This window comes from Acidovorax delafieldii, from assembly GCF_007993815.1.
Taxonomy (GTDB): Bacteria; Pseudomonadota; Gammaproteobacteria; order Burkholderiales; family Burkholderiaceae_C; genus Acidovorax; species Acidovorax delafieldii.
Genome location: NZ_VJWE01000015.1, coordinates 249064 through 362567, shown reverse-complemented (window position 1 = coordinate 362567; position 113504 = coordinate 249064). Strand labels below are relative to the sequence as shown.

The 113504-nt window shown below is 65.2% G+C and carries 106 protein-coding genes and 1 pseudogene (2 of these 107 only partly in view); 46 read left to right on the top strand and 61 right to left on the bottom strand.

The features are described 5' to 3' along the window. The 7 genes from ATF69_RS17555 to apbC form a co-directional block, all read right to left on the bottom strand. On the bottom strand, positions 1 to 1021 hold the 5' portion of the coding sequence (locus tag ATF69_RS17555; RefSeq protein WP_146871804.1) for a 4Fe-4S binding protein. 1049 nt of this gene lie to the left of the window's left edge; the window shows 1021 of its 2070 coding nt (coding positions 1-1021); the start codon lies at positions 1019 to 1021; the stop codon falls past the left edge of the window. Next, on the bottom strand, positions 981 to 1706 hold the full coding sequence (locus tag ATF69_RS17550; protein WP_146871776.1) for a DUF3306 domain-containing protein: 726 nt from the start codon (positions 1704 to 1706) through the stop codon (positions 981 to 983). Before ATF69_RS17550 ends, ATF69_RS17555 begins: the two co-directional genes overlap by 41 nt. Then, positions 1699 to 2289 (bottom strand): DUF3305 domain-containing protein, encoded by a 591-nt coding sequence (locus tag ATF69_RS17545; protein WP_146871775.1) that lies wholly within the window; start codon positions 2287 to 2289, stop codon positions 1699 to 1701. The genes ATF69_RS17550 and ATF69_RS17545 overlap by 8 nt, the downstream gene beginning before the upstream one ends. Before the next feature lie 83 nt (positions 2290 to 2372). Next, the gene (gene fdhF / locus ATF69_RS17540; RefSeq protein WP_146871774.1) at positions 2373 to 5276 is read right to left on the bottom strand and encodes a formate dehydrogenase subunit alpha; all 2904 of its coding nucleotides are present in this window, start codon (positions 5274 to 5276) and stop codon (positions 2373 to 2375) included. Further along, positions 5273 to 7255, bottom strand: coding sequence for an NAD(P)H-dependent oxidoreductase subunit E (locus tag ATF69_RS17535; protein ID WP_146871773.1), 1983 nt, complete (start codon positions 7253 to 7255; stop codon positions 5273 to 5275). The genes fdhF and ATF69_RS17535 overlap by 4 nt, the downstream gene beginning before the upstream one ends. A 193-nt stretch (positions 7256 to 7448) precedes the next feature. Continuing rightward, on the bottom strand, positions 7449 to 8405 hold the full coding sequence (locus tag ATF69_RS17530) for a LysR substrate-binding domain-containing protein (protein ID WP_146871772.1): 957 nt from the start codon (positions 8403 to 8405) through the stop codon (positions 7449 to 7451). Between the two features lie 25 nt (positions 8406 to 8430). Beyond that, positions 8431 to 9522 (bottom strand): iron-sulfur cluster carrier protein ApbC, encoded by a 1092-nt coding sequence (apbC, locus tag ATF69_RS17525; RefSeq protein WP_146871771.1) that lies wholly within the window; start codon positions 9520 to 9522, stop codon positions 8431 to 8433. A gap of 121 nt (positions 9523 to 9643) precedes the next feature. Here apbC and ATF69_RS17520 point away from each other — a divergent pair, with 121 nt between their 5' ends. Together ATF69_RS17520 and ATF69_RS17510 are read left to right on the top strand one after the other, a co-directional pair. Next, positions 9644 to 10216 (top strand): restriction endonuclease, encoded by a 573-nt coding sequence (locus ATF69_RS17520; RefSeq protein WP_056746975.1) that lies wholly within the window; start codon positions 9644 to 9646, stop codon positions 10214 to 10216. Between the two features lie 371 nt (positions 10217 to 10587). Next, positions 10588 to 11859 carry a patatin-like phospholipase family protein gene (locus ATF69_RS17510; RefSeq protein ID WP_146871770.1) on the top strand — a complete coding sequence of 424 codons (1272 nt, stop codon included), beginning with the start codon at positions 10588 to 10590 and terminating at the stop codon, positions 11857 to 11859. 12 nt (positions 11860 to 11871) lie between these two features. Here ATF69_RS17510 and ATF69_RS17505 read toward each other — a convergent pair whose 3' ends face one another. Then, positions 11872 to 12987 (bottom strand): SMP-30/gluconolactonase/LRE family protein, encoded by a 1116-nt coding sequence (locus ATF69_RS17505; protein WP_167514368.1) that lies wholly within the window; start codon positions 12985 to 12987, stop codon positions 11872 to 11874. 174 nt (positions 12988 to 13161) lie between these two features. Here ATF69_RS17505 and metG point away from each other — a divergent pair, with 174 nt between their 5' ends. Next, a complete protein-coding gene (gene metG, locus ATF69_RS17500) occupies positions 13162 to 15252 on the top strand; it encodes a methionine--tRNA ligase (protein WP_146871769.1) in 2091 nt (696 codons plus the stop codon). 115 nt (positions 15253 to 15367) lie between these two features. Here metG and ATF69_RS17495 read toward each other — a convergent pair whose 3' ends face one another. The 3 genes from ATF69_RS17495 to ATF69_RS17485 all read right to left on the bottom strand — a co-directional run bounded on the left by ATF69_RS17495 (position 15368) and on the right by ATF69_RS17485 (position 19264). Next, complete coding sequence (locus ATF69_RS17495; protein WP_158641494.1) at positions 15368 to 17545, bottom strand: integrin; 2178 nt, start codon at positions 17543 to 17545, stop codon at positions 15368 to 15370. A gap of 410 nt (positions 17546 to 17955) precedes the next feature. Next, the gene (locus ATF69_RS17490; protein ID WP_056058586.1) at positions 17956 to 18597 is read right to left on the bottom strand and encodes a YitT family protein; all 642 of its coding nucleotides are present in this window, start codon (positions 18595 to 18597) and stop codon (positions 17956 to 17958) included. A gap of 154 nt (positions 18598 to 18751) precedes the next feature. Continuing rightward, positions 18752 to 19264 (bottom strand): outer membrane protein assembly factor BamE, encoded by a 513-nt coding sequence (locus ATF69_RS17485; RefSeq protein WP_146871767.1) that lies wholly within the window; start codon positions 19262 to 19264, stop codon positions 18752 to 18754. A gap of 76 nt (positions 19265 to 19340) precedes the next feature. Here ATF69_RS17485 and ATF69_RS17480 point away from each other — a divergent pair, with 76 nt between their 5' ends. From ATF69_RS17480 to ATF69_RS17435, 10 genes are all read left to right on the top strand, one after another. Next, the gene (locus ATF69_RS17480) at positions 19341 to 19547 is read left to right on the top strand and encodes a DUF3460 family protein (protein WP_056058580.1); all 207 of its coding nucleotides are present in this window, start codon (positions 19341 to 19343) and stop codon (positions 19545 to 19547) included. Between the two features lie 64 nt (positions 19548 to 19611). Then, positions 19612 to 20475 carry a segregation and condensation protein A gene (locus ATF69_RS17475; protein ID WP_056058577.1) on the top strand — a complete coding sequence of 288 codons (864 nt, stop codon included), beginning with the start codon at positions 19612 to 19614 and terminating at the stop codon, positions 20473 to 20475. 65 nt (positions 20476 to 20540) lie between these two features. Further along, the gene (nadB, locus tag ATF69_RS17470; protein ID WP_146871766.1) at positions 20541 to 22127 is read left to right on the top strand and encodes an L-aspartate oxidase; all 1587 of its coding nucleotides are present in this window, start codon (positions 20541 to 20543) and stop codon (positions 22125 to 22127) included. Positions 22128 to 22269: 142 nt separating this feature from the next. Beyond that, positions 22270 to 22905: a 7-carboxy-7-deazaguanine synthase gene (queE, locus tag ATF69_RS17465; protein WP_146871765.1), complete on the top strand. Its 636-nt coding sequence runs from the start codon at positions 22270 to 22272 to the stop codon at positions 22903 to 22905. 25 nt (positions 22906 to 22930) lie between these two features. Further along, entirely contained in the window at positions 22931 to 23305 is a 375-nt protein-coding gene (locus ATF69_RS17460) for a 6-pyruvoyl trahydropterin synthase family protein (RefSeq protein ID WP_146871764.1), read from the top strand. Positions 23306 to 23372: 67 nt separating this feature from the next. Continuing rightward, the gene (gene panD / locus ATF69_RS17455) at positions 23373 to 23753 is read left to right on the top strand and encodes an aspartate 1-decarboxylase (protein ID WP_056058565.1); all 381 of its coding nucleotides are present in this window, start codon (positions 23373 to 23375) and stop codon (positions 23751 to 23753) included. 2 nt (positions 23754 to 23755) lie between these two features. Beyond that, positions 23756 to 25081: an adenosylmethionine--8-amino-7-oxononanoate transaminase gene (gene bioA, locus ATF69_RS17450; protein ID WP_146871763.1), complete on the top strand. Its 1326-nt coding sequence runs from the start codon at positions 23756 to 23758 to the stop codon at positions 25079 to 25081. Continuing rightward, positions 25081 to 25752 (top strand): dethiobiotin synthase, encoded by a 672-nt coding sequence (bioD, locus tag ATF69_RS17445; RefSeq protein ID WP_056058559.1) that lies wholly within the window; start codon positions 25081 to 25083, stop codon positions 25750 to 25752. The genes bioA and bioD overlap by 1 nt, the downstream gene beginning before the upstream one ends. After that, positions 25749 to 26969, top strand: coding sequence for an 8-amino-7-oxononanoate synthase (gene bioF / locus ATF69_RS17440; protein WP_146871762.1), 1221 nt, complete (start codon positions 25749 to 25751; stop codon positions 26967 to 26969). Before bioD ends, bioF begins: the two co-directional genes overlap by 4 nt. A 76-nt stretch (positions 26970 to 27045) precedes the next feature. Further along, positions 27046 to 27405 carry a 5-carboxymethyl-2-hydroxymuconate Delta-isomerase gene (locus ATF69_RS17435; RefSeq protein WP_056058553.1) on the top strand — a complete coding sequence of 120 codons (360 nt, stop codon included), beginning with the start codon at positions 27046 to 27048 and terminating at the stop codon, positions 27403 to 27405. A 23-nt stretch (positions 27406 to 27428) separates the two neighbouring features. On the opposite strand, the pseudogene ATF69_RS23190 reads toward ATF69_RS17435, so the two are convergent. The 6 genes and pseudogenes from ATF69_RS23190 to nadC all read right to left on the bottom strand — a co-directional run. Continuing rightward, positions 27429 to 27715 (bottom strand): annotated as a pseudogene (locus tag ATF69_RS23190) (SDR family oxidoreductase); the annotation flags it as partial. A gap of 195 nt (positions 27716 to 27910) precedes the next feature. Continuing rightward, positions 27911 to 28660 (bottom strand): hypothetical protein, encoded by a 750-nt coding sequence (locus ATF69_RS17425; RefSeq protein ID WP_146871761.1) that lies wholly within the window; start codon positions 28658 to 28660, stop codon positions 27911 to 27913. Between the two features lie 96 nt (positions 28661 to 28756). Next, entirely contained in the window at positions 28757 to 28957 is a 201-nt protein-coding gene (locus tag ATF69_RS17420) for a hypothetical protein (protein ID WP_056058943.1), read from the bottom strand. A gap of 440 nt (positions 28958 to 29397) precedes the next feature. Further along, complete coding sequence (locus ATF69_RS17415) at positions 29398 to 31224, bottom strand: chorismate-binding protein (protein WP_146871760.1); 1827 nt, start codon at positions 31222 to 31224, stop codon at positions 29398 to 29400. A gap of 75 nt (positions 31225 to 31299) precedes the next feature. Then, positions 31300 to 32430, bottom strand: coding sequence for a quinolinate synthase NadA (nadA, locus tag ATF69_RS17410; RefSeq protein ID WP_146871759.1), 1131 nt, complete (start codon positions 32428 to 32430; stop codon positions 31300 to 31302). Further along, complete coding sequence (gene nadC / locus ATF69_RS17405) at positions 32427 to 33275, bottom strand: carboxylating nicotinate-nucleotide diphosphorylase (RefSeq protein ID WP_146871758.1); 849 nt, start codon at positions 33273 to 33275, stop codon at positions 32427 to 32429. Before nadC ends, nadA begins: the two co-directional genes overlap by 4 nt. Before the next feature lie 178 nt (positions 33276 to 33453). On the opposite strand from nadC, the gene panB reads away from it, so the two are divergent. Both panB and panC read left to right on the top strand, forming a co-directional pair. Beyond that, entirely contained in the window at positions 33454 to 34335 is an 882-nt protein-coding gene (gene panB / locus ATF69_RS17400) for a 3-methyl-2-oxobutanoate hydroxymethyltransferase (RefSeq protein WP_146871757.1), read from the top strand. Positions 34336 to 34371: 36 nt separating this feature from the next. Next, positions 34372 to 35211 (top strand): pantoate--beta-alanine ligase, encoded by an 840-nt coding sequence (gene panC / locus ATF69_RS17395; protein WP_146871756.1) that lies wholly within the window; start codon positions 34372 to 34374, stop codon positions 35209 to 35211. 71 nt (positions 35212 to 35282) lie between these two features. Here the strand turns inward: panC and ATF69_RS17390 are convergent, their stop codons facing one another. After that, a complete protein-coding gene (locus tag ATF69_RS17390; RefSeq protein WP_146871755.1) occupies positions 35283 to 36005 on the bottom strand; it encodes an alpha/beta fold hydrolase in 723 nt (240 codons plus the stop codon). A 159-nt stretch (positions 36006 to 36164) separates the two neighbouring features. Between ATF69_RS17390 and ATF69_RS17385 the strand changes: the two genes are divergently transcribed. The 3 genes from ATF69_RS17385 (at position 36165) to ATF69_RS17375 (ending at position 43452) form a co-directional block, all read left to right on the top strand. After that, positions 36165 to 39662: a transglutaminase family protein gene (locus ATF69_RS17385; RefSeq protein ID WP_146871754.1), complete on the top strand. Its 3498-nt coding sequence runs from the start codon at positions 36165 to 36167 to the stop codon at positions 39660 to 39662. 161 nt (positions 39663 to 39823) lie between these two features. Continuing rightward, positions 39824 to 42469: a circularly permuted type 2 ATP-grasp protein gene (locus tag ATF69_RS17380; RefSeq protein WP_146871753.1), complete on the top strand. Its 2646-nt coding sequence runs from the start codon at positions 39824 to 39826 to the stop codon at positions 42467 to 42469. A gap of 2 nt (positions 42470 to 42471) precedes the next feature. Next, on the top strand, positions 42472 to 43452 hold the full coding sequence (locus tag ATF69_RS17375) for a transglutaminase family protein (RefSeq protein WP_146871752.1): 981 nt from the start codon (positions 42472 to 42474) through the stop codon (positions 43450 to 43452). On the opposite strand, the gene ATF69_RS17370 is transcribed toward ATF69_RS17375, so the two are convergent. The 9 genes from ATF69_RS17370 to ATF69_RS23425 all read right to left on the bottom strand — a co-directional run bounded on the left by ATF69_RS17370 (position 43418) and on the right by ATF69_RS23425 (position 50517). Further along, entirely contained in the window at positions 43418 to 44377 is a 960-nt protein-coding gene (locus tag ATF69_RS17370; RefSeq protein ID WP_146871751.1) for an alpha-E domain-containing protein, read from the bottom strand. The two genes, ATF69_RS17375 and ATF69_RS17370, sit on opposite strands and share 35 nt — an antisense overlap. Then, entirely contained in the window at positions 44371 to 44526 is a 156-nt protein-coding gene (locus ATF69_RS17365; protein WP_146871750.1) for an alpha-E domain-containing protein, read from the bottom strand. Before ATF69_RS17365 ends, ATF69_RS17370 begins: the two co-directional genes overlap by 7 nt. A gap of 2 nt (positions 44527 to 44528) precedes the next feature. Next, entirely contained in the window at positions 44529 to 46061 is a 1533-nt protein-coding gene (locus tag ATF69_RS17360; RefSeq protein ID WP_146871749.1) for a circularly permuted type 2 ATP-grasp protein, read from the bottom strand. A gap of 92 nt (positions 46062 to 46153) precedes the next feature. After that, a complete protein-coding gene (locus ATF69_RS17355; RefSeq protein ID WP_146871748.1) occupies positions 46154 to 47335 on the bottom strand; it encodes a zinc-binding metallopeptidase family protein in 1182 nt (393 codons plus the stop codon). A gap of 183 nt (positions 47336 to 47518) precedes the next feature. Continuing rightward, positions 47519 to 47836, bottom strand: a complete 318-nt coding sequence (locus tag ATF69_RS17350; protein ID WP_056066545.1) for a BON domain-containing protein — start codon at positions 47834 to 47836, stop codon at positions 47519 to 47521. A 170-nt stretch (positions 47837 to 48006) separates the two neighbouring features. Next, positions 48007 to 48399, bottom strand: coding sequence for a hypothetical protein (locus ATF69_RS17345; protein WP_056065917.1), 393 nt, complete (start codon positions 48397 to 48399; stop codon positions 48007 to 48009). A 78-nt stretch (positions 48400 to 48477) separates the two neighbouring features. Next, a complete protein-coding gene (locus ATF69_RS17340; protein WP_010463174.1) occupies positions 48478 to 48642 on the bottom strand; it encodes a DUF1328 domain-containing protein in 165 nt (54 codons plus the stop codon). Positions 48643 to 48980: 338 nt separating this feature from the next. Further along, positions 48981 to 50387 carry a sensor histidine kinase gene (locus ATF69_RS17335; protein WP_146871747.1) on the bottom strand — a complete coding sequence of 469 codons (1407 nt, stop codon included), beginning with the start codon at positions 50385 to 50387 and terminating at the stop codon, positions 48981 to 48983. Positions 50388 to 50391: 4 nt separating this feature from the next. After that, a complete protein-coding gene (locus tag ATF69_RS23425) occupies positions 50392 to 50517 on the bottom strand; it encodes a hypothetical protein (RefSeq protein WP_255356923.1) in 126 nt (41 codons plus the stop codon). On the opposite strand from ATF69_RS23425, the gene ATF69_RS17330 reads away from it, so the two are divergent. After that, positions 50510 to 51142, top strand: coding sequence for a response regulator (locus ATF69_RS17330; RefSeq protein ID WP_056065924.1), 633 nt, complete (start codon positions 50510 to 50512; stop codon positions 51140 to 51142). The genes ATF69_RS23425 and ATF69_RS17330 overlap by 8 nt on opposite strands. Before the next feature lie 125 nt (positions 51143 to 51267). Here ATF69_RS17330 and ATF69_RS17325 read toward each other — a convergent pair whose 3' ends face one another. The 4 genes from ATF69_RS17325 to gpmA all read right to left on the bottom strand — a co-directional run bounded on the left by ATF69_RS17325 (position 51268) and on the right by gpmA (position 54975). Continuing rightward, positions 51268 to 51705, bottom strand: coding sequence for a response regulator (locus ATF69_RS17325; protein WP_056746976.1), 438 nt, complete (start codon positions 51703 to 51705; stop codon positions 51268 to 51270). Positions 51706 to 51817: 112 nt separating this feature from the next. Further along, positions 51818 to 52567, bottom strand: coding sequence for a HesA/MoeB/ThiF family protein (locus ATF69_RS17320; protein ID WP_146871745.1), 750 nt, complete (start codon positions 52565 to 52567; stop codon positions 51818 to 51820). A 105-nt stretch (positions 52568 to 52672) separates the two neighbouring features. Further along, complete coding sequence (locus ATF69_RS17315) at positions 52673 to 54109, bottom strand: S41 family peptidase (protein WP_056065928.1); 1437 nt, start codon at positions 54107 to 54109, stop codon at positions 52673 to 52675. A 122-nt stretch (positions 54110 to 54231) separates the two neighbouring features. Beyond that, entirely contained in the window at positions 54232 to 54975 is a 744-nt protein-coding gene (gpmA, locus tag ATF69_RS17310; protein ID WP_015015479.1) for a 2,3-diphosphoglycerate-dependent phosphoglycerate mutase, read from the bottom strand. A gap of 87 nt (positions 54976 to 55062) precedes the next feature. Between gpmA and ATF69_RS17305 the strand changes: the two genes are divergently transcribed. From ATF69_RS17305 to ATF69_RS17290, 4 genes are all read left to right on the top strand, one after another. Further along, positions 55063 to 55470: a rhodanese-like domain-containing protein gene (locus tag ATF69_RS17305; protein ID WP_060985050.1), complete on the top strand. Its 408-nt coding sequence runs from the start codon at positions 55063 to 55065 to the stop codon at positions 55468 to 55470. Between the two features lie 78 nt (positions 55471 to 55548). Then, positions 55549 to 55806, top strand: coding sequence for a glutaredoxin 3 (gene grxC, locus ATF69_RS17300; protein WP_015015481.1), 258 nt, complete (start codon positions 55549 to 55551; stop codon positions 55804 to 55806). Between the two features lie 108 nt (positions 55807 to 55914). Then, positions 55915 to 56373 carry a protein-export chaperone SecB gene (gene secB, locus ATF69_RS17295; protein ID WP_056746795.1) on the top strand — a complete coding sequence of 153 codons (459 nt, stop codon included), beginning with the start codon at positions 55915 to 55917 and terminating at the stop codon, positions 56371 to 56373. Positions 56374 to 56425: 52 nt separating this feature from the next. Beyond that, on the top strand, positions 56426 to 57439 hold the full coding sequence (locus ATF69_RS17290) for an NAD(P)H-dependent glycerol-3-phosphate dehydrogenase (RefSeq protein ID WP_146871744.1): 1014 nt from the start codon (positions 56426 to 56428) through the stop codon (positions 57437 to 57439). Between the two features lie 329 nt (positions 57440 to 57768). On the opposite strand, the gene lysA is transcribed toward ATF69_RS17290, so the two are convergent. Then, complete coding sequence (lysA, locus tag ATF69_RS17285; RefSeq protein WP_146871743.1) at positions 57769 to 59013, bottom strand: diaminopimelate decarboxylase; 1245 nt, start codon at positions 59011 to 59013, stop codon at positions 57769 to 57771. 122 nt (positions 59014 to 59135) lie between these two features. On the opposite strand from lysA, the gene ATF69_RS17280 reads away from it, so the two are divergent. Next, on the top strand, positions 59136 to 60074 hold the full coding sequence (locus ATF69_RS17280; RefSeq protein WP_244303756.1) for a LysR family transcriptional regulator: 939 nt from the start codon (positions 59136 to 59138) through the stop codon (positions 60072 to 60074). Positions 60075 to 60186: 112 nt separating this feature from the next. On the opposite strand, the gene coaD is transcribed toward ATF69_RS17280, so the two are convergent. From coaD to ATF69_RS17260, 4 genes are all read right to left on the bottom strand, one after another. After that, positions 60187 to 60693, bottom strand: coding sequence for a pantetheine-phosphate adenylyltransferase (gene coaD / locus ATF69_RS17275; RefSeq protein ID WP_056065946.1), 507 nt, complete (start codon positions 60691 to 60693; stop codon positions 60187 to 60189). Between the two features lie 120 nt (positions 60694 to 60813). Then, positions 60814 to 61521 carry a 16S rRNA (guanine(966)-N(2))-methyltransferase RsmD gene (rsmD, locus tag ATF69_RS17270; protein WP_146871741.1) on the bottom strand — a complete coding sequence of 236 codons (708 nt, stop codon included), beginning with the start codon at positions 61519 to 61521 and terminating at the stop codon, positions 60814 to 60816. Continuing rightward, entirely contained in the window at positions 61518 to 62876 is a 1359-nt protein-coding gene (locus ATF69_RS17265; RefSeq protein ID WP_146871740.1) for a M16 family metallopeptidase, read from the bottom strand. Before ATF69_RS17265 ends, rsmD begins: the two co-directional genes overlap by 4 nt. A 22-nt stretch (positions 62877 to 62898) precedes the next feature. After that, positions 62899 to 64332, bottom strand: coding sequence for a M16 family metallopeptidase (locus ATF69_RS17260; RefSeq protein WP_146871739.1), 1434 nt, complete (start codon positions 64330 to 64332; stop codon positions 62899 to 62901). Positions 64333 to 64360: 28 nt separating this feature from the next. On the opposite strand from ATF69_RS17260, the gene ftsY reads away from it, so the two are divergent. Continuing rightward, positions 64361 to 65788 carry a signal recognition particle-docking protein FtsY gene (gene ftsY, locus ATF69_RS17255; RefSeq protein WP_146871738.1) on the top strand — a complete coding sequence of 476 codons (1428 nt, stop codon included), beginning with the start codon at positions 64361 to 64363 and terminating at the stop codon, positions 65786 to 65788. Between the two features lie 70 nt (positions 65789 to 65858). After that, positions 65859 to 68243: a glycosyltransferase gene (locus ATF69_RS17250; protein WP_158641493.1), complete on the top strand. Its 2385-nt coding sequence runs from the start codon at positions 65859 to 65861 to the stop codon at positions 68241 to 68243. A 356-nt stretch (positions 68244 to 68599) separates the two neighbouring features. On the opposite strand, the gene ATF69_RS17240 is transcribed toward ATF69_RS17250, so the two are convergent. Together ATF69_RS17240 and ATF69_RS17235 are read right to left on the bottom strand one after the other, a co-directional pair. Next, the gene (locus ATF69_RS17240) at positions 68600 to 69667 is read right to left on the bottom strand and encodes a UbiA family prenyltransferase (RefSeq protein ID WP_146871736.1); all 1068 of its coding nucleotides are present in this window, start codon (positions 69665 to 69667) and stop codon (positions 68600 to 68602) included. After that, on the bottom strand, positions 69664 to 72759 hold the full coding sequence (locus ATF69_RS17235; RefSeq protein WP_146871735.1) for a DUF2339 domain-containing protein: 3096 nt from the start codon (positions 72757 to 72759) through the stop codon (positions 69664 to 69666). The genes ATF69_RS17240 and ATF69_RS17235 overlap by 4 nt, the downstream gene beginning before the upstream one ends. A 380-nt stretch (positions 72760 to 73139) precedes the next feature. On the opposite strand from ATF69_RS17235, the gene ATF69_RS17230 reads away from it, so the two are divergent. The 7 genes from ATF69_RS17230 to ATF69_RS17200 all read left to right on the top strand — a co-directional run bounded on the left by ATF69_RS17230 (position 73140) and on the right by ATF69_RS17200 (position 81994). Next, complete coding sequence (locus ATF69_RS17230; RefSeq protein WP_146871734.1) at positions 73140 to 74192, top strand: glycosyltransferase; 1053 nt, start codon at positions 73140 to 73142, stop codon at positions 74190 to 74192. Further along, entirely contained in the window at positions 74192 to 74797 is a 606-nt protein-coding gene (locus tag ATF69_RS17225; RefSeq protein WP_146871733.1) for a hypothetical protein, read from the top strand. Before ATF69_RS17230 ends, ATF69_RS17225 begins: the two co-directional genes overlap by 1 nt. A gap of 82 nt (positions 74798 to 74879) precedes the next feature. Further along, positions 74880 to 75572 (top strand): class I SAM-dependent methyltransferase, encoded by a 693-nt coding sequence (locus tag ATF69_RS17220; RefSeq protein WP_146871732.1) that lies wholly within the window; start codon positions 74880 to 74882, stop codon positions 75570 to 75572. Between the two features lie 272 nt (positions 75573 to 75844). Then, complete coding sequence (locus ATF69_RS17215; protein ID WP_146871731.1) at positions 75845 to 78493, top strand: EAL domain-containing protein; 2649 nt, start codon at positions 75845 to 75847, stop codon at positions 78491 to 78493. 133 nt (positions 78494 to 78626) lie between these two features. After that, positions 78627 to 79709 (top strand): hypothetical protein, encoded by a 1083-nt coding sequence (locus tag ATF69_RS17210; RefSeq protein ID WP_146871730.1) that lies wholly within the window; start codon positions 78627 to 78629, stop codon positions 79707 to 79709. Between the two features lie 187 nt (positions 79710 to 79896). Then, positions 79897 to 80838, top strand: coding sequence for an RNA polymerase sigma factor RpoH (gene rpoH / locus ATF69_RS17205; RefSeq protein ID WP_056065967.1), 942 nt, complete (start codon positions 79897 to 79899; stop codon positions 80836 to 80838). 115 nt (positions 80839 to 80953) lie between these two features. Then, a complete protein-coding gene (locus ATF69_RS17200) occupies positions 80954 to 81994 on the top strand; it encodes a Bug family tripartite tricarboxylate transporter substrate binding protein (protein WP_146871729.1) in 1041 nt (346 codons plus the stop codon). A gap of 92 nt (positions 81995 to 82086) precedes the next feature. Here ATF69_RS17200 and ATF69_RS17195 read toward each other — a convergent pair whose 3' ends face one another. The 5 genes from ATF69_RS17195 to ATF69_RS17175 are packed head-to-tail and all read right to left on the bottom strand — an operon-like array spanning position 82087 to position 86272. Further along, positions 82087 to 82701, bottom strand: a complete 615-nt coding sequence (locus tag ATF69_RS17195) for an SCO family protein (RefSeq protein WP_167514367.1) — start codon at positions 82699 to 82701, stop codon at positions 82087 to 82089. 8 nt (positions 82702 to 82709) lie between these two features. Beyond that, a complete protein-coding gene (gene cyoE, locus ATF69_RS17190; RefSeq protein WP_108498683.1) occupies positions 82710 to 83612 on the bottom strand; it encodes a heme o synthase in 903 nt (300 codons plus the stop codon). Beyond that, positions 83609 to 84790: a COX15/CtaA family protein gene (locus ATF69_RS17185; RefSeq protein WP_146871728.1), complete on the bottom strand. Its 1182-nt coding sequence runs from the start codon at positions 84788 to 84790 to the stop codon at positions 83609 to 83611. The genes cyoE and ATF69_RS17185 overlap by 4 nt, the downstream gene beginning before the upstream one ends. After that, positions 84787 to 85542, bottom strand: coding sequence for an SCO family protein (locus ATF69_RS17180; protein WP_146871727.1), 756 nt, complete (start codon positions 85540 to 85542; stop codon positions 84787 to 84789). The genes ATF69_RS17185 and ATF69_RS17180 overlap by 4 nt, the downstream gene beginning before the upstream one ends. After that, on the bottom strand, positions 85484 to 86272 hold the full coding sequence (locus tag ATF69_RS17175; RefSeq protein ID WP_146871726.1) for an SURF1 family protein: 789 nt from the start codon (positions 86270 to 86272) through the stop codon (positions 85484 to 85486). Before ATF69_RS17175 ends, ATF69_RS17180 begins: the two co-directional genes overlap by 59 nt. A 15-nt stretch (positions 86273 to 86287) precedes the next feature. Here ATF69_RS17175 and ATF69_RS17170 point away from each other — a divergent pair, with 15 nt between their 5' ends. Continuing rightward, on the top strand, positions 86288 to 86509 hold the full coding sequence (locus tag ATF69_RS17170; protein ID WP_056065987.1) for a twin transmembrane helix small protein: 222 nt from the start codon (positions 86288 to 86290) through the stop codon (positions 86507 to 86509). 134 nt (positions 86510 to 86643) lie between these two features. Here the strand turns inward: ATF69_RS17170 and ATF69_RS17165 are convergent, their stop codons facing one another. The 8 genes from ATF69_RS17165 to ATF69_RS17135 all read right to left on the bottom strand — a co-directional run bounded on the left by ATF69_RS17165 (position 86644) and on the right by ATF69_RS17135 (position 93012). Further along, the gene (locus tag ATF69_RS17165; RefSeq protein ID WP_056065990.1) at positions 86644 to 87525 is read right to left on the bottom strand and encodes a cytochrome c oxidase subunit 3; all 882 of its coding nucleotides are present in this window, start codon (positions 87523 to 87525) and stop codon (positions 86644 to 86646) included. 65 nt (positions 87526 to 87590) lie between these two features. Further along, positions 87591 to 87818, bottom strand: coding sequence for a DUF2970 domain-containing protein (locus ATF69_RS17160; protein ID WP_056065993.1), 228 nt, complete (start codon positions 87816 to 87818; stop codon positions 87591 to 87593). Next, on the bottom strand, positions 87815 to 88450 hold the full coding sequence (locus tag ATF69_RS17155) for a cytochrome c oxidase assembly protein (protein WP_146871725.1): 636 nt from the start codon (positions 88448 to 88450) through the stop codon (positions 87815 to 87817). Before ATF69_RS17155 ends, ATF69_RS17160 begins: the two co-directional genes overlap by 4 nt. A 17-nt stretch (positions 88451 to 88467) precedes the next feature. Next, on the bottom strand, positions 88468 to 88578 hold the full coding sequence (locus ATF69_RS23330; protein WP_225581085.1) for a cytochrome oxidase small assembly protein: 111 nt from the start codon (positions 88576 to 88578) through the stop codon (positions 88468 to 88470). Positions 88579 to 88589: 11 nt separating this feature from the next. Then, positions 88590 to 90221, bottom strand: coding sequence for a cytochrome c oxidase subunit I (gene ctaD, locus ATF69_RS17150; RefSeq protein ID WP_056066001.1), 1632 nt, complete (start codon positions 90219 to 90221; stop codon positions 88590 to 88592). A 30-nt stretch (positions 90222 to 90251) separates the two neighbouring features. Next, on the bottom strand, positions 90252 to 91421 hold the full coding sequence (coxB, locus tag ATF69_RS17145) for a cytochrome c oxidase subunit II (protein WP_056746812.1): 1170 nt from the start codon (positions 91419 to 91421) through the stop codon (positions 90252 to 90254). 59 nt (positions 91422 to 91480) lie between these two features. Continuing rightward, on the bottom strand, positions 91481 to 91957 hold the full coding sequence (locus ATF69_RS17140) for a DUF2244 domain-containing protein (RefSeq protein ID WP_056066007.1): 477 nt from the start codon (positions 91955 to 91957) through the stop codon (positions 91481 to 91483). 152 nt (positions 91958 to 92109) lie between these two features. Continuing rightward, on the bottom strand, positions 92110 to 93012 hold the full coding sequence (locus tag ATF69_RS17135) for a methyltransferase domain-containing protein (RefSeq protein ID WP_146871724.1): 903 nt from the start codon (positions 93010 to 93012) through the stop codon (positions 92110 to 92112). A gap of 35 nt (positions 93013 to 93047) precedes the next feature. Between ATF69_RS17135 and ATF69_RS17130 the strand changes: the two genes are divergently transcribed. Further along, complete coding sequence (locus tag ATF69_RS17130) at positions 93048 to 93770, top strand: ComF family protein (RefSeq protein ID WP_146871723.1); 723 nt, start codon at positions 93048 to 93050, stop codon at positions 93768 to 93770. Positions 93771 to 93886: 116 nt separating this feature from the next. After that, positions 93887 to 94414 (top strand): tRNA (cytidine(34)-2'-O)-methyltransferase, encoded by a 528-nt coding sequence (locus ATF69_RS17125; protein WP_056066014.1) that lies wholly within the window; start codon positions 93887 to 93889, stop codon positions 94412 to 94414. On the opposite strand, the gene ATF69_RS17120 is transcribed toward ATF69_RS17125, so the two are convergent. From ATF69_RS17120 to ATF69_RS17105, 4 genes are all read right to left on the bottom strand, one after another. After that, entirely contained in the window at positions 94407 to 95348 is a 942-nt protein-coding gene (locus ATF69_RS17120) for a LysR family transcriptional regulator (RefSeq protein WP_121942124.1), read from the bottom strand. The two genes, ATF69_RS17125 and ATF69_RS17120, sit on opposite strands and share 8 nt — an antisense overlap. Positions 95349 to 95380: 32 nt before the next feature. After that, a complete protein-coding gene (locus ATF69_RS17115; protein ID WP_056066019.1) occupies positions 95381 to 95845 on the bottom strand; it encodes a MaoC family dehydratase in 465 nt (154 codons plus the stop codon). 96 nt (positions 95846 to 95941) lie between these two features. Then, the gene (locus tag ATF69_RS17110) at positions 95942 to 96559 is read right to left on the bottom strand and encodes a ParA family protein (RefSeq protein WP_146871722.1); all 618 of its coding nucleotides are present in this window, start codon (positions 96557 to 96559) and stop codon (positions 95942 to 95944) included. A gap of 129 nt (positions 96560 to 96688) precedes the next feature. Further along, complete coding sequence (locus ATF69_RS17105) at positions 96689 to 97327, bottom strand: LysE family translocator (protein ID WP_056066027.1); 639 nt, start codon at positions 97325 to 97327, stop codon at positions 96689 to 96691. A gap of 257 nt (positions 97328 to 97584) precedes the next feature. On the opposite strand from ATF69_RS17105, the gene kefC reads away from it, so the two are divergent. The 8 genes from kefC to ATF69_RS17060 all read left to right on the top strand — a co-directional run bounded on the left by kefC (position 97585) and on the right by ATF69_RS17060 (position 106981). Next, complete coding sequence (gene kefC, locus ATF69_RS17100) at positions 97585 to 99495, top strand: glutathione-regulated potassium-efflux system protein KefC (protein WP_146871721.1); 1911 nt, start codon at positions 97585 to 97587, stop codon at positions 99493 to 99495. A gap of 785 nt (positions 99496 to 100280) precedes the next feature. Continuing rightward, a complete protein-coding gene (locus ATF69_RS17090; protein WP_146871719.1) occupies positions 100281 to 102479 on the top strand; it encodes a TonB-dependent siderophore receptor in 2199 nt (732 codons plus the stop codon). Between the two features lie 30 nt (positions 102480 to 102509). Continuing rightward, complete coding sequence (locus ATF69_RS17085) at positions 102510 to 103655, top strand: PepSY-associated TM helix domain-containing protein (protein WP_146871718.1); 1146 nt, start codon at positions 102510 to 102512, stop codon at positions 103653 to 103655. A 36-nt stretch (positions 103656 to 103691) separates the two neighbouring features. Beyond that, positions 103692 to 104528, top strand: a complete 837-nt coding sequence (locus ATF69_RS17080) for a hypothetical protein (protein ID WP_146871717.1) — start codon at positions 103692 to 103694, stop codon at positions 104526 to 104528. Further along, positions 104525 to 104893 (top strand): hypothetical protein, encoded by a 369-nt coding sequence (locus ATF69_RS17075; RefSeq protein WP_146871716.1) that lies wholly within the window; start codon positions 104525 to 104527, stop codon positions 104891 to 104893. The genes ATF69_RS17080 and ATF69_RS17075 overlap by 4 nt, the downstream gene beginning before the upstream one ends. A gap of 181 nt (positions 104894 to 105074) precedes the next feature. Continuing rightward, on the top strand, positions 105075 to 105722 hold the full coding sequence (locus tag ATF69_RS17070) for a trimeric intracellular cation channel family protein (RefSeq protein WP_056066046.1): 648 nt from the start codon (positions 105075 to 105077) through the stop codon (positions 105720 to 105722). 105 nt (positions 105723 to 105827) lie between these two features. Continuing rightward, positions 105828 to 106520 (top strand): transglutaminase-like domain-containing protein, encoded by a 693-nt coding sequence (locus ATF69_RS17065; protein WP_146871715.1) that lies wholly within the window; start codon positions 105828 to 105830, stop codon positions 106518 to 106520. After that, positions 106520 to 106981: a PaaI family thioesterase gene (locus ATF69_RS17060; RefSeq protein WP_110960151.1), complete on the top strand. Its 462-nt coding sequence runs from the start codon at positions 106520 to 106522 to the stop codon at positions 106979 to 106981. The genes ATF69_RS17065 and ATF69_RS17060 overlap by 1 nt, the downstream gene beginning before the upstream one ends. Before the next feature lie 78 nt (positions 106982 to 107059). Here the strand turns inward: ATF69_RS17060 and ATF69_RS17055 are convergent, their stop codons facing one another. Continuing rightward, the gene (locus tag ATF69_RS17055) at positions 107060 to 107947 is read right to left on the bottom strand and encodes a LysR family transcriptional regulator (protein ID WP_146871714.1); all 888 of its coding nucleotides are present in this window, start codon (positions 107945 to 107947) and stop codon (positions 107060 to 107062) included. A gap of 132 nt (positions 107948 to 108079) precedes the next feature. Here ATF69_RS17055 and ATF69_RS17050 point away from each other — a divergent pair, with 132 nt between their 5' ends. Further along, positions 108080 to 108682 (top strand): short chain dehydrogenase, encoded by a 603-nt coding sequence (locus ATF69_RS17050; protein WP_146871713.1) that lies wholly within the window; start codon positions 108080 to 108082, stop codon positions 108680 to 108682. 99 nt (positions 108683 to 108781) lie between these two features. Here ATF69_RS17050 and ATF69_RS17045 read toward each other — a convergent pair whose 3' ends face one another. From ATF69_RS17045 to ATF69_RS17025, 5 genes are all read right to left on the bottom strand, one after another. Then, the gene (locus ATF69_RS17045) at positions 108782 to 109786 is read right to left on the bottom strand and encodes a Bug family tripartite tricarboxylate transporter substrate binding protein (RefSeq protein ID WP_146871712.1); all 1005 of its coding nucleotides are present in this window, start codon (positions 109784 to 109786) and stop codon (positions 108782 to 108784) included. Between the two features lie 162 nt (positions 109787 to 109948). Then, the gene (locus ATF69_RS17040; RefSeq protein WP_146871711.1) at positions 109949 to 110692 is read right to left on the bottom strand and encodes an SDR family NAD(P)-dependent oxidoreductase; all 744 of its coding nucleotides are present in this window, start codon (positions 110690 to 110692) and stop codon (positions 109949 to 109951) included. Next, positions 110689 to 111900, bottom strand: coding sequence for a 3-oxoadipyl-CoA thiolase (gene pcaF / locus ATF69_RS17035; RefSeq protein ID WP_146871710.1), 1212 nt, complete (start codon positions 111898 to 111900; stop codon positions 110689 to 110691). The genes ATF69_RS17040 and pcaF overlap by 4 nt, the downstream gene beginning before the upstream one ends. Before the next feature lie 34 nt (positions 111901 to 111934). After that, positions 111935 to 112585 (bottom strand): 3-oxoacid CoA-transferase subunit B, encoded by a 651-nt coding sequence (locus ATF69_RS17030; RefSeq protein ID WP_146871709.1) that lies wholly within the window; start codon positions 112583 to 112585, stop codon positions 111935 to 111937. A 29-nt stretch (positions 112586 to 112614) separates the two neighbouring features. Then, entirely contained in the window at positions 112615 to 113316 is a 702-nt protein-coding gene (locus ATF69_RS17025; protein WP_146871708.1) for a 3-oxoacid CoA-transferase subunit A, read from the bottom strand. A 100-nt stretch (positions 113317 to 113416) separates the two neighbouring features. Between ATF69_RS17025 and ATF69_RS17020 the strand changes: the two genes are divergently transcribed. Continuing rightward, positions 113417 to 113504, top strand: partial view of an IclR family transcriptional regulator domain-containing protein gene (locus ATF69_RS17020; RefSeq protein WP_146871707.1) — the 5' end (the start) only. It continues 713 nt past the right edge of the window; the window shows 88 of its 801 coding nt (coding positions 1-88); its start codon is at positions 113417 to 113419; its stop codon lies off the right edge, out of view.

Below are 113504 nucleotides of genomic sequence, written 5' to 3'. Positions count from 1 at the left end.
CGCCGCAGCCCACACACAGGTTGGGGTTCACCTTGATTTGCTGGCGGCCCTTGTCGCTGCTGATGGCCTCGGCCGAGCAAATGTCCGCGCAGGCATTGCAGCCCACGGTTTCGTTGCGGCTGTGAGCGCAGAGCTTTTGTTTGTAGACAAAAAACTTGGGCTTCTCGAACTCGCCCACCAGCTCGCGCAGCTTGAGCAGCGTGCCCAGGTCCCGCCCGTCCCAGCGCAGGTAACCCTGCGGCAGCGCGTGCTGCAGGAAGGTGGGCGTGGCAGTGGATGAACGCAGGTCCAGCACCAGGTCAAAACGCTCGGTATGCGCCGTGGCATCTCGGGTGAAGTCGATGGCGCCCGCCACCTGGCACACCTTCACGCAGGCGCGGTGCGACTGGCAGGCGGCCAGGTCGATCTGGTAATCCAGGCCAATCGCGTTTTCGGGACAGGCCGCCACGCAGGCGTTGCAGCGCGTGCACAGGTCCAGGTCGATGGGGTTGTCGGCCGCCCATTGCAGCTCAAACGCACCCAGCCAGCCGGTGAGGCCCGTGATGCGGCCACCCAGCACCGGATAGCGCCGTGCCTGCGCGCCACCGGCATTGCCAGGGCCTTGGGTGAACAGCGTCACATCCAGCACATCCGACACCAGGGCAGCCGCCTGCTCGGCCTGGTCGAGCGGTCCGATGATCAGCAAGCGGCCCGTGCTTTTGTAGGTGACCGTGGGTACGGGCGGAGGGTCGGGCAGCCGGGCGGCCGCCAGCAGCGCGGCGATCTTGGGGCTGGCCTTGGCGGCATCGCGGCTCCAGCCCCCGGTTTCGCGGATGTTCACAAACCGGATGGGCGACACCGCGCCTTCGGTCTGCTGGCCCAGGTCGCCAAACAGGCGCTGCTCCTGGGTGCAGGCCACCACCACGTCCTGCCCGGACTGGATGGCCTTTTGGAACGCCCCCGCATCGCGCCGGCACAGGGTGGAGTGAAGGGTCAGGTCTTCATGCAGTGCCTCGCCCAACGCCTTGGCGTTGAGGGGCATCGTCTGGTTGCAGTCGCAGATGAGCGTCGTGGTCATTGTGGGTATGGCTGGCTGGCGTGACCACCGCATCCTGGGCAGAGCGTGGGGCCACCTCAGGCTCGCTAGAGGGAACGCTAGGAACAGCGTTGCATACCTGGGACTGTGCCACGTCTGGGGGGCTTTGCGCCTCCGCATCATCCCGAGGCTGACTGCCCGGCGGGGATATTGCGGCCGCAGGGGCCGCGTCCGGCGCAGCATCACCTGGCAAACCCTGCGCAGCGGTCGCGGCCTTTTTCTCGTGGTCAAAAAAGCCTAGTGCATGCGCACTGGCCATCTTGCGCAGCATGCCTGCAGGCAGCGGGTCGGGCTGGGTGTAGTCGCCGATGTAAATGTCCAGGCCGTCCATCACATTGAAGTGCGGGTCGGCAAACAGCTTTTTCATGGCCAGATTGCGCACCTCAGGCGACACGGCACGGGCCACAAACGGTTTGAAGTCGGACGCGGGCGTGAGCGCCTCAGCATCCGCCAATGTGGGCGGCGGTGGCACCTCCGGGGCAGGGGCTGCAGGTGCGACGGGCGCAGCCACAGCGGCCACCGGCGCGGGGGTTGCCACCTGGGGGGCGGGCGGCGGCGGGTCCTGCACGGGCTTGCCCGCTAGCACATCCTGCTTGCGCCGCGACCAGCGGCCGAGGAATCCGTCAGCCATGGTCGCCACCTCCTCGCGCGCCTCCCGCATGGCCGCCACCACCACCACCGCCGCCACGCGGCTTGTCGGTGGACACGGACGCGGGGTTGCCAAAGCGGTCCTGCAGCGTGCGAAAGCTCTCGGGCCGCTTGCGGCGCTTGGGCTCGGGCTGGTAATGCTCGGCCACAAAGGCGCGCAGTGCCTCCACCACCTCGGCATCGGCGGGCACTTGCTCCACGGTTTCCTGTGCGTCCAGCCAGCGGCCGGCGTCGTGGTAGCTCAGGCTCACCGCCACCGGGCGGGCCATGGGGACCTCGCCCGCGCCGGTGTCTTCATCCTGGCGCCACATCACAAACCAGCAGGGCGCGGGCGAAGTGAGGTTCAGGTGATAACCCTCGGCGTCGTCGCGGAACAGCTCCACGCGAAAGCCCGGGAACAGCCAGCGCTGCTCGCGCTCGTCCTGGATCAGAGGGCGGGGTTCGGTCCCAAAGGCGGGCTCGTGGATCACCACCTCGGCCAGCGACCACCGCCAGGGCTGCCAGCGGTTGTCGATGTGCTCGCGCCGCATGATCACGGCAACGTCGGTGTAGGGGCGCTCTGTCATGGGCTGCGACTGTACCCCGGAGTAACCCCTTGCCCGCAGCGCGCGGTGCAAAGCCCCACAGCCAGCGTACGGATCACGCGGTGTCAGCCCGGCACGCCAGTGGCCTGCATGACCTCCACCGCCACGGCGCAATATTTGAATTCGGGGATCTTGCCGAACGGGTCCAGCGCCGCGTTGGTGAGCAGATTGGCCGCCGCCTCCACATAGGCAAATGGCATGAACACCGTGCCGCGCGGCGTGCCGTCGTCGCGGCGCACGCGCACCTGCACCATGCCGCGCCGCGAGCGGATGCCCACCAGCGCGCCGGGCGCCACGCCCAGCCGCGCCAGTTCGTCGCCATGCAGCGACGCGGTGGCCATGGGCTCGATCGCGTCCAGCACGGTGCTGCGCCGCGTCATGCTACCGGTGTGCCAGTGCTCCAGCTGGCGACCGGTGATGAGTACCAGGGGGTAGTCGGCATCGGGCTTCTCTGCCGCCGGGATCACGCTGGCGGGCACCAACTGCAGGCGGCCCGTGGGCGTTGGGAATTTTTCGGTGAAGACGATGGGCTGGCCCGGGTCGTCAGGCGTGAGGCAGGGGTAGGTCACACTGGAATCGCGTGCGAGGCGGTCCCAGGTGATGCCCTCGATGCTGGCGTGCATGGCCTGGCGCATTTCGTCGTAGACAGCGGCCACGCCAGACTCCTCGCCTTCGTAGTTCCAGCCAAGCCCCATGCGCGCGGCGATCTGCTGGATGATCCACAGGTCTGGCTGCGCATCGCCCGGCGGATTGAGCGCGCGGCGGCCCATCTGCACCATGCGGTCGGTGTTGCTGGCGGTGCCGGTTTTTTCAGGCCAGGCGCTGGCGGGCAGCACCACGTCGGCCAGCCAGGCGGTCTCGGTCAGGAAGATGTCCTGCACCACCAGGTGTGACAGGCTGGCCAGCGCGTGGCGCGCGTGGTTCAGGTCGGGGTCGCTCATGGCGGGGTTCTCGCCCATGATGTACATGCCGCGCACCTTGTGCGGGTCGCTGTCAGGCGCCAAGGCCTTGTGCATGATCTCGACCACGGTGTAGCCCGGTGCCTCATCGAGCTTGGTGCCCCAGAAATCCTCAAACCACGCATGCGCCCCGGCGTTGTCCACCCGCTGGTAGTTGGGGAACATCATGGGGATGAGCCCCGCGTCGCTCGCGCCCTGCACGTTGTTCTGGCCGCGCAGCGGGTGCAGGCCGGAGCCGGGCTTGCCGATCTGGCCGGTGACGGCGCACAGCGCAATCAGGCAGCGCGCGTTGTCGGTGCCGTGCACGTGCTGGCTCACGCCCATGCCCCAGAGGATCATCGATGCCTTGGTGCTAGCAAAAGCCCGCGCCACCTCACGCAGCGTCTCGGCCGGGATGCCGCACACCGGGGCCATGGCCTCGGGGCTGCAACCCATCACGTTGGCCTTCAAGGCCTCGAAGTTGTTGGCGCGGTCGCGGATGAAGGCCTCATCCACCAGGCCTTCGTCGATCACCGTGTGGATCAGCGCGTTGAGCATGGCCACGTCGGTGTCGGCCTTGAACTGCAGCGTGCGCCAGGCATGGCGGCCAATGTCGGTGATGCGCGGGTCGGCCAGCACAATTTTGGCGCCACGCTTCGCCGCGTTCTTCATCCACGTGGCCGCCACCGGGTGGTTGGCCGTGGGGTTGGAGCCGATCACGAAGATCAGCTCGGCATGTTCCACGTCGTGCACCGGGTTGCTCACCGCGCCGGAGCCCACGCCTTCGAGCAGCGCGGCCACGCTGGACGCGTGGCACAGCCGGGTGCAGTGGTCCACGTTGTTGCTGCCAAAACCGGTGCGCACCAGCTTCTGGAACAGGTAGGCCTCTTCATTGCTGCCCTTGGCCGAGCCGAAGCCCGCCAGCGCCTTGGGGCCGTGCGTGTCGCGCAGCGACCTGAGCGTGCCGGCGGCCAGGCCCAGCGCCTCGTCCCAGGTCGCTTCGCGGAAGGTGTCGCGCCAGTCGGCACCGTAGGGGCGCACCTCCTTGGGCACACCGGGTTTGCGGATCAGCGGCACCGTGAGGCGGTCGGGGTGGTGGGCGTAGTCGAAACCGAAGCGCCCCTTCACGCACAGGCGGCCGTGGTTGGCCGGGCCGTCGCGGCCTTCGACGCTGATGATCTTTTCATCGCGCACGTTGTAGGTGATGAGGCAGCCCACGCCGCAGAACGGGCAGACCGAGTCGACCTTGCGGTCCACCTTTTGCGAGCCGACGTGCGTCTTGGGGCTGAGCGCGCCCGTGGGGCAGGCCTGCACACATTCGCCGCAGGCCACGCAGGTGCTCTCGGCCATGGGGTCATCCAGGTCGAAGACGATCTTGCTGTCGGCACCGCGCAGCGCGTAGCCGATCACATCGTTCACCTGTTCCTCGCGGCAGGCGCGCACGCAGCGGTTGCACTGGATGCAGGCATCCAGATTCACGGCCATGGCCGGATGGCTCAGATCGGGCGCGGGTTGCTCGCGGCGCAGGGCTTGGAGCGCGGGGCGCACGGTGACGCCCAGGCGGCTGGCCCAGCGGCTCAGCTCGCCGTGCTGGCCTACCGCTGGGGCAGTTTTTGAATCCAATGGGCCTGTAGCGCTAGATGGATATGCACTAACAGCTATCAATTCAGGAGCATATTCAACCCCATCGTTCCATTGGTAGCCCACGTCCGGCATGTCGGACAGCAGCATCTCCACCACCATCTGCTGGCTCTTGCGGGCGCGGGGGCTGGCGGCCTTCACCTTCATGCCCTCGGTCGGCGCGCGGCAGCAGCTGGGGGCCAGCGTGCGCTCGCCCGCGATCTCCACCACACAGGCGCGGCAGTTGCCGTCGGGGCGCAGGCCGTCGCTGTAGCACAGGTGCGGGATCTCCACGCCGTGGCGCTGCGCAGCCTTCAGGATGGTTTCGCCAGGATGGGCGGTGACGGGCTGTCCGTCCAGCTCGAAAGCCACGCCGGGCTGCGCTGCGGCAGAAGTCAACACGGCGCTCATGGCTTCACCCCGGTAGGCAGTTGTTCGGTCAGCGGGCTGTTACGCGGCTTGGGCAAATCGCCCGGCCAGGGCTCCTCGCCCACTTCGTGCGCAAAGTATTTGTGGATGCAGCGGATGGGGTTGGGCGCAGCCTGGCCCAGGCCGCAGATAGAGGCGTCGGCCATTACCTGTGCCAGATCGTCGAGCAGTTCTTCATCCCACTTCGGCGCTTGCATCAGCGTGGCCGCCTTGGCCGTGCCCACACGGCAGGGCGTGCACTGGCCGCAGCTTTCGTGTTCAAAAAAGCGCATCACGTTCAGCGCCGCGTCGCGCGCGCGGTCGTGCTGGCTGAGCACGATGACGGCGGCCGAGCCGATAAAGCAGCCGTACGGCTGCAACGTGTCGAAGTCCAGAGGAATCTGGTTCAGGCTGGCAGGCAGGATGCCGCCCGAGGCGCCGCCGGGCAGGTACGCATAGAGCTGGTGGCCGTCCCGCATGCCGCCGCAGTATTCGTCGATGAGTTCCTGCACCGTGATGCCCGCAGGCGCGAGCTTGACGCCAGGGTGCTTCACCCGGCCGCTCACGCTGAAACTGCGCAGGCCCTTGCGGCCGTGGCGGCCAAAGCTGGCAAACCACTGCGGCCCGCGCTCCACGATGTCGCGCACCCAGTACAGCGTCTCGAAGTTGTGCTCCAGCGTGGGCCGGCCGAACAGACCCACCTGCGCGATGTAGGGCGGGCGCATGCGGGGTTCGCCACGCTTGCCTTCGATGCTCTCGATCATGGCCGACTCTTCGCCGCAGATGTAGGCGCCCGCGCCGCGCCGCAGTTCGATGTGGGGCAGCGGGCATGGCGGATCGGCACGCAGGTCGTCCAAAGCCCGCTGCAGCAGCGCACGGCAGCCGTGGTATTCGTCTCGCAGGTAGATATAGATGGCCTCGGTGCCCACCACCTGGGCGGCAATGAGCACCCCTTCCAGAAAGCGGTGCGGGTCGCGCTCCAGATAAGTGCGGTCCTTGAAGGTGCCGGGCTCGCCCTCGTCGATGTTGACGGCCATCACGGCCGTGCCTGCACGCTCCCCCGCTTCGCGTGGTCCGCTGCCCCCCGAGGGGGCCGTCGCCTCGCTTGGGGCGGCCCGGCGCTCGGCGAGCGCGGCCTGCTCGCGCACGATGCGCCACTTGCGCCCGGCCGGAAAGCCTGCGCCCCCCAATCCGCGCAGGCCGGAGTCTTCCATGGCGGCCAGCACGGCCTCGGCGTCCATCTCGCCATTGACCAGCGCAGCGGCGGTCTGGTACCCGCCGTGGGCACGGTAGGTGGCCAGGTCGGTGTGTGCGGGGCTGATTCCATCCGGCTGCGCAGGCACGCTCGCCTCCACACACTCAGCAATATCAAAATTGATAGCACCTTGGGCATATGGATGTAGCGCTACCGCCCGATTGGGCTTTAAATCAACTGCTTCCAGCACCCCACCGACCGTGGCGTGGGGCACCGGGCACTGGTGCACCACCGCCACGGGCGCCTGCTCGCACCGGCCCACGCAGGGCACAGCCAACACCTGCACATCGCCCTGCCCGGCCGCGCGCAGGCGCTCGGGCAGCGCGGCCAGCAGGTCGCGGGCGCCCGCCATGCTGCAGCTCAGGCTGTCGCACACCCGCACCACCAGGCGGGGCGCCTGGGCCTCTTCACCACGCACGATCTCGAAGTGGTGGTAAAAGCTCGCCACCTCGTACACCTCGGCCATCGGCAGGTTCATCTGCTTGGCGAGTGCCACCAGGTGCCGGTCGTGCAGCACGCCAAAGTGGTCGTTCAGGCGGTGCAGGTATTCGATGAGCAGGTCACGCCGAAAGCCGGTGGCCGGGCGCGGGCCCAGCAGTTGCGCCACCTCGGCCATGGCCGCGTCTTCGGGCTGGCGGCCCTTGAGGCGGCTTTTGCGGCGAATGCGTTCGCGCATGTCGTTGACGGACACGGCGGCGACGGTGGGGGCTTCGGGGGCAAGGTGCATGGACCGGGGGCGTGGGGGCGTTGATCTGGTTGTATGCAGGCACCTGCATAGGGTGCCCGGGCCGCCGCAGTGTCGGCCACGGGCGCCTGCGGCGTCAAATTGCCGATGCACATGGGTCGATCACAAAAACAAATGAAACGGCCGTTTTTGCAACTGCTCATGAATCACCCGCCGCAACCCGTGCGGTCAGCGCTCAATCGGCGACCAGAAGCCCACTGTGTGCGGCGGCGTGCTGCAACCAGTCGGGGTCCTGCGCCAGTGCCAGCGCTGCATCGAGGGCGCGGGTGGGCTGCACCTGCCGGTGCGACATGAATCCGATGGGCGTGGTGAGCACGGGAGCGGTAAGAGGCAGCGCCTCCAGCCCCTCATGGCCGCGCACGGCATCGACCAGCGCACCGGGCAGGACACTGCACAACTGGCCCGCCACCACGCTCAGCGCCAGGGTCAGCACCGAATCGGTTTCCATGGCCGGCATGACCGTGGCGCCTGCCGCGCGGAAGGCGCCATCGACCAGGCTGCGGTTGTGCATCTCCGGGGTGAGCAGGCACAGCGGCAGCGCCGCCGCATCGGCCCAGGCCATGGACGGGCCGATCTGCAGCCCACGCGCCGGGCCCTGGAGCGGGCGCGGTGCGCGGCGCAGCAGAAAGTAGTGCTCGACATACTGCGGCCAGGCCCGCAGTGGCCCACCGCGTGCGGGCATGCGCTCGGTGTAGCCCAGCGCCAGGTCCAGCGAAATGTTTTCCAGCCCGGCCTCCAGCGCCTGCGAGCTCATCGACAGTGCCACCGGCACGATGCCCGGGTGCCGCGCCTGCAGCTGCACCGCAAACCGCGCGAGGATGGGCATGGCCGTGGGCACCGCGCCCAGGCGCAGCGTGCCGCGCGGGTGGGCGGCGTCGCCGCTCAGGTCCTGCTGCAGCACCTGGTGCTCGTGCAGCATGCGCTGGGCGGATGCCAGTACACGCTCACCCTCAGGCGTGAAGCCTTCAAAGCTGCGCCCTCGGCGCACCACCACCACGCCAAACTCCTTTTCCAGCGCGCGCAGCGCGTTGGAGAGCGCCGGCTGCGTGATGTGGCAGGCCTGCGCCGCCCGGCCAAAGTGCCGGTGCTCGTGCAGCGCCACCAGGTAGCGCAGGGACGCGAGCAGGTTCATGGCGCGGTGGGGCGACTCAGGAGGATCAGGTGTTCTTGCTGATCGAGATGGTGGGGAACTTGTTCGAGAAGTCCTTGGCCTGCTGGGCGATCTTCACCGCCACATCGCGCGCCACCTTCTTGTAGATCTTGGCCACGTCCCCGTCCGGGTCGGCCACCACGGTGGGCTTGCCGCTGTCGGCCTGCAGGCGGATGCTCATGTCCAGCGGCAGCGCGCCCAGGTAGTCCATGTGGTATTCGGCCGCCATCTTCTTGCCGCCGTCGGCGCCAAAGATGTGCTCCACATGGCCGCAGTTGCTGCACACATGGGCTGCCATGTTCTCGACGATGCCGAGGATGGGCACACCCACCTTCTCGAACATCTTGATGCCCTTCTTGGCGTCCAGCAGTGCGATGTCCTGCGGTGTGGTCACGATCACGGCGCCGGTCATGGGCACGCGCTGGCTCAGCGTGAGCTGGATGTCGCCAGTGCCGGGCGGCATGTCGATGATGAGGTAGTCGAGGTCTTTCCAGTTGGTCTGGCGCAAGAGCTGCTCCAGCGCCTGGGTGGCCATGGGGCCGCGCCAGATCATGGCTTCGTCCTGGTCCACCAGGAAGCCGATGGACATGACCTGCACGCCGTAGTTTTCGAGCGGCTCCATGGTCTTGCCGTCGTCGCTTTCGGGGCGGCGGTTGATGCCCAGCATCATGGGCTGGCTGGGGCCGTAGATGTCGGCGTCGAGCACGCCAACACTGGCGCCTTCTGCAGCGAGGGCCAGGGCCAGGTTGGCGGCCGTGGTGCTCTTGCCCACGCCGCCCTTGCCCGAGGCCACGGCGATGATGTTCTTGACCTGGGGCAAGAGCTGCACGCCGCGCTGCACGGCATGGGCGATGACCTTGGTGGTGATGTTGACCGACACGTTGTCCACCCCCGCCACGCCCTTGGCGGCGGCCACCAGCTGGCGGCGCAGCTCGGGCACCAGGCTCTTGGCGGGGTAGCCCAGTTCCACGTCAAACGCCACGTCGCCACCGGTGATCTGCAGGTTGCGCAGGGCGCGGGTGCTGACAAAATCCTTGCCCGTGTGGGGGTCCAGCACGCTGGAAAGTGCGGCCAAAAGGCCCTGTTCGGTGACTGCCATTCAAATAACTCCTGTGGGGCCGGTAGTCTATTCCCAAGCTCCCGCCCCCTGCCGCTGAAGGACAATGCGCACCGCATTGCACCGTCGCACTCACCCCAAAAGGCCTCCCGTGAAATTCAAGATGTCCGAAAACTCCCTGTTTGCCGTCCTGCTGCGCTCGCCGTGGTGGATCAGCTTTGTGGTGGTGGGCCTCATCACGCTGGCGGCCGGGGCGTTGTTGCCCAAGGAGTACTTTGTCGTGGGCGCGCTGGCAGGGTTCCCCATCTTTGTGGTGGGCTGCATCGCAGCCTGGAAGCAGCTGCGCGCGCCCAACCCCGCCAAGGTGGTGGAGATGCTGGAGGCCGTGGGCAGCATGCCCTGGCGCAGCTTCGCCGACACCCTGGCCACCGCCTGGGAACGCGCGGGCTACAGCGTGGAGCGCCTGACCGGCAGCAACGCCACCGGGGCCGACATGCGCCTGAGCCAGGGCGGCAAGACCACGCTGGTCAGCGCCAAGCGCTGGAAGGCCGCTACCCACGGGGTGGAGCCCCTGCGGGAGCTGCACACGGCCATGACCGCTGCCGATGCGTCGGCGGGCGTTTACGTGGCCGCCCTGGGCCAGGTCAGCGAGAACGCCCAGGCGTTTGCCCGGGAGCACGGCATCGTGGTGCTGCAAGGTGACGCGGTGGCGCAACTGCTGCTCAAGCAGCGTTAAGAACCTGTTCACAGTCTTTTTGGAGTTGCACAAGTGCCTTGCCGGGATGGGATGCAAGGCGCGGGGCGCTGCCAATAGCCCGTGCTATTGGCAAGCTTTGCTCCGCCGCAGACCGCCCGGCAAGGCACTTGCCCGAAGGGTTGGAGTGAAATCGGGCGATTGAACGCCCCGGCCGCTTGCATGGGCATGAGCCCATGCGGCGCACCCGAAGCATCCACTCCTCCCGATTGCACTCCAATGTAATCTCCAAAAAGACTGTGAACAGGTTCTAAGACCACCCCCTGTGGGGTGGCCCGCACATGCGGGTTTTCCCACATGAGCTGCGCCCGGGCGCCCCTCCACACTGGGAGCCTTACACCGCCCCACCGTCCATGCCCCCCACAACCCCTACCGCAGCCCCTGGCAACATACCCGCCACACCCGCCACGGGCCTGCTGCTGACTGGCGGCGGTGCCCGCGCTGCCTACCAGGTGGGCGTGCTGGAAGCCATTGCCGACCTGCGCCAGGCCTGTGGCGAAGGCGGCGGCCCCAACCCCTTTCCCATCATCACCGGCACCTCGGCGGGGGCCATCAACGCAGCCGCCCTGGCCTGCGGGGCCGACCACTTTGACCGTGCGGTACGCCGCATTGCACGCGTGTGGCGGCAGTTCCATGCCAGCCAAGTGTATGGCGCCGACTCGCTCAGCGTGATGCGCAGCGGCGCGCGCTGGCTCACGCTGGTGTCGCTGGGCTGGGCGCTGGCGCGCTGGCGGCGCATGCGGCCGCGCTCGCTGCTGGACAACTCGCCACTGGAGAAGCTGCTGGTCAAGATGGTGCCCCTGGTGCGCCTGCCCCGGCTGATCCGCAAGGGGCATCTCACCGCGCTCGCCGTGACGGCGTCCAGCTACAGCTCGGGCGAGCACGTCACCTTTTTTGAAGCGGCCACGCCCGTCAAGCCCTGGGTGCGCTCCCAGCGCAAGGCGGCCAGCGACCGCATCACGCACGAGCATCTGCTCGCGTCGTCGGCCATTCCCTTCATCTTTCCAGCCAAGGGCATCGAGGTGGATGACCACACCGAATACTTCGGCGATGGCTCCATGCGCCAGTCGGCGCCTATTGCCCCGGCCATCCATCTGGGGGCCGAGCGCATCCTGGTGATCGGCGCGGGCCGCATGCACGAGCCCAAGGGCGATGCCGCCGCCAACCCCACGGCCACCTACCCCACGCTGGCGCAGATTGCGGGGCATGCGCTGTCCAACATCTTTCTGGATGCGCTGGCGGTGGACGTGGAGCGCGTGCAGCGCATCAACCAGACCCTGTCGCTGATCCCCGAAGAAAAGCGCCTGCACAGCGCGCTGCGCCCCATCGAGCTGCTGGTGATCGCCCCCTCGCAGCGCCTGGACGCCGTGGCTGCGCGCCACGTGGGCGACCTGCCGGGCCCCGTGCGCACCATGCTGGGCGCCCTGGGGGTCACGTCCAACATGGCCGATGTGCGCGGCGCGGCGCTGGCCAGCTACCTGCTGTTCGAGTCCGGCTACACGCAGGAGCTGATGGCGCTGGGCCGGGCCGACACCCTGGCCATGCGGGCCGAGGTGTGCCAATTTTTTGGATGGACGGATACCGGTGCCGAGGTGCGGACGAAGCACCACGGAGCGGAGGACTGAGCCGCTGACCCCCTACGGTTTGGGCAACCAGCCCAGGCCGTGTGCGTGCAGGCTTTGCACATACAGCCGGTCGGCCGTCTCGGTGATGGCCGTGGTCTCGGGGTAGGCGCCGCTCGGGTCCTGCAGGTCGGCCACCACCTTGCCATCGTCGGTGAACGCGATCACGTGGCCGTAGGGCTGGGGAATGGGCCAGAGCGCGCGCGGCAGGCGCAGGGTCAGGCTGCGCAGCCAGGGCTTGCCCGCCATGTTGTCGATGGCTGCTCCGCGCGGCTTGGCAAAGCCCAGCCACACCTTGTCGTCCTGCCCACGCATCAGGTTGTCGGGGTAACCGGGCAGGTTGTCGAGTAGCACGCGGGCCTGGGGGCTGGCCTGACCAATGTCGAGGTCATTCGCATCCACCGCAATCTTCCACACCCGGTATTTGCCGGTTTCGTTGACGAACAGGCTTTTCTCGTCCTGGCTCAGCGCCACGCCGTTGGCAAAGCTGATGCCCCGGGCGACCACGCGTGCGGTGCGGGTGGCGGGGTCGTATTCGATCACCCGGCCCGTGCTGGCCTGCTCGAGGATGTCGAGCACGCTGGCCTCAAACGTACCGCCCCAGTCCTTGGGGGCAAAGCGGGTGGAGGCGTCGCTCAGGTACATCTTGCCGTTCTGGGCCACCACCACAGCGTCGGCATAGCGGATGGGGTCGTCGCCCACCTTGTCGGCCAGCACGGTGAGCTTGCCGTCCGGAGCGATGGACAGCAGGCCCTTGATGGCATCGGCCGCGATCAGGTGGCCCGCCGCATCGAAGTCGAATCCCAGCACCCGCCCGCCGGTGTTGGCAAACACCTCCTGACCCGAGCCGTCGGGGTTCATGCGCAAAATGTTGCCGCTGAGCACGGTGGTGTAGAGCTTGCCGTCCTTGCCAAAGGCGATGTGCTCGGGGCCCACCTCGCCTTTGAGATCAATGATGTTCAGCTGGGCCAGGCGCTGGTTGGGGGCGTGCACGCCCTGGTAGCCAGGGGCGGCAGGTGCAGTCCAGGCCACCGGCTGAATGGGCACAGGCCACGCCGCCAGATAGGCAGCCACCACCAATATCGCGCCACCCACGCCCCACCCCACCCGTTTTGCCCATGTTCTGGCCATGTGTTGTCTCCTCATGATTATTTGACTGCGGGGCATTGTGGCGCCGTCAGAGGCTGGCGCACAGGCCACGGCTGGCACCTGCGCGACCGGGCCTATCCGGTGCAGCGCCTGCAGCGGTCAAGGACACTGCCGACCGCCTAAAATCACGGGTTCCGCCTGAGAAAGCCGCATTCCATGACGACCTCCGCCCGCAAACTCTTCGTTACCACCGCCCTGCCGTACGCCAACGGCAACTTCCACATCGGCCACATCATGGAATACATCCAGGCCGACATCTGGGTGCGGTACCAGCGCATGCAGGGCCACGCGGTGAACTTTGTGGGGGCCGACGACACCCACGGCGCGCCCATCATGATCGCCGCCGAAAAGGCCGGCAAGACGCCCCAGCAGTTCGTGGCCGACATTGCTGCCGGCCGCAAGCAGTACCTGGACGGCTTTCACATCAGCTTTGACAACTGGCACAGCACCGACGCGCCCGAAAACCACGAGCTGGCCCGCCAGATCTACCGCGACCTGCGCGACCGCGCCGACGGTGGTCTGATCGAGGTGCGCACCATCGAGCAGTTCTTCGACCCCGAGAAGAACATGTTCCTGCCCGACCGCTACATCAAGGGCGAATGCCCCAAGTGCCACGCCAAGGACCAGTACGGCGACAACTGCGAGGTGTGCGGCACGGTGTACGCGCCCACCGACCTCATCAACCCCTTCTCGGCCCTGTCGGGTGCCAAGCCCGAGCTGAAGAATTCAGAGCACTTCTTCTTCAAGCTGTCGGACCCACGCTGCGTGGAGTTTCTGGAGAACTGGACGCAGGACGGCAAGCTGCAGCCCGAGGTGGCCAACAAGATCAAGGAGTGGTTCACCGTCCGCACCAACCCCGACGGCACCACCAGCGAAGGCCTGGGCGACTGGGACATCAGCCGCGACGCGCCCTACTTCGGCATCGAGATCCCCGATGCGCCGGGCAAATACTTCTACGTGTGGCTGGACGCGCCCGTGGGCTACCTCGCGTCGCTGAAGAATCTGCTGGAAAAGCGCGGCGAAAGCTACGACGCCTACATGGCCGACCCGGCGATGGAGCAGTACCACTTCATTGGCAAGGACATCGTCACCTTCCACACCCTGTTCTGGCCCGCCATGCTGCACTTCAGCGGCCGCAAGACGCCCAACAACGTGTTTGTGCACGGCTTTTTGACCGTGAACAACGGCGAGAAGATGAGCAAGAGCCGGGGCACGGGCCTGGACCCGCTCAAGTACCTGAGCCTGAACATGAATGCGGAATGGCTGCGCTACTACCTGGCGGCCAAACTGAGCGCACGCAACGAAGACATCGACTTCAATGCCGAAGACTTCATGCTGCGTGTGAACAGCGATTTGATCGGCAAATATGTGAACATTGCCAGCCGGGCGGCGGGCTTCTTGACCAAGCGCTTTGACGGCAAGCTGACCGACCAATTTGGCACCACGGGCGCGGCCCTGCTGGCCGAGGTGCGCGGTGCCAGCGACGCCATCGCGCAGATGTACGAAACGCGGGAATACAGCAAGGCCACGCGCGAGATCATGCTGCTGGCCGACAAGGTCAACGCCTATGTGGACCAGAACAAGCCCTGGGATCTGGCCAAGGACGCTGCCAACAACGAGGCCCTGCACCAGGTGTGCTCGGTGCTGGTCAACGCCTTTGCCGCACTCACCCGCTACCTGGCCCCCGTGCTGCCGGGCCTGGCCAAGGCGGTGCAAGGCTTTGTGGGTGTGAACATGCAGCAGTGGAACGTGGCGGGCGACGTGCAGGCCATCCAGCCCTACCAGCACCTGATGCAGCGCGTCACCCCCGAACAACTCGAAGCATTGTTTGAGCCACCGGCGCAGGCAGAAAAAGCGCCAGCAGCTACAGAAACCGTAGCATCCCCTGGTGGTGAAGAACTCGCCCCCACGATCACCATCGACGACTTCACCAAGATCGACCTGCGCATTGCGCTGATCGTGAACTGTGAGCCGGTCGAAGGCTCCACCAAGCTGCTGCGCCTGACGCTGGACGTGGGCGAAGGCCGCACGCGCAACGTGTTCAGCGGCATTGCCAGCGCTTACAAGCCCGAAGACCTGGTGGGCAAGCACACCGTGATGGTGGCCAACCTAGCCCCGCGCAAGATGAAGTTTGGCGTGAGCGAAGGCATGGTGCTGGCCGCCAGCCATGGTGACGAAAAGGCCAACCCTGGCATCTACGTGCTCAACCCCTGGCCGGGCGCCACGCCAGGCATGCGGGTGCGGTAAGGCGTGCAACGCTCATAGACAAAGCAATCGTCAAGGATGCGAGGGGTGCTGAGCCCCTCGCCATTCACTGATAGCGGAAGGGTCAGCATGTTGACGGCTGCCCTTCATCCAGTTTTCAGTACAGGTACACCGCGCCCGCGTTGGTGCTGCTTTCGTCGACCTGGTTGCTCCCAACGCCAGTCGATCCACTGTCTTCAGTGGATGCCCCCACGGCCAGGGTAGTGCCGTCACCCGATATCGCCACACGGCCACCAAACCGGTCCCCAGTGCCCGTATTGGGTGCCTTCAGGTAGGCTTGCTGCGCCCAGGTGCCCGCGCTGCGGCGAAACACCAGCACAGCGCCCGCATCCGCAGCGGCGGTGTTGGCCTGGTCGCCATTGAATCCGCGCGCATTGCTGTCGTCCCGGTACGACGGCACCACCAGCGTGTTGCCGTCGCTGGACATGGCCAAGTTGTTGCCAAACCGGTGGGGGGTACGGGTGTTGGAAGCTTTCAAGTACGCCTGCGACTGCCAGACGCCACCTGCGCGAATGAACACAAACACCGCGCCAGAGTTGAGTGCCAGGGTGTTGCGCGGTGGCGGCACGACGAAGGTGCCTGTGTAGTTGCTGCTGTCTCCATCCGTGCCAACCGCCAGCGTGTTGCCGTCGCCTGACAGGATGACCGACACACCGAAGCGGTCCTGCGCTTGGGGACTGGGGGCCTTCAGATAGGCCTGCTGCGACCATGCCCCCGCATTGCGCTGGAACACATAAGCCGCACCGGCATTGGTCAAGGCGTCGTCTGCAGGATCACTCGCCAGGGCGCTGCGCTCAAAGAACGCACCCACCGCCAGGGTGTCGCCCGCGCCCGACAGGCTGAGGTAGATGCCGAAGAAATCTCCCGCACCGGCGTTGGATGCCTTGAGGTAGCTTTGCTGTGCCCAGCTGGTGCCCGTGCGGGCAAAGACGTAGGCCGCCCCGGACGCAGCATAGGCTGCATTGCCGTGTGTTCCGGTCAGGTCACCATCCTCGTTATAGGCCCCGACCGCCAGGGTGTTGCCGTCGTTCGAGAGGGCTACGAATGAACCGAAAAGATCGTCGGCATCTGCGTTGCTCGCCTTGATGAATGCCTGCTGCGACCAGACGGCGCCCGTGCGGGAATACACATAGACGGCGCCTGAGTTGCTGGCCAGGTTGTTGGTGGCGGGCATCGTCGCAAATGTGCCCTTCTGGTCGCCGCTCTCGCCATCCGCGCCGATGGCCAGCGTGTTGCCGTCGGCAGACAGCGCCACGGCATTGCCAAAATAATCGTTGGCCTCGCCGTTGGGGGCGGCAATGCGCGCCTGCTGCGACCACGTGGCGCCACTCTTCGTGAAGACGTACACCGCGCCGGTGTTGCCTCCCTCGCCATAGGCCCCCACGGCCAAGGTGGTGCCGTTGCTGGACAAGGCCACGCGGTTGCCAAAGCGGCCTTCGGCGGTGGTCGCCGACGCTTTGAAGTACCCAACGGCGCGCACCATGTCGGCCGCCACAGACGTCGACGGGGCGCTGCAACCACCCGCATTGCAGGCCTGCACGGTGTAGGTGGCATTCAGCCGCAGGTGCAGCAGCACCGGTACTGCATAGGTCAGCCCTGTGGTGGCGGTGGACCCGATCTGCACGGGTGTCAGCGGGCCTGCGCCATCCGGGTCCTCGTACACCGTGTAGCTGGTTGCACCCGGCGCCGAAGTCCACGAAAAGATCAGCGCCTTCGTCCCGTAGCCAACGCCCAGGCCACCCGGCGCCGGAGGAGCTGGCGGCGGTGGGGGCGGTGGCGGAGGCGGCGTATAGATCGTGCTGCAAAGCACCCTCACCTGGGTGACCGGCGCCACAGCGACTCCGGTGCCAGCTTCGACCGTACAGGCCTGATCCACAGGCTGCGCATACACCGTGACCGCATAGGCGCTGCCGTGAGACACCGGCGATGCAAACCGGAAAGCGCCGTTGTCAGTCAGCAGCAAATCTGCAGCGCCGTTCAGCCGCAGCCTCAGCCCCCCCACTAGGCCCGTGACGGTCCCACCCACCACATAGGTGTTGGTGGTGCAGGTCACCAGGATGTTGGTGACCGGGCCTGTCACCACGCCCGAGCCGTTTTCCACCACGCAGGTCTGCCCCACCGGCTGGGTGCGCACAACAATGTTGTAAGCCTGCCCCTGCGCAACATTGGTGACGTAACTGCCGCTGGCCGTGATGCTCACTTCCGCACCCGCTCCGTTGGCGAGTACCAGGGTGCCCGTCAGCCCCGTCACCGTGCCCCCCACCGGATGCTGCACCGCGGAGGGCGGTGGTGGGGGAGGCGGTGGCTCGGCAGAGTCCCCACCACCGCCTCCGCAAGCTGCCAGGACGCCTGCCATGACCAGAGGCAACGCCCATGCCGCACCGGCAAGCCTCACACGCAGGGCCTCAGCCATGGCAGAAAAATTTCGATACATCAAGGGTTCTCCGGGTCTGTGAACTGCATGGACACTTCAACCCCTCGGGAGGCACGAATAGGTCCGGCTCCCTCGTGCGCGTGCAGGCGGGGTGCCTGGAACTCTATGGCGGGAGAACGCGCAAGCGCACCCCCCTGAAGCAGGGTTGACGCAGAGAATGGAATGGCCCCATAGCGTTTGGCGGGACTCAGAACCCCGGGGTCGCGCCCAACCGACGAGACTGTCAGCCACCGCGCTGGCGGCTGTCTCGCTCAATGGCCCACGTAGCGCCCTGGCCGGTGGCTGATCCACAAGAACCCGCTCATCACCAGCACCGCCAGCACCGAATACGCCACACGGTCTACCGGCACCACCCACAGTGCGAGCAGCACGACGGTGCCATCGATCATCATCTGCACCTTGCCCGCACGCATGCCGTAGCGGCCTTGCAGGTACAGCGACACCACGGTGGCCCCGCCCAGGCTGGAGCGGTGGCGTGCCAGGAACAGGCAGCCCGTGCCCAGCAGCAACCCGCCCAGCAACGAGGCGAACAGCGGGTTCAGGTAGTCCACATGCATCACGTGCGGGAACAGCTCGGTCAGCAGCGACAGCAGGCCCACGCAGACAAAGGTCTTGATCGTGAACTCGCGCCCCATGCGCGTCCAGGCAAACCAGTAGAACGGCAGGTTGACCACAAAGAACAGCTTGCCGAACGAGATGCCGGTGACGTAGTGCAGCAAGAACGCCGCGCCCGCCGTGCCGCCCACCAGCAGCCCCGCCTGGTTGAACAGCATGAGCGCCATGGCCACGAACAGGGTGCCCGCGAACAGGGCCTGGGCGTCTTCAAAGGTGCCATGGCGCAGGGCGGATAGCGGCGGTGCAGCGTCGTGGGCGGGGGGCTGGGTATCGGGCATGGGCGTTCAGCGTTGGGGTGCGTGGCAAAGGCGCGGGGGCTTTCCGCCGGTGGAGTGCTGGGCACTTTGGGACAGCCCGGCGCGCGTCCAGCGTTCAGTCTGCAAGATGAGAAGCAAGCAACGCGCCAGTGCGGGCCAGTGCGCGAAGGTGCCGCTACTTCCCGCCCTTGAACTCCGGTGCGTCCGTGTCCGCCCCCGACTGCGTGCGCAGCACGAACTGGTCGGGCCCATAGACCACCGTGAAGACCTTGGACTGGTTGGGGGCCTCCAGGTAGCGCCAGTCGGCCCAGGTCTCCTTTTTCAGCTCGTAGGGCGTGACCTTGGCGGGCTTGCCCAGCAGGCGGCGCACCTCGTCCATGCGCATGCCGGGCGACACGCGCGCAAAGGTCTCGGGCGTGAGTACCTGGCGCAGCGCGGTCATGCGGCCGTCGGGGCCGATGGTGATCATGTAGTTGACCTGGCCGGCAGGCTGGCGGTTGTACTCGAAGGTGCGCGCGCCACCGGGCTCGTCCCACACGTTCTCGGGGGCGCCGAAGCGGTCGCGCACGTCGGCTTCGGTCGAAACGCCCTCCTTGAGTTCGCTGATGCGTTGCGGGTCGCAGGCGGCAAGCACCAGCAGGGAAAGGGTGGCGGCCGCCAGGGCAGCGGAGCGATATATCAAGCGCATAAATTCGTCCCGGTAAAATCTTGGACCTTCGGTGCATCACTGTGCCTGACGCGTTCCAAGAAAGAGTTCACAGTCCATGTCTATTTTCCGCCGCCCCGACTACCAATCCGACGCCACCCAGTTCATCAACCAGCTCAAGGCGAGCCGTCCCGAACTGGACCAGCAGCAACAAGCCGGCCGTGCCCTGCTGTGGGACAAGCAGGTGGACCGCAAGATCTGGGGCGAGTACCGCGACGCCCAGGTGGCCCAGAAGCCCTACGTATACCAGACCAACGCCGATTGAGCATCTTTTGAGCCGCAAGCGCAGATATTTATTGCGCTGATAGCTCCTGATTCAATAGCAAACCATGACCACTGCGAACGCAGCCGAAGCGGCAGACTCGCCCGGCGCGCCCTCGCTGGACGCGGCGGGCATGCCCGTGGTGGTGGACCAGGTGGCCTTGGCCCGCCTGTACGGCGAACCGCTGTTTGCGCTGCCGCAGGACCTGTACATCCCGCCCGACGCGCTCGAAGTCTTCCTCGAAGCCTTTGAAGGCCCACTGGATTTGCTGCTGTACCTGATCCGCAAGCAGAATTTCAACATCCTCGACATCCCCATGGTGGGGGTGACCAAGCAGTACCTGGCGTATGTGGACGAGATCCGCAGCCGCAACCTGGAACTGGCAGCCGAGTATTTGCTGATGGCCGCCATGCTGATCGAGATCAAGTCACGCATGCTGCTGCCGCCCAAGAAGCAGGCAGAAGGCGAAGAACCCGAAGACCCACGTGCCGAGCTGGTGCGCCGCCTGCTCGAATACGAGCAGATGAAGATGGCTGCCGCACGCCTGGGGCAGATGCCGCAATATGGCCGCGACTTCCTGAAAGCCCAGGTCTACATCGAGCAAAGCCTGCAGCCGCGTTTTCCGGACGTGCATGTGGTGGAGCTGCAGGAGGCCTGGCGCGACATCCTCAAACGCGCCAAGCTGGTACAGCACCACCGGATCACGCGCGAGGAACTCAGCGTGCGCGAATACATGAGCATGGTGCTCAAGACCCTGCAGGGCCGGCGTTTTGTGGAGTTTGAAGAACTCTTCGAGCCCGAAAAAGGCAGCACCGTGCTGGTGGTGACCTTCATTGCGCTGCTGGAGCTGGCCAAAGAGACGCTGATCGAGATCACGCAGGCCGAAGCGTTTGCGCCCATCTACGTGCGCCTGGCCTACACGCCGGCCTAGGGCCGCCTTCCACTGTTCACCGCCCTGGCCGGTGGCCGTGGCATTACCCCCTTCACACGCAAGCCATGGCATCCCACGACTTCGACGTTCTCATCGTAGGCAGCGGCCTCGCCGGCCTCTCGGCCGCCCTGCACCTGGCGCCCACGCACCGCGTGGCCGTGATCACCAAGCGCACGCTGCAAGATGGATCGAGCGGCTGGGCCCAGGGCGGTATTGCCGCCGTGCTGGCCGACGACGACAGCTTTGCCGCGCACATCGAAGACACGCTGGTGGCCGGCGCAGGCCTGTGCGACCTGGCCACCACACGCTTTGTGGTGGAAAACGCACCCGCATCAATCGCCTGGCTGCGCCAGCTGGGCGTGCCCTTCACACTCGAAGGCGACCAGTTGCACCTCACGCGCGAAGGCGGCCACAGCGCGCGCCGCATTGCCCACGTGACCGACGCCACCGGCGCGGCCGTGCAGCGCACGCTGATCGACGTGGTGCGCGCCACGCCCGGCATCACGCTGTTCGAGCAGCACACGCTGGTGGACCTGATCACCACGCGCAAGCTGGGCTTGCCGGGTAACCGCTGCCTGGGGCTGTATGCGCTGGACAGCGACACCGACGAGGTCGTCACCTTCCGCGCACCGCAGACCATTCTGGCCACGGGCGGCGCAGGCAAGGTGTACCTGTACACCACCAACCCCGACACCGCCACGGGCGACGGCATTGCCGCCGCCTGGCGCGCGGGCTGCCGCGTGGCGAACATGGAATTCATCCAGTTCCACCCCACGGGCCTGTACCACCCGCACGAAAAATCCTTCCTCATCAGCGAGGCGGTGCGCGGCGAGGGTGGCAAGCTGCTGCTGCCCCCCTCGGCGGGTGGCACGCGCTTCATGCTCGACCACGACCCGCGCGCCGAACTGGCCCCGCGCGACGTGGTGGCCCGCGCCATCGACTTCGAGATGAAAAAACACGGCCTCGATTGCGTGCACCTCGACATCTCGCACCAGAGCCCCGCGTTTTTGCAAGAGCACTTCCCCAACATCCTGGCCCACTGCGCGTCGCTGGGCATCGACATCACGAAGGAGCCCATCCCGGTGGTGCCCACCGCCCACTTCACCTGTGGCGGCGTGCTGACCGACCTGGCGGGCCGCACCGACCTGCCCGGCCTATACGCCGTGGGCGAGGTGGCCTGCACCGGCCTGCACGGCGCCAACCGCCTGGCCAGCAACTCGCTGCTCGAATGCATGGTGTTTGCACGCGCCGCCGCGCAGGCCATCGCCGCAGCGCCGACCACAGAACTGCCCACCGTGCCCGCCTGGGACGACAGCCGCGTGACCGATGCGGATGAATCCGTCGTCATCTCCCACAACTGGGACGAGCTGCGCCGCTTCATGTGGGACTACGTGGGCATCGTGCGCACCAACAAGCGCCTGGAGCGCGCCGCGCACCGCATTGCGATGCTGCAGGGCGAGATCCAGGAGTTCTACGCACACTTCCACGTCACGCGCGACCTGCTGGAGCTGCGCAACCTGGTGCAGGTGGCCGACCTCATCGTGAAAAGCGCCCAGCTGCGCCGCGAAAGCCGGGGCCTGCATTTCAGCCGCGACTACCCCGAGGTGGCAGCGCCTGCCGCCCCCACCATCCTTGTTCCGCCGGTGAAATGAAACACCCCCTGAGTCGCTTCGCGCCTTCCCCCTCAAGGGGGACGACACCCTCACGGCGGGACGGCCCTTGCTCGGTGTCCCTCGCCCTGGCGGCGCCAGTTGTATGGGCCGATGCCTCAGCACACCACGCGCAAGGACACTCATGACATATAGCGTCAAAGAAATTTTCTACACCCTGCAAGGCGAAGGCGGCCAGGCGGGCACGCCCGCCGTGTTCTGCCGCTTTGCAGGCTGCAACCTCTGGACGGGCCGCGAGCAAGACCGTGCGCAGGCCATCTGCCAATTCTGCGACACCGACTTTGTGGGCACCGACGGCACGCTGGGCGGCAAGTTTGAGACAGCCGCCGCTTTGGCCGAGCTGATCGCTGCGCAATGGCCTGCGGGCGCGAGCCACCGGCTGGTGGTGCTGACCGGCGGCGAGCCCCTGCTGCAGGTCGATGCAGCGCTGATCGACGCGCTGCACGCCCAGCAGTTCCGCATCGCCGTCGAAAGCAACGGCACGGTTGCCGCCCCCGAAGGCATCGACTGGCTGTGCATCAGCCCCAAGGCCGGTGCCCCGTGGGTGCAGCGCAGCGGGCAGGAGCTGAAACTGGTCTGGCCCCAGCCCGGCTTTGACCTGCAGGCGCTGGAGCAGGACACGCAGTTCACCCACCGCTTTCTGCAGCCCATGGACGGCCTGCTGCAGCGCCAGAACACTGCCGCCTGCATTGACGCCTGCCTGGCCCACCCTGCATGGCGATTGAGCCTGCAAACCCACAAGCTCACCGGCATCCGGTGACGCGGTTTTCTTTTCTGGTTCCCGTATGTTGTTCACCATCTCCCAGCGCTTTTTCTTCGACGCCGCCCACACCCTGCGCCGCGAGATCGAGGCCGAAGGCAGCCGTCGCGTACACGGCCACACCTACCACGCCGAAGTGTTCCTGTCCGGCCCGCGCGACCCTGCCACCGGCATGGTGCTGGACCTGGGCCTGCTGCGCCAGGGCCTGGCCGTGGTGCGCGAGCAGCTGGACCACCACATGCTCGACGAAGTGCCCGGCCTTGGCACACCCACGCTGGAGAACCTGTGCCTGTTCATCGCCCAGGCGCTGCCCGCCGACCTGCGCGCCAGCCTGAGCCGCGTGCGCGTGTGGCGCGAGGCGCTGGGCGACAGCTGCGCGCTGGACTTTCCACAGCCCTGACCGGCCATGGCCCTGCCACCGGCAGGCCACCCTCCACAAGTTCACAGACTTCACCCAAGGAAGCCCGATGTTCCGCACCCTGCTCAAATCCAAGATCCACCGCGTGGCCGTGACCCAGTGCGAGCTGCACTACGAAGGCTCCTGCGCCATCGACGAAGACCTGCTGGATGCCGCCAACATCGCAGAGAACGAGCAGATCCACATCTGGAACATCAACAACGGCGAGCGCTTTGTCACCTATGCCATCAAGGGCCAGCGCGGCAGCGGCATGATCTCGGTGAACGGCTCGGCCGCACGCCGTGCTGCAGTGGGCGATCTCATCATCATTGCGGCCTTCGCCCAGGTGCACGAAGACCAGGTGGCCGCGCACCAGCCGCAGCTGGTGTTTGTGGACGACCACAACCGCCAGACGGAACTGCGCCACGCAGTGCCCACGCAGGCCCTGTAACGATGGCGCCGACCCATGACGCTCTGGTGGCCCGCAGCCTGGCTGCCGTTTGGCACCCGTGCACCCAGATGAAGCGGCACGAGGCCCAGCCCCCCGTGGCGATTGCCCGCGCGCAGGGCCCGTGGCTCTACGGCACCGATGGGAACCGCTACCTGGACGGCATCAGCTCCTGGTGGGTCAACCTGTTCGGCCACAGCCACCCACACATCCAGGCCGCGCTAGTGGACCAACTGGGCCAGCTAGACCACGTGATGCTGGCGGGCTTTACCCACGCGCCCGTGGTGGAGTTGTCCGAGCGCCTGGCCGCCCTCACCGGCCTGGGCCATGCGTTCTATGGCAGCGACGGCGCAGCCGCCACCGAGATCGCCCTGAAGATGAGCGCGCACTACTGGCGCAACACCGGTCGCCCCGCCAAGAGCCGCTTTGTGGGCCTGGCCGGTGGCTACCACGGCGAAACCGTGGGCGCTCTGGCCGTGACCGACATTGCGATCTTTCGCGAAGCCTATGCCCCGCTGGTGCGCCTGGCCGACACCGTGCCCAGCCCTGACGCACGCGGTGCGGCACCGGGGGAGACCGCACAGGACGTGGCCCGACGCGCCGCTGCCGCGCTGGAAGCATGGCTGCAGGAGCACCACACAACCACCGCCGCCTTCATCGTCGAGCCCCTGGTGCAATGTGCGGCCGGCATGGCGATGCACGACCCCGAATACCTGCGCCTGGCACGTGCGCTGTGCAGCCGCTACGAGGTGCACCTGGTGGTAGACGAAATCGCCGTGGGCTTTGGCCGCACGGGCACCATGTTCGCCCACCAGCAGGCCGGAATCCGGCCGGATTTCATTTGCCTGTCCAAAGGCCTCACGGGCGGCACACTGCCGCTGTCGGCCGTGCTCACCACCGATGCGGTGTACGCCGCGTTCTACGACGACGATGTGGCGCGGGGCTTTCTGCATTCGCACTCCTACACCGGCAACCCGCTGGCCTGCCGCGCGGCGCTGGCCACGCTGGAACTGTTTGAGCAACTGGATGCACTGAAAACCAACAAGGCACTGGCGCAGCGCATCGATGTGGCCTGTGCACCCCTCACGCAGCACCCGCGTGTGCGGTATACACGGCGGCTGGGAATGATCTGGGCCTGGGATGTAGACACTACCCTGCCCGACTTTGCGCGCCGTTACCACCAGCACGCCATGGCACGCGGATTGGTACTGCGACCCATTGGCAAAACGCTGTACGCCATGCCGCCCTATGCGCTCGACGACGAGGCCGTCCAGTGCCTTGCCAGCGGCGCGCTTGATGCGCTGAACGCCACCCTGCAGGAGGAAAGTTGATGATGGGATGTTTTGTGACCGGCACCGACACCGGTGTCGGCAAGACGCTGGTGTCCGCCGGGCTGCTGCACGCTCTGGCGCGCCACCACCGCCGCGTGGTGGGCATGAAGCCCGTGGCGGCTGGCCTGGTGCCCTGGGGGGACGACTGGGCCAGTGAAGACGCGATTGCGCTGCGCTCGGCCTCTACCCTGGCCGTGCCGCCATCGCTGGACAACCCCGTGCTACTGCCCGACCCGCTCTCGCCCCACATCGCCGCGGCGCGGGCGGGTGTGCAGATCGACATCGCTGCCATCGTCGCCAGCTACCAAACGCTGGCCGCTCAGGCCGACGCCGTGGTGGTGGAAGGAGCAGGCGGCTTTCATGTGCCGCTCACCGATACGCTGACTGGCGCAGACCTTGCCCAGGCCCTGGCCTTGCCGGTGGTGCTGGTGGTGGGTTTGCGGCTGGGCTGCCTGAACCATGCGTTGCTGACCGCCGAGGCCATCCGTGCGCGGGGCCTCACGCTGGCGGGCTGGGTGGCCAACCGCGTGGACCCCGACATGGAGGCGGTGGAGGACAACATTGCCTACCTGCGCACCCGGCTGGGTGCACCGCTGCTGGCCGATGTGCCGCACCAGGAGCTACCCGAACCCGGCAGCCTGGTGTTTGATTTGCCCAAGGACTGGCGATGACAAGCGCCACGGCACCACAAACGTCGTGGCTCGACGAGATCCCCGCGCGCCTGGCCGACATCGAACGCGCCCACCTGCTGCGCCGCCGCCGTGTGGTGCAGCCCGCCGGCGGTGCCCGCCTGCTGGTGGACGGCCGGCCCATGCTGGCCTTTTGCAGCAACGACTACCTGGGCCTGACCGGCCACCCTGCGCTGGCCGAAGCCGCGCGCGAGGCCACACACCACTATGGCGTGGGCTCGGGCGGCTCGCCGCTGGTCAGCGGCCACAGCGCTGCCAACGATGCGCTGGAGCACGATCTGGCGGCCTATGTACAACTGCCCCGGGCCCTGTACTTCTACGCGGGCTATGCCACCAACACCGGCATCATCCCCGCGCTGGTGGGTGACGGCGATGCGCTGTTCTCCGATGCACTCAACCACGCCTGCCTGATCGACGGTGCCCGACTGTCGCGCGCCACCATCCACCGCTATCCCCACGCCGACCTGGCAGCGCTGGAAGCGCAGCTTGCCGCCAGCCCCGCTCGGCGCAAGCTGGTGATCAGCGATGCGGTGTTCAGCATGGACGGCGATCTCATCGACATCCCAGCCCTGCTCGCGCTGTGTGAGCGCTACGACGCGCTGTTGTTGCTGGACGATGCCCACGGCTTTGGCGTGCTGGGCCCCCAGGGGCGCGGCAGCCTGGCACAGGCGGGGCTGACGAGCCCCCACGCCTCGCACCGCGTGCTGTACATGGCCACGCTGGGCAAGGCAGCGGGCGTGGCGGGCGCTTTTGTGGCCGGCGATGCAGCCCTCATCGAATGGCTGCTGCAAAAAACGCGCACCTACATCTTTGCCACCGCCGCGCCACCGCTGCTGGCGAGCGCACTGCGCCAAAGCCTGCGGATCATGGAGGCGGCCGACGACCGGCGTGCACATCTGGACGGACTCATCGCGCAACTGCGCCAAGGCCTGTCCACATTGCCTGCATCGCTGGGCTGGCACCTGCTGCCGTCGCACACCCCCGTGCAGGCCCTGATCATCGGCAGCAACGAAGCGGCGCTGGCGGTGATGGAAGGCCTGCGCGCCAAAGGACTGTGGGTGCCTGCCATCCGCCCGCCCACCGTGCCAGCGGGCACGGCGCGGCTGCGCATTGCGCTGTCCGCCGCGCACACCACCGACGATGTGGCGCAACTGCTGGCCGCGCTGCATGCGCTGGCGACACCGTTGATGAGTCGCTGACAAGCCGCAGTACCATGCACAGCCCAGGCGCCCTGCCAATGCAGGCCCTCCCCTATCCTTCCAGCGAGACGATTCCATGCCCCACCTGACCATCGAATACTCGGCCAACCTGCCCCACTACCCCGAAGCCGAAACCTTGACGGCCCTGAACTCCGCCCTGTGCGCACATCCCCAGGTGCAGGACGAGGCCGACCTGAAGACGCGCTTCATCGTGGCCGACAGCTTCGAGATCGGCATCGCGCCCGCCAACCGCGCCTTTGTGCACGCACAACTGCGCCTGCTGTCAGGCCGCACGCCCGAGGCCAAGAAGGAGCTGTCCGACCTCATTGCCGCGGTACTGCGCGAGCGCACCCCCAAGCCCCAGGGCGTGATGGTGCAATTGAGCGTGGAGATCGTCGATATGGACCGGGGCTCGTACGCCAAAGAGCGGCTCTGACGCTGCGCTCCTGCCCCCCCGCCTCAGGCCCCGTCGCCTGCGTTGCCGGTGATCGGCTGCAGGATGCCCGTGATGTAGCTGGAGCAACACGGGGCCGCCAGGAACACGCCGGCGGGCGAAATCTCCTCGGGTTGCATCGGGCAGTCCAGACGTGTTGTGACGCCAACCTTTTCCACCTCTTTGGCCGGGCGCTCCGCCGGGATCCGCGGTGCCCACACCGGCCCAGGCGCCACCGCTTTCACGCGGATTCCCCGGTCGGCAAGTTATGCGCCAGCCCCTGGGTAAAGGCATGGATCGCACCCTTGGTGGCCGGGAGCGAAGGGGACGGAGGCGGTCATGGCGGAATGTCTTTCTGCCGACAGGGGCTCCAGGTCAACCGGAGCCAAAAAAAGGGGCGCCTGGGCTTCAAGGCCAGTGCGCCCACGGTGGTACGGACGGCGAGTTCAACGACCGGGCCGGGGCAGCACACACTGCCCCGGCCCGGCCGCGTCAGTCGCAGCAACGGTCAGCTGGCATCCTTGGACTTGCCGGTATTGCCCTGGTTGCCGCCAGACGCAGTGCTGGATGCGCTCTGGGAGCCCGCACCTTTCTGGTTCTGCTGACCAGGCTGCTGCTGGCCCGAACTGCCGCTGGTGCGTGTGGATCGCCACTGGCTGAAGTCATCCGAGAACTTCTGGTAGCGCTCCTTGCGCCAGCTGTCGTAGTCGTCATCCAGCATGCGCAGTTGCTCGTCGCGCCACTGCTGGTAGTCGGGATCGCGGTGGCCGCGGCTCTGCTGGGCGGGCGGTGCATTGCGGGTGAAGCCATAGGCGTTGCCGTAGCCACCCTGGCCGCGTTCATCGTCGCGATAGGGCGAGGCAAAGCGCCCTTCGTCATCGCGAAAGCCCTGGCTCTCGTACGGGGCGCCCCATGCCTGGTGCTGACGGGCTGGGCCGTTGTCGTAGCCTGAGCGGCCCTGAGGCCCATACGCGCCAAAGCTTTCGCGCCCGGTGCGTGGGTAGCCCTGCGATTCGCCACGGCTGCGGTTCAGGCCGTACTGGCCGTAGCGTTCGTGGCCATTGCGTTCTTGCTCATAGCGGTCGCTGCGGTCATTGCGGTTCTCGAACTCCTGGCGGTAACCGCCAGGGCTGCTGCCGCGATGGTCTTCGCTGCCGTAGCCCTGGTGGTCACCGCGCTCGGTAAAGCGCATGTCGTCGGCATCGCGGCCCATGCCATGGCGGGAAAAGTTGCTGTCGTCGCTGTCTCTGTAGCCCATGGTGCTCTCCTTGCGGTCAATGGGAATATCAAAAGTTGAAAGTGAATAGGAATGGAAGGGTGCGGCTGGCCACATGCTGTTGTGGCCTGCCTGGTCTCAGGGCTGGCTCTTGTGCGAATCGCGACTGCCTTGCTGCTTCTGGTCGCGGCCCTGCGCGTGTGTGTCGGCGTCGTTGCGGGCACCTTGCTGGCGGTGGGTGTTGCCGCCCGTGCTCTGCTCGGCCTGCTGCTGCCCGGCGGGCGACTGGCGCTGAGACGAAGGAGTGTTGGGCTGGTTCTGCGGGTTGTTTTGAGACATGGTGGCTCCTGTCGAAGTGGTTGAACAAAGGTGGCACACAAAGCCTGCAAAGGCGTCTTGTGTGGGTTCATGTTCGAGGGGCACCGCAGCGCTTTTTGTAGGCCGTGTCCTATAGGCCTGTGGGCCAGGTGCGATGCGGTGTAAGCAAGCGCACAGCAGGTAGCGGGATGCAAAAGGGGGCATTTGCCAGACCGCAGCAACCGGCCTTGCCAGGCCGGTGCGGTCAGGCTGGGTGGGCGCCATGCAAGCGCCTACAGCCCGGGCAAGCAGCGTCACATCCTGATGCACAGGATGCGCGTTGGAACGCTCGGCCCGCTGACTGAACGACCACCGAAGGCAACACACCCACGGCCTGATCCACTGCGCTGAACGGCCCCTGCGGCGGCCGCCAAACACCTGGGGGCGGGACGCCAACAGGGAGGTTGCGAAAAAAGGACTGGCTACGCGTCCAGCGTGGCGTCCAGCCAGCCGCGCAGGCTGTTGATGAACGCCCAGCCTTGCACGCGGGGGATGTCGGCCACGCGCAGCACGGCCTCCACCACGTGGCCGTCCTGCAGTGCCACGGCGCGGCCCACGCCGGGCAGCAGGCCGCAGGACAGGGGCGGCGTCACCCAGCGCCCATCGACGAGCGCGGCGATGTTGCCGAAGGTGCCTTCGGTGATCTCGCCCGCCTCGTTCCACAGCACCGTGTCGAACACGCCGGGGGTGGTGGGTGCAAACGCCGCGTAGTGCGCGCGCCGCGTGGTCTTGTAGCGCACAAACTCGCTGTGTGCGGCTGCAAAGGAGCGCAGCGCCAGTTGCAGGCGCACAGGCACTGCCGTGGTCTGCAGCGCAAAGGCCTCGGCGCGTGCGCTGCCGTCCGCCGCCAGCAGCAGGCGCACCCGCCAGTCGCCATCGCGGTGTTGCAGGGCGGCAATCTGCAGCTCCTGGCGCACCGCATGGGCGTTGAACACAAAGCCGAAATGCGCAGCCGCCTCGCCCATGCGGCGCACATGCTGGTCGGCGTGCACGAATTTTCCGTGGTGCAGGCCCAGGGTTTCGAGCACCTCGAACGGAGCGCTGGCCCGCTCGACAAAGGCGCGCTTGTGGTGCCACTCGGCCCATTCGGCGCCCGCCCCGGCACCCGAGGTGATGCCGCTGCCAATGCCGCAGGTGGCTTTGGCAACGCCGGGGGAGGTATCCGCACCCGTACCCACGCCACGCAGCACCACGGTGCGGATGGGCACATTGAACGTGGCCGCCACCGGGTGCAGGCCGTCCGGCCCCGCCGCCCCGCCAGGCCGCACCACACCCACCGCGCCGCAATACACACCGCGCGGCGCGGGCTCCAGCGCGCGGATCATCTGCATGGCGCGCACCTTGGGCGCCCCCGTGACGGAGCCACAAGGGAACAGCGCCGCAAACACATCCGTCAGCGTGGTTCCGGGCCGCGTGCGCGCCGTCACGTCCGAGGTCATCTGCCACACCGTGGGCAAGGCCTGCGTGGCAAACAGCGCAGGCACCTGCACGCTGTGCGGCAGCGCAATGCGCGACATGTCGTTGCGCAGCAGGTCCACGATCATCACGTTCTCGGCACGCTCCTTGGGCGCCGTGCGCAGGTGCTCGGCCTGCTGCGCGTCCTGCTCGGGGGTGGCGCCGCGCGGGGCCGTGCCCTTCATCGGGCGGGCCAGCAGGGTGCCGCCTTCCGGCGCGTCCAGCCAGTCAAAAAACAGCTCGGGCGACACCGACAGCACTTGCTCGTCACCCGCCTGCAGGTAAGCGGCATAGCCCCCGGGCTGCGCGCGCAACAGTGCAGCAAACAGGGCCTGCGGCGAGCCCTGAAGCGTGCCGCGAAAGGGCGCGGTGTAGTTGACCTGGTACAGCTCACCCGCCGCGATGGCCTGCTGGATCTGCGCCAGTGCGGCGTCAAATTCCTCGCGCTCGGGGCTGTCGTCCCACATCACCTGCGCAGGGGTTGCTGCTGCCGCCGCATCCGCCGCGTCGTCGGTCCCGGGTTGGGGCGCGTCGTACACGGCAAACCAGGCCAGCGGGCCGTCGGCCGCATGGGTCTGCAATGCGGCATCGAAGGCCGGGGCGGCCTCGTAGCGCACATGGCCCACGCACCAGCGTCCTTGCTGTGCGGCGGCAAACACGGCGTCGAGCACACCGCGCACCTCGTGCAGTGCCTGGGCCACCAGCACCTCGCGCGGGGCCTCGAAACGGTGGCGCAGGCGCGCGGCGCCTGCGCTCAGCGGCTGGGTGAAGTCAATGTGGCAACTAGAAGTCAAAGCAGGCGGAGGCGCTAGTGGATCATGCGCCTTTAGCTATCAAAACATGAGCAAACTTCAACGCGTCGTGCGCACTCAGGCAGCGCCCAGGTGGGGCAACAGTGCGCCGGTGGGCTGACCGTTCTTGAGCGCCGCTGTGAAGGCCAGCATGCGGTCAATCGGCTGACGCGCACGCGGAATCAGTGCGGGGTCCACGTGAACAGCGTTCGCACCGGTCTCCAGCACCCGGGCCACATCGGCCAGGCCGTTCATCGCCATCCAGGGGCAGTGCGCACAGCTCTTGCAGGTGGCGCTGTTGCCCGCCGTGGGCGCTTCGTAAAACGTCTTGCCGGGGTTGAGCGTGCGCAGCTTGTGCATCATGCCGTTGTCGGTGGCCACGATGAACTCGGTGGCGTCCATCTCGCGCGCGGCCTTGAGGATGGCGCTGGTGGAGCCCACGGCGTCGGCCAGGGCCACCACGTCGGCGGGGCTCTCGGGGTGGACCAGCACCTTGGCATGCGGGTGCTGCTGCTTGAGCAGCTCCAGCTCCAGCGCCTTGAACTCGTCATGCACGATGCAGGCACCGTTCCAGAACACCATGTCGGCGCCCGTCTCACGCTGGATGTAGGCGCCCAGGTGGCGGTCGGGCGCCCACAGGATCTTCTGGCCTGCGGCCTTGAGCGCGCTCACGATGTCGAGCGCACAGCTCGATGTGACGAGCCAGTCCGCGCGCGCCTTCACGGCCGCGCTGGTGTTGGCGTAGACCACCACGGTGCGGTCGGGATGCTGGTCGCAGAACGCGCTGAATTCGTCGATGGGGCAGCCCAGGTCCAGCGAGCAGGTGGCGTCCAGATCGGGCATGAGCACGGTCTTTTCCGGGCTCAGGATCTTGGCCGTCTCGCCCATGAACCGCACGCCGCTCACCACCAGGGTCTGCGCCGCGTGGTCCCGGCCAAAGCGGGCCATCTCCAGCGAATCGCTCACCAGGCCGCCGGTTTCCTCGGCCAGGTCCTGCAGGTCCGGGTGCACGTAGTAGTGCGACGCCATGACCGCGTTCTTTTCCTTGAGCAGGCGACGGATCTTGTCCTTGAGCGCGGCACGCTCCGCCTGCGAAGGTTCGGGCGGCACACGCGCCCAGGCGTGTTTGGTGGAGCAGACGGAGCCCGACGTCGCCTCATCGGGCTGCTCGTATTCGACGTCGATGCGGTGGAGGGTTGCGGTGCTCATGCCAGCTCCTGCAGGCGCATCGAAAAGTCGGTGGCCTTCACGTCCTTGGTCAGCGTGCCGATGGAGATGCGGTCCACGCCGGTCTCGGCCAGTTCGCGCAGGCCGTCGAGCGTGACGCCGCCCGATATTTCCAGAATCGCACGGCCCGCGTTGATGCGCACGGCCTCGCGCAGCTGGGCCAAGGGCATGTTGTCCAGCAGCACCATCTTGGCGCCGGCCTCCAGCGCCTCGGCCAGTTGCTCCAGGGTTTCCACTTCGATCTCGATGAACTTTGCCTGAGACGCCACCCGCTCAGCAGCGCGCAGCACGGCGGTCACGCCTCCCGCAGCGGCAATGTGGTTCTCTTTGATCAGCACCGCATCGTGCAGGCCAATGCGGTGGTTGGTGCCGCCGCCCACGCGCACGGCGTACTTTTGCGCCAGGCGCAGGCCGGGAATGGTCTTGCGCGTATCCACGATCTGGGCGCGGGTGCCAGCCACCACATCCACATAGGTACGGGTTTTGGTGGCCACTGCCGACAGCAGTTGCAGGAAGTTGAGTGCCGTGCGCTCGGCGCTGAGCAGCGCGCGGGCATTGCCTTCAAGCTCCAGCACCACCTGGTCGGGGGCGCAGCGCTGGCCCTCGGCCACATGCCAGGTGATCTGCACCGTGGGGTCGAGGGCGCGCAGCGCGGCGTCGGCCCAGGGGGCGCCGCAGATGACGGCGGCTTCGCGCGCCAGGATGCGCGCGCGGGCGCGGCGGGCGGGGTCGATCAGGCCGGCGGTGAGGTCGCCGGTGCCCACGTCTTCGGCCAGGGCGCGGGCCACATCGGCCTGGGCCAGGGCCTTCACTTCGGTATCGCTCATGGGGGTCTTTGCGGGGGAATGTGCGGAATATGGCGCAGCTGTCATGGGCCGCGAGCATACCGGGAACGCAAAGGCCACTGTGCCAGCGCTGGCCCATGGGGCCCGCGCTGGAAACCAATAAGTACACCCAGTATTGGTCGCATAGACTCGCGGCAATTTTTTGGCTCCACCGCGTTACATGACCGCCACCAGCCCTGTTTCCGCCACGCCCTATGGCACGCTGCCGCCTGCATCGCCCCTGCCCCAGCGCCGCCCCGTGAGCCTGCCGCGCCTGGCGCAGATGCGCGCGGCGGGCGAGAAGATCACCATGCTCACCGCCTACGATGCCACCTTTTCCGCCGTGGCTGATGCGGCGGGGGTGGAATGCATCCTGGTGGGCGATTCGCTGGGCATGGTGTGCCAGGGCCTGCCCAGCACGGTGGGAGTGACGCTGGACACCATGGCCTACCACACGGCCAGCGTGGCGCGCGGCCTGCACCGCGTGCAGGGCACGGCCTGGCTGGTGGCCGACCTGCCCTATGGCACCTATGCCGAAAGCCGCGAGCAGGCGCTGCGCAGCGCCTGCGTGCTGATGCAGGCGGGTGCACACATGGTCAAGCTCGAAGGTGGCGACTGGACGGCGGCCACGGTCGAATTCCTGGTGCAGCGCGGCGTGCCGGTGTGCGCCCACCTGGGCCTGACGCCGCAGACGGTGCACGCGCTGGGTGGCTACCGCGTGCAGGGCAAGACCGACGACGCGGCCCGCACGCTGCGCAAAGAGGCGCATGAGTTGCAGGACGCAGGCGCCGCCATGCTAGTGCTGGAGATGGTGCCCGCAGCGCTGGCCGCCGACATCACGGCCGAGCTGCCGCACTGCCACACCATCGGCATTGGCGCGGGCAACGGCACGGCCGGCCAGGTGCTGGTGTTGCACGACATGCTGGGCATGAACCTCGGGAAGATGCCGAAGTTCGTCCACAACTTCATGCAGGACGCGGGCAGCGTGCGCGGCGCCATGGAGGCGTATGTGCAGGCCGTGAAGCAAGGGCGCTTCCCGGACAACGCTGTACACGCTTGGTGAGCCCTTTTCCTATCTCCCTCTGACCCCTCCGACCCCATGCTGATTGCCCGCTCCGTTGCCGACCTGCGCCAGGCCCTGGCCCCCTACCGCCGCCCCGCCTTTGTGCCCACCATGGGCAACCTGCATGAGGGGCACATCGCCCTGGTGCGCCAGGCCAAGCCCCTGGGCGATGTGACCGTGGCCAGCATCTTTGTGAACCGTCTGCAGTTTCTGCCGCACGAGGACTTTGACAGCTACCCGCGCACCTGGGAGGCCGACTGCGCACAGCTGCAGGCCGCCGGTTGTGATGTGCTGTTTGCCCCGCGCGAGACGGACCTCTACCCCGAGCCCCAGACCTTCAAGGTGCACCCTGACCCGGTGCTGGCCGACATGCTGGAAGGCCATTTCCGCCCCGGCTTTTTTGTGGGCGTGAGCACGGTGGTGATGAAGCTGTTTGCCTGCGTGCTGGGCGCCACGGGCGGCACGGCCGTGTTTGGCAAGAAGGACTACCAGCAGCTCATGGTGATCCGCCACATGGTGCGGCAGTTTGCGCTGCCCATCGACATCGTGGCGGGCGATACCTGCCGCGCGGCCGACGGGCTGGCGCTGAGTTCGCGCAATGGTTACCTGGGCCTGGAGGAACGGCAGGAGGCCGTGGCCCTGTCGCAAGCATTGCAGCGGCTGGCGCAGCAGTGGCTGGGCGCCAGCGACCGCAGCGCGCTGGAGGCCCAGGCGCAAGATGCGCTGCGCGCCCGGGGCTGGGCGCCCGACTACCTCACGGTGCGCCGCCGGGCCGACCTGCTGCCCGCCACGGCCGACGATGCCGCGGGCACGCTGGTGGCGCTGGGTGCAGCGCGGCTGGGCAGCACGCGGCTGATTGACAACCTGGAGTTCTGATTAGCTATCATTTCCATAGCTATTAAGGCATGTACCACTAGCGCTTCCTGTCAAAAAGCCTTCTAACCAATTCAAATCCACCCGTTGCGGGCCAGCCACTGCACCAGCAAGCGGGTCACCACCTCGGGCTGCTCCATGGTCAGCATGTGGCCGCTGTCGGGCAGCAGGTGGTGTTCGGCGCCGGGCACCAGCGCCGCAATCTCTGCCGAGCATTCTGGCGGCGTGAGCTGGTCGGCCGCGCCACACACCACCAGCACGGGGCAAGCCACCTGCGGCAGGTGCACCCGCGCATCGGGCCGGTGGATCACGGCACGGTTCTGGCGCACCAGGTGGTCGGAGCCCGCGTCCAGTACAAAGTCCAGATAGGCCTGCACCAGGTCCGCCCTGGCGGCGTTCACGGGGTGGAAGGCCAAGGCCACGTTGGGCTCGATGACCTCGCGCATGCGGCCCTGTTCAAACAGCTCGATGGCGCCTTCGCGCAGGGCGCGCATGTCGGGCGTCTCGGGCCGCGCGGTGGTGCCCAGCAGCGCCAGCCCTGCCACACGCTGCGGCGCCTGGCGCGCGGCCTCCATGGCGATCATGCCGCCCATCGACGCACCCGCCAGCACCAGCGGCCCTGAGTGCTGCGCCAGCAGGCGTGCGGCAAAGTCTTCGATGCGGTGCAGGTTCACATCCTGGTGGGCGGTGGCGACCTCGGGGCGCAGCGCGGCGGGCAGCAGCGGCAGCACGCCGCGCCACATGCGTTCATCGGCGGCCAGGCCGGGGAGGAGCAGCAGTTGGGGGGATTGGGACATGGGCGAATCAGGGCATCACCAAGTTGGTGCGCAGTCAGAAAAACAGGCGGCCCCGGCAGCGGGGTACGGACCGCACATTGTGAACAGCCGATGACCGCTTGTCACCGCCCCCGGAATAGTTGCCCGCGATGGCTCGGGACTTGCTAGCATGGCCTGCATATGCCCATCCACGCCGCGCTCCACCACGTCACGCATTACCAATACGACCGGCTGGTAGGCCTCGGGCCGCAGACCATCCGATTGCGGCCCGCGCCCCACTGCCGCAGCAATGTGATTTCGTATTCGCTCAAGGTGGAGCCTGCGCAGCACTTCATCAACTGGCAGCAGGACCCGTTTGCCAACTACCAGGCGCGGCTGGTCTTTCCCGAGAAGACGCGCGAGTTCAAGGTCACGGTGGACCTGGTGGTGGAGATGGCGGTGTACAACCCCTTCGACTTCTTCCTGGAGCCCGAGGCCGAGAACATCCCGTTCAAGTACAGCAGCGATGTGCAGCAGGAGCTGGCGCCCTACCTGGCCACCGACCCGATGACACCGCTGGTGCAGGCCTATCTGGACAAGGTGGACCGCAGCAAGCAGCGCACCATCGATTTCCTGGTCAAGCTCAACCAGCAGGTATCGCAGGACATCCGCTACCTGATCCGCCTGGAGCCCGGCGTGCAGACACCCGAGGAAACGCTGCAAAAGGCCAGCGGCTCGTGCCGCGACTCGGGCTGGCTGCTGGTGCAGCTGCTGCGCCACCTGGGGCTGGCGGCGCGGTTTGTGTCGGGCTACCTGATCCAGCTCACGCCCGATGTGAAGGCGCTCGATGGCCCCAGCGGCACCGACCACGACTTCACCGACCTGCACGCCTGGTGCGAGGTCTACCTGCCCGGCGCAGGCTGGATCGGCCTGGATGCCACCAGCGGGTTGATGGCGGGCGAGGGCCACATCCCGCTCGCTTGCACACCCCAGCCCTCGGGCGCCGCGCCGATTGAAGGCGGCGTGGACAAAGCCGAGGTGGAGTTCAGCCATGAGATGCGCGTCACGCGCATCTACGAATCGCCCCGCGTGACCAAGCCCTACACCGAAGACCAGTGGCAGGCTGTGCTGGCGCTGGGCGAGCAGGTGGACGCCGACCTGGTGGCGGGCGACGTGCGGCTGACGATGGGCGGCGAGCCCACCTTTGTGGCCGTGGGCGACCGCGACGCGCCCGAGTGGAACACCGACGCGCTGGGCCCCACCAAACGCGGCTTTGCCACCGAACTCACGCACAAGCTGCGCGCCGAATACGGCCAGGGCGGCTTCCTGCACTTTGGCCAGGGCAAGTGGTATCCGGGCGAGCAGCTGCCGCGCTGGGCACTGTCGATCTGCTGGCGCGCCGACGGCCAGCCCGCGTGGCAGAACCCCGCGCTGTTTGCCGACGAACGCAACCCCTCGCACTACACCAGCGCCGACGCCGAGCGTTTTGTGCGCCACCTCACGCGCAAGCTGGGCGTGACGGACCGCTACATCCAGCCCGGTTATGAGGACACCTTCTACTACCTGTGGCGCGAGCGGCGCCTGCCGGTCAACGTGGACCCGTTTGACGCACGTCTGGACGATGAGCTGGAGCGCGCACGCCTGCGCCGCGTGTTCGAGCAAAAACTCGACAGCGTGGTGGGCTATGTGCTGCCACTGCAGGCGGGTGTGAGCGCAGGCACGCTGGCGGGCAGCGTGTGGAGTACCGGGCCGTGGTTCTTCCGCGATGACCGCATGCTGCTCATCCCCGGCGATTCGCCCATGGGCTACCGCCTGCCGCTGGACGCCCTGCCCTGGGTGAAGGCATCGGACACCGAGCACCTGATACCGCAAGACCCGACCGCGCCCCAAAGCCCGCTGGCCGCTGCCACCACGCTGCGGGCGCGGTATTCCGTGCCAGCAGGCCCGGTCACTGGCGACCGCGACCTGCCCTACCTGGCAGGCGCCACCGCCCCTGGCGAGGCACGGCGCGTAACGCAGAGCACTGCGGGTGGTGATAACGCGCGCCTGTCCGGTCAGCCCGACCCGCATGCGGGCGTGCAGCCACCCGGCAAGTTCCAATCGGCCGCAGGCCTGTCGCGCACGGCGCTGTGCGTGGAAGTGCGCGACCCGCGCCGCGCCAGCGGCCCCAAGGCCGAGAAGGTGGGCGAAAAGTACGGCGTGCTCTATGTCTTCATGCCGCCGCTGTCGCGCCTCCATGATTACCTGGACCTGCTGGCCGCCATCGAAGCCACGGCCGAAGAGCTGGGCATGAAGATCGTGCTCGAAGGCTACCCGCCCCCGCGCGACGCACGCCTGAAGGTGCTGGCAGTCACGCCCGACCCGGGCGTGATCGAAGTGAACATCCACCCCGCCAGCCACTGGAAGGAGCTGGTGCAGCACACCGAGTTTCTGTACCGGGCCGCGTGGGAGACGCGCCTGTCGGCCGAGAAGTTCATGACCGATGGCCGCCACACCGGCACCGGTGGCGGCAACCACTTTGTGATGGGCGGCGCCACACCGGCCGACTCGCCGTTCTTGCGCAAGCCCGAGCTGCTGGCCAGCCTGCTGCTCTACTGGCACAACCACCCCAGCCTGAGCTATCTGTTCAGCGGCCTGTTCATCGGCCCCACCAGCCAGTCGCCGCGCGTGGACGAGGCGCGCAACGACCAGCTGTATGAGCTGGAGATTGCACTGCGCGAGATCGAAACCAACCGCGCGGTCTACGGCCAGGACATGCCGCCCTGGCTGGTAGACCGCACGCTGCGCAACATCCTGGTGGACGTGACGGGCAACACGCACCGCAGCGAGTTTTCCATCGACAAGATGTTCTCGCCCGACAGTAGCACCGGCCGCCTGGGCCTGCTGGAGCTGCGTGCGTTCGAGATGCCGCCCCACGCCCACATGAGCGTGGTGCAGCAGTTGCTGCTGCGCGCACTGATCGCCCGCTTCTGGAAGACCCCCTACCGCGCCCCCGCCGCCCGCTGGGGCACCGAGCTGCACGACCGCTGGATGCTGCCCACCTTCATCCAGCAGGACATGCACGATGTGGTGGCCGAGATGAACGCCGCAGGCTACGCGTTTGACGCGGCCTGGTTTGCACCGCAGTTCGAGTTCCGCTTCCCCATGGTCGGCACGGTGAAATCGATGGGCGTGGAGCTGACCCTGCGCAATGCGCTGGAGCCCTGGCATGTGATGGGCGAGGAAGGCTCCGCCGGGGGCACCGTGCGCTATGTGGACTCGTCGCTGGAGCGCATCGAGGTGCGCGTGACGGGCATGAACGAAAGCCGCCATGTGGTCACCGTCAACGGCCAGCCGCTGCCGCTGCAAAGCACCGGCACCACCGGCGAGTTTGTAGCCGGTGTGCGCTACAAGGCCTGGAACCCGCCCTCGGCCCTGCACCCCACCATTGGCGCCCATGTGCCGCTCACGTTCGACATCGTGGACACCTGGATGAACCGCTCGCTCGGCGGCTGCCAGTACCACGTGGCGCACCCGGGCGGGCGCAACTACGACACCTTCCCAGTCAACGCGTATGAGGCCGAAAGCCGTCGCCTGGCGCGCTTCTCGCGCATGGGCCACACGCCGGGCAGGCTGGCGGTGCCGCCTGCGACCATTGAACTGCCGGGCAGCCGGGAGTTTCCGTTCACACTGGATCTGCGGCGCAAGATGCGGAGGTAGAGAAGCCCCCGTGAGTCGCCTGCGGCGCCTTCCCCCCAGGGGGACGACGCCCTTGCTGCGGGGCGGCCCTTGCTTGGCGTCTCTGGCATCGGCCCCGCCAGTTTCGACGGTGCGGGTTACCCGCAGAGTGTTGTCGACCAAATGCCCGAAAATCGAGCGCAGTGAACCACCTCAACGACAGCCTCCCCACCCCCGACCCTTCTGACAGCGCAGCCCAGTTGGCGGCTGCACTGGCGCCTGCTGCGGCGGCCGGGCATTTTGACGAGTTGCGGGGTGCCAGCGTGGCGGACGCCCCCAGCGCTGCCACTGCATCAGCCACTCCCAAATCAATAGCAAACAAGCCAGACATCACTAGCGCCTGGGCCCAATTCTTCGATCAATTGGGGCCCGAGGGCTTCCAGGACCTGGACCGGCGCATGCAGAGCCTGCAGCGCCAGGTGCGCGACAACGGCATCACCTACAACGTCTATGCCGACGCCGACGGCCCGCAACGGCCCTGGTCGGTGGACCTGTTTCCGTTGATCCTTTCGCAGGGCGACTGGGCACACATCGAGCGCGGTGTGCTGCAACGCGCACGCCTGCTCAACCGCGTGATGGCCGACGTGTATGGCCCGCAGGAGCTGCTGCGCAAAGGCCTGCTGCCCAGCGCGCTGGTGCAGGGCCACCCGGGCTACCTGCGCGCCATGCATGGCGTGCAGCCCGTGGGCGGCACCCATTTGCACATCGCGGCGTTCGACATGGCCCGCGACGCGCAGGGCGACTGGTGGGTGGTGACGCAGCGCACGCAGGCGCCCTCAGGCCTGGGGTATTTGCTGGAGAACCGGCTGCTCATCTCGCGCCTGTTCCCCGAGGCGTTCAGCCAGATGCATGTGCAGCGCCTGGCCGCCACCTACCGCGCACTGCTCGACGGGCTGCGGCAGATGAGCCCGGCGGGGGCGGATGCGCGCATCGTGCTGCTCACGCCCGGCCCGTACAACGAGACCTACTTTGAGCACGCCTACCTAGCGCGCTACCTGGGCCTCACGCTGGTGGAGGGCAACGACCTCACGGTGCGCGACGCGCGCCTGTACCTCAAGACGCTGCACGGCCTGCAGCCGGTGCACGGCATCCTCAAGCGCCTGGACGACGAGTTTCTGGACCCACTGGAGCTGCGCAGCGACTCGCGCCTGGGCGTGCCAGGCCTGCTGCAGGCCATCCGCGCGGGCAATGTGCTGGTGGCCAATGCGCCGGGCTCGGCGTTCCTCGAATCGTCGGCGCTGCTGGGCTTCATGCCCGCGCTGTCGCGCCACCTGCTGGGCGAAGAGCTGGCCCTGCCGTCGCTGCCCACCTGGTGGTGTGGCGAGCGCTCGGCCATGCAGGCGGTGCTGCCGCAGCTCGCGCACAGCGTGATCCGCCCCACCTGGCCCATGGCGCAGCGCGTGCCCGTGCTGGGCGGTGCGCTGTCGGCGCAAGACCTGGCGCAGTGGTCCGCACGCATCGAAGCCCAGGGCGACGAATACACCGTGCAGGCCCACCTGCCGCTGTCGCAAATGCCCACCTGGCGCAGTGACGCCGCTGAGGGTGCGGGCCAGGACGGTGGCCCCATCGCCCCCCGCTCGGTGATGCTGCGCGTGTTTGCGGTGTGCGACGGCCCCGGCTCGTGGCGCGTGCTGCCGGGCGGGCTGGCCCGCCTGGCCCAGGGCGACAGCGGCATTACGTCGATGCAGCGCGGCGGCAGCAGCGCTGATGTGTGGGTGCAGACCGATGGCCCCGTGGACACCACCACGCTGCTGGCCCACAACCAGGCCGCGCCCGCCGTGGTGCACCGCAGCCGCCAGGTAACCAGCCGCGCGGCCGAAAACCTGTTCTGGCTGGGCCGCTACACCGAACGCACTGAGAACGTCACGCGCCTGGCGCGCATCACGCTGCAATGCCTCAATGGCGAGGACCAGACCTCGCAGCCGCTGCTGACCTGGCTGAGCGCCATGGGCGTGAGCCAGGGGCTGGTGCTGCCGACCGTGCCTGCGGCCGGGCAGGCACGGCGCGTGTTCGAGCGCTCGCTGATCGCCGGGCTGACGCAGCCCGCGCAGGTGACCAGCGTGGGCTTCAACCTGCGCGGCATCCTGGGTGCAGCCTCGGCCGTGCGCGACCGTTTGTCGCAGGAACACTGGAACCTCATCGTGCGCGCCGAGGCGGAGTTTTTTGCGCCCCGCACAGGGGCCGAAGACGACGGCGACTATTCGCCGCTGGACGCGCTGCGCCAGCTGGAAGGGCTGAGCGGCCACACCGCCGCCATGACGGGCCAGCAGACCGACCGCATGACCCGCGACGACGGCTGGCGCCTGCTGTCCATCGGGCGCCACCTGGAGCGCCTGGGCTTTCTGGCCTCGGCGCTGGAAAGTGGCCTGCAGACCGGCGCCGTGCACGATGAGGGCGGCTTCGAGGCCATGGTGGCGCTGTTTGACAGCACCATTACCTTCCACGCGCAGTACCAGCAGCGGCGCGACATGCCCGCCCTGCTGGACCTGCTGGTGATCGACCGCGACAACCCCCGCTCGCTGGCCTGGGTCGCGCAGACGCTGCGCGGGCGCATTGCCAAGATCGAAGCGGCCGCGGGCACGCCCGGCGAATCCGCCGCCACGGGCATCCCCGAAGCGTCCGACCTGTCGCTGGTGGCCCTGTGCGCACAGGACGCCGAGGGGCGCCATGCAGCGCTGGAGGATTATCTGGGCCGGTGTGTGCGGGGCGTGATGGGCTTGTCGGATGTGCTGGCCACGCGCTACTTCACGCATTCGGCGGATGCACTTCGGCACAGCGTAGGAGCTTGACCATGAAGCTGCGCGTCATCCACGAAACGGTGTACCACTACAGCCCGGCGGTGCAAAACGCCCAGCACATGGCCCATCTGCGTCCGCGCACCGGTGTGGTGCAGCGCGTGCTGACCCACAGCCTGCAGGTGGACCCCGCCCCAACACAGTGCAACATGGTGCAGGACGTGTTTGGCAACACCCGCGCGTTCTTCAGCCTGCCGTTCACCCACGAGCAACTGCGGGTGCGCGCCGAAAGCCTGCTGGAGACCCTGCCCGTGTCCGCCGCACCGCCTGGCGAGCCCTGGGAGGCCGTGCGCGAGCGACTGGGTTATCGGCGCGGCCAGCCCTACCACGCGGCCACCGAGTTCAGCTTTGCCTCGCCCTACATTCCCCGGCATGCCGACTTTGTGGCCTATGCCGCCGAGAGCTTTGCACCCGGCCGCCCGCTGATGCAGGCCGCCCGCCACCTGATGTCGCGCATCCATGCCGACTTTGCCTACACATCCAACGCCACCGACGCGGGCACGCCCGCGCTCGAATCGCTGCGGCTGCGCCGGGGCGTGTGCCAGGACTTTGCCCACGTGATGATCGGCTGCCTGCGCAGCCTGGGACTGGCGGCGCGGTATGTGAGCGGCTACCTGCTGACCGAGCCCCCACCCGGGCAACCCCGGCTGGTGGGGGCCGATGCCTCGCACGCCTGGGTGTCGGTGTGGTCACCGGCAGCCGAGGAAAGTGATGGCGCATCAGAAGACAACACCTGGTTTGACCTGGACCCCACCAACGACCGTGCGGCGGGCGAGGACTATGTGACCCTGGCCATCGGCCGCGATTTTTCGGATGTGTCGCCGCTGCGCGGCGTGATCCACGGCGGCGACCACCATGTGCTGCAGGTGGGCGTGACGGTGGAGCCGGTGCCCGCCGCTACGGCCGCTATGGCCGCTGCGCCAGACGCGCCAGATACACCCCTCACACCGCCGCAGGCACCAGAAAGTCCCGGCTGATCCGCGCGCCCAGGTCGTTCACCCGCTCCAGGAACTGGGTGAGGTAGGCGTGCAGTCCATGGGTCAGGATTTCATCGATGCGTGCGAACTTGAGGTGTGCCAGCAGCCGCCCCGCGTGCCGCTGGGTCTCGGCCGACTGGCCGCTGCCCAGCATGTCGAGGTTACCCAGCACCTCTTTCATGCAAGCGTGCAGTGAGCGGGGCATGTCGGCCCGCAGGATCAGCAGCTCGGCCACACGTTCGGGTGTGATCACGTCGCGGTACACCTTGCGGTAGGTCTCGAAGCCCGACACGCTGAGCAAGATGGCGCTCCAGTGGTAGAAGTCGTAGTCTTGGTCCTGCGCCCTGGCCGCGCCCATGAAGTCGCTCTGCACCGCGTGAAACTTCACATCCAGCAGCCGCGCCGTGTTGTCGGCCCGCTCCAGAAAGGTGCCCAGGCGCATGAAGTGCAGCGCCTCGTCCTGCAGCATGGTGCCCACCGTCACACCTCGCGAGAGGTGCGAGCGGAACTTCACCCATTCGAAGAATCGCGCCGGGTCCTGCTCCAGTGCACCGCTGGCGATCAGGCGGTTCACTTCGAGCCAGGTCTGGTTCTGGATCTCCCAGGCCTCGGTGTTGAGCGCACCGCGCACGGCCCGCGCGTTCTCGCGTGCAGCCTGCAGGCAGGCCACGATGGACGACGGGTTGGACGGGTCCTTGACCATGAAGTCGAGCACCTTGGCGGGCGTCACCTCGCCATGCTGGGCGGTGTAGGCGGGCAGCAGCTCGCTGATGGACAGCAGGCCCTGCCAGCCCAGAGTGGCCACCTCGGTCGATTGGGGTAGCAACGCACTCTGGTAGTTGACGTCGAGCATGCGTGCGGTGTTCTCTGCCCTTTCGGTGTACCGGGCCATCCAGAACAAATGATCGGCGGTACGGCTCAGCATGTGATCTCCTTCTTGGACGAGGGCAGAGAACCCCGAGCGTGTTGCACACGCTTGCGGTATTTTTTCGAAAGCCCCGCTGCGCAGGGCTTTTCTGCCCGTTCGGTGTAACGGGCCATCCAGAACAAATGAGCGGCGGTACGGCTCAGCATGGTCATTCCCTCCCTTGGCGTTGTGTTTGCATTGGTGGTGACGGTATGTGTGCTGTAGCGGGCTGATCGCCCAGCACCCAGGTGTCCTTGGTGCCCCCGCCCTGCGACGAATTGACCACCAGCGATCCCTCCTTGAGCGCCACGCGCGTGAGGCCGCCCGCCACCATCTGCACCTTCTGGCCGCTGAGCACAAAGGGCCGCAGGTCGATGTGGCGGGGCGCAATGCCGCTGTCCACATAGGTGGGGCAGCTGGAGAGACTCAGCGTGGGCTGGGCGATGTAGCCGTCGGGCTTGGCGATGACTGCGGCGCGGAAGGCCTCGATCTCGGCCCGGGTGGCCGCGGGGCCAATCAGCATGCCGTAGCCGCCCGCGCCATGCACCTCCTTCACCACCAGTTCATGCAGGTGGTCCAGCACGTACCGCAGGTCGTCCGGCTTGCGGCACATCCAGGTGGGCACGTTCTGCAGGATGGGCTCCTCACCGAGGTAGAAGCGGATCATGTCCGGCACATAGGGGTAGATGGACTTGTCGTCCGCCACGCCTGTGCCCACGGCGTTGCAGATGGCGACATTGCCGGCCCGGTAGGCGGACATGAGCCCCGCACAACCCAGTGTGGAGGTGGGGCGGAAGACATCGGGATCGAGGAAGTCGTCATCGACCCGGCGGTAAATCACGTCCACCCGCTGCAGCCCGCGCGTGGTGCGCATGTACACAAACTGGTCCTTGACCACGAGGTCCTGCCCCTCGACCAGCTCCACGCCCATCTGCTGCGCAAGGAAGGCGTGCTCGAAATAGGCGCTGTTGTACATGCCGGGGGTCAGCACCACCACGGTCGGGTCGGCCGCGCCGGCCGGGGCGCTGGCGCGCAGGGTGTCCAGCAGCAAGTCCGGGTAATGCGCCACCGGTGCCACCTGGTGCTGAGCGAACAGTTCGGGGAACAGCCGCATCATCATCTTGCGGTCTTCGAGCATGTAGCTCACGCCGCTGGGCACGCGCAGGTTGTCTTCCAGCACGTAGTACACGCCCTCGCCTGCCGCATCCGGTGCCCGCACGATGTCGATGCCGCTGATGTGGGAGTAGATATCGAGGGGCACATGAACGCCGACCATCTCCGGCCGGAACTGGGCGTTGCGCAGGATCTGCTCGGCAGGCACGATGCCTGCGCGCAGGATGTCCTGGCCGTGGTACACGTCGTGGATGAAGCGATTGAGCGCCGTGACCCGCTGCACCAGGCCCCGCTGCATGTGCGCCCATTCCTGCTGCGGAATGATGCGGGGGATCAGGTCGAAGGGGATGAGCCGCTCGGTGCCCGCGCCGTCCTCGTCCTTGGCTCCGTAGACGGCGAAGGTGATGCCCACGCGCCGGAAGATGACCTCGGCCTCGGCGCGCCGCGCCTGCATGGATTCGGCACTCTGGCGCGCCAGCCACTGGGCAAACCGCGCATAGTGGGGCCGTACATCACTGCCCGCCCAGCCTGCCGCACCGCCCAGGCCGGCCAGGGGCAGCCGGGTAACCATCTCGTCGAACTTCTGCATGAGAGCCAATCTCCTGCGAGCCCTCAAGCAAGTTCCAGGCCGTTTTCATGCCTGGCCGACAGCCACCGTCAATATTTCGGCCGAATCGCTCTCTAGCGCCGGTCTTTATTGGCTGTTTTGCTATTCTTTTTGATACCTTGATTCGCAGCCGGCGAGGGTGGCGGCATGGGTGCCATGGTGGCCACAGGGGCAGGACGCGCGGCCGCTGCACGCACCATGTCGTGCACAAAGCGCAGCTTGGCCAGCACCTCACCCGCCAGCGCGAACGGGTAGGCATCAGGTTGACCCAGGCTGCGCGTAAGGCTGTTGAGCAGCAGCGTCAGCGGCACCAGATGTTGCACCATGGACTGAAAGTCGGGCGCCGGGCTGGCAAAGGGATCGATGGCGCTGCTGCGCTGCGCGCCATAGATACCGGGAATGGTGACCTCGGTGGCATAGCTGGCCGAGGTTTCCAGCAGGTCGATCATGTGCAGGTAATGGGCCCAGGTTTCAGCCCAGTCTTCCCAGGGGTGGGCGGCGGCATAGGCACTCACATGGTGGTTGGCCCAGTCACTGCCCTCGTTGCCCTTGGCGTAGTGCGCCTCCAGCGCCGCTGCGTAGTCCTGGCGCTCGTCACCAAACATCTGTCTGAAGTCGTCCAGCCGCCCGCCGTCGCGCACCAGCTGGTCCCAATAGAAGTGGCCGGACTCATGGCGCAGGTGACCGATCAGAGTGCGGTAGGGCTCACCCAGCGCGATGCGGCGGCGCGCGCGTTCGTCGTCGTCCGCCTCGGCCACGTTGAGCGTAATGGTCCCACTGTGGTGGCCCGTCAGCACGGGCGGTCCGCCCGGCACCTCGGCCAAAAACTCGAACACCGGACCGGTACGCCCGGGCGCCGGCTCCAGGCCCAGGCGGGCCAGGCTGTAGAACAGCCGCCGCTTGGCCGCTTCGATCTGCATCCAGCGCCCCATGTTGGCGGGCTCGGACAGGTCGGGCATCACCCGGGTCTGGCGGCACGACACACACAGCTCTGCAAAGTCGTTGGCGGGTATCGCAAAGTTGCAGGCTTGGTGGTCCGTGTGGTTGCGGCACATGCGGTAAAGGCGCCCGCTGTAGTGGGCACTGCCCTGCCCCCCTTGGCGGCGCCACAGGTCGGCACCGTCCTGCGGTGCAGGGGCCAGGGCAGCCATGGTCAGCACATCGGGCAAGAAGGCCAGCGCACTGCCGCAATGCAGGCACTGCACGCTATCGAAAAACACCAGATGACCGCAATGGTCGCAATTGAATACCCGCATGGTGTGGAGCTTATACCCCGTGGACCGGAGCCGTGAGGAGGAACAACGCACGGCCCCCTTTTGCAGCGCCAAGGTGGGCCCATGAAAAAAGCAGGCCCCCGGACATGCCCGGAGCCTGCTTCAGGATCGAAGCCACTGCGCCGGGGGCGTGGGGCCTCGGGTGCAGGGCGTCAGCCCTACCGGTCAGGGCCGCACAACGATGCTGTTGCGCACTTCGCGCACATGCTTGGTGTTGCGCGCAATGTTTTCGGCCTGGTTCTTTTCAGCCTGCGACTTGGCAAAGCCCGACAGCTGCACCGTGCCATTGAGCGTTTCCACGCTGATGGAGGTGGCAGACACGTTCTTGTCTTCGGCCATCTTGGCCTTCACGGCGGTGGTGATGCCAGCGTCATCCACATAGGAGCCAACTGTTTGCTGTTCGCGGGCCACCGAGCAACCGGTGGCTGTGACGATGGTGATACCGGCAACTGCGGCAAAAGCGAGGGCACGTGCGTATTTCATGGTGTTTTCCTTGTTCAAGAATGGTTGGGAACGCGGGTGCTGGGACATGTTCAGTCCACCGGTCTGTTGCACCCTCCGCGACCGGCGGACTGTGGGAAAAAGGACAGCGCTGGCGCATAGCCAGGCGCTGCGGGCAAGGCACCGGCGTGCAAACACCGGTGTGCTAGCCCTCAGTATGCATTGCGCCGGCGGGACATCCACATCGCCACGGTGGCCAGCAAAGCCCCCGATGCGGCGGCGATGACCAGCGACTTGCCGGGCTGCTCGGCCACATACTTGCCGGTGACTTCGGCTGCCTGCTGGATCTGACGGCGTGCACGCGCGCTGGTCTCGGCGCAGTAGTCGATGCTGCGGGCAGCAAGGTCCTGTGCACGGGCTGCCAGGTCATCAATCGCCGGGTCGGTCTGGCGGCGCAGGGCGCGCACGCTTTCTTCGGCCTTGTCCAGCGACTGGTCAGCGGCAGCCCGGGTGGTCTGCACTGCGTCCTGCGCGCTTTGCAGCACGTCATCGGCCAGGTTGCGAACACCGTGGGTCACTTTGTCGGTAGCAGTCTGAAGGCTCATGGGGAAACTCCTTGGGGTATGGGGTACAGGGGATGCGGGAGGGGGTGAAGGGCAGCAGTCCAGGCGTTGCGGCCTGACTCACCCCTTTTTCAGGAGCCCCAGCACAAAGGTGACGACAGCCATGATCACGAACACAAAGAACAGAATCTTCGCAATGCCCACGGCACCGGCAGCAATACCGCCAAAACCGAAGAGGGCTGCAATCAGCGCGATCACCAGAAAAACAACTGCGTAGTGCAACATTTCCATCTCCTTATGGGTGGCCGGCTTGCCGGCAGATCGGGTGGCGCCAAAACCTCAACGCCTGGAACCAACTGTAGGTATCTCCCTGTGCCCTGGATGCCGGTGCGCGGCGCGCGCCCATGTCGGCGGCGCAGTGGGGGTCATGTAGGACGGCGCGCACTGGCCGGACCGGGCGCACGGTAGCGCGCACAAGCGGCTGCAGCGCAGGTACGCCACGACGGGACGCTGGCTCCGGGCGTGGCGTCCCCACAGCCAGCAGGTGTCGCACGGAGGCCTGCATGCGCTGCGCCACGCAATGCAGGGAATGAGGGAGACGCAGGAAGAAGGCGGCGTATGCCTCAGGCGTCGTGCGCAGCGGCGTTGCGGCGCGGCTCTGACGAGGTGCGCGGCAGCGGCAGCACGGCCGACAACAAGGTGCCATTGCCAGGCCGCGAAGTGAGCGTGAGACGCCCGCCCGCTGCCTCGACCCGGTGGCGCATGCCAGCCAAGCCGTGCGAAGTGGGGCGCACGGTGCCAGGGTCGAAACCCACACCATCGTCGCGCACCTGCACCGCCACATGCGTGGGGTAGCCGTGCACAGACACCAGCACCTTGCTGGCCTTGGCGTACTTGCCGATGTTGGTCAGCGCCTCTTGCACCATGCGATACACCGTGAGCTGCGCTGCGTCGGGCAGTTGAACGGCCTCCAGACTGGTCTCAACTTCAATCCCTGCGCGCTCGGCGTATTCACGTGTCAGGATCTCCAGCGCGGCCGTAAGCCCCAGGTTCGACAGCGACGACGGTCGCAGGTCTTCGATGATGCGACGCTTGAGCGCAATGCCGCTGTTGAGCGTTTCGGTGAGGTGCTTGAGGCGCTCGGCAATGTCGGGCGCAGTGGCATCGATCTTGGATTTGAGGCGCGCCACATCCAGCTTGGCAGCCGTCAGCAGCGCGCCCAGCTCGTCGTGCAGTTCCCGCGCCAGATGGCCCCGTTCTTCTTCGCGCACCTCCTGCAAGTGGTTGGCCAATTCGGACAGCGTGGCCGTGCGGTCGCGCACCAGCCCTTCCAGGCGGTCGCGCTCACGCTCCAGCACCTCTTGCTCGCGCAGGTTGACGGTCTGAACCGCCTGCGTCTGGCGCAGGTACATGTAGAACGCCAGCAGGCCAATGGCAGTGACAGTGGCAATGCCGATGCGCGACAGCATCAGCGACTGCTCGATCTGCTCGCGCCCCTGTTGCAGGCGCTGGTCGCTGCGGGCAATCAGCTCTTGCGCGTGCTGCCGGATCGCCTCCATGTGCTCCTTGCCCACATCCGTGTTCAGAATGAACTTCCATGCGTCTTCGTTGCCCTGGCGGCGCAGGCGCAGGCTCAGCTCCATCTCAGCCAGCTTGCGCGAGATCTGCCGCGACAGCAACGCAAACTCCTGCATGTCCTCGGGCGACGCCATGAACTGGTTGCGCAGGCGATCCAGGTTGGTCTGCACGGTCGCTACGGCCTTGTCATACGGTTCCAGGTAGGTCTCGTTGCCCGTGAGCAGATAACCCCGCTGGCCGGTTTCGGCATCCAGCATGCTTTGCAGCAGCTTGTTCACATCGGCCCGCGTGGTCAGCCCCTGGGCCAGTTGTTCCACCGCGTCCTGCGAACGCATGTGCCCCGTTTCATTGATGCCCACCAGCACCATGGCCGCCAACAGCGCCATGGGCAGGCTCAAGGCCATCTGTCGGACTTTTGGTAACCAACGCCGGGTGTTTTCTTGGAGATTCATACGCTTATTCTGGATAATGACCCGTTACCTGCCAGGTGCGCCAGCCATGCAACCACATGCCGAGCGCCTGGACTTCAATACACACCGGCAGCACCTTTGCTGCCGCCTCGAAAGAAGCATCAATGATCAAGATTGGCATTGTGGATGACCACGCGATTGTTCGTTCCGGGCTGCGGCAGTTCTTGTCCGAGCACGTGGACTTGCGGGTGGAAGGCGAGGCCGCCAACGGCCGCGAGGCCATCGACCTGGTGCGCAACAAGGAAATCGATGTGCTGCTGATGGACCTGTCGATGCCTGGCCAAAGCGGGCTGGACGCGCTGGCCATGCTGCGCGCCAAGGCGCCCGACATGGGCATCCTGATCCTGAGTGGCTACCCTGAAGAACACTACGCGATCAACCTGATCCGTCAGGGTGCCAGTGGTTACCTGAACAAGGAGTGCGAACCGTCGGAGATCGTGGAGGCCATTCGCACCATTGCTCTGGGCCGCCGCTACCTGACGCCTGCCGTGGCCGAACTGCTGGCACAGCAACTCAACCGCAAGGACGATGCGCCACCGCACGAGCAGCTGTCTGAGCGAGAGTTCCAGGTGTTCCTGAAGCTGGCCAAGGGAGAGACGGCGGGCGATATCGCCAAGTCGTTGTCGCTGAGCGTGAAAACGGTGAGCACGTACCGCACACGCCTGATGGAAAAGATGAGCCTCTCGTCCAACAGCGACCTGACCTACTACGCGCTCAAAAATCGCCTGATCGACTGACATCCAGGACTTGGCCAGAGCCCGGCGCTGGCGGGCGTGGGCAGGTCTTGCTTTTGCGCTGAAAAAGAAGGAAAAAGAAGCACCCCGACTGCCGCATGCACCCACGCACGCGGCGGCGGGTTGTGTCACTGGGATGCGCCCGATGATGCGGCAGACACACCGCCGCCGCTACCGGCCTCCAGCCTGTGGGCCGGGCTGCTGTGCTGTACGCAGTAGTCCACCAACGCGTCGATCTCGTTGGATTTGTCAAACACGGCATCCACACCCAGCTGCGCACAGCGCATGCGCACATCCGGCGTGGCGTAATTACTGAGCACCACCATTTTTTGGCCGGGCCGCCGCGTGCGGCAGGCGGCCAGCACACCCAATCCGCTACCCTGGCGCAAGAACAGATCCACGATGGCCAAGTCCCATTCCTCAGGGTGCGACGACAACCAGTTCGTACCGTCGTCTTCAGTTTCTGCCACGCCCACCGCTTCTACAGACGCCAACTCCTCCAGAGTTCCGATCAGGTTCTCGCGGATGGTCGCGTTGTCTTCAACAATGTAGGTGCGCAGTTTCACGGGCGGGTCCATGTGTACGGACAGTGCGGGTCACGCTGTCCTAGCCTTGAATTTAAGGCTTCCATGCGCCGGATTCTGCCAGCCACAACACGCTGGCCATGTAGGAAAAATCCTACCGCGCAACACACACCTTGCAATGGGCCTGGCGCTGAACGCGCATGGTGCTCCACTCCATGGCCCGGCCATCGAGCATCAGCAGCCGCCCCGCCAGCGACTGCCCCACGCCCGCTATGAGCTTGAGCGCCTCGGCTGCCTGCATCGCACCCACCACACCCACCAGCGGAGCAAATACACCCATCGTGGAGCAGCGGACTTCTTCAAACTCCGCATCCGGCGGGAAGATGCAGGCATAACAAGGCGACTGCGCATCGCGCGGGTCCATCACCGTGATCTGCCCATCGAACTGGATCACAGCCCCCGCCACCAAGGGTTTGTTGTGACGCACACAGGCGGCATTGACCGCCTGGCGGGTCGCATAGTTATCACTGCAGTCGAGTACCACTGTGGCATCGCACACCAGACTGTCGAGAGCCGCCGCATCCACCCGGGCCTGCAGTGCGATGACCTGCACCTCGGGGTTGATGTCGGCCATGGCCTGCGCCGCCGACTGGACCTTGGGACTGCCCACGCGCGCGGTGGTGTGCGCAATCTGGCGCTGCAGGTTGGTCAGGTCCACCACATCGTCATCGACGAGTGTGATGTGGCCCACACCGGCGGACGCCAAGTACAGCGCAGCGGGCGATCCCAACCCGCCAGCGCCGATGATGAGAGCATGGGCTTCCAACACCTGCTCCTGCCCCTCGATGCCCACCTCGTCGAGCAGGATGTGGCGGGAATAGCGCAGGAGCTGGTCATCGGTCATGGGAAGGCGGGCCTGCAGCGGCCAAAAAATCAACGGTGAAAAAGGCGGACATGAAAAAGGCTGGATTCCTCGCGAAATCCAGCCCGGGGTCAGAGCGCGAAAGGCTCAATTCTCTTTCTTTTCTTCCTTGCGCTCTGTCAGCGTCTTGCTGACCAGGACAGGGCGACCCTTGAGCTGGTTGAGGGCCTGCACCAGCTGGAAGTCCTTGTCCGAACCGAATTCGGGCACCTTGCGGTCGGCCGCAGGCTTCTTGGCTTCTTCTTCCATGCGCTTGCGGGCTTCCTCACGGGCCTTTTCACGGGCTTCGTCCTTCTTCTCTTCACCCTGGCCGCTGTTCAAGTGCTTGTCCAGATCTGCCTCGCGCATGCGCAAGGCGGCAAAGATGTTGCCCTCTTCCGACTCGTCAATCATCACGTCGGGCACGATACCCTTGGCCTGGATCGACTTGCCACTCGGCGTGTAATAGCGGGCGGTGGTCAGCTTGATGCCCGTGTCAGGCCCCAGCGGACGCACGGTCTGCACCGAGCCCTTGCCGAAGGTCTGGCTGCCCATGATGGTGGCGCGCTTGTGGTCCTGCAGCGCGCCAGCCACGATCTCGCTGGCGGAGGCAGAGCCTTCGTTGACCAGCACCACCAGCGGCACCGCCTTGAGGGACGCGGGAAGGCGTTTGAGCGGATCACCGCCGCCGCGGCGCTGGTAGTAGTCGGGGGCAGCCTTGTAAGTGGCCTTGCTGTCGGCCAGCTGGCCATTGGTGGTGACCACCGTCACGTTCTCGGGCAGGAAAGCCGCAGAAATTGCCACGGCTGCATCCAGCAGGCCGCCGGGGTCGTTGCGCAGGTCCAGCACCAGGCCCTTGAGGTTGGGCTCCTGCTTGTAGACCTCTTCCACCTTGCGCACAAAGTCATCCACCGTGCGCTCCTGGAATTGCGACAGGCGGATCCAGGCGTAACCGGGCTCGATCACCTTGCCCTTCACGGACTGGGTCTTGATCTCTTCGCGCGTGATGGTGACGGGGAACGTGCGGTTCTCGTCCTTGCGGAAGATGGTGAGGGTGACCTTGGTGCTGGGCTCGCCGCGCATGCGCTTGACGGCGTCATTCAGCGCCAGGCCCTTGACGGCGGTTTCGTCGATCTTGGTGATCAGGTCGTTGGTCTTGAGGCCGGCGCGGAAGGCAGGCGAGCCTTCGATGGGCGACACGATCTTGATCAGGCCGTCTTCCTGCGTGATCTCGATGCCCACGCCCACGAAGCGGCCGGAAGTGCCCTCGCGGAATTCCTTGAAGGACTTCTTGTCGAAGTACTGCGAGTGCGGATCCAGGCTGGAGACCATGCCGGAGATGGCGTCGGTGATGAGCTTCTTGTCATCGACCGGCTCGACGTAATCGGTCTTGACCAGGCCGAACACGGCGGACAACTGCTGGATTTCTTCGAGCGGCAACGGCGTCATGGCGCCACGCGCCACCGTTTGCAGTGACACCGTGGTGAGCGCACCCGCCACCACGCCTACCGATACCCATCCTGCAATCTTGAGTTTGTGGCCCATACAACACCTTTTACCGCTTCGAAACCAATATACACCTTGGAAGGGCCAAATCCGCCGCAGTTCCGCATGGATGCTCACTTTGGCGGGGATAAGCGGGGTTTTCCCCGCTCTTTACCTGCGATTTACGCTTTGCCCTGCGATGCCACGGCGGCTGCGGCCTTGGCCGCCGCTTCGGCATCGCCCAGATAGTAGTGACGGATGGGCTTGAGGTCGGCGTCGAGCTCGTATACCAGTGGAATCCCGTTGGGAATGTTCAGACCCACGATGTCGGTCTCGGAGATGTTGTCCAGGTACTTCACCAGCGCGCGGATGGAGTTGCCATGCGCAGCCACCACCACCCGCTTGCCCGAGCGAATGGCGGGCGCCATGGCCTCGTTCCAGAACGGCAGCACGCGGGCCACGGTGTCTTTCAGGCACTCGGTCAGGGGCACATTCTCCGCAGCCACCCCAGCGTAGCGGCGGTCACCACGCTCGCTGCGAGGGTCGGTGGCTTCCAGCGCTGGCGGGGGCGTGTCATAGCTGCGGCGCCATACGAGCACCTGCTCGTCGCCGTACTGTTTGGCCATGTCGGCCTTGTTCAGGCCCTGCAGGGCGCCGTAGTGGCGCTCGTTCAGGCGCCAGTCCTTGACCACGGGCAGCCAGGTGCAGTCCATTTCGTCCAGCGTGTACCAGAGGGTGTGGATGGCGCGCTTGAGCACGCTGGTGAACGCCAGATCGAACTCGTAGCCCTCGGCCTTGAGCAGCTTGCCGGCCGACATGGCCTGGGAGACACCGGTGGGCGTGAGGTCCACATCGGTCCAGCCGGTAAAGCGGTTTTCAAGGTTCCAGGTGGATTCGCCGTGGCGGATCAGAACGAGCTTGTACATGGTTTCCCCAGGAAAGGCAGGTCAAAAAAATGCGGGCCAAAACCCAGCATTCTAGAATTACGCTGTTCGCCAACCCAAGGAAGCTTCGTGAAATTCATTATTGATAACTGGTATCTGTTCCTCGTTGCACTGGCTTCGGGCAGCATGTTGCTGTGGCCGGTCCTCAAGAACGCCAGTGGCGGTTCGCTGACGCCAGCACGCGCCGTGCAGCTCATCAACCGCGAAAAAGCGGTGGTCATCGACGTATGCGAAGCCGAGGAATTCGCCACCGGCCACGTGACTGGCGCCAAGAACGTGCCCGTGTCCCAGCTCGAAGAGCGCCTGCCCGCCGTGGTCAAGAACAAGGCCCTGCCCGTGGTGCTGGTGTGTGCGAGCGGCGCACGCGCCAACCGCGCCGTCGCCATTGCCAAAAAACTGGGCTACGACAACGCCCAGGCACTCGCTGGTGGCATGAAGGCCTGGCGCGAAGCCAGCCTGCCTGTGGAAAAAGCCTGATCCGCCCCTAGTTATTCGGTCAGCGCTAGTCTTGCGACTGGTTTTTCAGTCCCACAGGAAGAAAGAGGAAGGTTCGCCATGCAACCCGTGAAGATGTACACCACCGCCGTCTGCCCCTATTGCATCCGGGCCAAGCAGATCCTCAAGTCCAAGGGTGTGGAGCAGATCGAGGAGATCCGCATCGACACAGACCCCGCCGCGCGCAGCCACATGATGGAAATCACCGGCCGCCGCACGGTGCCGCAGATCTACATCGGCGACACCCATGTGGGTGGCCACGACGATCTGGTGGCGCTGGACAGCCGTGGCGAGCTGATGCCCTTGCTCGGCGCCTGACCCCCTCTCTGGGCGCTGCATAATGCAGCCCCATGTGCCCGCTGCGGGAGCTGCTCCCCGGCGGGTTTTGTTTTGCTAGCAATTTCGTAAGAGCAAAGAGACTTCACCATGGCCGACCAAGAAAACCCCGTGTTCCAGATCCAGCGCGTCTACCTCAAGGACCTGTCGCTGGAGCAGCCCAACTCCCCCGCCATCCTGCTCGAACAAGAGCAACCCAGCGTGGACATCCAGCTGGGCGTGGAAGCCACCCCCGTGGCCGAAGGCATCTTTGAAGTGGCTGTGACCGCCACCGTGCAGACCAAGATCAAGGACAAGACTGTGTTCCTGGTCGAAGCCAAGCAAGCCGGCATCTTCGAAATCCGCAACGTGCCCGAAGACCAGATGGGCCCCATCATGGGCATCGCCTGCCCCCAGATCGTGTACCCCTACCTGCGCGGCAATGTGGCCGACGTGATCAACCGCGCTGGCTTCCCGCCCGTGCACCTGGCCGAAATCAACTTCCAGGCCATGTACGAGCAACAGCAAGCCCAGGCCGCCGGCCAGGCATCGCCCATCATCACGCAGTAAGCATTTACAGGCATTTATGCCTGTAGTGCTGGATGAATAAGCGCATACAGCTATGAAAATCATAGTATTGGGCGCTGGAGCCTGGGGGACAGCGGTGGCCATGAGTGCCGCCCAGCACCCCGCAGGCCATGCCGTCACCTTGTGGGCGCGCGATGCCGCCCAGGCGGCCCAGATGCAGACGCAGCGGCAAAACGCGCGTTACCTGCCCGGCATCACCCTCCCCCCCTCCCTCACTCTGGCCCATGGCGACTTTGCTGCGCTGTGGACCGGGGCCGACCTCGTCATCGTGGCCACGCCCATGGCGGCTTTGCGCGGCATGCTGCAGGCCTTGCATGGCTGCGCTGCCCCTGTGGCCTGGCTGTGCAAGGGCTTTGAGGCTGCAACCGCTGGCAATTCCACATCTTTTGGGCTGCTGGCGCATGAAGTACAAGCCCTGGTAGCTCCTGAACTGATAGCAGGCGTGTTTAGCGGCCCCAGCTTTGCGCAAGAAGTGGCGCTGGGCCAGCCGACCGCGCTGGTGGCAGCCAGCCCCCATGCGCAGGTGCGTGATGCGCTGGTCAGCGCCTTCCACAGCCCGAGCGTGCGCGTGTATGCCAACGAGGACATCGTGGGCGTGGAGGTGGGTGGCGCGGTGAAGAACGTGCTGGCCATTGCCACCGGCCTGTGCGACGGGCTGGCGCTGGGGCTGAACGCCCGCGCCGCACTCATCACGCGCGGCCTGGCCGAGATGACGCGGCTGGGTCTGGCGCTGGGTGCGCGGCCCGACACCTTCATGGGCCTGTCGGGCCTGGGGGACCTGGTGCTGACCGCCACGGGCGACCTGTCGCGCAACCGGCGCGTAGGCATGCTGCTGGCCGAGGGCAAAACCCTGCCACAGGCCGTCGAGTCGCTGGGCCATGTGGCCGAGGGTGTCTACAGCGCCCGCACCGTAGCGCAGCGGGCGGCAGTGCTGGGGGTGGACATGCCCATCACCCGCGCGGTGGTGGCGCTGCTGGATGGTCAGCTCACGCCGGCCGATGCGGTCGTCACGCTGATGGGGCGCGGGCCCGCGTCCGAGCTGATGTGACCCCAATAGTGATGCCCAAAACAAAAGGCCCCTGCGGAATTCCACAGGGGTCTTTTGTTTGGTGGCGCTGATGCCATGCGCTCCGCGGGTGGATTCAAAACACCCCAAACAGCATCAGCAGCAGCACAACCGACAGCGGGACGCCAAGTAGCCAGGCAATGAGAGGCATGGGGATCTCCTTGAAAGGTGAGAAGTTCAGGTGGTTTCACTGTATTTCTCACCCCGGCTGGTGCTTGTCCGGCTTTGCACCCCAAACCCGTAGGCCCTCACCTACCCGCACCTCTTGCCGGCTCGGCCCGCGGCGCCCCTGAGCAGCGCTGCGGCCTGGCTTACAGCCCCAACTCCAGCGCCAGCAGCTCGTCCACCGTCTGGCGGCGGCGGATCAGGCGGGCCTTGCCGCCATCCACGAGCACCTCGGCAATCAAAGGCCGCGTGTTGTAGTTGGAGGACATGCTGGCGCCGTACGCACCCGTGTCGTGGATCACCAGCAGATCGCCCACCTGCGCGGCGGGCAGGTCGCGCGGCAGCACCACGCCGCCGTCGCCCTGGGTGAACACGTCGCCCGACTCGCACAGCGGGCCCGCCACCACCGTGGGGTGTTCGGCCGCCGTGGAGCCATCACGCCGCAGCACGCTCATGGCGTGGTAGCTGCCGTACATGGACGGGCGCATGAGTTCGTTGAAGCCGGTATCAACCAGCACAAAGTGGTTGTTGCCCGCGTTCTTGGTGGCGCGCACCTGGCCCAGCAGCACGCCCGATTCGGCAACCAGGAAGCGGCCGGGCTCGATCTCCAGGCCGAGCTTGTGGCCCACGATGGCCTCGGCCTGCTGGCGCGCGGCGTCCCACAGGCCGTGGTAATGCTGCGTGTCGACCACGGGGTCGCCGCTGCGGTAGGGGATGGACAGGCCACCACCGGCGGAGATGGCGTGCAGGTCATGCCCTGCCGCATGCGCCGTGCGCACCAGGTTGACCATGGCGCCACACACTTCCTGCAGGTGGCTGTAATCCACACCCGAGCCAATGTGCATGTGCAGGCCCACCAGCTTCAGGCCATGCTGCTTGATCGCATCCAGCGCCGCAGGCAGGTCGGTGTGCCAGATGCCGTGTTTGCTGTGCTCGCCACCCGTGTTCGTCTTGTTGCTGTGGCCGTGGCCAAAGCCGGGGTTGATGCGCAGCCACACCGCATGGCCGGGCGAACGCGCGCCCAGCTGGTGCAGCATGTCGATGGAGCCTGCGTTCACGGGCACGCCGTGCTCCACCACGCAGTCCAACGTGGCGGCGTCGAACAGGTCGGCGGTGAAGACGATCTCCGAAGGCTCGCCACCCGCCACATAGCCCGCCGCCAGCGCACGCAGGATCTCGCCGCGCGAAACGGCATCCACCTTCACGCCCTGCTCGCGCATGAGCTTCAGGATATGGATGTTGGAGCAGGCCTTTTGCGCAAAACGGATGGTCTCGAAATTGGACACCTGCGCAATGCGCTGGCGGATGGTGGCCGCGTCATACACCCATAGCGGGGTGCCGAACTGGTCGGCCAGGGCCCAGAGCTGGGCGGGGGAGAAAGGGTTGGACATGGGGAAGCTCCAAAGGCAGAAGGCGAGAACGATGCGCGGATGATGCCGCCATCCATGTATTCAGTCGAATGCTTTGATTTACGCCATCCATTCAATATGGATATGCTCTGCACATGACTGGCATGACCGAGCCCCCCCTGGCCCACCGCATCACCCACCGCCACATCGAGGTCTTCCGCGCCGTGATGACCGCAGGTAGCGCCACCGGGGCAGCCGACCTGCTGCACAGCTCGCAACCCACCGTGAGCCGCGAGCTGGCGCGGCTCGAATCGCTGCTGGGCTATGCCCTGTTCGAGCGCGTGCAAGGCCGACTGCGCCCCAACGCCCGGGCGCTGGCGCTGTGGGACGAGGTGCAGCGCTCGTGGCAGGGGCTGGAGCGCGTGGTGGACCGGGCCGTGGCCCTGGGCCGGTCGGGGGCCGTGCAACTGTCGGTGCTTTGCCTGCCCGCGCTGGCCCATGCACTGCTGCCGGGTGCAGCGGCACGGCTGATGCAGGCGCACACCGAGGCACGCTTGTCCGTCACACCGCAGGAATCGCCCCTGCTCGAAGAATGGATGAGCGCCCAGCGGTTTGATCTGGGCCTGTGCGAACAGACCACCGCCCCGCCGGGCACACGGGCCGAGGTGCTGCTGACCCTGGACGAGGTGGCTGTGCTGCCCGCCCACCACGCTTTGGCACGCCAGCCGGTGCTGCAACTCGGCGACTTTGCCGGTGAATTCTTTGTAAGCCTCTCGGCCGACGACCCCTACCGCCGCCTGATCGACGCCCGGTTTGCCGAGGCGGGCGTAGAGCGCACGCTGCGCGTGGAAACCCATAGTGCCGCCGCGGTGTGCGCCATGGTCGAGCAGGGCCTGGGCATCGCCATCGTCAACCCGGTCACCGCCCTGGCCGCCGCCAGCGAGCGGCTGGTGCTGCGGCGGCTGGCGTTTTCCATCCCGTTCAGCGTGACGGCGCTGCTGCCACTGTACCGCCCGCCCTTGCCCGAGGCGGTGCCCATGCTGGAGGCCCTGCGCGCGCAGGCCCAGGCCATTGCAACGCAGCTGCCGCCCGCCATGGACTGATGTAACAGGATCTACAAATTATGATTTTGATAGCAGCCAAGGCATATTGCACTAGCGCTATCGGCACAAAGGAGCCACAACCGTGGCTCCTTGCGCGTTCCGGACAGTTTCCTCAGCCGCCCGGCGCCGCCAGGCTGCGCACCTTGACCGCCAGCCGCTCTTCGACGGAGGGCGACACGAACTTGGTCACCTCACCACCCAGCACCGCAATCTCGCGCACAAAGGTGCTGCTGATGAACTGGTACTTGTCGCTGGGGGTCAGGAACACGGTTTCCACCTGGGGCATCAGGCTGCGGTTCATGCCTGCCAGCTGGAACTCGTAGTCAAAATCGGTCACGGCGCGCAGGCCACGCACCATGGCCTTTCCGCCGCGCGACACCACAAAGTCGCGCAGCAGGCCCGAGAAGGGCTCGACCTGCACCTGGGGATACATCTTCACGGCCTCGCGCACCATCTCGATGCGCTCTTCCAGCGAGAACAGGGTCTTCTTGTGGTGGCCCGCCGCCACGGCCACGATCACACGTTCAAACAACTGGGTGGCCCTGCGCACCACGTCTTCATGGCCCAGCGTGATGGGGTCAAAGGTTCCGGGGTACACGGCGAGCACGTTCTGGGCCATGGCTGGTTGTCTCCTGTCTGGCGATTGACGTTGGCCCCGGCCCCCGGGGCGCTCCCCGCAGGGCCCGCCGGGCCGCGTGCGCGCATTATGCAGTGCAGTGCAACATGAACCGGCGTTGGCTCATTCTGTGGTGGCAGCCACAGGGCGCAGCAGGTGCGCATGCACGGCGCCAGCCTTCAGATGCCGGTACACGGCCAGGCCGCTGCCGGCCAGCTCCCCGTCCGTCCAGGCGCGGGGCGCTTCGAGGTAGATAAAGCCCTGGGTGGCCACGGCCTTGGCAGCGGCCTGCAAAGCAGGTGCAAACAGCTCGCCGTCAAAGGGCGGGTCCAGCAGCACCAGGTCCACACTGGCAGGTGCGGCCTGCTTGAGGGCGGCCACGCCGTCGCCGCGCTGCACGCGCACGGCGCTGGCTTGCAGCTTGGCCTGCAGCACCTGCAGCTGGGCCACCAGCGCAGCGTCACTCTCCACCAGTTGTACCGACGCGGCGCCGCGCGAAGCGGCTTCGAGCCCCAGCGCACCGGTGCCCGCAAAAGCGTCCAGGCAGCGCCAGCCACTCAAGTCCTGGCCCAGCCAGTTGAAGAGCGTTTCACGCACGCGGTCGGGCGTGGGACGCAGGCCGGGGCGCTGGGCCACGGGCAGGCGGGTGCGCTTCCATTGCCCACCGATGATGCGGATTTCGCCCGCGCCCTTGGGGGCGGCAGCCGCCGCAGCTTTGTCCTTGGCGTTTTTCTTGATGGTCTTGGGGTCCACAGGGGCCGCAGCGGCTGCGGCCTGGGCCTTGCGGATTTCGGCGGTGATGGCGCTGCCGCGCAGGGTCGATCGGCTCATGGCTGCTTGCCTCCCACCACCACGGTCACCATGCGGCCGGGTTGCAGCTTTTGGGCCATGACAGTGCGCACATCGGCCACCGTCAGGGCCTCGACCTTTTTGGCCCACTGGTCCAGGTAGTCCAGGGGCAGGTCGTTCCAGGCGATGTTGGCCACGTTGCCCAGCAGCTTCTTGTTGCTGTCAATGCGCAGCGCAAAGCCGCCGATGAGGTTGTCCTTGGCGGCGCGCAGCTCGGCCTCGGTGGGGCCTTCGGCCACAAAGCGGGCGATCACGTCGCGCGAGACCTGCACTGCCTGGGCGGCCTGGTCGGGGCGCGTCTGCAAGCCCACGGTGAAGGCCCCGGCATGCAGGCCGGGGGCGAAGTAGCTGTACACGCTGTAGGAGAGGCCGCGCTTTTCGCGCACCTCGTGGGTCAGTCGCGAGACAAAGCCGCCGCCGCCCAGGATGTGGTTGCCCACCAGAAGCGCGAGGAAGTCCGGGTCACGGCGCTGAAAGCCCGGCTGGCCGATCAGCACGTGGGCCTGGGCCGAGGCAAACGGAATGGTCTTCTCGGCAGGTGCCGTCAGCGCCGCCACTTCGCCCACGGGCGGCAGCGGTGCGCAGCCCGCACTGGCAGGCAGGCGCGACAGCAGCGTGGCCACCAGCGTCTGCGCCTGGGCGCGCGATACGGCGCCCACGATGCTGACCTTGGCGCGGCAGGCGGCCACGTACTGCGCGTGAAAGGCCTGCATGTCGGCCACGCCAATGCGCGCCAACGTCTCTTCGGTGGTGCGCACGCCATAAGGGTGGCTGCCATACACCGCAGCGGCAAACGCATGGTTGGCCACGGTGGCGGGGCGCGTGTTGGCTTCTTTCAGGCTGGCGCTCCAGCGGGCGCGGTCGCGTTGCCAGACGTCGTCAGTCGTCGTGGGCTCGGCAATCTGGCGGGCTGCCAGCCGCGCAGCGCGTTCCAGCAGTGGCGGGTCGGTCAGCGAGCGCAGCACATAGTGCAGCGTGTCGTTGTCGGCATTGGCTTCAAAGCTGGCGCCCAGATCGGCCCAGGCCTCACCCAGGCCGTTTTCGTCCAGCGCGGGCTCGGCGCTGGCGTCGCGCCCGGCCTTCACGCCCTTGCTGGCCATGGCGGCGACGGCGTTGGCCAGGCCGGACTGGCCCGCCGGGTCGCGGCGCGTGCCAGCGTCAAAGTCGATTTGCACGTCCACCATGGGGATGACCGGGCTTTCGACCAGATAGACCTTGGCGCCGCCCGGCTCCGTCCAGTGCTGAATGGGCAGCAGCGCCCAGGCCGAATTGGAGGAAAAAAGGGCGATAGCGCTAGTGCATAAAGCACGGACAGCTATGTTTTTGATAGTAATCATGGGCAGTTTCCGCAGGGCGGGTTCAGCGGATGGCAGCGCCCGGGGGCAGCTGGGGACGGGCGCGGGGGGCGTCCAGGGGCTGGGGCAGCAGCGTGGCCACGGTGAGCTGGTCGTCGCCAAAATACTTGGCAGCCACGGCCTGCACCTGCGCCGGGGTCACGGTGCGCAGCAGGGCCAGCAGGCGCTCGTTGGCGTCCAGCGGAAAGCCCTGCACCCAGTTGCCCCCCAGTTCCTGCGCCTGGCTCATCACCGAGTCGCGCTCGTACACCGTGGAGGCGATCCATTGCGTCTTCACGCGGTTCAGCTCGGCCTCACTCACCCCATCCTTGGCCACACGGGTCACCTCGGCGCGCAGCGCGTCTTCGACCTGTTGGGCGGTCTTGCCCGCAGCGGGCACGCCGCTGAGCATGAACAGGCTGGGGCCGCGCCCGGTGACCATGGCGGAGCTGCTGGCGCTGTCGGCCACGCGGTTGGGCCCCTGGGTCAGTGCGCGGTCCAGCCGGGCACCGTCATAGCCATTGAACACGGCCGACAGCACCATCAGCGCGAGGGCGTCGCGGTCTTCGTCGGTGAGGTTGTCCACGCGGTCCAGGCTGGGCGCGCGGAAGGCCAGGGCCACATAGGCCTGTTCTGCCGGGGCCTTGACGGCGATGCGGCGCAGGCCCTTTTGCTCGGGCTCGGTGCGCGGTTTGCGCGCGGGCAGCGCGTGCACGGGCAGGCTGCCGTAATACTTTTCGGCCAGCGCACGCACCTGGGCCACATCCACATCGCCCGCCACCACCACGGCGGCGTTGGTGGGGGTGTACCACTGGCGGTGGAAGGCGCGCACGTCATCGGGCGTCATCGCGTCCAGATCGCTCATCCAGCCCACGATGGGGCGGCGGTAGGGCGACGCATTGAAGGTGGCGGCAAACAATTGTTCAGCCAGCACGGCCCGGGGCTGGTCTTCGGTGCGCAGCCGTCGCTCTTCCTTGACGACCTCGATCTCTTTCTTGAACTCCTCGTCGGGCCAGTGGTTGTTGGCAAACCGGTCCGATTCGAGCTTCATCACGTCCTCCAGCCGGTTGGACGGGATCTGCTGGTAGTAGCCGGTGTAGTCGCGGCTGGTGAATGCGTTCTCCCGCCCGCCCAGCGCCGACACGCGGCGCGAGAACTCGCCCGGCGGCAGGGTCTTGGTGCCCTTGAACATCATGTGCTCCAGCGCATGGGCCACGCCCGAGGTGCCGTCCACCTCGTCCATCGAGCCCACACGCACCCAGACCATGTGCACCGCCGTCGGGGCGCGGCGGTCGGGCTGCACGATGAGCTGCATGCCGTTTTTGAGCGTGAACTGCTGCGCGCCAGAGGCCGTGGCGGACGGCGTGGTGGAGGGTTGAGACACCGGGGTGGTTGCCGCAAAGGCAGCCCCGGACGAGAGGCAGGCCAGCAGGCCCAGTAGGGTGAAAGCGCGTTTCATAGAATGGGGTGATTCTAAGAACCCGCCAATGTTCAGTTTTTTCAAGAAAAAGCCCGCTCCTTCGCCCGCCCCCACCGATGTGCCCGCCCCGGCCCAGCCGGTAGGCGCACCGGCGCCCACCGTGGTTGCGCCCGTAGCGCCCCCCCTGCCCGCCACGCCGCCCGTGGCTACCCCCAACCCGCCAGCGCCCGCTACACCGGCTCCCGTGGCGGCGCCCGCCCCGGCAGGCTTTGGCTGGCTGCGCAACCCGTTTGGCAACAAAGCCCCTGAGCCCGCTGCGCCGCCCCCCGCAGCACCAGCGCCCGTCACTGTGACCCCGCCAGCGCCCGTGGCGATGCCTCCAGTGGCACCGGCCGTCGCACCGACGCCCCCTGCAGCACCGGCAGCCGCGGCGCCCGCCGCTGCTCCGTTGGTTGCAAGCCCTGCATTGCCCCCCGTGGCGCCCCCGATTTCCGTTGCTGCACCTGCGCCGGTTGCACCACCCACGCCCGCCACACCACCGCCTGCGCCAGTGGCAGCACCCGCAACCTCGGCTGCGCCCACTGCCCCGGCGCCTGAGCGCAAAGGCTGGCTGGACCGCCTCAAGGCGGGCCTGCGCAAGACCGGCAGCAGCATTACCACCGTCTTCACCGGCACGCAGATTGACGACGCGCTGTATGAGGAGCTGGAAGAGGCCCTGCTGATGGCCGACACCGGCGTGAAAGCCACCACGCACCTGCTGACGGACCTCAAGCGCCGCGTGAAGGACAGCAAGACCACCGACCCTGCGGCAGTCAAGGGCCTGCTGGCCGACGCGCTGGCCGACCTGCTGCGCCCGCTCGAAAAAGCCCTGGTGATTGGCGAGCACACCCCCACCGTGATCATGGTGGCCGGCGTCAACGGAGCGGGCAAGACCACCTCCATCGGCAAGCTCACCAAGCACTTGGCCGACGAAGGCGCTGCCGTGCTGCTGGCCGCCGCCGACACCTTCCGTGCCGCTGCGCGTGAGCAGCTCGGTGTGTGGGCTGACCGCAACACCGTCGAGATCGTGAGCCAGGAAGGTGGCGACCCCGCCGCCGTGAGCTTTGATGCCGTCACCGCTGGCAAGGCGCGCGGCAAGGATGTGGTGCTGGTGGACACCGCCGGCCGCCTGCCCACGCAGCTGCACCTGATGGAGGAGCTGAAAAAGATCCGCCGCGTGGTCACCAAGGCCGACGCCACCGCCCCGCACGAGGTGCTGCTGGTGATCGACGGCAACACCGGCCAGAACGCGCTGGCCCAGGTGCGCGCGTTTGACGATGCGCTGCAGCTCACCGGCCTGATCGTCACCAAACTGGACGGCACGGCCAAGGGCGGCGTGCTGGCCGCCATCGCGCAGGAACGCCCCATCCCGGTGTATTTCATCGGTGTGGGCGAAAAGCTCGAAGACCTGGAAACCTTCAACGCCCGCGAATTTGCCCAGGCTTTGCTGAGCTGATCGAGTAGGCTCCCCCCATCCGGCGCCAAAGATGACAAGCGGTGATGCTGGTAATTTCTCAAAGAAACCAATGGCCGCACAACGCGCAATCTTCACCATTTGCTCTAACAACTATGTGCCTATGGCCAAGGTACTTTTGGAGAGCGTCCGGCGACACCACCCGGAAGCCGCTGTCTACCTCTGTCTCGCCGACGAGATGCAGCCGGAGATGGTGGACTATCCCAATGCATGCAAGGTCATCACGGCTGCAGAGCTGCGTATCGATGACTTTGAATCATTCGCGTTTCGCTACGACATCATGGAATTCAATACGGCAGTCAAGCCGTTCATGTTCCGTGCGTTAAGAAACCGCCGCCACGACCACATCGTCTATCTAGACCCCGATATAGAGCTGCATGCGCCCTTGGACAAGGTTTTCGAACTGCTGGACGCTGGCGCCTCGTTTGTCCTGACGCCACACCTGACCCGACCTGCTGAACGCGATACCTTTCCTGACGATGTGGGCATCATGCGCGCAGGTATCTACAACCTTGGGTTCCTGGGCGTCGGTGCAACCGAAGAGACCGAGGGACTCCTGCGCTGGTGGGCTCGGAGACTCCAATACGACTGTGTCAATGAACCAGACTCGGGCCGGTTCGTCGATCAGAAATTCATGGATCTAATTCCTGGATTTGCGGCCAAGGTTCAAATTCTCAGGGACACCGCCTACAACGTCGCCTACTGGAACCTTCACCAGAGAAAGCTGACGGGCACGGTGGGCGCATGGGAAATTGACGGAAGACCACTTCGATTTTTTCATTTCAGCGGCATTGATCCGCAAAATTTGCGCCGCTTGTCCAAATATACCCAGGCCTTCTGTGACTCGGACATTCCCCAGCCGTTGGCTGATCTCATGCGGGGCTATGCATGCCGGGTGCTGGCCAACGGGCACGGAAGTATCCCCACAGGGGCCTACGCCTATGGGCGTTTTGCTTCGGGCACCCCCATCCCTCAATGCGTCCGCCGCATGTTCCGCGATCGGCATCTACGTTGGCTGGGAGGCGATCCCTTCTCCACCTATGAGGACTACCTGCATCTGCCAAGCCCCACCGCAAGCAGTGGCGCGTCGGGCCAGGTAACACGCCTGAGCGCCGAGTTACACCGCAACGAATCTTGGCTCCGCCACGCTTTTGATTTATCCACGGCACAAGGCACCGACAATTATCTGGAATGGCTCCGTACCCATGGACGGTCTTGGTTCGAGGGTCGATCCATGATGACGCCCAGACAGGCCGTCGCGGAGCCAAGGGTATACCAACACTTGGAGCCTCAGCCACTGGAAGCGTCTACCCCGCCCACTGTCACCGTGGTGGGCTATCTGAGACTGGCGCTCGGGGTGGGCGAAGCTGGCAGGCAGGTGCTGCGCGCACTCCATCAAGGCCAAATCCCGGCACGTGGGCTGCCGATTGACATCAGTGCCTTGTCCGACAAAGTGGAACAGCCGCTGGAAGAATTGTTTGTGGATCGGTCGCGTGCGCCCATAGAGATCTTCAACATCAACGCGGATCAGTTGCCACTTGTGCTCAAAACCCTTGAGTCCTCCCTGCATTCCAAGGCGTGGCGAACCGTCATGCCCTTCTGGGAACTAGAGAATTTCCCCGCCCCCTGGCTGAAAGCTCTGGAGCTGGTGGACGAAGTGTGGGCCCCAACACGTTTCATCCAGTCCATGCTGAAGCACAGGACTCGCAAGCCGGTACGCTACATGCCGCTGATGCTCACTTTTGATGCTCCCGCGTCAGTGGATCGGGCGCAATTTGGATTGGATGCAGGAGGATTCATCTTTTTCTTTTCCTTCGACTGCCTTTCATTTGTTGAACGCAAGAATCCCATGGCGGTGGTCCGAGCGTTCCGCCGAGCCTTTCGACATCGCAACCCCATTGCACAAGCAAAGTTGGTTATCAAAGCACTGAATGCAGATAAGCTGTCGACCGAAAAGCCGCCGGCTTGGGTGGAGGAGTTGCGCAGCGATCCGGACGTTCAATTGATCGAAAATACCTTGAGCCGTGAAGCAACTCTGCAACTTATAGGGTGTTCCGATGCGGTTGTTTCATTGCATCGCAGCGAAGGCCTCGGGTTGTTGATTGCGGAAGCGATGGAACTAGGCAAGCCAGTGATCGCCACTGACTACTCAGCCACCACGGAGCTGATTTCGAACCAGACCGGTTGGCCGGTGGACTACAGATTGGTCCCTGTCCCCGAGGGGCATTACCCGTTTTACACCGACCAAGTGTGGGCAGAGCCAGATGAGGTGCACGCAGCATGGCAGATGCGTTCGGTATACCTTCTTCAAGAAGAGGCCGTGCGCCGGGCACGCAACGCTCGCGATCTGTTGCACCAACAGCACGGTCTGGCTGCATGTGCTCAACGGCTGCGCAGCCGAATTGAGGAAGTGCTCAGATTGCAACCAGCCGCATGATGGACAGCGCCCAAGATGGGCCCGTAACGGAACTCTCCAGCGAAAGGGAATGTGCAGTGGGGCATGCGATCGACAATCACCGCACCGCTGAACTTGCGGAAGCCATGGGCCGACCAAGTGGGGCAGCAGCCTTCGTCCAGGGGACTAAGAGGACCGTTCTCTGCGAGGATTCCTTACCGAGCTCACCGAAAGCTGAATCGATGTACGCCCCCAACTGCCAGGATGAGAAACTCGACCTATTGGACGCTCAGGCAGAATGCCGACGCCTTGTTCGCGCGGGCGTGCAAATGCACGAAGAAATTCTCTTGCTGCATCGCGAGTTGTCCGCCACAAGGCTGCAAGTGCAGGCACTTTTGTCAGACCAGCGGGAGTCCGCCCAAGACAAGGTCAAACTGCAATTTCTCGAAGCGCGGGTAGACGCGCTCCTGCACTCGGCCTCCTGGCGCATCACCAAGCCCTTGCGATTGCTGTACAGGCTTTTGGTCGGCCACGCTTGACAATACGCCGCGAATGGAAGGCTGAGTAAAAGTAGCCAACAGTGCAATACCGATCACTGCAAAGTTGAACCGGTATTGCGACTGCAGTTGAAGCATGGAGTGCAGCTCAAGCTTTGATCGGAGTGCATGCCAAGATTTGACTACATGCAACCCGTAGGTACCCGCAGACAGGCACACCAAACCCCAGTGCTGTACCAAGGCGCTACACACGGCGAGCAGCAGATAAGCCAAGCTGAATAGCGCTAGGGCAGAAATGAAAGTGACCTTTCGCCCAAAAGCTACAGCGTTGGTGCGGATTCCGTTGGCGAGGTCCGCATCATGGCCCCGAACTTCATGCATGAGGTGCCCAGCTGCGAAAACCACACCAAAGTAGCATGCAAAAATAACGCTTGGAAAATCCAGCGGGGCAATTGCCAGATATCCCAACAGGAAATGCAGACTGCCTCCCACAAGGTGCAACAAGGACCCTGCAACCGGCGCACTCTTGAGGTGCAAGGGGGGGGCAGAGTAAATAGCACTGGTTGCCAGCATGCCTGCGGCAATCCACAACGCTGGAGCCCCCAAGTGGGCAGCGACCACCAGCCCTGACACCGCCAAAAATTGCGCAAGCCACCACATGGCACGCCGTGTTACCCCCAGCGATAGAAAAGTTCGCGCCCTCCGTCCTGGGTCCTTCAGATCGCTGTCGATTCCCGCCCAATCGTTCAACACGACGATGTGCGCCACCAGGCTGACGCTTGCACATACCACTGCCGCAAGCACAGCCAGGGCATCAGACCAAGGGAGCCCTTGCCCGGCACGGTAGTGCGCGAACGCGAACCCGATCAATGGAGTTCCCTGAAGTACCGCCACCTCATCCAGACGCACGCAAAACAGCCAAGGGTGTTGCCACCAAGAACGCGTTTCCACCGGGAAAATCTCTTTCATCGACGAAGCGCAGCCGCAGGACCGGCCTGCTCTGTTGCCGCGAAAAGGCGCAGCCAAAGCGCCAACCCCAACTCGGGCGACCAGTAGTATCGGCGCACCGTGGCAGTCAGGTCATTGTGGAAGTACAACAGGGGCGACTGCCAAACGCGCGAGAACCCACCCTCAGCCACCTGTCTCAGCAGGTCTTCATTTATCTGGAGCTCGTGCCGGTCAATTCCCGCTTCTGTGACCTGAATCCGCTCAATGATCCGCAACCAAAGCCGCTGATCGGCATCTTCGACGGTGAGCAGAGATTGAGGCAGCTTGATGGGACATCCCATGGCACGCAACGCGGGCAATCGCCACACAACGGCAGCCGGCGCTTTTTTGTAGTAAACCCAAAAAGACGGGTCCTCAGAGCGCGATTGCAGCACTTTGCAGAACTCCCGTGCCGCAGTGGCATCCACTTGGTTAAGCCACATCAGGACATGGATCTGGATGCCAATGTCAGCAGGATTGGGGTCCCTGCCAGGATCAACGCAATCGTAGTGGTCAGATGTAGATAACCATGTGCGGTAAAGACCCTCTGGCGTTTTGAATGCTTCCAGCATGGCGCGGGCCCTTGCCTTCAGCTTGTCATCTGACACCGGCGCCAATCGCCAAACCAGCGCAGTATCGTCCGCATCTGGTGTGATCTTGCACCCCAGTACACCGTGGGAAGGCATATCAGGGCGCCCATGGTAGCGAACGAGGCCCGACTCCTCCTCAATTTGCATGGAGAGAAAGCCCTTGGCCCGATTGAGCATGCCGGAGAGCTCCCATCGATCGCTCACTGGGCTGAGCAGATCGACGATCGCCGCGGTAGAGAACACGTTTAACTCGATGCCCGGTTTGTCAAAGCGCGTATCACTGGTGTAGTCGGTCAGCCAATAGCCGCCCACCTCTTGTTGATGCTCCAGCAGCTTGGCTGCGAGTCCGGCCATATCGCTCATTGGCATGCTGGGAGACCAATGCGGACGAGCGGCCGTAGCCGTAACCGAGAACTTCTTGGCGATGAGGTGCTGTGGTGTAAGGGAGAGGCTCTGCTGTGGCAGTACGACGGAGACTTGGTGCTCCCCCTCGGTCAAGCTGCGCGCTGGGATACGGACTCTCCATCCGCTAGGACTGCTGATCCCCAGCACTTGCTCTACGTCCGGCCGCCTGTGGAAGGCGTCGATCACCGCGACCCGTTTACCGTCGAGCCACAGTTCCAAGTTTTCAGGCGCAAGTTGGCCGCGCGTGGTCCATCCTACAACGTCAACACCCCGGTTGGGATACACGTGCACCACATCAATCGCCCCTTTCCAGGAAGCCTCAGCGGGAGTCAATGCGACCAACGGGGCAACAACCACAGGCTTTGGTAGTTCGAATGCCTGAAGTGCCCAAGGCGGGGCATTGGGATGCGAACGGACCCAGGCACTGAATACGGGACGGTCCGACTTCATGAGCGAGGCAGGGAAAGATATTTTCCACGCCCCTGCGGCGGAATTGCCCATGAACTTCGCTACATCCTCACGGTACTCAAAATGATTTGCACCACCTGGTATACGCACCCCATCGACCAATAAATGGACATCAAACGGTTGACGACTGCCGAAAAGCGACCACCCCTCTACGGTGGCAGTTCCATCCGAGGAAATACTCAGTCGGTCGATTGATCCGTAGAGGCCCGGGAACAGATCATTGAAAAACACGGGCAGGGATTTCCACGGCGAATGAGCAAACATCCAAGCAGCTTTTTCTGCATTTACTTTGTGCTCTTTATAGTTTCGTCCGGGATGGTCTCCAAGGTAGGCTGCGTGGGCAATGCCGTTGTAGCCAAATGCTCCGATCAAAGAACTGACAACAGCAATCAACCCAAGCGCCGCAAAAGCCCTGCGACCGATGACTCCGAAATGACGGATTACAGGGGGCAGCGCCCAAAAGAGTAGCGGCAACGCGTCCGTCAAGAATCGCGGCCCCCAACTCACTCCGGCGATCCAGTTCACCGCTCCGTAGAAAAATATCTGACACACAACGGCAGCCCCCACGGCCATGGACAGCAAACGCGTGCGAGGTTGCTTGGCATGGAGCAGCAACCCCAGTGGAGCAAAGGCCAGGAACGGAGAGAACGTCAGCAAGCCATGCACAGGGCTTACTAACAAGCCCCAGACTCCTTCCAAGGTACCCGTCCAGGACATGAGGATCCGATTTCCTCCAAGTGCGAGGCCGTATCCACCCAAAACATGGCCCACCACTTGAAGGTTGTACGCAAATGTGGCGGCTACCGGGAGTGCCCCCCCAAAAACGAAAAATCCGAAATTCCGGCGGTCGAGTGCAAACGCATATGCAACAAAGGCCATGGCCAAAATTGCGTCCGGTTGCCGATTACAGCCGAGCAATCCGCAAAGCAGTCCCCCAAAGAGGGCCCGTCCGGGCGATTTTTGCTGACTCACAGCCAACCACAGCAGGCCAATTACAAGCAATTGCGCTACACCATGCATCCAAAGCGCTTGGCTACTGATAACCCATGTGGACGTACCAAATGCGAACAAGGTGGTCAAGCTTGCTGCAACGGGCACCTCGGATTGCCGACGAAGCAACAAAAACATCCAAGCCACACATATGCTCGTGACGAAGGACGCTGCCAGTTTTTCCATAACGCGAGCGACCCGTTCAACACGCTGTGGGCTCCAGTCCGTGGCATTCAAATAGATGACCGCGGGCAAATAGAGCGGCGCTACAACCAGTGGCGTGACGGGTGGATACATCGACACCAGCTTTTCCTGCTGAGTCTTTAACATCCACCAAGCTTCACCCTGCTGACCCGACTTCTGAGGAACAGCGAGTCCTTGAGCCACGTGGTTTGCGATGGGATCTAGAAGGAGACTGCCATTTTTCCAAATCGACAAGGGCAGATATCGCGCTGCATAGGTGTCCACCGCACCTATCGTTCTCAAATTGCTGTTGAAAACCAGAAAACTTGTGCAAAAGAGCAGCAAGGCAATCTGCAGGTTTCGGTCCCACCGCACAAAGTGCACAGTCCGGTCGAGTACACGTTGCCAAATTGCCGTGCAAAAAAGATGAACACTCATGACCTGGTAAAACCTGCGGGGACAATTGGGGGGACGGGACACGGGAAAATGAGAGGCGCTAACCCGAGCCTGCCCCAGGAGTTCAGAGCCTCACAGTCGGGGGCGAAAACGGCTACTTATCCCCGTCAGATGGTGGAAAGCAAGGACAATCGGTCGCTCAGTGTAACAATGCCCCCGGTGCGTAGCGAGTGGTGCCATTCTGCTCAAATGAACGCGAATGTGGACCGCATATGCCCTCAGTTGCCAACGATTTGCCGCTCCTGCCCTGGTGTCTGGACGTTAGCTTTTTTGCGGTAGACCCTGTACTCCTTCAACAAAGCCCCCCGACATTCAGCTGCGCACCAATATTTTCAGCGTTTCGTTTTTCTTGAGATGCCCTGATGCCTAAGTTGTGCGCAAAGCTCATTGTGCTCATGCCCGTGTACGAGGACGCGGAGGCCTGCTCGCAGTTGCTACGACATCTCGAGATCAGCATTCAAGAACCTTACTGCGTCGTGGTCGTAGACGATGGGTCGCTGCGCCATCCATTTGTATATCCTGTTGCCAGAAATTCCGCGCAGGATCTTCGCGTCATACGCCTGAGCAGAAATCGGGGACATCAAGCGGCGATCGCAGTCGGTCTGCGTTACATCGCGAGATATGTGCGCACTGATCAATGGGTGGTGGTCATGGATTCCGACGGGGAAGACGTACCCGAGGCAATCGCTGAACTGGTGGCCCAAAATGAGGCAATCGTCGATGTCGTGGCGGCCTCCCGCGGAAAACGCAATGACGGACCTCTCTTTCAGCTGCTCTATGCTGCCTACAAGGCACTCTTCCGCTGCCTGACGGGCTACCGGATGAACTTTGGCAACTTCATGGCACTCCGGGGGACTGCGGTTCAGCGGCTGAGCACGATGACAACACTCTCCCAGCACCTTGCTGCCACTGTGCTTGCATCTGGTCTGGAGATGCGAAAAGTGCGAGTGGACCGCGGGCGGCGGTACGCAGGCCGCTCCAAGATGAACTTGCGCAAACTTGTGCTGCACGGTGTGGCTTCGCTCGCAGTGTTGGCTCCTGTGGTCCAGCGTCGGCTCGCTCTGAACACCGCACTCTTCGCGGGGCTGGCGTCAGTCGGCGGAATGGTCCTGGGTGGACTTATGGCCGCAGGACTGCACGCCAACCTCTCGTCCGTCGCCATGGCTGTTGTTGTTGTCTCGGCTGTGGTTGTAGTGGTATCTGTGGGGCTGTCCTCGCGACTGCAAAAGCTCCGCAAGCGGACTGAACGGGCGCTTGATCGGGCGCAACCGTTCTCGATTCGGATCGAGACATCGGAGGACCTTGTTACTGGCGGTACCCCAGCCCCATCAGCGAGACTGCTTGCTCAGCCGACCTCAGGATGCAGCTTGTCCGGCAACAACATCTCACACTCACTCCTTCAGCAGGATATTTGATGGAACGTGCAGCTCTCTCCGTCGCGGGAATAGCGACCTATGCAGCCATTGCAGTAGCTACATATTGGATTTACATCCGATTATTCAAAGTAGATGTTGTATTCTACGCGGCCATTTGGGCTTGCACCCTCGCATTACTTGCATATGCCCTCCTCATCACAATAACACCATTTTCAAATTACTTCAACCCACTGGAGAAAGTTCAAAATATCGCCATCTGTGGACTGCTCGGCTATATATTGGCAATCACCTTTCCGACCATCATAGACCGCTCGCTGTCGTTTTATTTTCTAGAAAAAATCCAGCAACGTGGGGGAGGCATCCAATTGAATTATCTAGACTATATATTTCGCGAGGAATACATCAAAGAGCATCGACTGATGGAGGTGAGGCTCACTGAGCAAATGGAGTCTGGCACCCTATTTGTCGATCAGGGAAGTTGTATCCGCCTGACCACGCGGGGAGAACTCCTTGCGACGTTCAGTCGCTTCTTCAGGTCTCATTTTCTTCCGCCACAACGCCTGATCGCTGGCGAATACTCCAGCGACCTTGTGGACCCCTTCATGCACAAGAATACGGTGCCAGACTATCTTTGCAAGCAGTAGACTTGCACCTTGAATCACGGTATGAATATTTTCGCAATTCTCACATCTTGCGAGATTAATTTTTAAAAAATGAGGAGTAAATTTGAATTTCGAAAAAGCCCAGCAACTGGTCGCCTCTGTGAAGCATTGGCATCATGCGTTCGAAATTTACCCTGGCCTCGTTACACCCGGCAGTTACAATCCAGGATTTTTACTGGATGATATCGATTTCGCCCAAAATTTAAATGGCCAGAGAGTTTTGGACATAGGGTCATCCGACGGATTTTTCTCGCTGGCCGCCCATCAACGGGGTGCTGAGGTAGTGGCAGTCGACTATCGGCCTAAAAATGCTCATGGCTTTGGTGTCATGGAAGAGATTACAGGGCGGAATTTTCAGTACCACCGTGCCAATATCTACGACCTGACTGCGGATGAGCTGGGAACTTTTGATCACGTACTTTTTCTGGGCGTCCTGTACCACCTGCCAGATATGGTGAAGGCAATGGCGATTGCTCGCTCTCTGTGCAAGGGTACCTTGCACCTCGAAAGCCATGCTGCGAACGACCTGGGTTTGCAAGAACCTGTCGCCCGTTACTACCGGCACTCCTCCCTTGCAGGCGATATTACGAATTTTTGGTCTCCCAATGCGGAGTGCATCCGGGATATGGCCTTCGACTGCGCATTTGACCTGGTATCGCAAAGAACCTGGGGAGATCGGTATTTTGGGCGCTTTCAGATCAACGAGGAGCCGTCGCGCAAGAGCAAACTTCAATGGGGCTACGGTCTGCTCAGGTGAGCGTCCCGCAAGTAGCGCAATTTGCAGACAAGAGCGTCTCAGAAGCACGATGCACCCTGCGCGACGGGCGTCATCAGTCTGCGACCCACTTCCAATGTGCATCGAACCTGGAAATTTCAATGCCCGCGAATTTTCCCAGGCTTTGCTGAGCTGAGCCTCGCGATCTCCCCCTCAACCTTGCGAGCAATGGCCCCATCCGGGGCCATTTACACGTTTACGGATCGCAACGTTTCCTCCATCATGGGCTTTCCCCTCGGAAAGCACGGAGGCCCATGTTCATTGAGCTGGTCAAAGGCGTTGCGCTGCTGCTGGCGCTGTGCTTTCTGCATGGGTTCAACATCCGCGTCTGGCGCCAGCACCCGTGGGTGGGCCAGGTCTTTTCGGGGCTGATCTTCGGCGGGATCTGCGTGGTGGGCATGCTCACCCCGGTGGTGCTGATGCCGGGCGTGATCTTTGACGCGCGCTCGGTGGTGCTGAGCATGGCCGGCCTATTTGGCGGCCCGCTGGTGGCGGGCATTGCGGCGCTGATGGCGGCCACCGGGCGCCTGTGGCTGGGGGGCGCGGGTGCCGAGGTGGGGCTTATGGTGATCGTGCTGTGCACGGCCATGGGGCTGGTGTACCGCGAGGGCCGCGCCCGGGGGCGGCTCGGGGTGGAGCCCGTCCCCCTCGCGCTGTTCGGGCTGCTGCTGCACACGGCGGTGATCGCGCTGTTTCAGCTGCTGCCCGCCGAGGCCGTGCAGCGCATCAACCAGACGCTGGCCCTGCCCTATCTGCTGACCTTCACCCCAGCCACTGTGGTGCTGGGCCTGCTGCTGCACGATGTGGAGCAACGCATGGCCACCGAGCGTGCACTCACTGGCACGGCAGCCCGCCTGCATGCCATCACGCAGGCCATCCCCGATGTGCTGCTGGTGCTGGATGCCCAGGGCCGGTATGTGGAGGTACTGTCCCCCAACGACGCCACCCTGGTCGCCAGCGCCCCCGAGCTGGTAGGTAAACGGCTGTACGATGTGCTGCCCGTCGAGCAGGCAGAACGGTTCATGGCGCTCATCCGGGACACGCTGCGGTCTGGCCAGACCCACAGCGTGGAATACGAGCTGCAGACCCTGTCGGGACTGCGCCAGTTCGAAGGACGCACCCAGCCCCTGGGCGTGCAGGTGGGTGGCCAGGCGGCTGTGGTGTTCCTCGCCCGCGACATCACGAAGCGCAAGCAGGCTGAAAGTGCGCTGCGCGAGTCCGAGTTGCGCTTTCGCTCGCTGCTGCGCAACATCCCGTCCATCTCGGTGCAAGGCTACCTGCAGGACGGCACCACCAGCTACTGGAACCAGGCGTCCGAGCAGCTGTACGGCTACACGGCCGAAGAAGCCCTGGGCGGCAACCTGCTCGACCTCATCATCCCGCCGCCCATGCGCGACGGCGTGCGGGCACACATGCAGCACATGTTCGCAACCGGCGAGGTGATTCCGGCGGGCGAGCTGCAACTGCAGCGCAAGGACGGCACGCCGGTGCATGTGTTCTCCAGCCATGCCTACATCCAGGTGCCGGGCCACCCACCCGAGATGTTCTGCATCGACATCGACATCTCGGGCCGCAAGGCCGCCGAGGACGAGGCACGCTACCTGGCGTTCTACGACGCACTCACGCAACTGCCCAACCGCCGCCTGCTGGTGGACCGGCTGCAGCAGGTGCTGGTCAACGGTGCGCGCTCGGGCCTCACCACGGCCGTGCTGTTTGTGGACCTGGACAACTTCAAGACCCTGAACGACACCCGGGGCCACGAGGTGGGCGACCTGCTGCTCAAGGACGTTGCCCAGCGCCTGCGCAGCTGTGTGCGCGAGCAGGACACCGTGGCCCGCCTCGGAGGTGACGAGTTTGTGGTGGTGCTGCAGAACCTGAGCAGCGACGCCCCCGAGGCCGCCGCACAGGCGCGCACGCTGGGCGAGCTGATCCTGGCGCAATTGCGCCAGCCCTACGAACTGGCCGGGCACGAACACCACTTCACCGCCAGCATCGGCGTGACCCTGCTCAATCACCAGCGCGACTCGGTGGACGAGGTGCTCAAGCAGGCCGACATGGCCATGTACCGCGCCAAGGACGCCGGGCGCAACACACTGCGCTTTTTTGACCCCGACATGCAGCAGGCCGTGAACCGCCGCGCCCTGCTGGAAACCGAGCTGCACAACGGCCTGCGGCGCGCGCAATTCCTGCTGCTGTACCAGCCGCAGGTGGACAGCCAGGGACGCGTGACCGGCGCAGAGGCACTGGTGCGCTGGCAGCATCCGGTCCAAGGCATGGTGCCGCCGTCGGAGTTCATCCCGCTGGCGGAAGAATCGGGTCTCATCCTGCCACTGGGCCACTGGGTCATGGAAACCGCCCTCCGCCAGCAGGCCCGCTGGCAGCAAGACCCGCAGTTTGCGCAGCTGAGCCTTGCCATCAACGTGAGCGCCCGCCAGTTTCTGCAAGACGACTTTGTGGCCCAGGTACTGGCGCTGGTGCAGCAGACCGGCGCCAACCCCGCACAGATCAAACTGGAGCTGACCGAAAGCCTGCTGCTGGACAACGTGGACAGCGTGATCGCCACCATGCGCGCCCTCAAGGCCCATGGCCTGGGGTTTTCGCTGGACGACTTTGGCACGGGCTACTCGTCGCTCAGCTACCTCAAGCGCCTGCCACTGGACCAGATCAAGATCGACCAGGGCTTTGTGCGCGACGTGCTGCTGGACGCCAGCGACGCGGCCATCGCCCGCTCCATCATCGCGCTGGCAGGCAGCCTGGGCCTGTCCGTGATCGCCGAGGGGGTGGAGACCACCGCCCACTACCAATTTCTTTTGGCCCATGGCTGCCAGGCTTTCCAGGGCTACCTGTTTGGCCGCCCGCTGACGCTCGAAGACTTTGAAAGCCGGGTGCGGCAAGAGGTGTAGCTGGGGGGCGGAGACTGCCACCACGCCAGCCATCGGGTACCCGGCGAAAGGAAACAAGAAAAAGGGCAAGGCAACATTCAAGTTCTCTTTCCGTGGCGTCGATATCTCTGTGTGGAAGCCCTGGAGGTGTCCCATGAAGATTGAATCGTCCGCCCTGCAGATGAATGCCCAGCACGTTGCCAGCCGCGTGCACACCCAAAGCAGCCGCTTTGAAGCCTGGGTCGGCGAGCGCCGCCCCACCAGCGCCCCTGGCCTTACCCGAGCAAGCCCGGCCGTACAAATTTCCAGCGCTGCACGCGTGGCCCGCGCCGCCCAGGAGGCCATCGACCCCACCCATGCCGCAGATGCCGCGCCCGGCAGCAGCCCCAGCGACGGCCTGACACCCCAGCTGGCCATGATCCGCGACCTGATTGCCCGCATGACGGGCGTGCAGGTGCGGGTGTACACCGGCCAGACGGAACCCGCACCCTCCCCACCCGCCACACCCACCAGCCGCCTCGACACGACGCCGACCGCCGATGCAGGCCGTCCCCGTGCCGGGTGGGGCCTGCTGGTGGAGCAGCGCGAAGTGGTCGTAGAAACCGAAAGCACCCAGTTTGCCGCCCAGGGCACCGTGCGCACCGCCGACGGGCGGGAAATCCGCTTCAGCCTGCAGCTGGATATGCAGCGCAGCTACCGCCAGGAATCATCGTTCAGCCTGCGCCTGGGCGACGCTGTGGCGGTAGACCCGCTGGTCATCAACTTCGACGGCTCGGCCGCGCAGTTGCAGGACCTGCGCTTTGCGTTCGACCTGGACAGCGACGGCCAGACCGACAACGTGCCCCTGCTCTCAGGCAACCGGGGCTACCTGGCCCTGGATCTGAACCACAACAGCCGCATCGACAACGGCCGGGAGCTGTTCGGCCCCGGCACCGGCAACGGCTTTGCCGAACTAGCCGCCTATGACAGCGACGGCAACGGCTGGATTGACGAGGCGGACCCGGTCTTTCAGCAGCTGCAGGTATGGACCCCGTCGGCGGATGGCGCAGAGGGCGCCGGCAGCCTGCGCACCTTGGCCGACGTGGGCGTGGGCGCACTCTCCACCAACGCCGTCGCCACCCCTTTTGCCCTGCGCACCGCCGACAACGCCAGCCTGGGCACCGTGCGCTCCACCAGCGTCTACCTGCGAGAAAACGGCAGCGTGGGCACGGTGCAGCAGGTGGATCTGACCGTCTGACGGTACTGCAGCGCCAGCCTGTTACTATGATTTTTATAGCTCTATAGGCATGATGCACTAGCGCTTGATGGCAATTTGACTCAAAAAATGTCCAACGGTATCAATGAGCAACCCGACGGGAACTCCGGGCTTAGCACTCAATCAGAGAGAGTGCTAATATCATGGCTTAGAGGAAAGGATTCCCGGAATGAACATTCAATCTGGAACCGCGACGATGTCTCTGGCGCCCGCCAATCCCTGGGCACTGGTGCCCCCCTTGGGCAATCTGGACGCCTATATTTCGGCCGTCAACCGCCTGCCCCTGCTCACGCACGAAGAAGAGCAGACCTACGCACGCCAGCTCAAGGACAACAACGATCTGGACGCCGCCGGCCGGCTGGTGATGTCGCACCTGCGCCTCGTGGTTTCGATTGCACGCCAGTACCTGGGCTACGGACTGCCCCATGGCGACCTGATCCAGGAAGGCAATGTGGGCCTGATGAAGGCCGTCAAGCGCTTCGACCCCGATCAGGGCGTGCGCCTGGTGAGCTACGCCATGCACTGGATCAAGGCCGAGATCCACGAATACATCCTGAAGAACTGGCGCATGGTCAAGGTGGCGACCACCAAGGCGCAGCGCAAGCTGTTCTTCAACCTGCGCTCCATGAAGCAGGGCTTCAAGGCCGATGCATCGGCCGCCGATGCCGCCACACACCGCGACACCCTGTCGGACCATGAGATCGACGCCGTCGCCGCGCAGCTCAATGTGAAGCGCGAAGAAGTCATCGAAATGGAAACCCGCATGGCGGGTGGCGACGTATTGCTGGACCCAGCCCCTGCAGATGATGGCGAGCAGGCGTTTGGCCCCATTGCCTACCTGGCCGATGCATCGCACGAGCCCACGGCCATGATCGAGTCGCGCCAACGCGACGCCCTGGCTACCGACGGCATTGCCAACGCACTGGCCAGCCTGGACGACCGCAGCCGCCGCATCGTGGAAGAGCGCTGGCTCAAGGTCAATGACGACGGCAGCGGCGGCATGACGCTGCACGACCTGGCGGCGGTGTACGGCGTGAGCGCCGAGCGCATTCGCCAGATCGAAGTGGCTGCCATGAAGAAGATGAAAAAGGCCCTGGCCGAATACGCCTGACCGGTCCGGGCAGCGGGGTTAATATCCCCTGCTGCAGAAGTTGCCTCGCGGGGCCCCAGTTCTGGGGCCCCGCGTCGTTTGGGCCCCCGAATATTCTTCAAGGAGATTGCACCCCATGCCCTCACGTCCCGCCTTTCCTGGCCGTGTTTCCCGCCGTGCTTCGCTGTTGATCGCGCTGGCTGCCGCATCCCCCTGGGCCCTGGCGCAAAGCGCCGGCAAGGCTGCTGCCACTGCGCCCACGCCGCTGGCCTGGCCCACCAAGCCGCTGAAGATCATCGTGGGCTTTCCTGCGGGCTCGTCGCCAGACCTGACGGCACGCACGTTCTCGGAGCCCCTGTCCAAGGCCCTGGGCCAGCCCGTGATTGTGGACAACAAGGTGGGCGCAGGCGGCAACATTGGCGCCGACGCAGTGGCCAAGGCCCGTGACGATCACACCATCGGGCTGATGATCAACGGCAACATGACGATTGCCAAGCTGCTGAACCCGGCGGTTCCGTATGACCCGATCAAGGACCTGGCACCGCTGAGCCTGATCGGCACCTCACCGCTGATTCTGACTGCACCCGTCAACCAGCCCGGGGTGGCCGCCAACAGCAGTGCCCGCGACTTCTTCGTGGCAGCACGCAATGGTGGTGACAAGTGGAGCTACGGCACGCCAGGCGTGGGCACGGTGGGCCACATCGGCACCGAGCTGCTCAAGGCGCGCAGCAACATCAACCCCGTGCATGTGCCCTACCCTGGCTATCCGCAGGTGGCCAACGCGATGCTGGGCGGCCAGCTGCAGATGGCGCTGCTGCCCCCGGCGCTGGCGCAGGCCCAGGTGCGTGCGGGCAAGCTGCGCGCGATCGGCGTGACCTCCTCCGGGCGCAGCCCGCTGGCACCCGAGGTGCCGAGCCTGGCCGAGGCAGGCATCAGCAACTTCAACCTGGAAATCTGGAACGCCTTCGCAGCGCCTTCCACCATGCCCAAGCCCATCCAGGCCAAGCTGGCCGCGCTGATCAGCGAGATCGCCCGCAGCGAAGACGTGCGCAGCAAGCTGTTCCAGCAAGGGTGGCAGACGGTGGGCTCGTCTCCCGAAGGCCTGGCCAACCGCATCAAGGCCGACACCAATCTGCTGGGCGGCGTGATTGCGATGCGGGGCATCAAGGCCGAATAAGGCCCAAGAGCATCAGCTCATGCGGGGCCGCACAGTGCCTCGCATAACGGCGGCCTGACACAGGCCCCGGGTCACTCAGGGGCTGGAGGGGCTCAGCCCCCGGCCTCGGCCAACAACACCTTCACATCGGCCGCCAGGGCCTGTGCGCCGCTGCCATAGCGGTTGTAGACCCGCAGGCGCCCTGCGGGGTCGTACACGTAGCTACCTGCAGAGTGGTCCATGGTGTAGCTGGTGGGCGTCTTGCCATCAACTTTCTTGTAATAGATCTTGAAGTCCTTGGCGACGGCGGCCAGTTGCTCGGGTGTGCCGTGCAGCGCCAAGAAGCTCGGGTCGAAGTTGGCCATGTAGGCCTTGAGCACTTCGGGCGTATCGCGCTCCGGGTCCACCGTTACAAAAATGCCCTGCAGACGGCCTGCGTCCTTGCCCAGCATCTGCTTGACCTCGGCCAGCTCCTGCATCGACGTGGGACACACGTCGGGGCACTGGGTGTAGCCGAAGAACACCACCACCACTTTGCCGGCAAAGTCCTTGATGTGGCGTGGCTGGCCGTTGTGATCGGTCAGGGGAAGGTCGCGGGCGTACTCAGCGCCGGTGACGTCCACGCCGCGGAATTCGGCCTTTTTCTCGGAACACGCACTCAGGAGGCCTGTAGCGCATATGGATATTGCACCAACCGCTATCAATTGAAGAGCTTTTCGTTTCTGCATGGAGATCATCACAGCACATAGTGGTCCACTAGCAGTGCAGCAAACAGCACGCTCAGGTGGATAAGGGAGAAGCGGAAGGTCTTGCGGGCCAGAGCGTCCGAATAATTGCGCCACAGCGCGAACGCGTACCCGCAGAAACCCAGACTGAGGAGCACGGCGGCAACCAGATAAATCCAGGAACTCATGCCGTAAATGAAAGGCATCATGCACCCGGCCAGCAGGATCAGCGTGTACAAGAACACCTGCAACCGCGTGAACTCGTTGCCGTGCGTGACCGGCAGCATGGGCAGGCCAGACTTGCGGTAGTCCTCCACCCGGTACAGAGCCAGCGCCCAGAAGTGCGGCGGCGTCCACAAAAAGATAATGAGAAAGAGGATAAGCGCCTCGGGCCCTACATCGTTGGTCATGGCCGCCCAACCCAGCACCGGCGGCATGGCCCCCGAGGCGCCGCCAATGACGATGTTCTGGGGCGTCAGGGGCTTCAGGATCACGGTGTAGACCACCGCGTAACCCACAAAGGTGGCAAAGGTGAGCCACATGGTCAGCGGGTTGATCCAGACATACAGCAGTACGGAGCCTGCGGCACAGAGTACGGCCGAGAACAGCAGGGTCTGCGCGTTGGACAGCTCACCCTTGGCCGTGGGCCGCCAGGCGGTACGCTTCATCTTGGCGTCAATGCCTTGCTCGACGATGCAATTGAACGCGGCTGCAGCACCCGCCACCAGCCACACGCCCAGGCAGGCCAGCGCCATGTGGCCCAGTTGTGCAGCGTTGGGCAGGCCGGGCACGGCCAGCACCATGCCGATCAGCGCACAAAAGACGATGAGCTGTACCACGCGGGGCTTGGTCAGCGCGTAAAACTGCTGGAACCGCGAGGGCGGCGCAGCAACGGCGGAGGGGGCAACACTCATGCAGATACTCTCGATGCGCCCGTGGGCGCGGAAAACTCTCGGGGCGCGGGCGCCGCGCGGCTGGACACCAAGGCCCAGGTCAACACCACCACCAAAGCTGCGGCACCGCCGGTATGCAGCACCGCCGCCACCAGGGGCCAGTCCAGCACCACGTTGGACAAACCCGTCACCAGTTGCAGCAAGGTCAGCCCGCCGATCCACCGCGCCTGCGCGGGTAGCACGCCACTGCGGTGAAAGCGCCAGGCCACCAGGCCCAGCGCCAGCAGCACCACATAGGCCATCAGGCGGTGCACGTAGTGAATGGCGGTGAGCCCAGCAAAGCTGATGTGGCTGCCGTCTTGCAACAGGCCCAGCTTGCGCCAGATCTGGAAGCCTTGCGCAAAGTCCATGGCGGGCCACCAGCTGCCCTGGCAGGTGGGGAAGGTAGTGCATGCCAGCACCGCGTAGTTGGTGCTGACCCAGCCCCCCAGCACCACCTGAAGGGCGAGCAGCAGTGCCGTCAGTACCAGCCCCCAGCGCAGCGCGGGGGACAAGGCCACCGGTGAGCGCCCCTGGGCACTGTGGGTGTGTCGTACCGCCTGCACACACAACAGGGCCAGCAGCACCAGGCCACCGATCAGGTGCAAGGTAACGATGGCGGGAAAGAGCTTCATGGTCACCGTGAGCGCGCCAAACGCACCCTGCAGGCACACCCACAACAAGGTCACCGTAGGCCACCAGGGACTGAGCGGAGGCGCCTGCCCGCCATCGCGCTGGGCACGCCGCTGCTGCACCCAGGAGGAGACAGTGATGACGATGATCAGCACCCCCACCCCCGTGGCGAGGTAACGGTGGATCATCTCGATCCAGGCCTTGCCGTGGGTCACCGGGCCGGTGGGCATGGCCTGCTGGGCGGCTGATATCTCGGCGCGAGCGCCCACCGGGCTGGCACTGCCATAGCAGCCAGGCCAGTCGGGGCAACCGAGGCCCGAGTCGGTCAGGCGCGTGAAAGCGCCAAACAGCACCAGATCAAACGTGAGGAACAACGTGAGCACCGTGAGCGCCTGCAGGCGCCGCATGGGAGAGCTGTGGCGATTACGCGCCCACACCCAGACCAGCGGCCCCAGCGCAATCACCAGGCCGAGCAGCATCAGCTCGAGCACTGGAGCCAGGTCGTACAGCGGTTGGGTATCGGTCATGGCTTGACCGGCCGCCCCGGCTCGTCCCACGAAGAAGAAGCGCGCAGCAGACGCTCAAGGTCACGCTTGGCCTTGGCGGCGCCACCGGTGTCCATGGCGGCCGGAAAACGCATCATCCAGTTGCCCATCGGGTCCACCACATAGAGGTGGTCCGCCAGCTGCTGGCCCGGGGCAGGCTCCAGCCAGGCCTTGAGCGCGCCCGGGTCCACCCGCAACACGGTAGCCTGTTGCAGGGCGGGCGTGAGAGCGGCCGGAGGCAAAGCGTTGTCGTTGATCAGCCAGACCCAGTCCACACGGTCCTTTTCCTTGCCCAGGCTCTCGCGCAGCTGGCGCTGCAGGTACAGGTGCTTCTGGCAGGCCGGATCACAGTCGCCCCCCGCTACGCTCACCAGCAACCATTGGCCTTTGAGGGACTCCAGCCGGGCGGGTCCCCCATCGAGAGTGGAGGCTATGAGCGCAGGCACCGTGCGCTGGGGATTGATCAACTCGCCGTAATTGCGCCGCCCCTCCGGGCGGATCACGTAGTAAGTGAAGTACGAGGCAACCACCGGCGCCGCGCAGATCAGCAGCACGCCCAGCATCTTCCAGCGCCCATGGCGCGCACGCTGCACGGTGGCGACCGCGTCCCCCGCCTCGGGCAAGGTGTGCACGGTCAGCCCCAGCGGGTACTCCGCACGGGCACCTGCCTGTGAATCAGGCGGCAGGCTGGCTGCGCGGGCGAATGAACCGTCGGACGATTTGGAACCAGACATAAAGGAGTGCTATCAGGCCGCAGAGCCCAAACCATTGAAATGCGTAACCGTAGTGTTTTTCGACGCCTGCGCCGACCACAGGCCAGTCGCGTTGCAGGCCATCGCCCGCGTCGCCTGCCGGGCCTGTCTGCAACACCGTAAGGGAGGCGAGCGCCAGACCGGTTTCGGTACGGAACGCTGCCAGGTCGAGATTTTGCCGGATGCGGGAAGACCCCTGTGCGCTATTGCCCCCTTGGAACTCATACAGCCGCGAGGGCGCCAGGGCCACACGGCCTTGAACGCGCACCTCGGTATCAGCCGGCGTGGTCACGGAAGGCAGCTGGGTGCGGTCCTGAAAATTGCGCCCCACCCATCCGCGCTGCACCAGCACCACCCCAGCACCCCCGCCAGAAAGTTGCAGTGGCGTGAGCACAAAAAACCCAGGGCGCCCCTGCATCTGCCGATTGTCCAGATACACCGTGTGTGCAGGCAACCAGCGCCCCTGCAGCACCACAGCACGGTGTACGAGGGCCTGTTGCGCCTCGGGTTTCTGGTTAGTCAGGTCTGTCAGCGTGCGTCCATCAATGGCCGGCAAGGTGGCGCGCGCATCCAGCATCGCCTGCAGCGATTCTTTCTGGGCGGCTCGCGACAATTGCCAGCGCCCCAAAGAGGCGGTGACCAGCATGCCCACCACCGCAGCCAGGGTAATGAGCCAAAAACGCAGGTCCACAGGACGGCGAAGGGGGGTCACAGGATAATGCGCTCCATGAAATACCTCGTAGTGCTGGCGTTCCTCGCCATTTTGGCCAGCCTGGCATCGGCCCTGTTCTTCATGATGCGCAATGGGCGCGACGACAAGAGCAAGGGCAACCACATGGCCAAAGCGCTGGCGGTGCGTGTCGGGCTGTCCATCGTTCTGTTTTTGTGCATTCTGGTGGCCTGGCAGCTGGGATATATCCAGCCCACCGGCCTGCCCGCCACCCGTTGACCTGAGGGCTTGGTCCGCAGCCTGGGAGGCTTGCGCCCATCACAGGCCACCACTGGCCACCACTGGCCAGCACGCAGAGGGTGGAACAAAAAAAGCGCCGCGAGGCGCTTTTTTTGATGACTTCGGGGTCTGACTTACATCCAGTAGACCAGCACGTACAGGCCCAGCCACACCACGTCCACAAAGTGCCAGTACCAGGCCGCACCTTCAAAGCCAAAATGCTTGTCAGCCGTGAAGTGGCCTTTTTGCAAGCGCAGCGTAATCACCAGCAGCATCAACATGCCCAGGAACACGTGGAAGCCGTGGAACCCGGTGAGCATAAAGAACGTGGAACCAAACACACCCGAGCTGAGCTTGAGGTTCAGGTCGGTGTACAGGTGGTAGTACTCATAACCTTGCACCAACAGGAACACGAAACCCAGCAGCACCGTGGCCCACATGAAGCCGATGGTCTTGCCACGCTGGTTTTCACGCAGGGCGTGGTGGGCAATGGTCAGCGTCACGCCGGAGGTCAGCAGCAGCGCTGTGTTGATCGTGGGCAGCCAGAAGGGGCCCACCGTCTGGAAGGGCTCGATGATGCCGGCCGGCGAAGCGGTGGCGCCAGCGGCGAGACTAGGCCAGACGGCCTTGAAATCGGGCCAGAGCAGCGCATTGTCCAGGCTGCCCAATGCAGGCACCGAGTGAGAGCGTGCCCACCACAGGGCTGTGAAGAACGCGCCGAAGAACATCACCTCGGAGAAGATGAACCAGCTCATGCTCCAGCGGTACGACAGATCGATCTTGTGACCATACAGGCCACCTTCGCTCTCACGCACTGCGTCGCCGAACCACTGGTACAGCGTGAACAGCCACCACACCAGCCCCACGGCCAGAGAATATTTACCCCAGTCGTGGCCATTGATCCACTGGCCTGCGCCGAGGATCACAAAGAACAGACCGGCCGCGGCCATCACCGGGTGGCGGGACTCGGCGGGCACATAGTAGTACGGGGTTCCGCCGTGGGTTGATGCACTCATTTCAGCTCCTGATTCTCAAAATCTTTGTTTTCAGTATTTGTTCGCACGAACCAGCCAACACACACTCACACAATCCAGTTCACCAGCCCGATCAGACCAATGACGAGCAAGAAAACCGCGATCAATCCCACCACGATGATGTGAATCGGATTGAGCTTTTCGACATCTTGCTGGTACTCGCTGCCTTTGCGCAAGCCAATCAGCGACCATGCCACTGCACGCACTGTGCGCAGCAACGAGCCCTTGCGTTGCGAGGGCTTGACGTCTGCCGATGGCTCCAGGGGCGCACTCATGACCCGGCTCCTTGCATGCCTACAGAGCTGGGCGCGGGCAGCACCACCGCCGCCGTCGATTCGGGAGCTGCCGGCGTCTTGCCGCCCACCTCGAAGAAGGTGTACGACAGCGTGATCGTGGTGACGTCTTTGGACAATTTCGGATCAATCACGAACGCCACGGGCCAGGTTTTCTTTTCACCCGGCTCCAGGGTGTACTGATTGAAGCAAAAACATTCCAGCTTGTTGAAATGCGCAGCGGCCTGCCGGGGCGCGTAACTGGGAATGGCCTGAGCGGCCATGCGGCGGTTCTGCACGTTCTGGAACTCGTACATCACCGTCGTCAGTTCACCAGGGTGCACCCGCACGGAACGCTGCGCCGGCTTGAAGTCCCAGGGACCGCGCGAGTTCGCGTCGAACTCCACGGTGATGGTGCGCGACTTGTCCACCTGGGTGTTGGCGGGTACGCGTACATCCTTGCCAGCCACACCGTTGCCAGGCACCTGCCGCTCGGACAGCGACAGGATGTTGATGCCCGTCATCTCACAGATGTGCTTGTAGATCGGGATCAGCACGTAGCCGAAGGCGAACATGCCAGCCGCAATCACGACCAGCTTGCCGACCATCTTGGCGTTTTCGCGGTGCAGGCTCATGGGGTGGGCCAGTGGCTTCAGCGGGACAGCAACACCACCTTGACCATGAACCCGACAAAGAACACCACCGCCACGGACGCCAGAATCAGCGCCAGCCGCAGGTTGCTCTTTTTTTGCTCGGGGGTCATGGACATGGTGTTCAGCCAATCACACGGGTTGCAGTGGCGTCCAGTTTGGGAGGATTCTCAAACGTATGGAAAGGCGCAGGGGAAGGAACTTCCCACTCCAGGCCCTCGGCACCGTCCCATGGCTTGGCGGGGGCCTTGGCGCCGTTGCCACGCATGGCGGGCACAACGACCGCCAGGAAGAAGTACACCTGCATCAGACCGAAGCCAAACGCACCCACCGAGGCAATCGCGTTGAAGTCAGCAAACTGCATCGGGTAGTCGGCATAACGACGGGGCATGCCAGCCAAGCCCAGGAAGTGCATCGGGAAGAAGGTGATGTTGAAGGTGATCAACGAACCCCAGAAATGGATCTGGCCACGGGTTTCGGAATACATCACGCCGGTCCACTTGGGCAACCAGTAGTACACGCCAGCAAACATGGAGAACAACGAACCTGCCACCAGCACGTAGTGGAAGTGCGCCACCACGTAGTAGGTGTCCTGCAGCTGGATGTCGATGGGCGCCATGGCCAGAATCAGGCCGGTGAAACCGCCCATGGTGAACACGAAGATGAAGCCCACGGCAAACAGCATGGGGGTTTCAAACGTCATGGAGCCGCGCCACATGGTGGCGATCCAGTTGAAGATCTTCACGGCCGTGGGCACGGAAATCAGCATCGTGGCGTACATGAAGAACAGCTGGCCAGTCACGGGCATGCCGGTCGTGAACATGTGGTGGGCCCACACGATGAACGACAGGATCGCAATGGACGAGGTGGCGTACACCATGGAGGCATAGCCAAACAGCTTCTTGCGGCTGAACGCGGGCACGATCTGGCTGATGATGCCGAAGGCCGGCAAGATCATGATGTACACCTCGGGGTGACCGAAGAACCAGAAGATGTGCTGGTACATCACCGGGTCACCGCCACCGGCGGGGTTGAAGAAGCTTGTGCCGAAGTGACGGTCCGTCAGCGTCATGGTGATGGCACCGGCCAGCACAGGCATCACGGCGATCAGCAGGTAGGCGGTGATGAGCCAGGTCCATGCGAACATGGGCATCTTCATCAGCGTCATGCCGGGGGCGCGCATGTTCAGGATGGTCACGATGATGTTGATCGAGCCCATGATGGACGAGGCACCCAGGATGTGCATCGCGAAGATGCCAGCGTCCATGGAAGGGCCCATCTGCAGCGTCAGCGGTGCGTACAGTGTCCAGCCCGCAGCGGGAGCCCCACCGGGCATGAAGAACGAGCTGACCAGCATCAGCGCGGCGGGAATCATCAGCCAGAAGCTGAAGTTGTTCATGCGCGCAAAGGCCATGTCGGATGCGCCGATCTGCAGCGGGATCATCCAGTTCGCAAAGCCCACGAAGGCCGGCATGATCGCGCCGAACACCATGATGAGGCCGTGCATGGTGGTGAGCTGGTTGAACAGCTCGGGGTTCACCAGTTGCAGGCCGGGCTGGAACAGCTCGGCGCGGATCAGCAGGGCCAGGATGCCGCCGACCATCAGCATGGTGAATGAGAACAGCAGGTACAGCGTACCGATGTCTTTGTGGTTGGTGGCAAACACCCAGCGGCGCCAGCCGGTGGGGCCATGGTGGTCGTGGCCGTCGTGTGCGTGGTCGCCAGCGTGCCCGTGGTTGTCGAGTACTGCGCTCATGGTGAATTCCTCAATACGATGGGGCGGTGATTACTTGCCACGCTGGGCCACAACTTCAGCTGGCTGCACCAGCTGGCCGGTCTTGTTGGACCAGTTGTTCTTGGTATAGGTGACCACGGCGGCGATGTCGGTGTCGCTCAGCTGTGCCCATGCAGGCATGGCGCCGTTGTTCTGACCCTTGAGCAGCACCTGGATCTGCTTGGCATGATCGGCATCCAGCACCACGGCAGCGCCGTCGAGGGGCTTGATGGGGCCAGCGCCCTTGCCGTTGGCCTGGTGGCAGGCGGCGCAGTTGGCCGCATACACCTTCTCGCCGCGCTTGAGAATGTCGTCCAGTGCCCACACCTTCGTGGGGTCGTCCAGCTTGGCTGCGGCCTTCTTCTTTTGTTCGGCCACCCAGGCGGTGTAGTCCTCGGCGGACACCACCTTCACGTGAATGGGCATGTAGGCGTGTTCCTTGCCGCACAGCTCGGCGCACTGGCCGTAGTAGTCGCCAATCTTCTCGGCGCGGAACCAGGTGTCACGCACAAAGCCAGGGATCGCGTCCTGCTTGATGCCGAAGGCAGGCACCATGAAGGCGTGGATCACGTCGTTGGCCGTAGTGATGATGCGGATCTTCTTGTTGACCGGCACCACCATGGGGTTGTCCACCTTGAGCAGGTAGTTTGCGGGAGCGTCCTTGACGTTGCCGCTGTCGGACATCACGCGGTGGCTGCTGTCCAGCGTGGAGATGAACGCCAGGCCTTCGCCTTCGCCCGTGATGTAGTCATAGCCCCACTTCCACTGGTAGCCCGTGGTCTTGATCGTGAGGTCGGCGTTAGTGGTGTCTTTCTGGGCCACCAGCACCTTGGTGGCGGGCAAGGCCATCAGGATCACGATGATGAACGGAACAATGGTCCACACCACTTCAACCGTCACCGACTCGTGGAAGTTGGCAGCCTTCGCGCCTTTGGAGCGGCGATGCTTCCAGATCGAGTAGAACATCACGGAGAACACTGCAACAAAGATCACCGTGCAGATGATCAGCATCATCCAGTGCAGAAAATGCTGCTCTTCTGCGATCTTGGTGACGGGCGGCGCCAGGTTCAGCTGGTTGACTGCAGGACCGCCAGGCAGGTCCTGAACGGCATGGGCTGCGGAGCCCACCCATGCACCGGCAATCAGCAGCAGAGAAGCCAGCTTGTTGGAAATGCTCTTCATAGTTCTCACTTACTTCTAAGCCTCAATTTAACCAATCCCTTTCGCGCGCCTGCGTGGGGTCAGGCAGCGCGCAAGGCCATGCGGATCTCCGATGCCAAGGCCGGTCGGAGCTCTGGGCGCACATAGCGCCCCACCTCCACCGAACGGCCCTGCGCAGACAGCGTGATCAGCGAATGGTCTCCCGTCTTGGGCTCTACGCGAACCCGGCTCCGGTCAAACTCCGCGCGCTCCAGCCTGCCTGCTGTCTCCAGCTCCACCACAAGGCGCGAGCCCTGCAATGAAATCCTCTCGCCATCCGCCGCATGGCGACCGTACATGGCGAATGCAATCCCTACTGCCACGATTTCGAGCCAGGCGAAGGGCATCACCAGGTGGGCGCCAAGCATCCAGAAGAATGTCGCGATCCCCAGGGACACCACACACAGCGACAGGTACATCCAGCCCAATTGCGTCGGCGTGACCGAACAATTGCGAACCAGACGCCAGTCAATGCGCTGACCCGACACCGTGGCAAAACGAAAAACCAAGCCCGTCACCGTGAGTGCTCACAAGACTGCCGGCTGCAGCACACGTTGCGCCTTGGGCACAACAGGCACAGCCTGCCAAATTGCGCGGGAAGATGCCCGAAATCTCAATAACCAAGAATTGTAGCGTGCCTTGTTCCAAGTCATTGACACGCCGTTACAGGTTAGCTCTCAGTGCCGCCCTTGCGCAACATGGCGCGCATGTCCTGCAGCGACACCGCACTGCTGGAACTGACGCGCACCCGGGGTGCAGGCTTGAAGGCATGGCCATAGATGATTTCAAAAGTCAGTGCCAACTGACCATCCTGGCCCGAATCGGCCAGACGCTCGGACAGCACTTCGTAGAGCTTGTCGCGCCAGCGCCGTCCGCGCAATGAGGGAAAGCGATCAGGGTGCAAATTGACACCCAGCTCGCGCAGCTCCTGAACCAGCCGCTCGGGCGTGGCAAATGTGAGCGTGATGCGCTCCATGTCCATGACCGGCTCTGCAAAACCTGCGTGCACCAGCATGTCGCCCCAGTCGTGCATGTCGGTAAAGGCATGGCCCGCAGGCGGCCAGCCCAAGACGGCGTACACGCCATGCAGTTCGCGCAGCGTGTCCGGTCCGAGACACGAGAACATCAGATAACCGTCCACCGCCAGGGCGCGATGCCAGCGGCCAATCAGGTCTTGCGGGTCGGCCGCCATGTGCAGCGCCATGTTGGACCACAACATCTGCACACTGGCATCGGCCGGAGGCCCCATTTGCAGGGCCCCAGCACCCCAGCGGGCGGGGTTCCACCAGGGCTTGGCCAATGCCTGCCTCGCAACGGGTTCGCAATGCGCGCTGGTTTCGTACACCTGGCAGCGCGCCTGCGGGTAGCGAGCACTCACCAGGGCATGCGCCTGCAGACCGCCACGCACTGGGTCCCAGTGGCACCAGGACTCTGGGGCCTGGCGAATCCACTGCAGTCGGTCCTCCATGCGGCGCGCCACTTCTTCGTGCAGCCAGGGGGACGCAGCCGGGGCTGCGGCATGCCAGCGGGCGGCGGCAACAGGATCAATGGTGGGGGGACGCTCGGAGGACATGGGCGGTGCAGAAGGACGCGCGAGTATATTGATTCATGCTCTTTTTGGGTTTGCCAGGGATTTCACGCCGCCTCCACGCCTGGGTGGACAAAGTGCCCAGCCAGTGCGCCGTGTGCCACGCATGGCCATCGCAGCGTGTCTGCAACGCCTGCGTGATGCGGTTCGCCCAGCCCGCCACGCGTTGCCGGCGATGTGCACTTCGGGTGCCCGCAGGGGTTGACGTTTGCGGCGCCTGCCTGCAGAACCCGCCCAGCTTCGACGCCTGCATTGCCGCCGTGGACTACGCCTACCCCTGGGCCGACGCCCTGGCGCAGTTCAAGTTTCGCGGCGATCCGGGGTGGGCCAGGGCCTTGGCCACCCTCATGCGCAGCACACCCTGGATGGAGCCGGCACTGGACGCGGCCGACCGGGTACTGGCGGTGCCCCTGTCCAGCGAGCGCCTGCGCGAGCGGGGCTTCAACCAGGCGGCCCTGCTGGCGAGGCAACTGGCTGGTGCCAAGGCAGACGGCCACACGCTGTTGCGCCTGCACGCCACCGAGGCACAAAGCGGCCTGCCCAGGGCGCAGCGGCTGCGCAACCTGCGCGGCGCCTTCGCCGTTGAACCCGCCCGCGCAGCCAGCCTGCGCGGCCAGCGGGTGGTACTGATCGACGACGTGATGACCACGGGCGCCACCCTGCATGCAGCGACGTTGGCACTGCGCGGGGCGGGTGTCGCGCACGTCACAGGCGCTGTGCTGGCGCGCACGGAGCTGGACTGAAAAGCACCAGACAGGTAGCGAACAGGAACCGAGGAGGTAGTGCACACCTACCAAAGGGATACTTTTGATTACGAGCGGTTGCTCAACTCACAGGTCCAACGATGACAATGGCGGTCATGTTCCATATCGTCCTCGTCGAACCCGAGATCCCGCCCAACACCGGTAACGTGATTCGCCTGGCGGCCAACACCGGGTGTTCGCTGCACTTGATCGAGCCCCTGGGGTTCTCGATGGAAGACCGCCAGATGCGGCGGGCAGGGCTGGATTACCACGAATACGCCAGCGTGCAGGTCCATGCGGGCTGGACGGCCTTTCTGCGAGACACCCAGCCGGACCCGACCCGCATGTTTGCGATGACCACGCATGGCTCACAACCCGTGCACTCCACGTGCTTCCTGCCCGGCGACTGGATGGTGTTTGGCGCTGAAACGCGGGGACTCCCCCCCGAGTTGCGCGAGAGCTTCCCCCCGGCGCAGCGCCTGCGCCTGCCCATGGTGCCGGGTCAGCGCAGCCTCAATTTGTCCAACGCGGTGGCGGTGACCGTGTTCGAGGCCTGGCGCCAGAACAGCTTTGCCATGCCCGACGGGCAGGTCATGGTCGAGCCCGAGGGCACGATCATCAGCGGGTTCGCGCAACTCAACTGAGCTGGCCGGACTTTTCCGCCATGGCGCGGGGCACGTGTTCGGTCAGGAAGTCCAGAAACACCCGCGTGCGCGCGGGCAGCATGCGGCCCGAGGGCAGCGCCGCATAGATCGTGTAGCGCGAAAAGATCCAGCCGGGCAGGATGTGGACCAGCTCGCCGCGGGCCAGGTGCTCCTCGGCCAGCAGGCGCGACGTGACTGCCACGCCCGCCCCGTCCACAGCAGCCCGCATCAGCAGCTCGGTGCTGACGGACTGCAACACCGCCGGTGCGTCCACCTCTTCGTCCGGCACGTCTGCCCGCAGCGACTGAAGGCGCAGCTTGCGGCCAGGCCCTGACTGCAGGCGCACGGGCGCGCTCGAGTCGCGCAGGTAGTCGTGGTGCACCAGGTCTTGCGGCTCACGCGGAATGCCCCGGCGCTCCAGGTAGTCGGGGGACGCCACCACGATCGCCTCCCCCTGCACCAGGGGGCGCGCGACGATGTTGGCGTCAAAGTCCTCGCCCGCCACCATGATGGTCACATCGAACTCATCCACTCGGCTGGAGGCATAGGCGTCCATGCTGATGTCCAGCATGAGCTTGGGGTAGTAGGCATGCCACACCGCCACCATGGGCGCCAGAAAGTTGGTGGCGAGCACTGGTGCCGCCACGATGCGGATGGTGCCGCGCAGATCGCGCGTGCTGGCAGCGGCAGCGGCCTCGGCATCATCGATCTCGTGCAGGATGGCGCGCACCCGCTGCAGGTACGACTCTCCCGCGTCGGTCAGCGCCAGCTTGCGGGTGGTGCGTTGCAGCAGGCGCGTGCCCAGATGCTGCTCCAGCTCGGCCACCATGCGGGTGACCACGGGGGGTGACATGTCCATGGCGCGGGCAGCGGCGGCAAAGCCGCCCTCTTCCACCACGCGCTCGAAGATCTTCATGGCTTGCAGGCGGTCCATGGTTCAGACCTCCTGCCCGGTGGCGAACCGGCTCAGGCCGGAGCGCCGAAGTTGCGTGCGAGCGATTCGGCCACGCACACCGGCTTGTCGCTGCCCTCGCGCTCCACGGTCACCAGCCAGGTCATCTGCATGCCATCGGGCGCCACGGGCTCGGCAGCCTGCAGCGTGAGGCGCGCGCGCAAGCGGCTGCCCACCGGCACCGGCGCCGTAAAGCGGACCTTGTTCAGCCCATAGTTGACGCCCATGCGCGCACCCTCGATGGTCAGGCCCGTCTCGAAGAACTGCGGAATCAGCGACAGCGTGAGAAACCCATGCGCAATGGGCGCGCCAAACGGCCCGGCCTTGGCACGCTCGGGGTCCACATGGATCCACTGGTGGTCGCCCGTGGCCTGGGCAAACAGGTTGACCTGTTCCTGCGTGATGGTGATCCAGTCGGTCACGGCGACCTCCTGGCCCACGCAGGCGCTGACTTCGGAATAAGAGCGGAAGATTTTCATCGTTGCAATGTAGCCCTGCGCTCCGTCGCGCCTTGTCTGCCGGGTGACAGGTGTTTTCCCGGGGGATTGGATGTACGTCGTGCTTCACGCTGTCCTTCAAGAATTGAGCCACGTGCAGATCTCTTGCCACTGCTCCAGGTCGCGTGCCACGCGGCCAGGGGCCACGTCAAACAGCGTGAGGCCGTGTGCTGCCAGGTGGATGTAGTTCTGCGTGTCACGCAGATAGCCCAGTACCGGAAACCCCAGGCTGTCCACAAAATGATGCAGTTGCTCGGCCGCCTTGGTGCGCGCATCCACCCGCATGCCGACGATGCCCACGGGCACCCCGGCGGCGTGGCGGTGCTCGGCCAGCTGGTCCAGAAAGGCCCGCGTGGCAAAGATGTCGAACACGCTGGGCTGCAGCGGCACGATGACCTTGTCAGCCAGCTTGAGCACATCGTTCAGTCGCCAGCCGTGCAGGCCGGCGGGCGTGTCGAGTACCGCGTGGGTGGTGCCCTTGGGCGGGCGGCTGATGACATCCGAGCTGGTGTCCCAGCTGCCGATGGGACGCGCAGCGGGCGGGCGCAGGCCCAGCCACAGCCGGGCGGACTCCTGCCGGTCGGTGTCGCCCAGAATCACGGGATGCCCCTGGCTGGCAAAGTAGCCCGCGATGTTGGTGGACAGCGTGGACTTGCCCACTCCGCCCTTCGGGTTGGCGACAACAACTACTGGCATGACAAGCTCCTTGGAATCTGCAGGTCCATTAAAATACAAGCCAAATCAGCCTCAAGCGCAATATTCATATGCGCTAGCAGCTATCAAATCAGAAGCACCCTCTGACACCCTAGCGGTGCCACAGCCGCCTCAGGCGTGCTGACCACCGCGCTTGACGAAGAACAGCCCCGCCCCCACCGCCATCAGCAAACCGCCAAACACGCGGTTCTGCGCCCGCACGGCCCGCGCACTGCGCATCAGGCGGCGCAGCGCGCTCGCCCCCGCAGCGTAGCCGTGCATGACCACCACGTCCACCGTCACCGTGGTGGCGGCCATCACCAGCAGCTGTGTCCACAGCGGGCGCGTGTCGGTCATGAACTGGGGCAGCACGGCCACCATGAAGATGATGCCCTTGGGGTTGGTGGCGTTGGTCAGAAAGCCGGTCAGGCAGCGTTTTTGCCAGGTGCCCGCCGACTCGGTCTCATCACCTTGTACCGGCGATTTATCACCAGCACGCCACTGGCAGAAGCCCACATAGATCAGATAACACGCGCCCAGCACCTTGACGATGCTGAACGCCACCTCGGACGCCAGCAGCAGCGAGCCCACGCCCGCCCCGGCAATCAGCAAAATCAGCAACAGCCCCAGCTGCAGGCCCAGGATGGTGGCGCCCGTTTTGCGCACACCGAACGACAGACCATGGCTCATCGACAACACAGCCCCCGAGCCCGGCGACACCGCAATCAGGCAAGACGCCGCAAAAAAAGCCAGCCAAGTCTGCAAATCCATGGGTCACCGTGCCTGTGTGCGAAGAAGGGCCCGCATCTTAGCAACGCGGGGCTCCATGCACCATGAGCTGCATAAAAACAGGCTCAGGCGCTAGATAATCATGCCTTAATAGCTATCAAATAAATAGCGCCATAGATCCAACCCACGGCACCCAACCCAACGCCTTGCAGCGGTGCCAGAATCTGCCACACCCGCCCCACTCCTCGGGGGCGCGGTGTTCTGCCTCCCCACGACGACCCCCAAGCGCACGCCCATCCATGGAACACGCCCCCACCTGGCTCACCTACGGTTTCCTGTACCTCACCGCTGCCGTGCTGGCCGTGCCCATTGCCAAGGCGCTGGGCCTCGGCGCCATCATTGGCTACCTGGCAGCGGGCATCGCCATCGGGCCCTGGGGCCTGGGGCTGGTGAGCAACGTGCAGGACATCCTGCACTTCGCCGAGTTTGGCGTGGTGCTCATGCTGTTCCTGGTTGGGCTGGAGCTGCAACCCAGCCGCCTGTGGGCCCTGCGCCGCCCCATCTTTGGCACCGGCACCGCCCAGGTGCTGGGTTGCGCGGCGGTGCTGTTCGCGCTGGGTGCGCTGGCCGGCCTGCCCTGGCGCGTGAGCCTGGTGGGCGCGCTGGGCCTGGCGCTGTCGTCCACCGCCATTGCGCTGCAATCGCTGGCCGAGCGCAACCTGATGCGCACACAAAGCGGCCAGGCCGGCTTCTCCATCCTGCTGTTCCAGGACGTGGCGGCCATCCCCATCCTGGCCCTGCTGCCCGTGCTGGGCGCGGCCGCCGGTGAAGGCGCAGGCCACACCCCGGGCGAGATGGTGCTGGAGGTGCTGAAGATCGTCGGCGTGATCGCCGCCATCATCCTCGGCGGGCGCCTGCTGCTGCGCCCCGTGCTGCGCTGGATCGCCAAGAGCAACACCCCCGAGATCTTCACTGCCGCCGCGCTACTGCTGGTGGTGGGCATTGCCTACCTGATGGTGCTGGTGGGCCTGTCGATGGCGCTGGGCGCCTTCCTCGCCGGCGTGCTGCTGGCCGACAGCGAATACCGCCGCGAGCTGGAGGCCGACATCGAGCCCTTCAAGGGCCTGTTGCTCGGGCTGTTCTTCATCGCCGTGGGCATGAGCATCGACTTCGGCGTCATCCTGCGCTCGCCCGGGCTCATGGCCGCCATCCTGGTCGGCTTTCTGGCGGCCAAGGCCGTGGTCATCTACGCCCTGGCCAAGGTGGTCGAGATTCCCTACCAGGAGCGCCCTGTCTTCACCCTGCTGCTGGCCCAGGGTGGCGAGTTTGCGTTTGTGGTGTTCCAGGCCGCGGCCGGCGCCAACGTGTTCCCTGCCGAGACTGCCTCGCTGCTGATTGGCGCCGTGGCGCTGTCGATGCTGATCAGCCCGCTGTTGCTGGTGCTGCTGGACCGGGTGCTGCTGCGCCGCTATGCCCAGCTCAAGACCGCCACGCCCCAGGCCGAGGAAATCTCCGAGCCCCAAGAGGCGCCCATCATCATCGCGGGCTTCGGCCGCTACGGGCAGATCGTCTCGCGCGTGCTGCTGGCCCAGGGCATCCCCACCACCGTGCTGGACCATAGCGTGGACATGCTGGAGGTGGCGCGCACCTTTGGCTACCGTGTGTTCTACGGCGACGCCACGCGGCTCGACCTGCTGCGCATCGCCGGGGCCGAACACGCGCGCATCCTGGTGGTGGCCGTGGACGATGCCGAGCAGTCCCTGCAGATCGCCAAGCTGGCGCGCGAACACTTTCCGCACCTGCAGGTCGTGGCCCGCGCGCGCGATGTGACGCACTGGAACAAGCTGCGCGACCTGGGCGTGACGCTGGTGCAGCGCGAGCTGTTCGAGTCCAGCCTGCAAAGCGCCCACACCGTGCTGGAGCTGATGGGCCTGCAACCCGCGCAAGCCACCGCCATCACCCAGCGTTTTCGCACCCACAACATCGCCCTGGCCGACCGCATGTACCCGCACCACAAGGACCGCGCCAAGTTCATCGCCGTGGCGCGCGAAGGTCGCAACCAGTTTGCGGAGCAGATGGCGCGTGAGCGGCAGGAGAGTGCGGCGCTGGGTGCGGCCGCTGGTGCATACCCGGGCTACGGCGCAACGGAGGATGGCCCTGGCGGGGACGCCCCCTTGAACACCAGCATCTCCGACAAAAACAAACCTTAGCGCTTATCTTTATTGCCCACATTGCTATTCATTCAATAGCATCCAACAGCACCCCAGGAAAGTAGCTAACGCTATCGACGCAGGGCTGCGGCCCCGCGTGGCCTCAGTGCTTGCCCTCAACGCAGCCCGCTACCGCCCGCACAAGGGGGCGGCCTCATGGACCCGGCTGTATCCGAACACAGGGCTCAATGAAATACAGCCCGCCCCGGCATCACCGCTCGGCACCCAGGCAACGATGTCGGAGCTGCCCGGCGCTTGCTTCACAAACTCGCGCATGCGGCCATGCTCGTAGGACGCGTTGGCAGGCGATTCACAAAATAGCTTCGTGCTCGTGTACCGCCGTCCTTCCAAGACATACGAAAACTGCACGTCTGGTACGCCCACCCGGTTGCCTCCTCGGGGGTGCTGCCGGGGCACCACGGAGGTGAAGGTCACGGGAACGGTGTAGAAGTTGCACGCAGGTGGAGGGCCGTCGTGGAACAGCATCATGGCCGTGACCCACAGCACGGGGCCCAGGACAAGGGTCAGTCCCAGGACTGCAGCAAAGCGTCTCACCAGACGTCCTCTCAACGATCAGCAGCCCGGGAGTTTGCCCCAATTCGCCATCCCCAAGAAAGGCTGGCGCCCGGTCGCAGGCGACCAAAGCCGGAGCAAAGGAATGCAGTACCATTATCGCAAAAGATAATCATTCGCATTACAATCCATCACCTTCAGCCAGCCAGCGTCCCGGGACATCACGCGAGCCAGTGCACTCCGCGTTTTGCCCACTCTCCAACGGGACACCCATGCCTTTCCAGCCTTCTCGCGCAGCCCTGGCGTCCAGCGCTGCCCGCACTTTGGCGCATGCCATTCCTTCGGTCTGCCAAGCCCGTCTGTTCGCCCTGACACCCCTTGCCCTGTGCCTGGCCCAGGCCGCAATGGCCCAGCAGGCTGACGCACCGGCAGCAGAGGCCGCGGCCTCTGCCCACAGCGTTACCGCCCCCCAGCTCCAAGAAGTCCGCATCAACGCCAGCACCGAAAAAGACATGGGCTTTGCGCCCGTGGAGGCCCAAACCGCCAGCAAGGCGCCCATGCGGCGGCTCGAAACTCCGCAGTCGGTCAGCGTGGTCACGCGCGAGCAGATGGAATCGCGGCAGATCACCAACGTGCAGCAAGCGCTGCAGACGGTGGCGGGGGTCAGCCCGGTCAATTTTGGGCGCCGGGGGTTTGACGATCTGAATATCCGGGGCTTTCGCTCCACCGAATCCATCCTAGTCGATGGCCTGGTGCAAAGCCCGGGCATGTGGGCCAAGCTGCAGCCTTATGGCTACGAGCGCTTCGAGGTGCTCAAGGGCTCGGCCTCGGTGCTCTACGGGCAGGTGCAGCCCGGCGGCATCGTCAATGCGGTGAGCAAGCGGCCCAAGAAGGAGGCGATCAACGAGGTGGGTGTGGAAGTGGGCAGCTTCGGCCAGCGCACGCTGCAGGCCGACATCAACCGGCCCCTGTCCGAATCCGGCAAGACGGCGCTGCGCATCAACGCACAGGTGTCCAACGCCGACGACCCCACGCAGTTCGTCTACCGCAAGGACCGGTGGTTTGCGCCGTCGCTGTCCATCGACCTGGGCGCGCAGACCGACCTGGTGCTGTTTGCCACCTACAGCCAGAGCGAGTGGATGCGCCAGCAGGGCATCACGCCCTACGGCACGGTGCTGCCCAACCGCAATGGCACGTTGTCACGCACGATGTTCACGGGCGACCCGAGCTTCGGTGTGTATGACGTGGAAAGCACCACGGTGGGCTATGCGCTGGAGCATCGCCTGTCGGATGCCATGACCTTCCGCCAGAACGTGCGCTACGAGACCGAGAAAGGCACGGGCAACTTCGTCTCCAACCAGGCATTGCAGGCCAACCAGCGGCTGCAGAACCGCCAGGCCTCGCGCCAGTACATGGACTACGACCTGCTGGCCACCGACACCTCGCTGCTGTCACGTTTCGAGGCGCTGGGCGTAAAGCACCAGCTGGTGACGGGCCTGGATGTGCGCAGCGGCACCAGCCTGCTGGCCAGCCGCACCTGCCGCATCGGCGCGCTGGACCTGTTCGCGCCCGTGTACGGCATGCAGGCCACCTGCCCCGAGGCGCTGACCAGCGATGCGCCTTCCAAGCTCACCGTGGCGGGCCTGTATGCGCAGGACCAGATCAAGTTCGGCCAGGGCTGGACGGCCCTGGTGGGCCTGCGCCGCGACTGGTCCACCAACGACACCAACAACCGCGTGGCCAACACGCAGACGCGCCAGAAGGACAACGCCACCACGCTGTCGGCCGGCCTGGTGTACGAGTTCAAGCCGGGCTGGGCCGCTTATGGCAGCTATGGCGAGTCCTTCCTGCCCCAGTCGGGCCTGACGTTTGGTGGATCGAACTTCGTGCCCGAAACCGGCAAGCAGTGGGAGGCGGGCGTGAAGTACGAAGCCCCCGGCGGCCAGATCACCGGCGCGCTCGCCGTGTTCGACCTGGTGCGCCAGAACGTGACCACCGCCGACCCGGTGAACACAGGCTTCAGCGTACAGACCGGCGAGCAGCGCGCGCGCGGGCTGGAGCTGGAGCTGGGCGCCGACCTGAAGAACGGCTGGAAGATCACCAGCGCCTACACCTACACACAAAGCAAGGTCACGCGCGACAACAACGCGGCGATTGTGGGCCTGCCGCTCAACCTCACGCCGCGCCACACACTCACCGCCTGGGCCACCTACAAACTGCCGCAGTACCAGCGGGTGACGCTGGGACTGGGCGGGCGTTATGTGAGCGAGCAGATCGGCTCGTACCCCTTCACGCTGCCGTCGTACTTTGTGGCCGATGCGTCCGTCAGCTACATGGGCGAGAACTACCGCGTGACGGCGGGCGTGAAGAACGTGTTCAACAAGGCGTACTACGACGGCGCGATCAACGCCAACGTGGTCTCGCCTGCATTGCCCCGCAGCTTCAGCCTGGGTGTGACGTACTTCTTCTGACGCAACGCCCCACTACATCGCCCACACGCCATGACCAGCCAGCGCACGCTCAACCGCCTCTTCACCCTGCACTCCTGGGCCGGCATCGTCACGGGGCTGCTGCTGTTCATCGTGTGCTTTTCGGGCGCGGTGGTGGTGTTCAAGAACGAGATCGACCTCTGGGCCAACCCTTCACTGGCAAAGTTGCCACGCTCCGAAAAGCCGGCCTCGCTCGACGCGGTGCTCACGCAGCTGCAGACCCGCTACCCAGGCGCCACGGTGGAAACCATTGCGCTGCCCGATGCCGTCAACCCCAGCTACTTCGCGTTCGTGCGCGAGCGCGGCGCGCCTGCCAACACCCGCACCAAGGTGGCCTTGCGCTCCGACACCGGCACGGTGGTGGGCCCGGTGGACAGCCAGCTCGGCCAGTACCTGCGCATGCTGCATGTGTTCCTGTTCTTCGGGCCGCGCTGGATCGTGGGGTTCCTCGGCGCAGCCATGCTGGTGCTGATTGCCACCGGCATCGTCATCCACCGCAAGGTCCTGGCCGAGCTATTCACCCAGCGCTGGGGCCGCAGCTTTCGCGTGGTGATGTCGGACCTGCACAAGTCCGCCGGCATCTGGGGGCTGGGCTTTCACATCCTGATCGCCACCACCGGCGCGTGGATGGGCCTGGCGCCGCTGTTCGAGCAGGGCTACAAGTTCATCACCACCCCTGCCGCAATGGCGCCCTCTCAGCCCGTGCGCAAGGCCGAGGGCAGCGAGCCTGCGCCCATGCAGTCGCTGGATGCGATGTATGCCACCGCGCAACAGGCGGTGCCGGGGCTGGAGGCGCGCTATGTGTCGCTGCGCCGCTGGGGCACAGGCACCGCCGAGGCGGGTTTCACCGGCAACCTGCGCGGCCACCTGGCCAGCACCGCGCGGGTGGACATCCATGCCGTCACGGGCGTTCCCAAGAAGGTGCACGACCCACGCACGGCGGGCTTCTGGTCGCTGGTCAACAGCCTGATGGAGCCGCTGCACTTTGGCGACTTTGGCGGGCTGGCGCTCAAGTGGCTGTATTTTTTTCTGGGCATGACCCCGGCGTTTTTGTCGATCTCGGGCACGCTGATCTGGCTGGATGCGCGCCAGCAGCGCAGGCGCGAGGCCGACGCGGCGCATCCGGCGTCCGCAGGCAACGCCATCGCGGCGGGCTGACGGGCACCACCCCCCACCTTCCACACCACACCCACCATGCAACGTTTCTTTCTGGCACTGCATGCCACCGTGCCCGCAGCGCTCCTCGTGGCGGTGTTCGTACACCTGTGGGGACCTGCGGGCTTGGCCCCGCTGGCGCAGCGGCCCGTGTGGACGGTGTGGGTGCTCATTGCCGTGTGGCTGCTGATGTCGGCCCTGGCCGCGTGGGCGCTGCGCACGCTGGCGCTGTGGCGGGTAGCGCTGGGCAGCACCGGGGCACTGTTGGCCGTGGCGGCGCTCACCGGCCTGGCACTCGGTAGCGCCCGGGCACCAGCCATGGCCCTGGGCCTTGTGGCCACGGGTCTGGTCTGCGCGGGCGTGGCTGCGTTCATGGGCCCGCAGCGGGTGCAGCAGGCTCATCGGCGCCGGGGGAGTCGCCCGTCCATTGCGATCATCCCGGCGGCACCACGACATGTGGTGTCCCACACGGGCCGCCCCTGGCCGTTGGCACCGCTGGCGCACCTGCCCTTCTGGCTTTGCGCGGCGCTGGCGGTGGAGTCATTCCGTCTGGCGCACATCGTGGCGGTTGAGCCAGTTCGATCGGCCGGCATGCTGGGCCTGCTGCTGTCCTTTTTTGTCGGGTTGCCTGCGGCCACGGTGCGCACCTGGGCGCCCCGCACCAGCGCCCTGCTGTGGCTGCTGGCAGGGCTGGCCTGTGCCGGCCTGGCAGCAAAGGCCGGGCTGCAGCAAGGCTGGGTGGCCGCCATGCTCTGCACGGCAGCAGCCTGCAGCAGCGTGCGGCCGCTGCACAACCGGCTGGGGGCCCGGGGCTTGGCCCATCGCAGCAGCACCTATCACACCCCACGCCACCCACAGCCCTCGGAAACCGCATGAACGAACTGCTGGGCATTGCCGCCGCCTTGGCCTCGCTGGTGGCACTGGCCTGCTGGGCCCGCACAGTGCCCACCCGTGCGTGGGGCGATGACACACCCACGGGGGCGGCGCGATGGCGCGCCAAGGCGTTGGCGCTGGGCACCCTGCTGTTGCAGACCACCACCGCCAGCCTGGCTGCTGGCTGGGTCGCCGGCGTGGCCCTGGTGCTGGCCGCATGGATGGTGCTGGGCTGGTTGCTGGTGCTGGCCATGAACCTGTGGCCGCAGGCCACCCAGCGCTGGGCACTGCGGCTGGGGTGGCTGGGCCTGGGCGGATGTGTGCTGGCGCTGGTGGCCTGCGCATTGGGCGAGGGCCTGCTGCGCTGAGTGGACGCAGGCGAGTGCTGCACCGAGACCTGAAGGGGCCCACCGGGCATACACAACACCCATCTGCACATTCTTTGCTCAAAATGCGCTCAAGCGCTACTGATTCATGCCTCAATAGCTATCAAATATATAGCAATCAACCTCCCCTGGAATCGCCAGCGGCCACGGCACAATCGTCGCCATGGATTCGCTGATCATCAACGCCCCCTGGGTGCACACCCTGCGCTTTGTGCTGGAAGTGGCCGCCACCGTGGCTTTCGCACTGTCGGGCGTGATGGCCGCCGCGCGCAAGCGGCTGGATGCCGTGGGCGTGTGTGTGGTGGCCTTCGTGGCTGCGTTTGGCGGGGGCACACTGCGCGATTTGCTGCTGGACCAGCGGCCCTTTTTCTGGATTCGCCACACCGAGTTTGTGTGGGGCATTCTGGCGCTGTGCATCGGCGCCATGCTGTTCATGCGCCAGCGGCACTTTGAGCCCACCGAGCGCGCCATGCTGCTGCCCGACGCCATCGGCCTGGGCCTGTTTGCCGCTGTGGGCGTGGACATTGCCACCGCCGTCGGCATGCCACCCATCATCAGCGTGATGATGGGCGTGACCACGGGCGTGTTTGGCGGTGTGCTGCGCGACGTGCTGTGCAACGAGGTGCCCCAGGCCTTCAGCGACCACCGCCCCTATGCGCTGTGCGCGTTTGCGGGCGGCTGGGCCGACGTGGCCCTGCGCCAGATGCAGGCTCCCGACTGGGCGCCGCTGGTGGTCTGCGTGCTGCTCACCGCCGGGCTGCGCGGGCTGGCGGTGTGGCGCAACTGGGAGCTGCCCGCATGGCGGGTGTGACCAAGGCTTCCAGCCCTGGCGCAGCAAGGCTGGCGCACCTGTGACAGCATCGGGTGCCCGAGGCCCGCACACTGGCCTCCGTCCGACTGCAGGAGACACACAACAATGACCACCGCACCCACGCCCGCACACCTGCGTGCCACGGCCCTTATCGACAGCGACGCACCTTCGATCCAGGCCTTTGCTGCCCAACACGCGCACGGCGCCACAGGCCGCGAACGCGCGGTGGCCCTGTACCTGGCCGTGCGCGATGGTTTCCGCTACGACCCCTACCGCATCGACCTGTCGCCCCAGGGCATGACGGCCAGTACCGTGCTGGCCAACGGCTACGGCTGGTGCGTGCCCAAGGCCGCGCTGCTGACGGCCGCATGCCGTGCGGCGGGCATCCCGGCGCGCATGGGGTTTGCCGATGTGCGCAACCACCTGAGCACCGAGCGCATGCGCGAGACCATGAAGACCGACCTCTTCATCTGGCATGGCTATACCGACATCTGGCTGGATGGCGCCTGGCGCAAGGCCACACCCGCCTTCAACATCGAGCTGTGCGAGCGCTTTGGCCTGCTGCCGCTGGAGTTCGACGGCGAGAACGATTCCATCTACCACCCGTTCGACCAATCGGGCGCACGCCACATGGAATATGTGCACCAGCGCGGCGCGTTTGACGACATGCCGCTCGCGCAGATCGTGGCCGACTTTCGCACGGTGTACGGCGGCTGGCTGCAGGGTGACGCCACCCGCAGCAGCCTGCAGGACGCCAGTTTTGCCAACGACATTGAAAATGAAAAGGAAGCCCGCTGATGACGCACGCCCCCGAGAACGCCACCACCGCCCCCATCCCCGCAGGTTTTGCGCCGCTGGTGGCCGGGGGCCCTTACATCCAGCACAACGGCCCGCTGTATGTGCTGCACCAGGGCAACGTGGTGAAGTTCGGCTTTCGCGTGGAGCCGCGCCACACCAACCCCATGGGCAACCTGCACGGCGGCATGATGGCCACGTTCTGCGACATGCTGGTGCCGCTGTCGGTGCACCGCAAAAGCGACCAGGTGTCGGACCGCTTCCTGCCCACCATCAGCCTGCAGATCGACTACCTGGCCCCCGCCCCGCTGGGCGCCTGGGTGGAGGGCGAGGCCGAGCCGCTGCGCATCACACGCTCTCTGGTGTTTGCGCAAGGGCTGGTCACAGCTGATGGCGTGCCCTGTGCGCGGGTGAGCGGCGTGTTCAAGATCGGGCCCGTGGCGCCCCGCGACGCCGTGGAGTGAGCGACCCTGGGCGTCACGCCCAAGGCCCCAGGCCTCCAGCTGTGCCCCCCCCCGGCGCACAAGCCTGACCCGCACCGCTCAGGCTGCGCCCAGCGCGCCCACCACATGCTCCACAAACCGCGCCAGCTTGGGCAGTTGCCGCCGGTCGGGCGCATACACCAGGTGCATCGGGCGCGGCACGGGCAGGCAGTGCTGCATCACCGGCACCAGCACGCCACTGGTCAGGTCGTCGGCCAGTAGCACCTCGGGTTGCATGATCAGGCCCAGGCCGCGCAACGCCGCCTGGCGCAGGCCATCGCCCTGGTTGCACACAAAGCGCGCGTTCTCGGGCCAGAAGAAATCCTCGTTGCCGTCGCGCAAGGTCCATTCCACCCGGCGCTGCCACACCGAGTGGCTGAGGCACTGGTGGCGCGCCAGGTCGGCCGCGCGTTCGGGCGTGCCGTGGCGCTGCAGGTACACGGGTGCTGCGGCAATCACCATGCGGTAGGGGCGCAGCGGGCGCGCCACCAGGCCCTCGTTCACCACCTGGCCAATGCGCACGGCCACGTCAAAGCCCTCGCCTGCCAGGTCCACCACGCTGTCGGTCAGTTGCAGGTCCACACGCACCTGGTCGTGGCGCTGCAGAAAGTCGGCCACCAGCGGCGCGATCACGTGGTTGCCCAGCGTGAAGGGCGCGCTCACCCGCAGCAGGCCCTGCGGCACGGCGCGGCTGCGCTCCACGGCGGACTCGGCCCAGCGCACCTGCTCCAGCACGCGTTTGCTGTCGTCGTAGAACGCGGCGCCCACCTCGGTCAGGCTGTTCTGGCGCGTGCTGCGCTGGAACAGGCGCGCGCCCAGGTGCGTCTCCAGCTGCTGGATGTGCTTGCCCACCATCACGGCGGAGATCTGCAGCTGGCGCGCGGCAGCGGCAAAGCTGCCGGCCTCCACCACGGCCACCATGACTTCCATATTGCGCAGCTTGTCCACGGCAACTCCCTCAATTCCTAATCAACGGTTAGCACAAGCATAACTTGCAGGTACTTTATGTTCCGATTGATTAGCAAAAGAATCGGGCTGTCAGTTCCTCATCAACCCTTTTTGACACCCAAGGAAAACACCATGTCCAAGATTCTTCTCATCGGCGCGAGCGGCACCATCGGCCAGGCCGTGCTGGCCAACCTGGGCGCACGCCACGACGTGATCACCGTGGGCCGCAGCAGCGGCACGCACCGTGCGGACTTCTCGCAGCCAGGCGCGGTTGCCCAACTGTTCGAAGCCGTCGGCAAAGTCGATGCCATCGTGAGCACCGCAGGCAACCTGCACTTTGGCCCGCTGGCGGAAATGACGGCCGAGCAGTTCAACCTGGGCCTGCAGGACAAATTGCTGGGCCAGGTGCAGCTGGCGCTGGTCGGCCAGAAGTATCTGAACGATGGCGGCTCCATCACGCTGACGGCGGGCATCCTGTCGATTGAGCCCATCCGCAACGGCGCCAGCGCCACGGCCGTGAACGCGGCCATCGAAGGTTTTGTGGCCGCCGCAGCCATCGAGTTGCCGCGCGGCCTGCGCATCAACGCCATCAGCCCCACAGTGCTGACCGAGTCGATGGGCAGCTACGGGCCGTTCTTCCCGGGGTTCGAGCCGGCGCCTGCCGCACGCGTGGCGCTGGCCTACCAGCGCAGCGTGGAAGGCGCGCAGACGGGGCGTGTGTACCGGGTGCAGTGATCCTGCCGACCCGAATGTGAAACAAAAATAGCTGCTACCGCCCGATGCATGAGCGGTAGCAGCTATCAATCTGGTAGCTACAAAAAATCTTGGTAGCGCTTAGTCCAGGCTCGCCCCAGACTCCTTCACGACCTTGCCCCATTTGACGGACTCCGCCTGGATGAAGGCAGCAAACTGCTCGGGCGTTTCGCTGTACGTCTCGGCGCCCTGCTCGTTGATCTTTTTCTTCACCTCGGCCTGGTTCAGCACCTTGACCAATGCGGTGTTGAGCTTGGCCAGCACCGGCGCAGGCGTGCCAGCGGGCGCGAACATGCCAAACCACGAGGTGGCTTCATAGCCCGGCACGCCCGCTTCGGCGATGGTGGGCACGTTGGGCAGCTCGGGCGAGCGCTTGGCCGTGGTCACGGCAATGGGCACCAGCTTGCCGCTGCGCACGTGCTGGATGGCCGAGGGCATGTTGTCGAACATGATGCCGATCTGGTTGCCCAGCAGGTCGGTCACGGCCGGTGCGCTGCCCTTGTAGGGCACGTGCACCATGTCCACCTTGGCGAGGCTCTTGAACAGCTCGCCCGACAGGTGGATGGAGCTGCCGTTGCCCGAGGAGCCAAAGTTGACCTTGCCAGGGTTGGCCTTCGCGTAGGCGATCAGCTCCTTCACGCTCTTGTAGGGCTGTGCCGGGTTGGCCACCAGCAGGTTCGGCACATTGGCCACGCGCGTCAGCGGGGCAAAGTCCTTGATGGGGTCGAACGGCATCTTCTTGTACAGGCTGGCGTTGATGGCGTGGGTGCCCACCGTGCCCATGAAGAGGGTGTAACCATCTGCCGGGGCCTTGGCCGCCATGGCCCCGCCGATGTTGCCGCCCGCACCTGCGCGGTTGTCCACGATGACGGATTGGCCCAGCTCGGTGGTCAGCGCCTGGCCAATGATGCGGGCCAGGATGTCGGTGGTGCCACCTGCTGCAAAGGGCACGACGATAGTGACGGGCTTGGTCGGATAAGCCTGGGCGAGCGCAGCACTGCTGCCCAGCAGGCCGATACCAGCGAGGGCGGTGACTGCAGCGGCCGACAGCGCGAAGCGGCGGGTGGTGTGGATGGAATGGGTCATGGTTTGTCTCCTTCAAGAAGGTGGATGAATGAATGGGTCGGTGCCACCAGGGCCGCGTGGGCCCGCGTCTGGCCGCGCCGTGGCCTCAACCGGGCGCCGAGGCCTCCGGACGAGAACGGGGGGTGCCCCTTGCGGGGCGGCAAGGAAGATCAGTTCAGGTTGCTAAACAGGCGCCACTCCCAGCGTGGTGCCTCCGCACACGTACAACACCTGCCCGGTCACGAAACCGTTGTCGGGCGAGAGGAAAAACAGCGCCGCGCGCGCCACGTCGTCGGGCGTGCCCATGCGGCCCACGGCGATGCTGTTCAGGATGCGCTGCGTCTGCGGCGCACCGTCGGGGTTGCTCTGGCGGAACAGCTCGGTGGCGATGGGCCCGGGGCCAATCGCGTTGACGGTGATGCCGTCACGCCCCAGCTCCATGGCCAGCGTGCGTGTCATGCCGATCATTCCGGCCTTGGTGCCGGAGTAGACGATGCGCTCGCCCTTGCCCAAAGCGGCGCGCGATGACATGTTGACGATGCGGCCCTGCCCGCTGGCGCGCAATGTGGGCAAAAAGGCCTGCACCAGCAGCATGGGCGCGCGCAGGTGCAGCCCTACCACGTCATCCAGTTGGGCTGTGGTCGCCGTGTCGATGGTGCCAGGGCGCGTGGCGCCCGCGTTGTTTACCAGTGCGGTGACGTTGTGCTTGGCCGCAATCTCGGCCGCGCGTTCGCGGGTCGAGGCTTCATTGGTCAGGTCGCCCTGGTACGAGGTGAGTTGCGGGTGGCTCCAGCTGGGCAGCACGTAGTCCAGATTGACCACGGCGTGGCCCTGGGCCAGCACGGCTTCGGCAATCGCGCGGCCGATGCCGTTGCTGGCACCGGTGATGACGGTGACCGGCGTGGGGTTGCGCTCAATCACGGTCACACGCGCTCCAGGATCACGGCAATGCCCTGGCCCACGCCGATGCACATGGTGCACAGCGCGTACTTCCCGGCGTGTTCGTGCAGGCGGTTGACGGCGGTGGTGACCAGGCGCGCGCCGCTGGCGCCCAGCGGGTGGCCCAGCGCAATGGCGCCGCCCCAGGCGTTCACACGCGCGTCGTCGTCCTTGAGGCCCAGGGCCCGCAACACGGCCAAGCCTTGCGCGGCAAAGGCTTCGTTCAGTTCGATCACATCCATGTGGTCAATGGTCAGGCCCGTCTGCGCCAGCACCTTCAGCGTCGCGGGCGTGGGGCCAAAGCCCATGATGCGCGGCGCCACACCGGCCACGGCCATGCCCACCACGCGGGCGCGGGGCTTGAGGCCGTACTTGGCGGCGTCGGCTTCATCGGCCAGCAGCAGCGCACAGGCGCCGTCGTTCACGCCGCTGGCGTTGCCCGCCGTCACCGTGCCATCGGGCCGCACCACGCCCTTGAGCTTGGCCAGCGCTTCCAGGCTGGTCTCGCGCGGGTGTTCGTCCTGGCTCACGATGATCGCGTCGCCCTTTTTTTGCGGGATGTGCACCGGCACGATCTCGCGCGCCAGGTGCCCGGCCTTGATGGCGGCCACGGCATTGAGCTGGCTGCGCAGGGCCATCTGGTCCTGGGCTTCGCGCTCAATCTTGAAGTCGGTGGCCACGTTCTCGGCGGTTTCTGGCATGGAGTCCACACCGTACTTTTCCTTCATCAGCTTGTTGACAAAGCGCCAACCGATGGTGGTGTCATACACCGCGTTGTTGCGGCTGAAGGCGCTCTCGGCCTTGGGCATGACGAAGGGGGCGCGGCTCATGCTCTCCACGCCGCCCGCGATCATCAGGCCCGCCTCGCCCGCCTTGATGGCGCGCGCTGCGGTGCCCACGGCGTCCAGGCCCGAACCGCACAGGCGGTTGATGGTGGCGCCGGCCACGTCGATCGGCAGGCCCGCCAGCAGGCTGCTCATGTGGGCCACGTTGCGGTTGTCTTCACCGGCCTGGTTGGCGCAGCCGTAGAGCACGTCGGTCACGGCCGCCCAGTCCACGCCGGGGTTGCGATCCATCAGCGCCTTGATGGGTATGGCACCCAGGTCATCGGTGCGTACGCTGGAGAGCGCGCCGCCGTAGCGGCCGAAGGGGGTACGGATGGCGTCGCAGATGAAGGCTTGGCGTTGTTGGCTCACGGTTTTGTCTCCTCGTTTGTTGGGGGGGATTCGGTCAGTCGGCTGCACGGATGGGCAGGCCCACCAGTTGCTCCAGCTCAGCGTGCGACAGGCCGGGCACGGTGTCGATGAGCTGCAGCCCGGTGGGCGTGCAGGCCAGTGTGCACAGATCGGTGTAGATGCGCTTCACGCAGGCGACACCGGTGAGCGGGTAGGTGCACTGCGCCACGATCTTGCTCGCGCCCTGCTTGGTCAGCAGGTCCATCATCACCCAGGTCTGCTTGGCGCCGATGGCCAGGTCCATCGCGCCGCCCACGGCGGGGATGGCGCCGGGCTCGCCCGTGCTCCAGTTGGCCAGGTCGCCCGTAGCGCTGACCTGGAAGGCGCCCAGCACGCAGATGTCGAGGTGGCCACCGCGCATCATCGCGAAGCTGTCGGCGTGGTGGAAGTACGCGCCGCCGGGCAGCAAGGTCACGGGCTGCTTGCCCGCGTTGATCAGGTCATAGTCCTCCAGCCCCGCAGCGGGCGCAGGGCCCATGCCCAGGATGCCGTTTTCGCTTTGCAGGATGACTTCGCGGCCTGCCGGGATGTGGTTGGCGACCAAGGTCGGCTGGCCGATGCCCAGGTTGACGTAGGCGCCGTCGTGGATGTCTTGCGCCACGCGTTTCGCCAGCTCGTCTTTACTACGCTTTTGATAGCTGCTCATGCTTATTCTTTCTGCGCTTGGGGCCAATATCACGCGGATTTCTTGAATCCGCCCGCCTGCGTGGCCGTGCGGTCGATCTTGACGACATGCGTCACGTAGATGCCGGGGGTGACGATGGCCTCGGGGTCCAGCGCGCCCAGCTCCACCACTTCGTGCACCGTGGCAATCGTGGTCTTGGCAGCGGTGGCCATCACCGGGCCAAAGTTGCGCGCCGACATGCGGTAGGTGAGGTTGCCCCAGCGGTCACCCTTCTCGGCCTTGACCAGGGCCACATCGCCGTGGATGGGGTATTCGAGCACGTAGTGTTTGCCGTTGATCTCACGCGTTTCCTTGCCCGCAGCCAGTTCGGTGCCATAGGCCGTGGGGCAGAAAAAGGCGCCGATGCCCGCGCCCGCAGCCCGCAGGCGCTCGGCCAGATTGCCCTGGGGCACGAGTTCGAGTTCGAGCTTGCCACTGCGATACAGGTCATCGAACACATAGCTGTCCACCTGGCGCGGAAAGCTGCAGATGATCTTGCGCACCTGGCCCGCCTTGAGCAGCGCAGCCAGGCCCTGGTCGGCATTGCCTGCGTTGTTGTTGACCACCGTGAGGTCCCGCGCACCGTGGGCGATGAGGCCATCGATCAGCTCGCCCGGAATGCCGGCCGTGCCGAACCCGCCTATCAACACCGTGGCACCATCCTTTACCCCCGCAAGGGCCTGGGCCACCGAGTCCGCCAGTTTGTTGATCATTGCAACGCTTTCTTGGTTTGCTTGTTTGTTGTCTCGTCTCTCTGAAATTTGTTCGTATATAGAACAAATGTTCGCTTAAAGAATTATAGTTGGCATACGTATGAATTCCCAAACCCCTGAAGCCAAAGACCCCAAACCGAGCGACAGCTATGTGCAGTCGTTCGCGCGCGGGCTGGAGGTGATCCGCT

Excerpts from the sequence above, each read along its gene's own strand:
- ATF69_RS17550 (WP_146871776.1), bottom strand. The coding sequence starts at position 1,706 with ATGGCTGACGGATTCCTCGGCCGCTGGTCGCGGCGCAAGCAGGATGTG.
- ATF69_RS17545 (WP_146871775.1), bottom strand. The coding sequence starts at position 2,289 with ATGACAGAGCGCCCCTACACCGACGTTGCCGTGATCATGCGGCGCGAG.
- fdhF (WP_146871774.1), bottom strand. The coding sequence starts at position 5,276 with ATGAGCGCCGTGTTGACTTCTGCCGCAGCGCAGCCCGGCGTGGCTTTC.
- ATF69_RS17535 (WP_146871773.1), bottom strand. The coding sequence starts at position 7,255 with ATGCACCTTGCCCCCGAAGCCCCCACCGTCGCCGCCGTGTCCGTCAAC.
- ATF69_RS17530 (WP_146871772.1), bottom strand. The coding sequence starts at position 8,405 with ATGAACCTGCTCGCGTCCCTGCGCTACCTGGTGGCGCTGCACGAGCAC.
- apbC (WP_146871771.1), bottom strand. The coding sequence starts at position 9,522 with ATGGCAGTCACCGAACAGGGCCTTTTGGCCGCACTTTCCAGCGTGCTG.
- ATF69_RS17520 (WP_056746975.1), top strand. The coding sequence starts at position 9,644 with ATGTCCGAAAACTCCCTGTTTGCCGTCCTGCTGCGCTCGCCGTGGTGG.
- ATF69_RS17510 (WP_146871770.1), top strand. The coding sequence starts at position 10,588 with ATGCCCCCCACAACCCCTACCGCAGCCCCTGGCAACATACCCGCCACA.
- ATF69_RS17505 (WP_167514368.1), bottom strand. The coding sequence starts at position 12,987 with ATGGCCAGAACATGGGCAAAACGGGTGGGGTGGGGCGTGGGTGGCGCG.
- metG (WP_146871769.1), top strand. The coding sequence starts at position 13,162 with ATGACGACCTCCGCCCGCAAACTCTTCGTTACCACCGCCCTGCCGTAC.
- ATF69_RS17490 (WP_056058586.1), bottom strand. The coding sequence starts at position 18,597 with ATGCCCGATACCCAGCCCCCCGCCCACGACGCTGCACCGCCGCTATCC.
- ATF69_RS17485 (WP_146871767.1), bottom strand. The coding sequence starts at position 19,264 with ATGCGCTTGATATATCGCTCCGCTGCCCTGGCGGCCGCCACCCTTTCC.
- ATF69_RS17480 (WP_056058580.1), top strand. The coding sequence starts at position 19,341 with ATGTCTATTTTCCGCCGCCCCGACTACCAATCCGACGCCACCCAGTTC.
- ATF69_RS17475 (WP_056058577.1), top strand. The coding sequence starts at position 19,612 with ATGACCACTGCGAACGCAGCCGAAGCGGCAGACTCGCCCGGCGCGCCC.
- nadB (WP_146871766.1), top strand. The coding sequence starts at position 20,541 with ATGGCATCCCACGACTTCGACGTTCTCATCGTAGGCAGCGGCCTCGCC.
- queE (WP_146871765.1), top strand. The coding sequence starts at position 22,270 with ATGACATATAGCGTCAAAGAAATTTTCTACACCCTGCAAGGCGAAGGC.
- ATF69_RS17460 (WP_146871764.1), top strand. The coding sequence starts at position 22,931 with ATGTTGTTCACCATCTCCCAGCGCTTTTTCTTCGACGCCGCCCACACC.
- panD (WP_056058565.1), top strand. The coding sequence starts at position 23,373 with ATGTTCCGCACCCTGCTCAAATCCAAGATCCACCGCGTGGCCGTGACC.
- bioA (WP_146871763.1), top strand. The coding sequence starts at position 23,756 with ATGGCGCCGACCCATGACGCTCTGGTGGCCCGCAGCCTGGCTGCCGTT.
- bioD (WP_056058559.1), top strand. The coding sequence starts at position 25,081 with ATGATGGGATGTTTTGTGACCGGCACCGACACCGGTGTCGGCAAGACG.
- bioF (WP_146871762.1), top strand. The coding sequence starts at position 25,749 with ATGACAAGCGCCACGGCACCACAAACGTCGTGGCTCGACGAGATCCCC.
- ATF69_RS17435 (WP_056058553.1), top strand. The coding sequence starts at position 27,046 with ATGCCCCACCTGACCATCGAATACTCGGCCAACCTGCCCCACTACCCC.
- ATF69_RS17425 (WP_146871761.1), bottom strand. The coding sequence starts at position 28,660 with ATGGGCTACAGAGACAGCGACGACAGCAACTTTTCCCGCCATGGCATG.
- ATF69_RS17420 (WP_056058943.1), bottom strand. The coding sequence starts at position 28,957 with ATGTCTCAAAACAACCCGCAGAACCAGCCCAACACTCCTTCGTCTCAG.
- nadA (WP_146871759.1), bottom strand. The coding sequence starts at position 32,430 with ATGAGCACCGCAACCCTCCACCGCATCGACGTCGAATACGAGCAGCCC.
- nadC (WP_146871758.1), bottom strand. The coding sequence starts at position 33,275 with ATGAGCGATACCGAAGTGAAGGCCCTGGCCCAGGCCGATGTGGCCCGC.
- panB (WP_146871757.1), top strand. The coding sequence starts at position 33,454 with ATGACCGCCACCAGCCCTGTTTCCGCCACGCCCTATGGCACGCTGCCG.
- panC (WP_146871756.1), top strand. The coding sequence starts at position 34,372 with ATGCTGATTGCCCGCTCCGTTGCCGACCTGCGCCAGGCCCTGGCCCCC.
- ATF69_RS17390 (WP_146871755.1), bottom strand. The coding sequence starts at position 36,005 with ATGTCCCAATCCCCCCAACTGCTGCTCCTCCCCGGCCTGGCCGCCGAT.
- ATF69_RS17385 (WP_146871754.1), top strand. The coding sequence starts at position 36,165 with ATGCCCATCCACGCCGCGCTCCACCACGTCACGCATTACCAATACGAC.
- ATF69_RS17375 (WP_146871752.1), top strand. The coding sequence starts at position 42,472 with ATGAAGCTGCGCGTCATCCACGAAACGGTGTACCACTACAGCCCGGCG.
- ATF69_RS17370 (WP_146871751.1), bottom strand. The coding sequence starts at position 44,377 with ATGCTGAGCCGTACCGCCGATCATTTGTTCTGGATGGCCCGGTACACC.
- ATF69_RS17365 (WP_146871750.1), bottom strand. The coding sequence starts at position 44,526 with ATGCTGAGCCGTACCGCCGCTCATTTGTTCTGGATGGCCCGTTACACC.
- ATF69_RS17360 (WP_146871749.1), bottom strand. The coding sequence starts at position 46,061 with ATGCAGAAGTTCGACGAGATGGTTACCCGGCTGCCCCTGGCCGGCCTG.
- ATF69_RS17355 (WP_146871748.1), bottom strand. The coding sequence starts at position 47,335 with ATGCGGGTATTCAATTGCGACCATTGCGGTCATCTGGTGTTTTTCGAT.
- ATF69_RS17350 (WP_056066545.1), bottom strand. The coding sequence starts at position 47,836 with ATGAAATACGCACGTGCCCTCGCTTTTGCCGCAGTTGCCGGTATCACC.
- ATF69_RS17345 (WP_056065917.1), bottom strand. The coding sequence starts at position 48,399 with ATGAGCCTTCAGACTGCTACCGACAAAGTGACCCACGGTGTTCGCAAC.
- ATF69_RS17340 (WP_010463174.1), bottom strand. The coding sequence starts at position 48,642 with ATGTTGCACTACGCAGTTGTTTTTCTGGTGATCGCGCTGATTGCAGCC.
- ATF69_RS17335 (WP_146871747.1), bottom strand. The coding sequence starts at position 50,387 with ATGAATCTCCAAGAAAACACCCGGCGTTGGTTACCAAAAGTCCGACAG.
- ATF69_RS17330 (WP_056065924.1), top strand. The coding sequence starts at position 50,510 with ATGATCAAGATTGGCATTGTGGATGACCACGCGATTGTTCGTTCCGGG.
- ATF69_RS17320 (WP_146871745.1), bottom strand. The coding sequence starts at position 52,567 with ATGACCGATGACCAGCTCCTGCGCTATTCCCGCCACATCCTGCTCGAC.
- ATF69_RS17315 (WP_056065928.1), bottom strand. The coding sequence starts at position 54,109 with ATGGGCCACAAACTCAAGATTGCAGGATGGGTATCGGTAGGCGTGGTG.
- gpmA (WP_015015479.1), bottom strand. The coding sequence starts at position 54,975 with ATGTACAAGCTCGTTCTGATCCGCCACGGCGAATCCACCTGGAACCTT.
- grxC (WP_015015481.1), top strand. The coding sequence starts at position 55,549 with ATGCAACCCGTGAAGATGTACACCACCGCCGTCTGCCCCTATTGCATC.
- secB (WP_056746795.1), top strand. The coding sequence starts at position 55,915 with ATGGCCGACCAAGAAAACCCCGTGTTCCAGATCCAGCGCGTCTACCTC.
- ATF69_RS17290 (WP_146871744.1), top strand. The coding sequence starts at position 56,426 with ATGAAAATCATAGTATTGGGCGCTGGAGCCTGGGGGACAGCGGTGGCC.
- lysA (WP_146871743.1), bottom strand. The coding sequence starts at position 59,013 with ATGTCCAACCCTTTCTCCCCCGCCCAGCTCTGGGCCCTGGCCGACCAG.
- ATF69_RS17280 (WP_244303756.1), top strand. The coding sequence starts at position 59,136 with ATGACCGAGCCCCCCCTGGCCCACCGCATCACCCACCGCCACATCGAG.
- coaD (WP_056065946.1), bottom strand. The coding sequence starts at position 60,693 with ATGGCCCAGAACGTGCTCGCCGTGTACCCCGGAACCTTTGACCCCATC.
- rsmD (WP_146871741.1), bottom strand. The coding sequence starts at position 61,521 with ATGAGCCGATCGACCCTGCGCGGCAGCGCCATCACCGCCGAAATCCGC.
- ATF69_RS17265 (WP_146871740.1), bottom strand. The coding sequence starts at position 62,876 with ATGATTACTATCAAAAACATAGCTGTCCGTGCTTTATGCACTAGCGCT.
- ATF69_RS17260 (WP_146871739.1), bottom strand. The coding sequence starts at position 64,332 with ATGAAACGCGCTTTCACCCTACTGGGCCTGCTGGCCTGCCTCTCGTCC.
- ftsY (WP_146871738.1), top strand. The coding sequence starts at position 64,361 with ATGTTCAGTTTTTTCAAGAAAAAGCCCGCTCCTTCGCCCGCCCCCACC.
- ATF69_RS17250 (WP_158641493.1), top strand. The coding sequence starts at position 65,859 with ATGGCCGCACAACGCGCAATCTTCACCATTTGCTCTAACAACTATGTG.
- ATF69_RS17240 (WP_146871736.1), bottom strand. The coding sequence starts at position 69,667 with ATGAAAGAGATTTTCCCGGTGGAAACGCGTTCTTGGTGGCAACACCCT.
- ATF69_RS17235 (WP_146871735.1), bottom strand. The coding sequence starts at position 72,759 with ATGAGTGTTCATCTTTTTTGCACGGCAATTTGGCAACGTGTACTCGAC.
- ATF69_RS17230 (WP_146871734.1), top strand. The coding sequence starts at position 73,140 with ATGCCTAAGTTGTGCGCAAAGCTCATTGTGCTCATGCCCGTGTACGAG.
- ATF69_RS17225 (WP_146871733.1), top strand. The coding sequence starts at position 74,192 with ATGGAACGTGCAGCTCTCTCCGTCGCGGGAATAGCGACCTATGCAGCC.
- ATF69_RS17215 (WP_146871731.1), top strand. The coding sequence starts at position 75,845 with ATGTTCATTGAGCTGGTCAAAGGCGTTGCGCTGCTGCTGGCGCTGTGC.
- ATF69_RS17210 (WP_146871730.1), top strand. The coding sequence starts at position 78,627 with ATGAAGATTGAATCGTCCGCCCTGCAGATGAATGCCCAGCACGTTGCC.
- rpoH (WP_056065967.1), top strand. The coding sequence starts at position 79,897 with ATGAACATTCAATCTGGAACCGCGACGATGTCTCTGGCGCCCGCCAAT.
- ATF69_RS17200 (WP_146871729.1), top strand. The coding sequence starts at position 80,954 with ATGCCCTCACGTCCCGCCTTTCCTGGCCGTGTTTCCCGCCGTGCTTCG.
- ATF69_RS17195 (WP_167514367.1), bottom strand. The coding sequence starts at position 82,701 with ATGCAGAAACGAAAAGCTCTTCAATTGATAGCGGTTGGTGCAATATCC.
- cyoE (WP_108498683.1), bottom strand. The coding sequence starts at position 83,612 with ATGAGTGTTGCCCCCTCCGCCGTTGCTGCGCCGCCCTCGCGGTTCCAG.
- ATF69_RS17185 (WP_146871728.1), bottom strand. The coding sequence starts at position 84,790 with ATGACCGATACCCAACCGCTGTACGACCTGGCTCCAGTGCTCGAGCTG.
- ATF69_RS17180 (WP_146871727.1), bottom strand. The coding sequence starts at position 85,542 with ATGTCTGGTTCCAAATCGTCCGACGGTTCATTCGCCCGCGCAGCCAGC.
- ATF69_RS17170 (WP_056065987.1), top strand. The coding sequence starts at position 86,288 with ATGAAATACCTCGTAGTGCTGGCGTTCCTCGCCATTTTGGCCAGCCTG.
- ATF69_RS17165 (WP_056065990.1), bottom strand. The coding sequence starts at position 87,525 with ATGAGTGCATCAACCCACGGCGGAACCCCGTACTACTATGTGCCCGCC.
- ATF69_RS17160 (WP_056065993.1), bottom strand. The coding sequence starts at position 87,818 with ATGAGTGCGCCCCTGGAGCCATCGGCAGACGTCAAGCCCTCGCAACGC.
- ATF69_RS17155 (WP_146871725.1), bottom strand. The coding sequence starts at position 88,450 with ATGAGCCTGCACCGCGAAAACGCCAAGATGGTCGGCAAGCTGGTCGTG.
- ATF69_RS23330 (WP_225581085.1), bottom strand. The coding sequence starts at position 88,578 with ATGACCCCCGAGCAAAAAAAGAGCAACCTGCGGCTGGCGCTGATTCTG.
- ctaD (WP_056066001.1), bottom strand. The coding sequence starts at position 90,221 with ATGAGCGCAGTACTCGACAACCACGGGCACGCTGGCGACCACGCACAC.
- coxB (WP_056746812.1), bottom strand. The coding sequence starts at position 91,421 with ATGAAGAGCATTTCCAACAAGCTGGCTTCTCTGCTGCTGATTGCCGGT.
- ATF69_RS17135 (WP_146871724.1), bottom strand. The coding sequence starts at position 93,012 with ATGTCCTCCGAGCGTCCCCCCACCATTGATCCTGTTGCCGCCGCCCGC.
- ATF69_RS17130 (WP_146871723.1), top strand. The coding sequence starts at position 93,048 with ATGCTCTTTTTGGGTTTGCCAGGGATTTCACGCCGCCTCCACGCCTGG.
- ATF69_RS17125 (WP_056066014.1), top strand. The coding sequence starts at position 93,887 with ATGTTCCATATCGTCCTCGTCGAACCCGAGATCCCGCCCAACACCGGT.
- ATF69_RS17120 (WP_121942124.1), bottom strand. The coding sequence starts at position 95,348 with ATGGACCGCCTGCAAGCCATGAAGATCTTCGAGCGCGTGGTGGAAGAG.
- ATF69_RS17115 (WP_056066019.1), bottom strand. The coding sequence starts at position 95,845 with ATGAAAATCTTCCGCTCTTATTCCGAAGTCAGCGCCTGCGTGGGCCAG.
- ATF69_RS17110 (WP_146871722.1), bottom strand. The coding sequence starts at position 96,559 with ATGCCAGTAGTTGTTGTCGCCAACCCGAAGGGCGGAGTGGGCAAGTCC.
- ATF69_RS17105 (WP_056066027.1), bottom strand. The coding sequence starts at position 97,327 with ATGGATTTGCAGACTTGGCTGGCTTTTTTTGCGGCGTCTTGCCTGATT.
- kefC (WP_146871721.1), top strand. The coding sequence starts at position 97,585 with ATGGAACACGCCCCCACCTGGCTCACCTACGGTTTCCTGTACCTCACC.
- ATF69_RS17090 (WP_146871719.1), top strand. The coding sequence starts at position 100,281 with ATGCCTTTCCAGCCTTCTCGCGCAGCCCTGGCGTCCAGCGCTGCCCGC.
- ATF69_RS17085 (WP_146871718.1), top strand. The coding sequence starts at position 102,510 with ATGACCAGCCAGCGCACGCTCAACCGCCTCTTCACCCTGCACTCCTGG.
- ATF69_RS17080 (WP_146871717.1), top strand. The coding sequence starts at position 103,692 with ATGCAACGTTTCTTTCTGGCACTGCATGCCACCGTGCCCGCAGCGCTC.
- ATF69_RS17075 (WP_146871716.1), top strand. The coding sequence starts at position 104,525 with ATGAACGAACTGCTGGGCATTGCCGCCGCCTTGGCCTCGCTGGTGGCA.
- ATF69_RS17070 (WP_056066046.1), top strand. The coding sequence starts at position 105,075 with ATGGATTCGCTGATCATCAACGCCCCCTGGGTGCACACCCTGCGCTTT.
- ATF69_RS17065 (WP_146871715.1), top strand. The coding sequence starts at position 105,828 with ATGACCACCGCACCCACGCCCGCACACCTGCGTGCCACGGCCCTTATC.
- ATF69_RS17060 (WP_110960151.1), top strand. The coding sequence starts at position 106,520 with ATGACGCACGCCCCCGAGAACGCCACCACCGCCCCCATCCCCGCAGGT.
- ATF69_RS17050 (WP_146871713.1), top strand. The coding sequence starts at position 108,080 with ATGTCCAAGATTCTTCTCATCGGCGCGAGCGGCACCATCGGCCAGGCC.
- ATF69_RS17045 (WP_146871712.1), bottom strand. The coding sequence starts at position 109,786 with ATGACCCATTCCATCCACACCACCCGCCGCTTCGCGCTGTCGGCCGCT.
- ATF69_RS17030 (WP_146871709.1), bottom strand. The coding sequence starts at position 112,585 with ATGAGCAGCTATCAAAAGCGTAGTAAAGACGAGCTGGCGAAACGCGTG.
- ATF69_RS17025 (WP_146871708.1), bottom strand. The coding sequence starts at position 113,316 with ATGATCAACAAACTGGCGGACTCGGTGGCCCAGGCCCTTGCGGGGGTA.